The organism is Methylobacter luteus IMV-B-3098 (assembly GCF_000427625.1).
Taxonomy (GTDB): Bacteria; Pseudomonadota; Gammaproteobacteria; order Methylococcales; family Methylomonadaceae; genus Methylobacter; species Methylobacter luteus.
Genome location: NZ_KE386569.1, coordinates 3,439,682 through 3,548,788, shown reverse-complemented (window position 1 = coordinate 3,548,788; position 109,107 = coordinate 3,439,682). Strand labels below are relative to the sequence as shown.

At 48.4% G+C, this 109,107-nt stretch carries 105 protein-coding genes, 1 tRNA gene and 1 pseudogene (2 of these 107 only partly in view); 43 read left to right on the top strand and 64 right to left on the bottom strand.

Going from position 1 to position 109,107, the window contains the following annotated elements; translation table 11 throughout:
* The 3 genes in view from hldE to msbA are tightly spaced (each overlapping or abutting the next) and all read right to left on the bottom strand, a layout consistent with a single transcriptional unit that may run on beyond the window.
* Positions 1 to 1,393: the 5' portion of a bifunctional D-glycero-beta-D-manno-heptose-7-phosphate kinase/D-glycero-beta-D-manno-heptose 1-phosphate adenylyltransferase HldE gene (gene hldE, locus METLU_RS0118800; protein WP_027159577.1), read on the bottom strand. The gene continues 32 nt to the left of window position 1, outside the view; the window shows 1,393 of its 1,425 coding nt (coding positions 1-1,393); it begins with the start codon at positions 1,391 to 1,393; the stop codon falls past the left edge of the window.
* Positions 1,374 to 2,060, bottom strand: coding sequence for a D-sedoheptulose-7-phosphate isomerase (locus tag METLU_RS0118795; protein WP_231383650.1), 687 nt, complete (start codon positions 2,058 to 2,060; stop codon positions 1,374 to 1,376). The genes hldE and METLU_RS0118795 overlap by 20 nt, the downstream gene beginning before the upstream one ends.
* Positions 2,032 to 3,792, bottom strand: a complete 1,761-nt coding sequence (gene msbA / locus METLU_RS0118790) for a lipid A export permease/ATP-binding protein MsbA (protein ID WP_027159575.1) — start codon at positions 3,790 to 3,792, stop codon at positions 2,032 to 2,034. The genes METLU_RS0118795 and msbA overlap by 29 nt, the downstream gene beginning before the upstream one ends.
* Before the next feature lie 210 nt (positions 3,793 to 4,002).
* Between msbA and METLU_RS0118785 the strand changes: the two genes are divergently transcribed.
* From METLU_RS0118785 to METLU_RS0118770, 4 genes are read left to right on the top strand one after another with little or no spacing between them, the layout of a single operon-like run.
* Entirely contained in the window at positions 4,003 to 5,124 is a 1,122-nt protein-coding gene (locus tag METLU_RS0118785; protein ID WP_027159574.1) for a glycosyltransferase family 9 protein, read from the top strand.
* Positions 5,114 to 6,325 (top strand): O-antigen ligase family protein, encoded by a 1,212-nt coding sequence (locus tag METLU_RS0118780; RefSeq protein WP_051300011.1) that lies wholly within the window; start codon positions 5,114 to 5,116, stop codon positions 6,323 to 6,325. The genes METLU_RS0118785 and METLU_RS0118780 overlap by 11 nt, the downstream gene beginning before the upstream one ends.
* Complete coding sequence (locus tag METLU_RS0118775; protein WP_027159572.1) at positions 6,313 to 7,065, top strand: glycosyltransferase family 2 protein; 753 nt, start codon at positions 6,313 to 6,315, stop codon at positions 7,063 to 7,065. The genes METLU_RS0118780 and METLU_RS0118775 overlap by 13 nt, the downstream gene beginning before the upstream one ends.
* Positions 7,062 to 7,877: a glycosyltransferase family 2 protein gene (locus tag METLU_RS0118770; protein ID WP_027159571.1), complete on the top strand. Its 816-nt coding sequence runs from the start codon at positions 7,062 to 7,064 to the stop codon at positions 7,875 to 7,877. The genes METLU_RS0118775 and METLU_RS0118770 overlap by 4 nt, the downstream gene beginning before the upstream one ends.
* 82 nt (positions 7,878 to 7,959) lie before the next feature.
* Here METLU_RS0118770 and METLU_RS0118765 read toward each other — a convergent pair whose 3' ends face one another.
* From METLU_RS0118765 to METLU_RS0118745, 5 genes are all read right to left on the bottom strand, one after another.
* Complete coding sequence (locus tag METLU_RS0118765; RefSeq protein WP_027159570.1) at positions 7,960 to 8,745, bottom strand: hypothetical protein; 786 nt, start codon at positions 8,743 to 8,745, stop codon at positions 7,960 to 7,962.
* A gap of 56 nt (positions 8,746 to 8,801) precedes the next feature.
* Positions 8,802 to 9,227 carry a YqaA family protein gene (locus METLU_RS0118760; protein WP_027159569.1) on the bottom strand — a complete coding sequence of 142 codons (426 nt, stop codon included), beginning with the start codon at positions 9,225 to 9,227 and terminating at the stop codon, positions 8,802 to 8,804.
* A 65-nt stretch (positions 9,228 to 9,292) separates the two neighbouring features.
* Positions 9,293 to 10,195: a cupredoxin domain-containing protein gene (locus METLU_RS0118755; protein WP_027159568.1), complete on the bottom strand. Its 903-nt coding sequence runs from the start codon at positions 10,193 to 10,195 to the stop codon at positions 9,293 to 9,295.
* 118 nt (positions 10,196 to 10,313) lie between these two features.
* Positions 10,314 to 10,496 (bottom strand): hypothetical protein, encoded by a 183-nt coding sequence (locus METLU_RS28790; RefSeq protein WP_027159567.1) that lies wholly within the window; start codon positions 10,494 to 10,496, stop codon positions 10,314 to 10,316.
* Positions 10,497 to 10,584: 88 nt separating this feature from the next.
* Positions 10,585 to 11,178: a hypothetical protein gene (locus METLU_RS0118745; RefSeq protein WP_027159566.1), complete on the bottom strand. Its 594-nt coding sequence runs from the start codon at positions 11,176 to 11,178 to the stop codon at positions 10,585 to 10,587.
* Positions 11,179 to 11,462: 284 nt separating this feature from the next.
* Here METLU_RS0118745 and pgi point away from each other — a divergent pair, with 284 nt between their 5' ends.
* Positions 11,463 to 13,094 (top strand): glucose-6-phosphate isomerase, encoded by a 1,632-nt coding sequence (gene pgi, locus METLU_RS0118740; RefSeq protein WP_027159565.1) that lies wholly within the window; start codon positions 11,463 to 11,465, stop codon positions 13,092 to 13,094.
* A 317-nt stretch (positions 13,095 to 13,411) separates the two neighbouring features.
* Here the strand turns inward: pgi and tadA are convergent, their stop codons facing one another.
* The 3 genes from tadA to guaB all read right to left on the bottom strand — a co-directional run bounded on the left by tadA (position 13,412) and on the right by guaB (position 17,001).
* On the bottom strand, positions 13,412 to 13,873 hold the full coding sequence (gene tadA / locus METLU_RS0118735; RefSeq protein WP_027159564.1) for a tRNA adenosine(34) deaminase TadA: 462 nt from the start codon (positions 13,871 to 13,873) through the stop codon (positions 13,412 to 13,414).
* Positions 13,864 to 15,453, bottom strand: coding sequence for a glutamine-hydrolyzing GMP synthase (gene guaA, locus METLU_RS0118730; protein ID WP_027159563.1), 1,590 nt, complete (start codon positions 15,451 to 15,453; stop codon positions 13,864 to 13,866). Before guaA ends, tadA begins: the two co-directional genes overlap by 10 nt.
* Before the next feature lie 81 nt (positions 15,454 to 15,534).
* Positions 15,535 to 17,001, bottom strand: a complete 1,467-nt coding sequence (gene guaB, locus METLU_RS0118725; protein WP_027159562.1) for an IMP dehydrogenase — start codon at positions 16,999 to 17,001, stop codon at positions 15,535 to 15,537.
* Positions 17,002 to 17,387: 386 nt separating this feature from the next.
* On the opposite strand from guaB, the gene METLU_RS25845 reads away from it, so the two are divergent.
* Positions 17,388 to 18,170, top strand: coding sequence for a GlcG/HbpS family heme-binding protein (locus METLU_RS25845; protein ID WP_036243286.1), 783 nt, complete (start codon positions 17,388 to 17,390; stop codon positions 18,168 to 18,170).
* A 183-nt stretch (positions 18,171 to 18,353) separates the two neighbouring features.
* Here the strand turns inward: METLU_RS25845 and METLU_RS0118715 are convergent, their stop codons facing one another.
* On the bottom strand, positions 18,354 to 19,142 hold the full coding sequence (locus METLU_RS0118715; RefSeq protein WP_036243283.1) for a sulfite exporter TauE/SafE family protein: 789 nt from the start codon (positions 19,140 to 19,142) through the stop codon (positions 18,354 to 18,356).
* A gap of 89 nt (positions 19,143 to 19,231) precedes the next feature.
* Between METLU_RS0118715 and METLU_RS0118710 the strand changes: the two genes are divergently transcribed.
* Both METLU_RS0118710 and METLU_RS0118705 read left to right on the top strand, forming a co-directional pair.
* Positions 19,232 to 20,458 (top strand): multifunctional CCA addition/repair protein, encoded by a 1,227-nt coding sequence (locus METLU_RS0118710; RefSeq protein ID WP_027159560.1) that lies wholly within the window; start codon positions 19,232 to 19,234, stop codon positions 20,456 to 20,458.
* A 48-nt stretch (positions 20,459 to 20,506) separates the two neighbouring features.
* Complete coding sequence (locus METLU_RS0118705) at positions 20,507 to 20,989, top strand: YajQ family cyclic di-GMP-binding protein (RefSeq protein ID WP_027159559.1); 483 nt, start codon at positions 20,507 to 20,509, stop codon at positions 20,987 to 20,989.
* On the opposite strand, the gene METLU_RS0118700 is transcribed toward METLU_RS0118705, so the two are convergent.
* The 11 genes from METLU_RS0118700 to rpsU all read right to left on the bottom strand — a co-directional run bounded on the left by METLU_RS0118700 (position 20,979) and on the right by rpsU (position 31,925).
* A complete protein-coding gene (locus tag METLU_RS0118700) occupies positions 20,979 to 21,875 on the bottom strand; it encodes a CPBP family intramembrane glutamic endopeptidase (protein WP_027159558.1) in 897 nt (298 codons plus the stop codon). The two genes, METLU_RS0118705 and METLU_RS0118700, sit on opposite strands and share 11 nt — an antisense overlap.
* Complete coding sequence (locus METLU_RS0118695; RefSeq protein ID WP_027159557.1) at positions 21,872 to 22,609, bottom strand: 16S rRNA (uracil(1498)-N(3))-methyltransferase; 738 nt, start codon at positions 22,607 to 22,609, stop codon at positions 21,872 to 21,874. The genes METLU_RS0118700 and METLU_RS0118695 overlap by 4 nt, the downstream gene beginning before the upstream one ends.
* A 2-nt stretch (positions 22,610 to 22,611) precedes the next feature.
* Complete coding sequence (locus tag METLU_RS0118690; protein ID WP_027159556.1) at positions 22,612 to 23,961, bottom strand: adenosylmethionine--8-amino-7-oxononanoate transaminase; 1,350 nt, start codon at positions 23,959 to 23,961, stop codon at positions 22,612 to 22,614.
* A gap of 20 nt (positions 23,962 to 23,981) precedes the next feature.
* Entirely contained in the window at positions 23,982 to 24,839 is an 858-nt protein-coding gene (gene metF / locus METLU_RS0118685; RefSeq protein ID WP_027159555.1) for a methylenetetrahydrofolate reductase [NAD(P)H], read from the bottom strand.
* A 101-nt stretch (positions 24,840 to 24,940) separates the two neighbouring features.
* Positions 24,941 to 26,233 (bottom strand): adenosylhomocysteinase, encoded by a 1,293-nt coding sequence (gene ahcY, locus METLU_RS0118680; protein ID WP_027159554.1) that lies wholly within the window; start codon positions 26,231 to 26,233, stop codon positions 24,941 to 24,943.
* A gap of 23 nt (positions 26,234 to 26,256) precedes the next feature.
* The gene (gene metK / locus METLU_RS0118675) at positions 26,257 to 27,417 is read right to left on the bottom strand and encodes a methionine adenosyltransferase (RefSeq protein ID WP_027159553.1); all 1,161 of its coding nucleotides are present in this window, start codon (positions 27,415 to 27,417) and stop codon (positions 26,257 to 26,259) included.
* 67 nt (positions 27,418 to 27,484) lie between these two features.
* Positions 27,485 to 27,561, bottom strand: a tRNA-Ile gene (locus METLU_RS0118670).
* An 11-nt stretch (positions 27,562 to 27,572) separates the two neighbouring features.
* Positions 27,573 to 29,378, bottom strand: a complete 1,806-nt coding sequence (rpoD, locus tag METLU_RS0118665) for an RNA polymerase sigma factor RpoD (RefSeq protein ID WP_027159552.1) — start codon at positions 29,376 to 29,378, stop codon at positions 27,573 to 27,575.
* Between the two features lie 80 nt (positions 29,379 to 29,458).
* Positions 29,459 to 31,195, bottom strand: coding sequence for a DNA primase (gene dnaG / locus METLU_RS0118660; protein ID WP_027159551.1), 1,737 nt, complete (start codon positions 31,193 to 31,195; stop codon positions 29,459 to 29,461).
* A gap of 31 nt (positions 31,196 to 31,226) precedes the next feature.
* Positions 31,227 to 31,676: a GatB/YqeY domain-containing protein gene (locus METLU_RS0118655; RefSeq protein WP_027159550.1), complete on the bottom strand. Its 450-nt coding sequence runs from the start codon at positions 31,674 to 31,676 to the stop codon at positions 31,227 to 31,229.
* A 15-nt stretch (positions 31,677 to 31,691) separates the two neighbouring features.
* Positions 31,692 to 31,925 carry a 30S ribosomal protein S21 gene (gene rpsU, locus METLU_RS0118650; RefSeq protein ID WP_027147207.1) on the bottom strand — a complete coding sequence of 78 codons (234 nt, stop codon included), beginning with the start codon at positions 31,923 to 31,925 and terminating at the stop codon, positions 31,692 to 31,694.
* Between the two features lie 107 nt (positions 31,926 to 32,032).
* On the opposite strand from rpsU, the gene tsaD reads away from it, so the two are divergent.
* Entirely contained in the window at positions 32,033 to 33,043 is a 1,011-nt protein-coding gene (gene tsaD, locus METLU_RS0118645) for a tRNA (adenosine(37)-N6)-threonylcarbamoyltransferase complex transferase subunit TsaD (RefSeq protein ID WP_027159549.1), read from the top strand.
* Here the strand turns inward: tsaD and plsY are convergent.
* Entirely contained in the window at positions 33,032 to 33,616 is a 585-nt protein-coding gene (plsY, locus tag METLU_RS0118640; RefSeq protein ID WP_027159548.1) for a glycerol-3-phosphate 1-O-acyltransferase PlsY, read from the bottom strand. The genes tsaD and plsY overlap by 12 nt on opposite strands.
* Positions 33,617 to 33,709: 93 nt before the next feature.
* On the opposite strand from plsY, the gene folB reads away from it, so the two are divergent.
* The gene (gene folB, locus METLU_RS0118635; RefSeq protein ID WP_027159547.1) at positions 33,710 to 34,063 is read left to right on the top strand and encodes a dihydroneopterin aldolase; all 354 of its coding nucleotides are present in this window, start codon (positions 33,710 to 33,712) and stop codon (positions 34,061 to 34,063) included.
* 3 nt (positions 34,064 to 34,066) lie between these two features.
* A complete protein-coding gene (gene folK, locus METLU_RS0118630) occupies positions 34,067 to 34,567 on the top strand; it encodes a 2-amino-4-hydroxy-6-hydroxymethyldihydropteridine diphosphokinase (RefSeq protein ID WP_027159546.1) in 501 nt (166 codons plus the stop codon).
* Here the strand turns inward: folK and METLU_RS0118625 are convergent.
* Complete coding sequence (locus METLU_RS0118625) at positions 34,556 to 35,287, bottom strand: pteridine reductase (protein WP_027159545.1); 732 nt, start codon at positions 35,285 to 35,287, stop codon at positions 34,556 to 34,558. The genes folK and METLU_RS0118625 overlap by 12 nt on opposite strands.
* Positions 35,288 to 35,304: 17 nt before the next feature.
* Here METLU_RS0118625 and METLU_RS0118620 point away from each other — a divergent pair, with 17 nt between their 5' ends.
* Positions 35,305 to 35,910 carry a GDSL-type esterase/lipase family protein gene (locus METLU_RS0118620; RefSeq protein WP_027159544.1) on the top strand — a complete coding sequence of 202 codons (606 nt, stop codon included), beginning with the start codon at positions 35,305 to 35,307 and terminating at the stop codon, positions 35,908 to 35,910.
* 13 nt (positions 35,911 to 35,923) lie between these two features.
* Here METLU_RS0118620 and tatC read toward each other — a convergent pair whose 3' ends face one another.
* The 24 genes from tatC to METLU_RS0118495 form a co-directional block, all read right to left on the bottom strand.
* Positions 35,924 to 36,733 (bottom strand): twin-arginine translocase subunit TatC, encoded by an 810-nt coding sequence (gene tatC, locus METLU_RS0118615; protein ID WP_027159543.1) that lies wholly within the window; start codon positions 36,731 to 36,733, stop codon positions 35,924 to 35,926.
* On the bottom strand, positions 36,720 to 37,046 hold the full coding sequence (gene tatB, locus METLU_RS0118610) for a Sec-independent protein translocase protein TatB (RefSeq protein ID WP_027159542.1): 327 nt from the start codon (positions 37,044 to 37,046) through the stop codon (positions 36,720 to 36,722). The genes tatC and tatB overlap by 14 nt, the downstream gene beginning before the upstream one ends.
* A 2-nt stretch (positions 37,047 to 37,048) precedes the next feature.
* On the bottom strand, positions 37,049 to 37,264 hold the full coding sequence (locus METLU_RS0118605) for a Sec-independent protein translocase subunit TatA (RefSeq protein ID WP_027159541.1): 216 nt from the start codon (positions 37,262 to 37,264) through the stop codon (positions 37,049 to 37,051).
* Positions 37,265 to 37,295: 31 nt separating this feature from the next.
* Positions 37,296 to 37,622 carry a phosphoribosyl-ATP diphosphatase gene (locus METLU_RS0118600; RefSeq protein WP_027159540.1) on the bottom strand — a complete coding sequence of 109 codons (327 nt, stop codon included), beginning with the start codon at positions 37,620 to 37,622 and terminating at the stop codon, positions 37,296 to 37,298.
* Positions 37,619 to 38,011, bottom strand: coding sequence for a phosphoribosyl-AMP cyclohydrolase (gene hisI, locus METLU_RS0118595; RefSeq protein WP_027159539.1), 393 nt, complete (start codon positions 38,009 to 38,011; stop codon positions 37,619 to 37,621). The genes METLU_RS0118600 and hisI overlap by 4 nt, the downstream gene beginning before the upstream one ends.
* Positions 38,008 to 38,784, bottom strand: coding sequence for an imidazole glycerol phosphate synthase subunit HisF (gene hisF, locus METLU_RS0118590; RefSeq protein WP_027159538.1), 777 nt, complete (start codon positions 38,782 to 38,784; stop codon positions 38,008 to 38,010). Before hisF ends, hisI begins: the two co-directional genes overlap by 4 nt.
* 8 nt (positions 38,785 to 38,792) lie before the next feature.
* The gene (hisA, locus tag METLU_RS0118585; protein ID WP_027159537.1) at positions 38,793 to 39,524 is read right to left on the bottom strand and encodes a 1-(5-phosphoribosyl)-5-[(5-phosphoribosylamino)methylideneamino]imidazole-4-carboxamide isomerase; all 732 of its coding nucleotides are present in this window, start codon (positions 39,522 to 39,524) and stop codon (positions 38,793 to 38,795) included.
* A 24-nt stretch (positions 39,525 to 39,548) separates the two neighbouring features.
* Positions 39,549 to 40,190 (bottom strand): imidazole glycerol phosphate synthase subunit HisH, encoded by a 642-nt coding sequence (hisH, locus tag METLU_RS0118580; protein WP_027159536.1) that lies wholly within the window; start codon positions 40,188 to 40,190, stop codon positions 39,549 to 39,551.
* A 36-nt stretch (positions 40,191 to 40,226) separates the two neighbouring features.
* Entirely contained in the window at positions 40,227 to 40,820 is a 594-nt protein-coding gene (gene hisB / locus METLU_RS0118575) for an imidazoleglycerol-phosphate dehydratase HisB (RefSeq protein ID WP_027159535.1), read from the bottom strand.
* A 444-nt stretch (positions 40,821 to 41,264) separates the two neighbouring features.
* A complete protein-coding gene (gene typA, locus METLU_RS0118570; protein ID WP_027159534.1) occupies positions 41,265 to 43,076 on the bottom strand; it encodes a translational GTPase TypA in 1,812 nt (603 codons plus the stop codon).
* Between the two features lie 161 nt (positions 43,077 to 43,237).
* Complete coding sequence (locus METLU_RS0118565) at positions 43,238 to 43,630, bottom strand: rhodanese-like domain-containing protein (RefSeq protein WP_027159533.1); 393 nt, start codon at positions 43,628 to 43,630, stop codon at positions 43,238 to 43,240.
* A gap of 7 nt (positions 43,631 to 43,637) precedes the next feature.
* Entirely contained in the window at positions 43,638 to 44,222 is a 585-nt protein-coding gene (locus METLU_RS0118560) for a class I SAM-dependent methyltransferase (RefSeq protein ID WP_051300009.1), read from the bottom strand.
* Positions 44,222 to 45,130 carry a LysR family transcriptional regulator gene (locus METLU_RS0118555; protein WP_027159531.1) on the bottom strand — a complete coding sequence of 303 codons (909 nt, stop codon included), beginning with the start codon at positions 45,128 to 45,130 and terminating at the stop codon, positions 44,222 to 44,224. The genes METLU_RS0118560 and METLU_RS0118555 overlap by 1 nt, the downstream gene beginning before the upstream one ends.
* 521 nt (positions 45,131 to 45,651) lie before the next feature.
* Positions 45,652 to 47,538, bottom strand: a complete 1,887-nt coding sequence (locus METLU_RS25840; RefSeq protein WP_051300007.1) for a polysaccharide biosynthesis protein — start codon at positions 47,536 to 47,538, stop codon at positions 45,652 to 45,654.
* A 74-nt stretch (positions 47,539 to 47,612) separates the two neighbouring features.
* Positions 47,613 to 48,608 carry an MraY family glycosyltransferase gene (locus METLU_RS0118545; protein ID WP_027159530.1) on the bottom strand — a complete coding sequence of 332 codons (996 nt, stop codon included), beginning with the start codon at positions 48,606 to 48,608 and terminating at the stop codon, positions 47,613 to 47,615.
* 9 nt (positions 48,609 to 48,617) lie between these two features.
* Positions 48,618 to 49,568: a UDP-glucose 4-epimerase family protein gene (locus tag METLU_RS0118540; RefSeq protein ID WP_027159529.1), complete on the bottom strand. Its 951-nt coding sequence runs from the start codon at positions 49,566 to 49,568 to the stop codon at positions 48,618 to 48,620.
* Positions 49,565 to 50,716, bottom strand: a complete 1,152-nt coding sequence (locus tag METLU_RS0118535; RefSeq protein ID WP_027159528.1) for a glycosyltransferase family 4 protein — start codon at positions 50,714 to 50,716, stop codon at positions 49,565 to 49,567. Before METLU_RS0118535 ends, METLU_RS0118540 begins: the two co-directional genes overlap by 4 nt.
* Positions 50,717 to 50,955: 239 nt before the next feature.
* Positions 50,956 to 51,405 carry an acyltransferase gene (locus tag METLU_RS29010; RefSeq protein ID WP_269209296.1) on the bottom strand — a complete coding sequence of 150 codons (450 nt, stop codon included), beginning with the start codon at positions 51,403 to 51,405 and terminating at the stop codon, positions 50,956 to 50,958.
* 305 nt (positions 51,406 to 51,710) lie between these two features.
* Positions 51,711 to 52,625 carry a glycosyltransferase family 2 protein gene (locus tag METLU_RS0118520; RefSeq protein ID WP_027159526.1) on the bottom strand — a complete coding sequence of 305 codons (915 nt, stop codon included), beginning with the start codon at positions 52,623 to 52,625 and terminating at the stop codon, positions 51,711 to 51,713.
* Positions 52,622 to 53,860 carry a hypothetical protein gene (locus tag METLU_RS0118515; RefSeq protein ID WP_027159525.1) on the bottom strand — a complete coding sequence of 413 codons (1,239 nt, stop codon included), beginning with the start codon at positions 53,858 to 53,860 and terminating at the stop codon, positions 52,622 to 52,624. The genes METLU_RS0118520 and METLU_RS0118515 overlap by 4 nt, the downstream gene beginning before the upstream one ends.
* The gene (locus tag METLU_RS25835) at positions 53,820 to 54,491 is read right to left on the bottom strand and encodes a glycosyl transferase (protein ID WP_036243272.1); all 672 of its coding nucleotides are present in this window, start codon (positions 54,489 to 54,491) and stop codon (positions 53,820 to 53,822) included. The genes METLU_RS0118515 and METLU_RS25835 overlap by 41 nt, the downstream gene beginning before the upstream one ends.
* A gap of 81 nt (positions 54,492 to 54,572) precedes the next feature.
* Positions 54,573 to 55,844 (bottom strand): lipid II flippase MurJ, encoded by a 1,272-nt coding sequence (locus tag METLU_RS0118505; RefSeq protein ID WP_027159524.1) that lies wholly within the window; start codon positions 55,842 to 55,844, stop codon positions 54,573 to 54,575.
* Between the two features lie 177 nt (positions 55,845 to 56,021).
* Positions 56,022 to 56,909, bottom strand: a complete 888-nt coding sequence (locus METLU_RS0118500; RefSeq protein WP_027159523.1) for an NAD-dependent epimerase/dehydratase family protein — start codon at positions 56,907 to 56,909, stop codon at positions 56,022 to 56,024.
* Positions 56,902 to 57,810, bottom strand: coding sequence for a glycosyltransferase family 2 protein (locus tag METLU_RS0118495; protein ID WP_027159522.1), 909 nt, complete (start codon positions 57,808 to 57,810; stop codon positions 56,902 to 56,904). Before METLU_RS0118495 ends, METLU_RS0118500 begins: the two co-directional genes overlap by 8 nt.
* 535 nt (positions 57,811 to 58,345) lie before the next feature.
* On the opposite strand from METLU_RS0118495, the pseudogene METLU_RS29325 reads away from it, so the two are divergent.
* The 11 genes and pseudogenes from METLU_RS29325 to METLU_RS25815 all read left to right on the top strand — a co-directional run.
* Positions 58,346 to 58,492: pseudogene (locus tag METLU_RS29325) on the top strand (transposase); the annotation flags it as partial.
* Between the two features lie 652 nt (positions 58,493 to 59,144).
* Positions 59,145 to 59,402 (top strand): NAD-dependent epimerase/dehydratase family protein, encoded by a 258-nt coding sequence (locus METLU_RS0118480; RefSeq protein WP_027159519.1) that lies wholly within the window; start codon positions 59,145 to 59,147, stop codon positions 59,400 to 59,402.
* A 3-nt stretch (positions 59,403 to 59,405) separates the two neighbouring features.
* Positions 59,406 to 59,723, top strand: a complete 318-nt coding sequence (locus METLU_RS25825; RefSeq protein WP_269209361.1) for a dTDP-4-dehydrorhamnose 3,5-epimerase family protein — start codon at positions 59,406 to 59,408, stop codon at positions 59,721 to 59,723.
* The gene (locus METLU_RS0118470; RefSeq protein WP_027159518.1) at positions 59,723 to 60,544 is read left to right on the top strand and encodes an ABC transporter permease; all 822 of its coding nucleotides are present in this window, start codon (positions 59,723 to 59,725) and stop codon (positions 60,542 to 60,544) included. Before METLU_RS25825 ends, METLU_RS0118470 begins: the two co-directional genes overlap by 1 nt.
* Positions 60,534 to 61,901, top strand: a complete 1,368-nt coding sequence (locus tag METLU_RS0118465; protein ID WP_027159517.1) for an ABC transporter ATP-binding protein — start codon at positions 60,534 to 60,536, stop codon at positions 61,899 to 61,901. The genes METLU_RS0118470 and METLU_RS0118465 overlap by 11 nt, the downstream gene beginning before the upstream one ends.
* On the top strand, positions 61,898 to 65,173 hold the full coding sequence (locus tag METLU_RS27485; protein ID WP_081679136.1) for a glycosyltransferase: 3,276 nt from the start codon (positions 61,898 to 61,900) through the stop codon (positions 65,171 to 65,173). Before METLU_RS0118465 ends, METLU_RS27485 begins: the two co-directional genes overlap by 4 nt.
* A gap of 76 nt (positions 65,174 to 65,249) precedes the next feature.
* Positions 65,250 to 66,809 carry a class I SAM-dependent methyltransferase gene (locus METLU_RS0118450; RefSeq protein WP_027159515.1) on the top strand — a complete coding sequence of 520 codons (1,560 nt, stop codon included), beginning with the start codon at positions 65,250 to 65,252 and terminating at the stop codon, positions 66,807 to 66,809.
* Between the two features lie 137 nt (positions 66,810 to 66,946).
* Positions 66,947 to 68,389, top strand: a complete 1,443-nt coding sequence (locus METLU_RS0118445; RefSeq protein WP_027159514.1) for a GMC oxidoreductase — start codon at positions 66,947 to 66,949, stop codon at positions 68,387 to 68,389.
* A 2-nt stretch (positions 68,390 to 68,391) separates the two neighbouring features.
* On the top strand, positions 68,392 to 69,450 hold the full coding sequence (locus tag METLU_RS0118440; protein ID WP_027159513.1) for a hypothetical protein: 1,059 nt from the start codon (positions 68,392 to 68,394) through the stop codon (positions 69,448 to 69,450).
* A gap of 101 nt (positions 69,451 to 69,551) precedes the next feature.
* Entirely contained in the window at positions 69,552 to 70,676 is a 1,125-nt protein-coding gene (locus METLU_RS25820; RefSeq protein WP_196806563.1) for an acyltransferase family protein, read from the top strand.
* Between the two features lie 85 nt (positions 70,677 to 70,761).
* Entirely contained in the window at positions 70,762 to 71,580 is an 819-nt protein-coding gene (locus tag METLU_RS25815; RefSeq protein WP_051299991.1) for an acyltransferase family protein, read from the top strand.
* A gap of 72 nt (positions 71,581 to 71,652) precedes the next feature.
* On the opposite strand, the gene METLU_RS0118425 is transcribed toward METLU_RS25815, so the two are convergent.
* A complete protein-coding gene (locus METLU_RS0118425; protein WP_027158166.1) occupies positions 71,653 to 73,005 on the bottom strand; it encodes an IS1182 family transposase in 1,353 nt (450 codons plus the stop codon).
* A 104-nt stretch (positions 73,006 to 73,109) separates the two neighbouring features.
* Here METLU_RS0118425 and METLU_RS0118420 point away from each other — a divergent pair, with 104 nt between their 5' ends.
* From METLU_RS0118420 to METLU_RS0118410, 3 genes are read left to right on the top strand one after another with little or no spacing between them, the layout of a single operon-like run.
* Complete coding sequence (locus METLU_RS0118420) at positions 73,110 to 74,201, top strand: acyltransferase family protein (RefSeq protein ID WP_027159512.1); 1,092 nt, start codon at positions 73,110 to 73,112, stop codon at positions 74,199 to 74,201.
* A gap of 11 nt (positions 74,202 to 74,212) precedes the next feature.
* Positions 74,213 to 75,307: a non-hydrolyzing UDP-N-acetylglucosamine 2-epimerase gene (gene wecB, locus METLU_RS0118415; RefSeq protein WP_027159511.1), complete on the top strand. Its 1,095-nt coding sequence runs from the start codon at positions 74,213 to 74,215 to the stop codon at positions 75,305 to 75,307.
* Positions 75,307 to 76,404: a glycosyltransferase family protein gene (locus tag METLU_RS0118410; protein WP_027159510.1), complete on the top strand. Its 1,098-nt coding sequence runs from the start codon at positions 75,307 to 75,309 to the stop codon at positions 76,402 to 76,404. Before wecB ends, METLU_RS0118410 begins: the two co-directional genes overlap by 1 nt.
* Before the next feature lie 273 nt (positions 76,405 to 76,677).
* Here METLU_RS0118410 and rfbA read toward each other — a convergent pair whose 3' ends face one another.
* The 10 genes from rfbA to METLU_RS0118360 all read right to left on the bottom strand — a co-directional run bounded on the left by rfbA (position 76,678) and on the right by METLU_RS0118360 (position 84,548).
* Positions 76,678 to 77,544, bottom strand: coding sequence for a glucose-1-phosphate thymidylyltransferase RfbA (rfbA, locus tag METLU_RS0118405; protein ID WP_027159509.1), 867 nt, complete (start codon positions 77,542 to 77,544; stop codon positions 76,678 to 76,680).
* 48 nt (positions 77,545 to 77,592) lie between these two features.
* The gene (gene rfbB / locus METLU_RS0118400; RefSeq protein WP_027159508.1) at positions 77,593 to 78,657 is read right to left on the bottom strand and encodes a dTDP-glucose 4,6-dehydratase; all 1,065 of its coding nucleotides are present in this window, start codon (positions 78,655 to 78,657) and stop codon (positions 77,593 to 77,595) included.
* A gap of 102 nt (positions 78,658 to 78,759) precedes the next feature.
* A complete protein-coding gene (rfbD, locus tag METLU_RS0118395) occupies positions 78,760 to 79,647 on the bottom strand; it encodes a dTDP-4-dehydrorhamnose reductase (protein ID WP_027159507.1) in 888 nt (295 codons plus the stop codon).
* Positions 79,644 to 80,189 carry a dTDP-4-dehydrorhamnose 3,5-epimerase gene (gene rfbC / locus METLU_RS0118390; RefSeq protein WP_027159506.1) on the bottom strand — a complete coding sequence of 182 codons (546 nt, stop codon included), beginning with the start codon at positions 80,187 to 80,189 and terminating at the stop codon, positions 79,644 to 79,646. Before rfbC ends, rfbD begins: the two co-directional genes overlap by 4 nt.
* Positions 80,190 to 80,389: 200 nt before the next feature.
* Positions 80,390 to 81,346: an acetyltransferase gene (locus METLU_RS0118385; protein ID WP_027159505.1), complete on the bottom strand. Its 957-nt coding sequence runs from the start codon at positions 81,344 to 81,346 to the stop codon at positions 80,390 to 80,392.
* Positions 81,343 to 81,501 carry an adenylyl-sulfate kinase gene (locus METLU_RS28070; RefSeq protein ID WP_155920629.1) on the bottom strand — a complete coding sequence of 53 codons (159 nt, stop codon included), beginning with the start codon at positions 81,499 to 81,501 and terminating at the stop codon, positions 81,343 to 81,345. The genes METLU_RS0118385 and METLU_RS28070 overlap by 4 nt, the downstream gene beginning before the upstream one ends.
* Positions 81,502 to 81,714: 213 nt before the next feature.
* Complete coding sequence (locus tag METLU_RS0118375; RefSeq protein ID WP_155920403.1) at positions 81,715 to 82,377, bottom strand: IS630 family transposase; 663 nt, start codon at positions 82,375 to 82,377, stop codon at positions 81,715 to 81,717.
* Positions 82,298 to 82,663 carry a helix-turn-helix domain-containing protein gene (locus METLU_RS0118370; protein ID WP_027156756.1) on the bottom strand — a complete coding sequence of 122 codons (366 nt, stop codon included), beginning with the start codon at positions 82,661 to 82,663 and terminating at the stop codon, positions 82,298 to 82,300. Before METLU_RS0118370 ends, METLU_RS0118375 begins: the two co-directional genes overlap by 80 nt.
* Positions 82,664 to 82,797: 134 nt before the next feature.
* Complete coding sequence (locus METLU_RS25810; RefSeq protein ID WP_036243268.1) at positions 82,798 to 83,103, bottom strand: ComEA family DNA-binding protein; 306 nt, start codon at positions 83,101 to 83,103, stop codon at positions 82,798 to 82,800.
* 125 nt (positions 83,104 to 83,228) lie between these two features.
* Positions 83,229 to 84,548, bottom strand: a complete 1,320-nt coding sequence (locus METLU_RS0118360; protein WP_027159504.1) for a UDP-glucose dehydrogenase family protein — start codon at positions 84,546 to 84,548, stop codon at positions 83,229 to 83,231.
* Positions 84,549 to 84,790: 242 nt separating this feature from the next.
* Between METLU_RS0118360 and METLU_RS0118355 the strand changes: the two genes are divergently transcribed.
* Both METLU_RS0118355 and polA read left to right on the top strand, forming a co-directional pair.
* The gene (locus METLU_RS0118355; RefSeq protein WP_027159503.1) at positions 84,791 to 86,902 is read left to right on the top strand and encodes a RelA/SpoT family protein; all 2,112 of its coding nucleotides are present in this window, start codon (positions 84,791 to 84,793) and stop codon (positions 86,900 to 86,902) included.
* A gap of 65 nt (positions 86,903 to 86,967) precedes the next feature.
* Positions 86,968 to 89,679, top strand: coding sequence for a DNA polymerase I (polA, locus tag METLU_RS0118350; protein WP_027159502.1), 2,712 nt, complete (start codon positions 86,968 to 86,970; stop codon positions 89,677 to 89,679).
* A gap of 225 nt (positions 89,680 to 89,904) precedes the next feature.
* Here the strand turns inward: polA and yihA are convergent, their stop codons facing one another.
* Positions 89,905 to 90,537, bottom strand: coding sequence for a ribosome biogenesis GTP-binding protein YihA/YsxC (yihA, locus tag METLU_RS0118345; RefSeq protein WP_027159501.1), 633 nt, complete (start codon positions 90,535 to 90,537; stop codon positions 89,905 to 89,907).
* A 109-nt stretch (positions 90,538 to 90,646) separates the two neighbouring features.
* Between yihA and METLU_RS0118340 the strand changes: the two genes are divergently transcribed.
* The 4 genes from METLU_RS0118340 to METLU_RS0118325 all read left to right on the top strand — a co-directional run bounded on the left by METLU_RS0118340 (position 90,647) and on the right by METLU_RS0118325 (position 95,354).
* Entirely contained in the window at positions 90,647 to 91,327 is a 681-nt protein-coding gene (locus tag METLU_RS0118340) for a c-type cytochrome (protein ID WP_027159500.1), read from the top strand.
* Between the two features lie 266 nt (positions 91,328 to 91,593).
* Positions 91,594 to 93,513: a cytochrome c biogenesis protein ResB gene (locus METLU_RS0118335; RefSeq protein ID WP_196806562.1), complete on the top strand. Its 1,920-nt coding sequence runs from the start codon at positions 91,594 to 91,596 to the stop codon at positions 93,511 to 93,513.
* 41 nt (positions 93,514 to 93,554) lie between these two features.
* Positions 93,555 to 94,724 carry a c-type cytochrome biogenesis protein CcsB gene (gene ccsB, locus METLU_RS0118330; RefSeq protein ID WP_027159498.1) on the top strand — a complete coding sequence of 390 codons (1,170 nt, stop codon included), beginning with the start codon at positions 93,555 to 93,557 and terminating at the stop codon, positions 94,722 to 94,724.
* A 3-nt stretch (positions 94,725 to 94,727) separates the two neighbouring features.
* Positions 94,728 to 95,354: a thiol:disulfide interchange protein DsbA/DsbL gene (locus METLU_RS0118325; RefSeq protein ID WP_027159497.1), complete on the top strand. Its 627-nt coding sequence runs from the start codon at positions 94,728 to 94,730 to the stop codon at positions 95,352 to 95,354.
* A gap of 78 nt (positions 95,355 to 95,432) precedes the next feature.
* On the opposite strand, the gene METLU_RS0118320 is transcribed toward METLU_RS0118325, so the two are convergent.
* The gene (locus METLU_RS0118320) at positions 95,433 to 95,969 is read right to left on the bottom strand and encodes a DUF2058 domain-containing protein (protein ID WP_027159496.1); all 537 of its coding nucleotides are present in this window, start codon (positions 95,967 to 95,969) and stop codon (positions 95,433 to 95,435) included.
* Positions 95,970 to 96,022: 53 nt separating this feature from the next.
* Positions 96,023 to 96,310 carry a substrate-binding domain-containing protein gene (locus METLU_RS0118315; protein ID WP_027159495.1) on the bottom strand — a complete coding sequence of 96 codons (288 nt, stop codon included), beginning with the start codon at positions 96,308 to 96,310 and terminating at the stop codon, positions 96,023 to 96,025.
* A 440-nt stretch (positions 96,311 to 96,750) separates the two neighbouring features.
* On the opposite strand from METLU_RS0118315, the gene METLU_RS0118310 reads away from it, so the two are divergent.
* The 10 genes from METLU_RS0118310 (at position 96,751) to METLU_RS0118260 (ending at position 108,023) form a co-directional block, all read left to right on the top strand.
* A complete protein-coding gene (locus tag METLU_RS0118310; RefSeq protein WP_027159494.1) occupies positions 96,751 to 97,227 on the top strand; it encodes a formate dehydrogenase subunit gamma in 477 nt (158 codons plus the stop codon).
* Positions 97,224 to 98,777, top strand: a complete 1,554-nt coding sequence (locus METLU_RS0118305; RefSeq protein WP_027159493.1) for a formate dehydrogenase beta subunit — start codon at positions 97,224 to 97,226, stop codon at positions 98,775 to 98,777. The genes METLU_RS0118310 and METLU_RS0118305 overlap by 4 nt, the downstream gene beginning before the upstream one ends.
* Before the next feature lie 19 nt (positions 98,778 to 98,796).
* Complete coding sequence (gene fdhF, locus METLU_RS0118300; protein ID WP_027159492.1) at positions 98,797 to 101,634, top strand: formate dehydrogenase subunit alpha; 2,838 nt, start codon at positions 98,797 to 98,799, stop codon at positions 101,632 to 101,634.
* A gap of 15 nt (positions 101,635 to 101,649) precedes the next feature.
* Positions 101,650 to 102,501, top strand: a complete 852-nt coding sequence (gene fdhD / locus METLU_RS0118295; protein ID WP_027159491.1) for a formate dehydrogenase accessory sulfurtransferase FdhD — start codon at positions 101,650 to 101,652, stop codon at positions 102,499 to 102,501.
* 2 nt (positions 102,502 to 102,503) lie between these two features.
* Positions 102,504 to 102,728, top strand: a complete 225-nt coding sequence (locus METLU_RS0118290; RefSeq protein WP_231383649.1) for a formate dehydrogenase subunit delta — start codon at positions 102,504 to 102,506, stop codon at positions 102,726 to 102,728.
* A 491-nt stretch (positions 102,729 to 103,219) separates the two neighbouring features.
* Positions 103,220 to 103,480, top strand: a complete 261-nt coding sequence (locus METLU_RS28775; RefSeq protein WP_155920627.1) for a hypothetical protein — start codon at positions 103,220 to 103,222, stop codon at positions 103,478 to 103,480.
* Between the two features lie 322 nt (positions 103,481 to 103,802).
* Positions 103,803 to 104,546: a hypothetical protein gene (locus tag METLU_RS25805; protein ID WP_155920625.1), complete on the top strand. Its 744-nt coding sequence runs from the start codon at positions 103,803 to 103,805 to the stop codon at positions 104,544 to 104,546.
* Between the two features lie 114 nt (positions 104,547 to 104,660).
* Positions 104,661 to 105,191, top strand: coding sequence for a hypothetical protein (locus METLU_RS28060; RefSeq protein WP_155920623.1), 531 nt, complete (start codon positions 104,661 to 104,663; stop codon positions 105,189 to 105,191).
* Positions 105,192 to 105,326: 135 nt separating this feature from the next.
* A complete protein-coding gene (locus tag METLU_RS26895) occupies positions 105,327 to 106,001 on the top strand; it encodes an ankyrin repeat domain-containing protein (protein WP_027159488.1) in 675 nt (224 codons plus the stop codon).
* Positions 106,002 to 106,277: 276 nt separating this feature from the next.
* Positions 106,278 to 108,023 carry a DUF3592 domain-containing protein gene (locus METLU_RS0118260; RefSeq protein ID WP_027159487.1) on the top strand — a complete coding sequence of 582 codons (1,746 nt, stop codon included), beginning with the start codon at positions 106,278 to 106,280 and terminating at the stop codon, positions 108,021 to 108,023.
* Positions 108,024 to 108,146: 123 nt separating this feature from the next.
* Here METLU_RS0118260 and METLU_RS0118255 read toward each other — a convergent pair whose 3' ends face one another.
* Positions 108,147 to 108,491, bottom strand: coding sequence for a DUF2956 domain-containing protein (locus METLU_RS0118255; RefSeq protein WP_027159486.1), 345 nt, complete (start codon positions 108,489 to 108,491; stop codon positions 108,147 to 108,149).
* Between the two features lie 304 nt (positions 108,492 to 108,795).
* Between METLU_RS0118255 and METLU_RS0118250 the strand changes: the two genes are divergently transcribed.
* Positions 108,796 to 109,107, top strand: the 5' end (the start) of a protein-coding gene (locus METLU_RS0118250; RefSeq protein WP_231383648.1) for a M20 metallopeptidase family protein. Its footprint extends 840 nt past the window's final position; 312 of the gene's 1,152 nt are visible here — the first part of the coding sequence; its start codon is at positions 108,796 to 108,798; its stop codon lies beyond the right edge, outside the window.

Here is a 109,107-nt window from a genome sequence, read left to right as displayed (position 1 = left end):
CCGTTGTCGATTGACCGTCAACAAACTGTAAAATTTTCACTTCTCCTCCCGCTTTTATAACGCAATCGCCGCCAGCTACCTGCTCGGGCCGATAATCGCCACCTTTAACGATGACATCCGGTAATAATTTACAATATAGACGTTCCGGCGTTTCTTCGTCGAATGATACTACCCAGTCCACGCAGGCCAATGCTGCGAGTACCATCATCCGCTCTTGCAGACCGTTAATTGGGCGCGTATCGCCCTTAAGCTGCCTGACTGATGCATCAGAATTAACCGCAACAATCAACCGATCACCTAAAGCCCTAGCCTGTTCCAGATAAGTGACGTGCCCGGCATGCAGCAAATCAAAGCAACCGTTGGTCATGATAATCCGTTCGCCATTGGCTTTTGCTCTGGCAATAATCTGGGCCAGTTCGTCTTCTGAAACGATGCCGTATTGCGAATCGCGCTCACCATGCATAGCTCGCATTAATTCCAGCATGGAGACGGTAGACGTACCAAGCTTGCCGACGACAATGCCGCCTGCCAGATTGGCCAAATACATCGAATCATGCAACGTTTTGCCAATCGCCACGCCTAAGGCCATGACCGCAATAACCGTATCGCCAGCCCCGGTTACATCAAACACGTCCTTGGCTTGAGCCGGCAAGGAATGCACGTGGGCATTCTGAATCAGCGTCATACCGGCCTCGCCGCGCGTCAGCAACAACGTCTCAAGTTGGTACCGCTTCAGCAGAGATCGACCTCTTTCAATCAGACTGTTTTCGTCTCCGCAGACACCCACGACGGCCTGTAATTCGGACAGGTTTGGCGTTATGACATCGGCCTGAGCATAACGCTCGTAATCAACACCCTTGGGATCAACCAGCACCTTAACTCCTGCCTGCCTGGCTTGAGTTATGTATTCAGAAACATGTGTCAGCGTACCTTTGCCGTAATCGGAGAAAACAACTGCGTCACTTTTGGGCAAATACCGCGTGAGTCGCTTCAATAAAGCTTCATTATTAACCGGCAACGGCGTTTCTTCGAAATCAAGCCGAATCAATTGCTGATGCTGCGCCATAACTCGCAATTTACAGATGCTGCGAATATTAGGCTCGACAACAAAGTCGCATGTAACGCCTTCCTTTTCCAAGAGTCTCAGAAGAATCTCACCCTCGGCATCATCACCAATGACACCCAGCAATGTCACTTGACCACCTAATTTGGCAATATTCAGCGCCACGTTACCGGCTCCGCCAATGCGATCTTCAATATTTTTAACCCGAACCACCGGCACAGGCGCTTCAGGCGAAATCCGGCCGGCCTGCCCCGACCAGTAGCGGTCCAGCATGACATCGCCCATGACAATAATATGAGCCTGACTGAACTCAGGCGCCGCAGCCAACATCTGTTGCCTCCTCAATTACTCCGCACCACCAGTGGCCTATCAATATATGCGCCTCTTGAATCCTTGCCGTTACAGCCGAAGGCACTCTGACCGAGAGCGTAGCCTGTTGATACAATTCGCCGCCCTCGCCGCCCGTTAAACCAATGACTGCCATGCCTTTCAATTTGGCGACTTCAACCGCTTTCAGAATATTCTTGCTTCGACCTGATGTAGAAATGGCTACCAAACAATCTTTTTCATTGGCGAGAGCTTCCACTTGACGTGAAAAAACCGTTTCAAACTCAAAATCATTGGCATGTGCCGTCAAAATGGAACTGTCTGTCGTCAAGGCAATCGCCGCCAGCGCCCGCCGTTTTTTTTCATACCTGACGACCAACTCTGCCGCAATATGCTGGCAGTCAGCAGCGCTGCCGCCATTGCCGCATAACAGTATTTTTCCGCCCTGTTTCAGTGTCTTGATCAGCAGATCTCCTCCCACTTCAATTTCTTCGGAACAGTCGGCCAAACGAGCCATCATTTCTCTGTGCTCTTCAAGCTCAGAAATAAATGCTTTCAAAATAGTTTTCCCCATAGTTTCAAAAGACTTTTTTAGCCCTGCTAAAAATTGTGTTTTTATCCAAAAAAGAATTGATAGGCAATTAATGGACAACCGCTTGTTTTCGGTCATTACTGTGCTGCATCTGATGCAAGCGAGCGTAAGCCCCATTTTTTTTAATAAGCTCCTGATGCGTACCTCTTTCTACAATTTGGCCATGATCGATAACCAGAATCATATCCGCATTTTCTATGGTTGATAATCTATGGGCTATCACCAGTGTTGTCCGATTGCGCATGATTGTTTGCAAGGCCGCCTGTATAAAACGCTCCGACTCGGTATCCAGCGCCGACGTTGCCTCATCCAATACCAAGACTGGCGCATCTTTCAGTAGCGCCCTTGCCAATGCTAATCGCTGCCTCTGCCCACCCGACAATTTGACGCCGTTCTCGCCTATTTCGGTATCAAGCCCCAACTCCAGTTTACTGATAAATTCCATGGCATAAGCATCGGTTGCAGCGGCAATAATGTTGCTTCTATCGGCGTTTGCTAGCGCCCCGTATGCGATATTGTTGGCTATCGTATCATTGAATAAAGTGACTTGCTGGTTAACCAGCGCCAGCTGTTTCCTCAAATTCGCTAATTCGTATTTATTGATTTCAACACCATCGAGCAATATCTCGCCTTTTTTATGGGTATAAAAACGGGACACCAGATTAGCCAGCGTGCTTTTACCACCGCCGGAAGCACCAACTAATGCGATAGTCTGTCCCGGATTAGCCTTGAAGCTGATATTCTTCAGAGCCAGATCATTGGCTCCGGGATATTTGAAAGATACATTTTTGAACTCCAGCGTGCCTTTACATTTATCTATTTGATAAGTACCATCATTCTGCTCTGTTGGCTCATCCAGAACATCGAACAAGGACTCGGCCGCCGCGATGCCTTTTTGAATATCGCCATTAACCTCAGTTAACTGCCTGACAGGTCTGGGCAACAGAAATGCCGCTGTCAGATAGCCTACAAATTCACCTGTGCTGGACTGCTCCATAAAAAACAGCGCCATATACATCAAAAAGGAGAGTGCTACGGCAATGATGAGTTGTATGATCGGATTATGCACGGCCTGCGTCGTAGAGAGCTTCAGAGATTGCCGCCGATTATCCAAACTGCTCTCCAGAAATCGCCGACGCTCATAATCCTCGCCACCATAGCTGCGCACGATTCGATGACCGCCTACCAGTTCTGACGTGATATGTGTTATATCACCTATCGATTGTTGGATTTTCTTGCTGATGTTACGTAACCGTTTACTGACGTAATTCACCAGCACCGCAATAATCGGCGTTATGGCGACGAAGACCATCGATAACATCCAGTTTGAATAGAACAGATAGCCCAATAAACCTATAGCGGTTAAACCTTCCCTGACGAAAGTACGTACCGCATCGGTAGTCGCCTTGGTTACCTCGCCAACGTTATTAGAGATTCTTGCAATCATGTAACCGTTATTGTTCGCATCGAAATAAGCGGTAGGCAAGCGAGTATAATGATCAAAAATTTCGCATCTCAGGGCATGCACAACATTACAGGATACTTTGGCCAGAAAATAATTGCCTAAATAAGCGCCTAGTCCTCGCACCACGATCAAACCGCTAAACAACAACGGCAAATAATACATGCCCTCGCGAACTTCGGTTTGCAGCGTGTCAATAATATGCTTGATCAATGCTGCAAATAGTGGCTGGGTAGCCGAATAAATCAGGAAACCTAGAATACTGATTGCAAAAAGACTACGATGCGGTTTTACATAGGTCAATAACCGCTTGTATATTTGGACACTTGCTTCAGATTCTTTCTTCATACTTTATAAAATTCATACCATTCACTGCTTCGGCAGGTACTAACTGATGTTTAAATGAGTGAAATATTACCATTCTTTAGCTAAAAAACTGTAATGCCCTTTCATCCGAGGCGCTTATCAGCCTGTTTCACCCGGAGCCCAGGCTATACTTTCCGGGACAAGACTGTAAAATACAGCGGTATTGCTATGGTTCAAAACCGCAAATATTGAATGAGAAAACATCCACCGCTAGCTCCGCCTCCTGCCAAAATACTAGTCATTGCCTTACGTCATCTTGGTGATGTCTTGCTGATAACGCCATTAGTGCGTTCATTGCACGAAGCCTACTCGCAGGCACAAATAGATGTTTTGGTTTTTAGCAATACGGCCGCTATCTTGGAAGGTAACCCTGATATCAACCGTATAATAACTACGCCTTTGCGTCCAACGCGTGCTGATTACCGACATCTTGTTTCGCAATTATTTAGAAGATACAACCTGGCTGTCATCACACAGACCGGAGATCGTCCTTTCATTTATGGATTTTTAGCCGCGCCTGAACGTGTTGCCGTGGTGCCGAAAAAAGATCAAAAAGGCGCATGGAAACGCCACCTGGTTCAATATTGGACTGAATTTGATGATGAAAACACACACACCGTACTACAACTATTAAAACTGGCGGACCTGGTAGGCGCCCCTAGAAATTATACGCTGACCCCTCCGCAATCGCCTGACAATCAGTCAACTTCCGTTCTCTCAATGAACTCAGACTATGCCGTTATTCATACCTATCCAATGTGGCATTATAAACGATGGACAATCAATGGCTGGGTTGAAACTGCGCAATTTCTTCAAAATTCAGGTTGCAAGGTTGTGCTGTCAGGTGGTCCTGCACCGGAAGAAATTGATTATGTAAACCAAATCCATCGGCAATTATCGCCCGAGGTATTAAACTTGGCCGGCAAAACCTCGATATCTCAACTTGCCGATCTTATCGGCAAAGCAAAATTGTATATCGGCCCCGACACAGGCATAACGCATCTGGCTGCGGCTACAGGCGTCCCAGTCATTGCGCTTTATGGCCCGACGAATCCGGTTAAATGGGCCCCTTGGCCGATCAATTACAACAGTGACGAAAATCCATTCCGGAAATTAGGTGATCAGCGGGTCAATAACGTTTATTTGATTCAGGGCATCGCCGATTGTGTGCCCTGCCATCAGGAAGGCTGCGACCGAAATCGACAAAGCCGCAGCGCTTGCCTGGAAAATATCACCCCGGAAGCCATCAAAAAAACCATTCTGCAAATATTGCATCAAGAGCAGCGCCAACAACAAACGACTCATGCCCTTTAAAGAACTGTATTTCCAATCTCAGCCATTAATGATCAGTATTGGCGGTTATATTGCCATTTTGCTGATATTAACCCTGCCTTTTTCTACCGCTCTAACTGTCGTATTTTCTGTCGCATTGCTGCTATTGTGGATAAGCTCGGCTCAATTTATGACCCTGCCAGACTTTGTAAAGCAAAATCCGCAGACCTTATTTGCTTTATTACTGTTTTTTTGTTTGACCTTTGCAGTCACCTACAGCACAGCCCCACCCGAGCATGCATTGACCACGCTCAGTAAATATCGTGAACTTTTGTTACTGGCCATCCTGCCGCCATTCATCCAATCTGAATCTACCCGACATTGGGCATGGAATGCTTTTATTATTGCGTCTGTTATGACCTTGCTTGGCTCTTATGCGATCCATTTCGGCTTGATCGATAATATGCAACCGACAAAAGACCCTTCCATTAAGAATCGAATCACTCACAGCCTTTTAGTTGCCTTTTTCGCCTTTTTCTGTGCGCATAAATCCTTGCAAGCAAACAAATACAGCCTGTTCTACATTCCTTTGCTGGCCTTGTGCATTCACAATTTGTTCTTTCTCGTTTCCGGTCGCACCGGTCAATTAATCTTTCTACTATTGATGCTGCTTTTTTATATTCAGCGATTTAGTACAAAAAAGGCTGTATTGCTTATTACCGCTACCGTTATGCTACTTTTAGCCTTCATAGCCTGTTCCGATAGAGCCAGTCGTATCAATGAAGGCTTTTCACAAACTCAAAACTACCTGCATTCCGAAAACGGCGAAACAAAGACGTCCGAAGGACAAAGACTGACTTTCTGGAAGCACTCTCTAATGCTCATCTCTGAAGCCCCTTGGCTGGGCCATGGGACTGGCAGCTACCCTACTGAATACAGTAGAGTGGCGGCAAAGACCGACATTGCGTCCAGCAATCCTCATAATGAATATTTGATGATTACCGTACAGGCCGGTATAGCCGGATTGTTGTTATTTTTAGCCTTCTTGTTCAGCCAATATCGATACTCGCTAAATCTGATAAATGAGTACAAGTGGCTAGCTCAGGGCATATTGGTAGCTCTTGCCGTTAACAGTCTTTTTAATTCTACAATACTCGACTTTACTGAAGGGCACTGGTTTACCACTATGATAGCCCTATGCTTTGCAACGCTGTCGACCAGTACAAAATCATGCTCAGCGTAATTATCATCACTAAAAATGAATCCGCGCATATTGCCCGCTGCTTGTCGTCTGTCGCGTGGGCGAATGAAATCATTGTTCTGGATTCAGGCAGTGAAGACGATACAGCCGCCATCTGCCGCCGTTATACCGACAAGGTTTTTGAGACCGATTGGCCGGGTTTCGGCATTCAAAAACAGCGGGCCGTCAATAAAGCAACTCAGCCATGGGTCTTATCCATCGATGCCGACGAACAAGTGACGCCCGAGTTGAGAAAAGAAATTGAGCAGGCGATAAGCCAGACTCATATCAATGGCTTTGAAATACCACGTCTTTCAAGCTATTGCGGCAAACAAATCAAGCATGGCGGGTGGTGGCCCGATTATGTCCTGCGTTTATTTCAACGCGAACACGGACATTTCACCGAAGATCTGGTTCATGAGCGTATTATTGTCGATGGAACTGTTCAACGCTTAAAGGCACCGCTAATTCATGAAGCTTTTATAAACCCTGAAGAAGTCCTGCACAAAATCAACAATTATTCGTCGCTAGGCGCTGAAAAACTGTACCAGGCCGGAAAAAGAACCACATTGCGCCAGGCAATAGTTAAAGGGCTCTGGACTTTTTTTCGTACTTACTGCGTAAAAGCCGCTTTTCTGGATGGACAGCAAGGACTCATGCTCGCCATATCCAATGCTGAGGGCACATATTATAAGTATCTAAAGCTGCTGAATATGCAACGGAGCAAGGAGCCGAAGAAGTGAGTTTGATTTCTGTCATTGTCACGACCTATAACTGGCCGGAAGCGCTAAATGCCAGTTTACAAAGCCTATTAAGCCAAGAAGATCAAAATTTCGAAATTCTTGTTGCTGACGACGGCTCAACGGATGCGACTGCGGAACTGATAAGAAATCGTTACGCTAATAACTCAATACCAGTAAAACATATTCATCATGAAGATCAAGGTTTTAGAGCCGGCACTATCCGAAATAAAGCAGTGGCTTGTAGCCAAGGCAATTATCTGATTTTTATCGATGGTGACTGCGTTGTTTTTCCGGATTTTATAAAAGCCCACCGCCGTTTAGCCACTAAGGACTACTTTGTCCCCGGCAATCGCATGCTTTTAACGAAAAACTTCACTCAAAGAATCCTGAACGAGAGAATCTCTCTTCATAATCAATCAGCAACTTATTTTATCTCCCGCTGGATTACAGGCAATATAAATAGAATCACGCCTCTAATACGCCTGCCCATGGGACCGCTACGCCTGATTCACCCGCTCCGCTGGCAAAAAGCCATGACTTGTAATTTGGCCATGTGGAAAGATGATTTTATCGAAGTTAATGGTTTTGACGAGCTTTTTCAAGGCTGGGGTTATGAAGATTCTGATTTGGTGATTCGCCTGATACATAAAGGCATCAAACGTAAAGAAGGCCGGTTTGCCGTATCTGTTTTACACCTGTGGCATCGGCAAAATGATCAAAGCCAGCATGATAAAAACTTTCAAAGGCTCATGGAACGCCTGCATGAACAGAAGTTTATTCGTGCAGAAAAAGGGCTGGATCAGTACTTTTGAGCCAGCTCTTTTTATTAATTATTGATTTCTCTCAAGTTGGCTGAACTATTCGTTTATACACTCAATCAGCATTTCTAATTTATTACTCGTTGCCAGCTCCTTGATATGCGCTTTCTCGCGACTTGCCCGGCTTAATGCGGACACTAATAGTTTTCAGTGCTCTTAATAGCGGTACAGCCCCTCCCATTGCTACCGCATCAACCAAGCAATACCAAGCAGCAACGCCGCTAGGCGGATTACCTTGCGGCAAGCTCAATACCGGATCGATAGCCGCCCACTTCCAGGTCCCCACCGCCGTGCCAATAATTTCCAACCAAGTCGTTATGAAAAAGGCGGAAAGATAAACCATGGGCGAACGCCCCTTGAAAAGATAAATCAGAAAAACACAAAACAGCAAAGCGCCTACATAATCGCCCTGTTCCGCATAGCCGCTAATGCCCCAGGCAGACCAGGCACCGCATGTAAATACTACGAACGTAGCAATCTCTCTGGCATATCTTAAAAACAGCCCTGAGCGCCCCAGCGCTACCGCCGTTAAATAAACCATGCCATGACCGGGCGGCACATAAGCCGGCACATTTCCGAAACGATAGGTATACCCCCCCATAAACGGCGAGGCAAAATGCTCACCTATAGTGGCAAAAATGATAGCAATGACCACCTGCATTCTAACTTCCTTATTTTCGCCGAGCAGTAAACCTGTTAAAAATACCCATCCGCAAACACCCAGCGCATTTTGTTTCTCCAGCGTGGCATTGGCGTCAGTCATCAAACAGACCGCTACGCAAAAAAAAGTAAAGGCTGCTATAAAATAGTCCCGTTTTTTATGCGCATAAGCACCATTAACTGGTGGAAAATGGCGTAACATCGTTTACCTCATCGAATTAATTTTAGCTTCACCATAAACTCGTCTATGACATAGCCTTATATAAATGCCCAGGCAATTGCAGCATATCTGGCAAATTTACCCAACAAAATGATTAAACAAGCCGGTATTAAAGGGAGCTTTAACCAGCCACCTGCAAAGCACAAAGCATCCCCGACCAATGGCAGCCATGAAAAAAATAATGCCCAAACACCTCTTCTTCTAACTACATCGAGCGCTTTCTGCTTCTTTTCTGACAATAACGTAGCCACAGGAATTTTTTTAGCGGCGAGTAGGCCTAACCCCCACGTCGTCATAGCCCCCAACGTATTACCTATAGTAGCAATCATGACTAATTGCTCAATCTTATAACTGCCTTCCGCTACCATATAAGCCAAAACCGCTTCAGATCCTCCTGGAGCAATCGTTGATGATATAAAGGCACTAATAAACAATCCCCCTATTCCAGCCAGCGTCTCTTGCACTTACTTTCTCCCAAAAAAAAACCCCTGTAGCCAAAAGAGCACAGGGGTTTTTATATTGCCAGAATTTAGTTTCCGGGCAATGTCTTGTTCTTACTGGAAATGGCCAGCTTAACCAAATCGGACAGCAGTTTTACAATCAGCTCAACAGCCGATCTCAATAAATCAAAAACATAAGCCACTATTTCCGATGCGCTCATGCCTTTAAATTTGCGCGCTAAAAATGGCGCCAGAAGCAAGCCGATCGCCAAACCGATCACAGTCATTCCTGAAATCATCGATTCGTCTTTTTGTTTTTGTGCGGCTGCAGGCGCACTTTTTGTGGCAACAACTGGGGCCTGAGCACTTACATTGCCAGCAACAGCCGCGGCTGTTATCGGCTGAATGTCTGAATAATCGTCCTGAATGACATAATCTGTCACGCCTGGAATACTCGGCAGATCCCCGTCACCTTTACCAACCTTCAGCTGGGCTTTCATGCCTTTTTCCATATGTTGGGCAATATCGCAATGCACCAGATAGGTTTTATCGCCGGGAGGAAGAATTAATGTACCGGAAATCTTTGCAGGACCTGTTACTTCCAGATGGAACATGCCTTTATTATACAAATATTTAGGCAACCCATGCATCATCCATTGGTGGCGGATATTATCGTCATTAATAAAATGCACCGTCAACTTGGTGCAGGGTTTGAAATTAAATTCCTGAGTATCAAATGCGAACATCCTGCCAGGAAATTTTTCAGCGAATTTATGGCCGGCGTGGACAGTAATTTCCTTGGTTTCAGATATTTCTTCACAACCGCCTGGCAGTGTATCGGCATTCTGCCCCATTACCATGCCACCCCCCATATCCATCAAGTGGCCATCGCCATGATTCATGAGCGAATTATGCTCTTCATACTCTTCTGCCGCCATGACGGGTACGGAAAAAAGAAAGCTTATTATCGCCACTGATAACAACTTCACCATTCTAAGTTTCCTCATTTATTAGAAAAATCAACAAAACGTTTTTACAAAGAATTATAAAAACTGATCAGAAAAAATTCTGAACGCATGTCCCTTGCCAAAAATTCCTGGATACTGTTTTTTATGACAGCCTTGGCTCCAGTTCGACATAAACTGCTGCATCTACTTCACCTAGACCAGGCGACAGATCAAAATTTTGCCAAACTGGCATTTTGCATTCAAAAGTTTTTATCTGCATATTAATTTTGTTGATCCTGTCATGGGCAAATTCTGATAGCCACGCCATAAATAGCATTAACATCATAATGAGACCCTAAGATACTAAGGAAGTTCCTCTACTTTAAGATCTGGCTTTTTACGATTAACTTTTAATCGTGGCTATCAGTCATTGATCAGACGTTTTTAATCTTGGCTATCATTCCATCGATCAAACGCTTGAAGCCTGCATTGGACAAATACAGCACATATAAGCCTGCAAATACAAAGAACGCATATAAAAGCATGTTACCGCTACTTACTTGCTGGCCTTTGCCAGCCATAAAGCTCATGTGAGCATCCAACCTGTCGCCTTGATCTGGAACCAAGGTAATATGAATCAGATATTTGCCCACTTCCGGCACGCCACTAGGCAGAGCCAAAACCACGGTACCGGATTTATGTTTTTTAGCTTCTTGAAAAAACACCCGAGTGCCTTCAGGTTCTTTTGTCACTTCAAACTCAACCGCCATATTTCTGTATCTGACGTCCTGATAATCGAATACAAGTTGAGTCAATGTATCGGTACTTGGAATATTGCCGCAAAAATCTTCAGCCGGAAATGCTTTAGGCTGATAAGCGGTATAATGGATCCAATGATCCGGTTCCAATTCAAATTTACATTGGTCGGTATCGGTACCGGCCGCACCGCCGTGTGCCCATAGCGAAGCAGAAAAAAACAATCCCAGAAATCCCAGGACAACCCTTCTTAACAATTGTGCTCTATTCATACTACCTTCCAGTTTTGCTAAATAAATAATTATTATTATTAGGAAAAATGTAACCACCCTATTTACATAGCTTGAGCTCATAAAAACTGTATTTGCTCTATATCTTGGCTCATAGCAACTTGCAACTCTAGCATATCGCCCCAGACAAATAAAGGAATTGATGGAAAGTCGTGACCTATAAAAGTATAATGTTACCAAATGATAATGCCCTTATAGCTCTATTGCCATCATTGGGCCCTTTTCGTAGATTTTATACTAATTTTATTCAGCCGGAACTCAGCACAATGTCATCTCTGACCACATCAGAAGCTTGGAAAGCCTTACAAAACCATTATCATCAAATACACAAGCATTCACTGCGCGACAGCTTTGAAGGTGACAGTCATCGTTTCAATAAGTTCTCTCTTTCTTTTAACGATATTCTTTTCGACTACTCCAAGAACAGGATAACTGAGCAAACACTGCCGCTACTTATAGATCTTGCCAGATACGCTGGGCTCGAATCAAAAATTCAGGCGATGTTCTCCGGGGCGACTATTAATAACACAGAACATAGAGCCGTTCTGCATACCGCTTTGCGCAACCGAAGCAATAAACCGGTTTATGTGGACGGGCAAGACGTCATGCCGCAGATCAACAAGGTGCTTGCTAAAATGCGCACCTTCTGCGATAGCGTTCGCTCAGGCACATGGAAGGGCTATACCGGTAAAGCCATTACCGACATCGTCAACATTGGTATCGGAGGATCTGATCTAGGCCCTAAAATGGCTTCGACGGCTTTAACGCCTTATGCCAAAGATACATTAAAAGTCCACTTTGTTTCCAACGTGGACCAGGCCGATCTTATAGAAACATTAAAAGGTCTGTCCCCTGAAACAACATTATTTCTTATTGCATCCAAGAAATTTAATACCCATGAAACCATGACTAATGCAAAATCCGCAAGGAACTGGTTTCTGGATAGCGCGAAAGATCAAAAAGCGGTTGCCAAGCACTTTGTCGCCATTTCAACCGATGTCGACAAGATTGCCGAATTCGGAATAGATGCCAACAATATGTTTGAGTTCTGGGACTGGGTTGGCGGTCGCTATTCACTTTGGTCAAGCATAGGCCTATCCATTGCCCTGTATGTCGGCATGGACAACTTTGAGCAATTATTACAAGGCGCGCATGAAGTTGACGAGCACTTCCGCAGCACGCCTTTTGAAAAAAATATCCCTGTCATTATGGGTTTGCTGGGCATCTGGTATAACAATTTTTTCAATGCCGAATCACATGCTATTTTGCCCTACGATCAATCCCTACGTTATTTGGCCGATTACTTTCAGCAAGGCGACATGGAAAGTAACGGCAAAAGCATCGATATGAACGGCGAAAAAGTTGACTACAGTACCGGCCAGATTATTTGGGGCCAACCCGGTACCAATGGTCAACATGCTTTTTACCAGCTGATACACCAGGGTACTAAACTTATTCCTTGTGACTTTCTGGCGCCTGCACAAAGTCACTACCACTTGCCCGAACATCATGACATTTTGATCTCAAACTTCCTGGCGCAACCTGAAGCCTTGATGAAAGGCAAAAACGCCGAAGAAGTTAAGCGGGAGCTGACGCCTTCCGAACAGGCTGATCCGGTACTGGTCGCCTCGAAAGTATTCGAGGGCAATAAACCGTCCAATGCGTTTCTGTTCAAGAAACTGACGCCCAAAACATTGGGCTCATTGATTGCATTGTATGAACACAAAATTTTTGTTCAAGGCGTGATCTGGAACATCAATTCTTTTGACCAGATGGGCGTGGAGCTAGGAAAAATATTGGCCAAAGCCATACTTCCCGAGCTTCAGAATGATGAAATCATCAAAAGTCATGATTGCTCTACTAATGCGCTGATCAACACTTACAAGCAATTTCGATAACGCGCATCTCCTGATTCTGGACGAAAGTGGCGGTGTTCGAGCAAAATCTTTTCAATGTATTTGTTAGCAGCGCATTTAATGAAATGCCTGAGCCTTGCTTCAAATAACGCGCAAAGTTAATAGTTGGTAAATACCACAACGCAGTCAAAGGTTGTGGTATCACGCAACGCCATACGCCCCCCCTGGTGGTAACGCATGTTATTTTTCAATCAAAATACTGATAATATCAGGTAAGATTCAGAAAACGGATCGCCCTTGGTTTGCCGTGGCATTGTGAAACACCTATTGGCTACCTAAGCCAGAGAGGAGGATGAACCTCAGCGCCTGGCGCGAAAAAAATCCTTTAACAATTCCCTGCATTCCTCTTCCAACGTTCCGCCGGTCCAATTGACCCAATGATTTAAAAAGCTCGCGTCGGTCAGAGATAAAGCATTGCAGACAGCGCCGCGCTTGGGATCGAATGCGCCGAAAACCAGCCGCTTAATGCGCGCATGACTGATCGCCCCCATACACATCACACAAGGCTCCAACGTGACATATAACGTAGCATCACAAAGCCGATAATTTTGCAGCGCAACACCTGCCTTACGTATAGCCATGATCTCGGCATGAGCAGTTGGATCATGGGTGGCTATCGGCGTGTTCCAGCCCTCGGCAATACATTGATCATTCTTAACAATGATAGCGCCGATCGGAACTTCCCCTCGTTGCTCAGCACGTTGCGCCAGCCTGATGGCATAGCGCATCCACGCCTCATCCGATGCTTGCGTTATTCCCATTCAATAGTTGCAGGCGGCTTGCCGGATATATCATAAGCCACTCGCGAAATCCCTGGCACTTCGTTAATAATGCGACGTGAAACCAGATCAAGAAACTCGTAAGGCAAATGCGCCCAGCGCGCTGTCATAAAATCAATCGTTTCGACAGCTCGCAAGGCAATGACGTAATCATAGCGGCGGCCATCGCCCATGACGCCGACGGATTTGACCGGCAGGAACACGGCAAAAGCCTGGCTGACTTTGTCATAAAGATCATGCCGGTACAACTCTTCGATGAAAATGGCATCAGCCTGACGCAACAAATCCGCATACTGTTTTTTAACTTCACCCAAAATTCTGACGCCTAAACCGGGCCCTGGAAACGGATGACGGAACACCATTTCCGAAGGCAGTCCCAACTCCAGCCCCAGCTTTCTCACTTCATCCTTAAACAACTCCCTTAAAGGCTCGACCAGCTTCAAGGTCATATCCTCGGGCAGTCCGCCGACGTTGTGGTGGGACTTGATCAGGTGCGCCTTGCCGCTTTTCGATCCCGCAGACTCGATCACATCGGGGTAGATCGTGCCCTGTGCCAACCATTTCGCGTCGGTTAATTTCGCCGCTTCTTCATCAAAGATTTCAACGAACAAATTGCCGATAATCTTGCGTTTCTGTTCAGGATCGCAAACGCCGTTCAACGCGTCCAGATATCGCTGTTCTGCATTGACTCTGATGACTTTAACCCCCATATGCTCGGCAAAAGTCGCCATGACCTGATCACCTTCATGTAAACGCAACAGGCCGGTATCGACAAAAACACAGGTCAACTGATCGCCTATGGCCTTATGCAGCAACGCCGCCACTACCGATGAATCAACTCCGCCGGACAACCCCAAAATGACCCGATCACTACCGACTGTTGCGCGCACGGACCGAATGCTGTCTTCTATGATATTGCTGGACGTCCATAACGCCTCACAGCCACAGATATCCAACACAAAGCGGGACAGTATGCGTCCGCCCTGCTTGGTATGCGTGACTTCCGGATGAAACTGCAGGCCGTAAAACGCTTTTTCTTCATTGGCGATGCCAGCAATGGGCGCCCCATCCGAGCTGGCAATCAGCACGAATCCGTCAGGCAAGGCAACAACACGGTCGCCATGACTCATCCAGACATCCAGTAATCCATATCCTTCCTCAGAAAGATGATCTTCTATGCCGGTCAGCAATTTAGAATGGCCGCGCGCTCTGATTTGCGCATAACCGAATTCTCTGTGATCAGAAGACTCAACCTTGCCGCCCAACTGCTCGGTCATAGTCTGTAAGCCGTAACAAATGCCCAATACAGGCACACCCAGATCAAACACGATCTGCGGCGCTCTCGGCGTATCGCCGCTGGTTACTGTCTCAGGACCGCCCGATAAAATAATGCCGTTTGGCGCAAATTGCTCAACATCTTCCACACTGCATTCGCAGGAATAAATTTCACAGTAAACGCCGATTTCGCGAATTCGCCGCGCGATTAACTGGGTATATTGCGAGCCGAAATCTAAAATGAGGATTTTGTGCGAATGAATATTCGCGGACTGTTGCTGCTTCACAGTAAAACTCGATAGTTATATTCGTTTAAAAAACAAGGGGCTCCTGAGAGCCCCAACAGTGTATCTTTATCTCGCCGACGTTTAATCGAGGCGGTAATTGGGCGCTTCTTTTGTAATGGTCACATCATGTACATGACTCTCTCTCATGCCGGCACTGGTCACACGCACAAACTGCGCCCTTTCATGCATGATGGCGATAGTTTGGCTGCCTGTGTAGCCCATGCTGGCACGCACGCCGCCCAATAGTTGGTGAATAACAGCGAGCATACTACCTTTATACGGCACCCGACCTTCAATGCCTTCCGGTACCAGTTTTTCGACCAGTTCGGTTTCTTCCTGAAAATAGCGGTCACTCGATCCTTGCTGCTGCGACATCGCGCCCAGAGAGCCCATACCACGATAGGATTTATAGGAACGCCCCTGAAATAGCTCGATCTCACCAGGCGCCTCTTCGGTGCCGGCAAAGAGCCCGCCCAGCATCACTGCATGCGCACCTGCAGCCAGCGCTTTAGCGACATCACCGGAATAACGGATACCGCCATCAGCAATTAAAGGCACACCGGTACCTTTCAAGGCATCAGCCACATTACTGACCGCTGTAATTTGCGGCACACCAACGCCGGCAATAATGCGCGTTGTGCAAATAGAGCCCGGCCCAATGCCGACCTTGACGCCATCCGCACCGGCTTCAACCAATGCACGCGCCGCTTCCGCGGTAGCGATATTGCCGCCGATGACCTGAACGCCGGGATAATTCTTTTTAACCCAACGAATTCTGTCTAAAACACCTTGCGAATGACCATGCGCCGTATCGACAACAATAACGTCGACACCAGCCGCCACCAGCGCAGCCACACGCTCTTCCGTGCCATGCCCGGTGCCAACCGCGGCGCCGACTCGCAGCCTTTCATGTTCATCCTTACAGGCCAATGGATAATCCTTGGCTTTCTGAATATCTTTTACGGTAATCATACCCCGCAAATGAAATGCATCATTCACGACCAGTACTTTTTCAATGCGATGTTCATGCAACAGCGCAATCGCTTCTTTACGATCGGCATTTTCACTAACCGTAACCAAACGCTCTTTAGGCGTCATGACTTTAGAGACGGATTCATCAAAACGCGTTTCAAAACGTAAATCACGACTTGTCACAATACCGACCAGTTCATCGCCATTGACTACCGGCACGCCGGAAATATTTTTAGCCCGCGTTAACTTAATAACGTCCCGAATACTGGTATCTGGCGAAACGGTAATCGGATCTTTGATTACTCCGCTCTCATACTTTTTAACGCTACTAACTTCCCGTGCCTGTTGTTCGGCTGTCATATTCTTATGAATGATGCCTATGCCGCCTTCCTGAGCGATGGCAATCGCAAGTCGTGCCTCTGTCACGGTATCCATAGCCGCTGCAACCAGAGGAATATTCAGCGCAATGTCACGTGTCAATTGCGTTTTCATTTCTACATCTCGTGGCAGCACAGTCGAGTGCGCGGGCACTAATAAAACGTCATCAAACGTGAGCGCTTCCTGAATAATTTGCATAAACCACACCTAAAAGCCTTAATTTAACACGACACTATAGCACTAACTGCAAATAATCGCCATATTATAATTTAATTTCTTGACATATTCTCACAAAGGTGTAGCGCCCTGAATCTCGGTTATATTACGGAATGCTTCAGCATATAAACCAGGACAAGAACCAATCAAAATAGATGGCTAAGCAGAGTTCTTTATGGAACAGAGCGATTTACCCTGAGCATAGCTTATAACCCGAAAATCATAGGGTTTCTTTCTATAATTAAGCTATTGATTGCTTCCTGTGGTTAGGCTATTTTAGCATCGCTTGATTTATTGACACTAAAATAAAAAAGTGCCGTAATTTAAGTCCCTGCACCGCAATACTAACAATAATTACTGATACATTTATGAAAAAATTAACTCAATCTAAAAGCTTACTGCTAGGCTGCACACTTGCACTGACTTCTATTACCTCTAATGCGGCAGAGCCGGTCGATATTTGCCCGGATGCTGCATCTAGGGCGTTTATTCATAATCAATTAGAAACGCTATTAAAAGATGCTAGAAACCAGGAGAACGGTGGTTTCGATTTCGACATGTGGGCAACGGTTGTCAACCGGGCCGGCGTGGTCTGTGCAGTAGCTCGATCTGGCGGCGATAGCGGAGCCCAATGGCCTGGCAGCCGCGTCATTTCGGCACAAAAAGCTAATACAGCCAACAGTTTTAGCTTGCCTCAATTTGCCTTGTCCACGGCAAATCTGCATCAGGCAACTCAAGATGGCGGCAGCCTGTTCGGCTTGCAGCACAGTAATCCTGTGGATACAAGCATTGCCTATGCTGGCGATGCGGTAGATTACGGCACAGTTGATGATGCTATGGTCGGCAAAAAAATTGGCGGCGTTAATGTATTTGGCGGCGGCTTGGCACTTTATGATGCCAACGGCGCGCTCTTAGGCGCCGTTGGCGTAAGCGGCGATTCATCATGCGCAGACCATAATATCGCCTGGCGTATGCGTCATGCCGCCAACCTGGACTTTGTGCCAGCAGGCCCGAATGCCGCTAAGAATGACCAGATCATTTATACCGGCGACACTGGTGCTGGTGCAGCAGGCTTTGAGCATCCTGACTGTGGCCATGGAGAGAAGGCAATTGCTGCAACTTTACCAGCAACTCAAGCCGTAGCTAAATAAATCCAATAGCTCAGGCAGTTACCTTTATGCTCCTCTCCTGCCTTGGGAGAGGAGTTAAAGCAATCATACAAAAACGCATCAATCAAGCATACTTGATTACTACCCTAAGAGCATTCTGAATCAAAAATCCGAAATGCCTATCCATAGTTGGCTTACGCTTGGCAGTGCTTGCGGCTATAGCTACTAATACCAAATCAATTTAGCCGCCATTAAAAAAATCAAAATCGAAAAATAGCGTTTTAATTTCTGTGCCGGCAGCTGGTGAGCAAGCCTGGCGCCAACCGGAGCCGTAGGAAAGCTGCCCAGACTGATGCCCAAAAAAGCAGGCAAATAGATATAGCCCAAGCTCCATTCCGGCAGCTGCGTTTGATCCCAGCCCAATGCAATATAACTGATGGTACCCGCCACAGCTATCGGCAAACCACAAGCGCTTGATATCGCCACTGCATTACGCATAGCATACCGGCAACGCACCAGATAAGGCACGGTTAGCGTCCCTCCGCCTATCCCTACTATCGACGACATCAAGCCGATAAGGTTCGCCACGCTAAAATCCAGCACTTTCGATTCCTTTACCGCTCCGGGTGTCGGTGTTATCTGAAGAGCCATTTGCACACCGACATACAGTAAAAACACGATAAAGATATAGCGCAATACATCAGCGTCTATTTGGTCCGCTACTACAGCCCCGAGCGCCGATCCGACCATAATACCCGGCGCCAATCGGAGCACTTTTCTCCAGACTACAGAGCCTAAACGATGATGTGCCAGCACAGATGCTGTCGAGGTGACGATTATCGTCGCCAACGAAGTTGCCACCGACATAATCATGATCAGATCATTAGGAATACCTTGCATAACAAATAGCAAAACCAGAACCGGCACAATGACCATTCCGCCTCCAATGCCGAAAAGACCGGCCAGCACTCCGGAAACCATCCCTAATATCACACTCAACAAGAAAAATATCATTATTGTCCTCTATAAATAACTGCCAGCGTTCGATAATCACTGATTGTGCTATTCTAAGTCCAACATTAATAGAGCGCTTGTGTAACGTGATGAAAACATTTCTGGTAGGTGGCGCCGTACGCGACAAACTACTCAATTACCCTGTCAAGGAAAGGGATTGGGTCGTCATCGGTGAAACGCCTGATTCAATGGTAAAAAAAGGGTTTCGCCCGGTGGGCAAGGATTTTCCTGTATTTCTACATCCGCAAAGCGGTGAAGAATATGCGTTAGCCAGAACCGAAAGAAAAACCGCTCCTGGCTATAAAGGTTTTGTCGTTCATGCGTCTCCCGATGTCAGCCTGGAACAAGACTTAATGCGCCGTGACTTGACGATCAATGCGATCGCGATGACGCCAAAGGGCGAAATCATTGATCCCTACGGAGGCAAAGATGATATTGAAAACCGCACTTTCCGTCATATATCGCCCGCTTTCGCCGAAGATCCTGTGCGCATACTGCGTGTAGCCCGTTTTGCAGCCCGATACAGCCACCTCGGCTTCACGCTGGCTGAAGAAACCCGGGAGCTAATGCAGCAAATGGTGACGGATGGAGAAGTCGATCACCTCGTGCCGGAACGCGTGTGGGCGGAGTTATTCAAAGCACTTAACGAAAAATCACCCTCCGCTTTTTTTTATACGCTAAAAGACTGTTCTGCACTGGAGAGAATTTTTCCTGAAATTCATAACCTATTCGGCGTGCCGCAACCGGAAAAGCATCACCCTGAAATCGATACCGGCGTTCATGTTATGCTCTGCCTGGAGCAAGCCGCGGCATTATCTTCGAGCCCTGAGGTCAGATTTGCAGCCCTAGCGCATGATCTCGGCAAGGCCGTATCGCCCAAGGAAAATTGGCCGCATCATTATCATCATGAAAAAAACGGCCTGCCTATATTGGAGAATTTATGTGCCCGTCTGCGTGTGCCCAATTCATTCAAATCGCTGGCCTGGCTGGTTATGCGCCATCACACGCACTGCCATCGGGTATTTGAATTGCGCGCTTCGACCTTAACGGACATGCTGGCAGATTTAGGCGCTTTTAAATCGACTAACAACAAGCTGGATCATTTCTTGCTGGCTTGTGAAGCCGATGCCAAAGGCCGAATAAATCATGAGAACAATCCTTATCCTCAGGCTGATTACATAAAAGGCGCGGCCAAAGCCGCTGCATCGGTGGACACCTCGGCAATTTTAAAGAGCAATCTTCAAGGCGCTGAAATCGGCGAAGCCATACGTCGTTTAAGAATTAAGGCAGTGGTGGAATTTATTGCAGTTGAATAATGAACTCAATCGAATTATAGTAAAAATTTTCTGACTTAATCATACACCATGCCTTCATTTGACATCGTTTCCGAATTTGATAAACACGAAGTTAGAAATGCCGTTGATCAGGCCAATAAAGAAATCAGCGCCCGTTTTGATTTCAAAGGCACAGATTCAAGCTTTGAATTGAATGATGACAAACTGACCATGATTTCTGAATCCACGTTTCAGTTACAGCAAATGTTCAGTATCGCCTGCTCGAAACTCAGCAGGCGCGGTATCGATATCGCCTGCATGGACGTTGCCGATCCCAAACCTAGCGGCAAAGGCATGCGTCAGGAGATTACACTGAAACAAGGTCTGGATTCGGCATTAGCGAAAAAAATCGTCAAATTGATCAAGGACAAAAAACTGAAAGTCCAGGCCGCTATTCAAGGCGATCAGGTCAGGGTAACTGGTAAGAAAAGGGACGACCTGCAGGAAGTGATTCAGATGATCAGGGATGAAAAAATCGACATGCCGCTACAGTTCATCAACTTCAGGGATTAATGAATGCGGGCTTGTTAATCTGCCGGTAAACAAGATACCCGAGTATCGCCAGACTGAGCCAGCCGGTCACCAGAGGCCCAATCAAGCCGTCATAGTATCTGTTGACCAGATAAAGATACTCCGAGCTGAAATTGGTATTGAACAGACTCTTGCTCATCTTAATCTGCCAGACCCAACTGGTATGACAACCGATACATAAGCCCAGGCTGGCTTTGAACTCTGTCCTGAGAACGCCCAAAAAAATACCGACCATGACCAGGGCCCAGAATGCCGACAGAATGTCTGGATTCAAAAGATTGGCGAACGCCTCACCCAGCAGTTTAAACCCACTCAATAGCGTCAGATCCTGGTATGAAATATTGGTGTCGCTGTCTAGAAAATGCAGCATCGCATAGTAGATGGCGCTAATGATAACGGCAGTGATGACGGACATTTTGCGCTTCAGTCCCGTCAACAGTATGCCGCGAAACAGGGGCTCTTCAATCCAGGAGACAATCAGTGCCAGCAATAATGACAGCGTCATTTTCTTTACCAGCAGCGAGACTGTCCAGCCTTGACTCTGATCGATAACATTGACGCCGAGCCCATACAGTACAATAACAACCGGCATCAAGGTTACAAAGCCGAGCCCGAAACCCTGCAGCAGTTGCTTTAAAAAAACAGCTTTGCCGGCAAAGCCGATATCGGTTTTTTTGAATTTGAAATAGGCCATGGCCGGAAAAATGCTCAGCACCAGAAAGAGCTGCGCCAACTTATGAATTATTTTATTTATCGTGAACTGATCACCAATACCCAGCGCGACAAAATAACCAACCAGGCAAGCTATAAAGATAGCTCCTAGCAGAACTAGCAGCGGCACGAGGGCGTAATAAATAGTCTTGATCATTTCCAACTACCGAAATCGCCCCACAGCATCTGCACGGCCGATAATGCGGCCAATGAGGCCGTTTCTGTTCTTAATATCCGGCCGCCTAACCGTACCGGAATAAAGCCCGCCGCTTTCGCAAATTCCCGCTCCTGATCAGAAAAACCGCCTTCAGGGCCGGACAGCAATGTGACTTTCATGTCTTCGGGTTTTAGATCGGCTAAAGATACTTCAGCATACGGATCTAGAAAAACCTTCAAACCGCTTTGTTTATCCACCCAATTCGACAAATGCTCGATATCGGCTAATTCAGGCAGTAGCGTTCTGCCACTTTGCTCGGCGGCATGCTGGACTATTTTTTGCCAGTGCTGTAAGCGCTGGTGTTTTTTTTCGCCTTTAAATTGCACAACGCAACGTTCGGTCAGTAGCGGTGTCATGGCATTAACACCAAGCTCCACGGCTTTTTGCACCGAAAGATCCATCCTATCGCCGCGCGAAATGCCTAAACCGAAGATTACCTTTAACGGCGACTCGACACTGCGGTCCAGCCAATGCTGCACATCGACCAGAACCTGCTTGCGGCTGACTTCGACCAATTTACATAGATAGTCACCGCCATTGCCGTTAAACAAAATGATCTGTAAATCTTTCTTCAGCCGCAGTACCGTCCTGACATAATGCGCGCTATCCTCATTGAGTATTATTTGCCGACCTTCGGCCAGATCTACTGGTATATATAATCGTGAAATACGCATGATTAATCCTGAACAGCCTGTTGTATGCCAGCCCAGGCCACATCCGCTATCAGCCAAAGCTCGTCCTCGGTCACCACATAGGGAGGCATAAAATAAATGACATTGCCCAAAGGTCTCAATAAGACGCCTTTGGATAACGCATACTGATAAACCCGTAGACCGCGGCGTTCCTGCCAGGGATAGGGCTCCCGCGTCTGTTTGTTTTTGACCAATTCAATAGCCAATATCATGCCAATCTGTCTGACTTCCGCCACCTGCGGATGCTCGCTGAAGCGCGCCGCCGCCTTAGCCATCGTCCCGGCCAATTTTTTGTTCTTCTCTATGATATTTTGCTGCTGAAAAATAGCTATGGTTGCCAAACCGGCCCTACAGGCCAGGGCATTGCCGGTATAACTGTGGGAATGCAAAAAGGCCGCCAACTTTTGATAATCATCATAGAAGGCTCGATAGACCTGATCGGTAGTCAGGACGGCTGACAAAGGCAAATAACCACCGGTCAAGCCTTTGGATAGACAGATGAAGTCTGGCGTGATCGCGGCCTGCTCACAGGCGAACAGCGAACCTGTCCGGCCAAAGCCGACCGCTATTTCATCGGCAATCAGATGCACGTTGTATTTATCGCAAGCCTCGCGCAGCAATTTCAGGTAGACGGGATCATGCATCCGCATGTTGCCGGCGCACTGCACCAAAGGCTCGACGATGACGGCACAGGCTGTATCGGCATGTTGAGCAAGTGTTGCGTCCATGAGTGAGAACCGGCGTATGCAATAATCCGCCCAGGATTCACCGGGCTCCCGATAATAACAGTCTGGACCTGGCACCGTAATAACATCCATCAGTAAGGGACCATACGTTTCCTTATATAGCGGTACATTGCCGACTGCCAGAGCCCCCAGGGTTTCGCCGTGATAGCTGTTTTCCAGCGTGATGAATTTTGTTTTTTGCGTCTGACCGAGATTGCGCCAGTAATGGAAGCTCATTTTGAGCGCGACTTCTACGGCCGAGGAACCGTTATCGGCATAGAAACACCGAGTAAGCCCTTGGGGTGTGATCTCGACCAGCTTTTCGGCCAGGCTGACAGCCGCTTCATGCGTGAAGCCTGCAAGAATCACGTGCTCCAGCGTATCGAGCTGATCTTTTATCGCGGCATTGATAATGGGATTGGCATGTCCGAATAAATTGACCCACCAGGAGCTGATAGCATCCAGATAGCGGTTGCCGTCGAAGTCTTCGAGCCAAACGCCGCGGCCTTTTTTTATTGGAATAATCGGGAACGCTTCATGATCTTTCATTTGTGTGCATGGATGCCACAAAACAGATAAGTCACGATCGGAAAATGTCCGGTTGGTCATGAACAGGCGCGAGCAGAGCCTTATTCAGCCTGCCCGATATGCAGATTTTCGCAGATAGCCAATGTCGGGCCGGACTGATTCATGGTATAAAAATGCAGACCCGGCGCGCCACTATCGAGCAAACGCTGGCAAAGCGCCGTCACCACCTCAATGCCGAAAGCCTGTATAGCCTTGCGGTCATCGCCGAAACATTCCAGTCGTTTTCTCATCCAGCGAGGGATGTCGGCACCGCACATTTCTGAAAATCTGAATAATTGCGAATAATTGGTAATTGGCATGATACCGGGCACGATAGGAATATCGATACCGTTTTTCTCGCACCGGTCAATAAAATAAAAATACGCTTCGGCATTATAAAAATACTGCGTAATAGCCGCGTTGGCGCCGGCTTCGACTTTGCGCTTGAAGTTTTTAAAATCCTGGTCGCCGCTTATGGCCTGAGGATGTACTTCCGGATAGGCGGCCACATGAATTTGAAAATGATCCCCAGTTTCCTGCCGGATAAATTCCACCAGCTCGTTGGCATACCGGAATTCACCGGCTGACAGCATGCCGGACGGCAGATCGCCTCTTAAGGCCACGATTTTTGATATGCCATGGTCCTGGTAGCGTTTCAGGATCTCGCGAATATTATCTTTGGTCGATGCCACACAGGATAAATGCGGTGCCGCGGCAATTCCCTTAGACTGAATCTCGATAACTGATTCGAAAGTCTTATCGCGAGTCGAACCGCCTGCACCGAAGGTAACTGAAAAAAAGTCCGGGTTGAGTTTAGCCAGTTTGCCATGCACCACCTGTAAGTTTGCGGCGCCTTCTTCTGATTTGGGCGGATAAAACTCAAAACTGAACAACTGTGGATGCTTTTTTTGTGATTGCATTTTTATTTGAATGAGGGAAATGTAAAAACCTGCTTCAGACATTCCGGCACTTATACTATAGCCGAACGGGTTTGCCAATGCTGGCAAACCCATTTACTTGATCAGTAACGGTAATGATCGGCCTTATAAGGACCATCAACAGAGACACTGATATATCTAGCCTGCTCATCAGTCAAACGGGTCAGTTTGACACCCAACTGCTTCAGGTGCGCAGCCGCTACTTTTTCATCAAGTTTCTTAGGCAGAATATAAACCTTGTTTTCATACTGATCTGAGTTTTTCCAGAGTTCTATCTGAGCCAGAACCTGGTTACAGAAAGAATTGGACATAACAAAGCTCGGATGCCCCGTTGCACAGCCCAGGTTCACCAATCGACCTTCCGCCAGCACAATCAATCGCTTGCCATCAGGGAAAATGACATGATCAACCTGTGGTTTAATATTTTCCCACGTGTACTGACGCAATGAGGCAATATCAATCTCGGCATCGAAATGGCCAATATTACATACAATAGCCTGGTCTCTCATAGCGGCCATATGACTATGCGTAATGACATTGACGTTACCGGTTGCGGTCACAAAAATATTGGCGACAGGCGCGGCTTCTTCCATGGTTACGACACGATAACCTTCCATTGCGGCTTGCAATGCGCAAATCGGATCGATTTCAGTTACCCAAACCGTCGCGCCCAAGCCTCGCAACGATTGCGCGCAACCTTTGCCAACATCGCCATAACCGCAAACCAAGGCAATTTTGCCGGCTACCATGACGTCGGTGGCCCGCTTGATGCCGTCAACCAACGATTCACGGCAACCGTACAGATTATCGAATTTTGATTTAGTCACCGAGTCATTGACGTTGAACGCTGGCACTCTTAACGTGCCTTTGGACACCATTTCATAGAGCCGCAAAACACCGGTTGTCGTCTCTTCTGATAGACCTTTAACCCCTGACATTAATTCAGGGTATTTCTCATGCATCATGAGAGTCAAATCACCGCCATCATCCAAAATCATATTCGGGCGCCAACCATTAGGACCTTCAATAGTCTGTGCAATACACCACTCAGCTTCGGCTTCCGTTTCACCTTTCCAGGCGAAAACGGGAATACCGGCCACGGCCACTGCCGCCGCAGCATGATCCTGGGTTGAAAAAATATTGCATGACGACCAGCGCACTTCTGCGCCTAATGCGGTCAAGGTTTCAATCAATACCGCCGTTTGAATGGTCATATGCAAACAGCCGGCGATACGCGCACCTTTTAACGGCTGCTCCAGACCATATTCTTCCCGCAATGCCATCAAGCCCGGCATTTCCGTTTCAGCAATATTGATTTCTTTGCGACCCCATTCTGCCAAAGCGATATCGGCAACTTTATAATCTGGTAAGCTCATTGTTTTCTCCCTATGTTAAAAGATTAAAGCCCGGCCGCTGCTTTCAAAGCGTCCACTTTGTCAGTTCTTTCCCAGGTAAAATTCTCTTCCGTACGGCCAAAGTGTCCGTAAGATGCTGTCGACTGATAAATAGGCCGCATCAGGTCGAGCTGCGCAATCAGGCCTTTAGGTCTCAGGTCAAAATTATCGCGGATAATTTGCACTAATCTGTCTTCACTGATTTTGCCAGTGCCGAATGTTTCCACACTGATAGAAGTCGGCTCGGCAACACCGATCGCATAGGACACCTGAATTTCACAACGCTCCGCCAATTCGGCCGCGACAATATTTTTTGCCACATACCGACACATATAAGCTGCGGAACGGTCAACTTTTGACGGATCTTTGCCCGAGAATGCGCCGCCTCCGTGTCTTGCCATGCCACCGTAGGTATCGACGATAATTTTACGGCCTGTCAGACCGCAATCACCAACAGGGCCGCCGACAATAAACTGTCCGGTCGGATTGATAAAATATTTAGTGCCTTTGTGTAGCCATTCCTTAGGTAGCGTCGGCAGGATGATTTCATCCATGACTGCTTCATGCAGTTGTTTTATACCGATTTCAGGCGAATGTTGAGTGGATAAGACAACCGCCTCTATCGCGACCGGCTTGTTATTTTCATAACGGAATGTAATCTGGCTTTTTGCATCAGGACGCAACCAGGGCAACGTTTTATTCTTACGGACTTCAGCCTGACGTTTTACCAACAGATGCGCATAAGTAATCGGCGCCGGCATCAAGACATCGGTTTCATTGCTTGCATAACCGAACATCAAACCCTGATCGCCTGCACCCTGCTCATGATTTGCGGACTCATCAACGCCCATCGCGATATCAGGTGATTGTTTGCCGATCGCATTCAGTACCGCGCAGCTTTGACCGTCAAAGCCTATATCACCGTGGTCATAGCCGATTCCGCAAACAACTTTGCGCACTAGCTCTTCGGTATCAACCCACGCATTCGTAGTAATTTCACCGGCCAAAATGACCATGCCGGTTTTTACCAATGTTTCACAAGCAACCCGCGACTTAGGATCCTGCGCTAATATTGCATCCAATACCGCATCTGAAATTTGATCCGCAACCTTATCCGGATGTCCTTCTGAAACTGATTCTGATGTAAAAATGAAATTATTGCTCACGATGCTGCCTTCTAAAAATATAAAACCCAGATATACAAAAGGCTGCCGAGGCAGCCTTTTTTATTTGTGGTGGGCCCTGTAGGACTTGAACCTACGACCTGCCGATTATGAGTCGGAAGCTCTAACCAACTGAGCTAAGGGCCCTTAACTGTTACCTATTCGCCATCCAAAAAGCATCTTAATTGCTCTGACCTCGATGGATGTCTGAGCTTTCTCAATGCCTTAGCTTCAATCTGACGAATTCTTTCACGCGTCACATCAAACTGTTTGCCGACTTCTTCCAGTGTATGATCGGTATTCATATTGATACCGAAACGCATGCGCAGAACTTTAGCTTCCCTTGCCGTTAATCCAGCCAATACATTTTGTGTTGATTCACGCAACCCTGCAATTGTAGCAGACTCAACCGGGGACAATACTTTAGCATCTTCTATGAAATCTCCCAAATGAGAATCTTCATCATCCCCTATCGGTGTTTCCATAGAAATTGGTTCTTTAGCTATTTTCAATACCTTACGAACTTTATCTTCAGGCATCTCCATCCGCTCGGCCAGTTCTTCCGGCGTTGCTTCACGCCCCATTTCCTGCAGAATCTGCCTGGAAATACGATTTAATTTATTGATTGTTTCGATCATATGCACTGGAATACGAATAGTTCTGGCTTGATCCGCAATGGAGCGGGTAATCGCCTGCCTAATCCACCAGGTTGCATACGTTGAAAACTTGTAACCGCGACGGTATTCAAATTTATCAACCGCTTTCATTAAACCGATATTACCTTCCTGAATCAGATCCAGAAATTGCAAACCTCGATTAGTATATTTTTTAGCGATCGAAATAACCAGCCTTAAATTCGCTTCGATCATTTCTTTTTTCGCGCGTCTGGCTTTGGCCTCACCAATAGACATGCGTCGGTTGATATCCTTCAGCCCGTTAATGGTCAGACCATATTCGGCTTCAATATCCGACAATACCTTTTGTGCCTTTCTTATGTCCTTTTCGTGCTCTTTCAGGGCTGCCGCATACTTATTGTCGTTGCTCAATAACCGGTCAAACCACTCCGCGTTCACCTCGCTCTCAGTAAAGAGGGCGATGAATTCTTTGCGAGGCATTTTTGCATGCCTTACGCAAATATCCATAATCACTTTTTCCTGCTCACGGACAGTAGCGACACCGTCAGGAATAATAGCCGTCAATTTTTTCAAATATTGTGGAGTCCACTTGAACTCCATGAACAAATCAGCCAAAGCCTCGAAGGTTTGCTCTGTTTTATCACTGGAATAGCCGTATTTTTTGATTGCTGCGGAAGCTGTTTTAAGCTGTTTCCGGAGTTCTTCCACTTTCAGCTTGACCTCTTCGTAATCGAGACCTTTTGCTTCATCTTCAACTGCTGTTTCTTCATCATCACTCGCAGATGATGCACTGACCAAAGGCTCCGATTCGCTTAAATCAACAAAACCTGAAATCAAATCAGCCAGCCTGATTCCGCCTTCTTCTCCGGAAATAGCATCAAATGACTGTAAAAAATGCTCAACAGCAACGCAAGATCTGGCAATGGCCTTAACGACCTGCTGCTGTCCATCCTCAATCCGTTTGGCGATTTTTAATTCATCATCACGCGTTAATAGCTCAACCGAGCCCATTTCGCGCATGTACATGCGCACCGGGTACGTAGTTCTGCCAAACTCGCTGTCAACAGACGCTAAAGCCGCGACTTCTTCGGCATCCTCGTCATCGGTGGTAACAGCTGCTGAATCGGTGATCAGGGAATCTTCATCCGGCGCAACCTCGTAAACCTGAATCCCCATATCATTGATCATACTAATGATATCTTCGATCTGTTCCGGATCGACAATATCACTGGGCAGGTGATCATTAACCTCGGCATAAGTCAGATATCCCTGAATCTTGCCTTTGGCTATCAATTGTTTAAGTTGGGATTGTTGCTGTTCTTGATTCATATTTACTCACTGAATGCTCGGTTCAGCACGACTTCGCTGAACCGGAAATTGTACTATAAACTTTGCTATTTGGCATTAAATTATTTGTTTGCCAACATTTTCCGCAACACCTCTTTTTCCTGTGCATCCAATCCCTTGACTTTCGCTTTGGCTAGCAATCTATCTATGCTCGATTTTCGCGCCTGATCAAGCAACCGATCCAGTGCATCACAAAACACTGTCTCCATACCCTCATCCGGAACCAGCAAGTCCAGAAAAGCCAGCGCCTTGACTAATTTCTCTTCTGGCGCATCTCGGTAGGACTCAACCAAAACCGCAGCATTCGCCGGTTTTTTATCGAGAATCATGTGTAGCACACTCTTAAACAGATCAATGCCAGGAAACCCCAATCCGCGCCAATCAATCTCTCTCTGCTCAACAATCTCAGCCAACCCTGGATTCTGAATCAATAAAGCAATCGCCACACGCGCCGATGATAGTCGACGATCATGCTCTTTACGCTTATTATTTTCCTTCGTCGGTCTAAGTGTAGTCGCATTTGTTGAAACATCCAGCGCTGAAAAGCCCGATAATTGCTTAAGCCGCGCAAACATCATCTCCCGAAACACACCTTCCGGTAATTTCTCCAGATATGGCTTAGCCCTGCCAACCAGTTGCGCACGCCCTTCCATTTCAGATAAATTCAACTCTTCCGCGAAATGCCCGAAAAAATAATCCGACAAGGTCGTAGCCGTCCGTACACGCTCTGAAAATTTATCCACTCCTTCCAAGCGTATTAACGAATCTGGATCCTGATTCTGCGGCAACAGCATGATGCGTATCAATCGCCCATCCCTTAAACTGGAAAAAGCCGGCTCCATAGCTCGCCATGCCGCTTGGCGCCCTGCTTTATCACCATCAAAGCAAAATATCAGCTCCGAGGAGAACCGAAACAAAAGATCAAAATGCGCTTGCGATGCCGCCGTCCCTAACGCTGCCACTGTATAATTAATTCCAAACTGAGCCAAGGCGATAACATCCATATAACCCTCGACAATTAAAATCCGCTCTGGTTTCGAATTCTTTTTCAGAAGCTCGTACAGACCATAAACTTCCCTGCCTTTATGAAATAGGGATGTTTCAGGAGAATTCAAGTACTTGGGCAAAGAATCATCAAGCACCCGCCCACCGAACCCGACAATACGAGCCCGTCTATCCCTGATGGGAAACATAATCCGGCCGCGAAACCGATCATAGACCTGCCCACCTTCGTTGCTGACCAGCAATCCAGCTTCCAACAGCAACGCCTGATTAAATCGACCAGCCAAGGCCGTCCATTCGCCAGGCGCGTAACCAAGCATAAAATCACGGGCAATCTGGCCACTAACTCCTCGCACTTTCAAATAGTCAACTGCCTTTTTTCCCTGAGCGTCAATACGCAGCTGCTCCACATAAAAAGCCGCCACATCTTCCATAACCTGATACAAGCTGCTCAAATCATCTTTCTTTTGCTTTTGCCCAGGTTGAGAAACTGCCGACTCCCGAGGCACGTCAAGGCCGACAAAAGCCGCCAAATCCTCAATTGCTTCGACAAAATTTAAATGGTTAAAATCCATCAAAAAACTGATGGCATTACCACTGGCTCCACAACCAAAACAATGAAAAAATTGCTTTCTGCGATTTACTGAAAAACTGGGGGTTTTTTCAGTATGAAAAGGACAGCGGGCGACATAATTAGCACCCGTTTTTTTTAGAGGAACGTGCGAATCGATTAAATCGACAATATCAACCCGCACTAAAAGCTCATCAATAAACTCGCGAGGAATCCTACCGGACATGATTTACCCGGACAAAATCGGCACAAGCAAACTATTCGGCCAAGACAGCCTTAATTTTCGCACCGACGATCGCCATATCAGCGCGACCTTGCATTTTTGCCTTAAGCAAGCCCATGACCTTACCCATGTCTTTAACCGATACCGCGCCAGACTCTGCTACCGCTTCTTTGATCATAGCGTCAATTTCGGCTTCGGCAAGAGGCTGAGGCAGAAAATCCTGGATTACCAAAATTTCAGCCTCTTCAATCTCTACCAGATCATTTCGACCAGCATCAGCATACTGTCGGATAGATTCACGGCGTTGCTTCAGCATCTTATCGAGAACCTGGATAACACGATCATTATCCAGCTCAATCCGCTCATCAACCTCAACCTGCTTGGTTGCGGCCAGAATTAAACGAATCACCGCCAATCTAGATTTATTGCCGCCTTTCATGGAGGCTTTCATATCATCCTTGATACGATCTAATATCAAATCCATCTCATTAACCTTGCTTTACAGCTGAGGACGTCCGCGACGTAAATTCTTCAATGCATAGCGTTCACGGGCCAATTTTTTCAGGTGACGCTTAACAGCCGCAGCGCCTTTGCGTTTGCGCTCTGCGGTTGGTTTTTCATAAAACTCGCGGCGACGGACTTCTGACAAGACGCCCGCTTTTTCGCAAGCACGTTTGAAGCGACGAATCGCGATATCGAAAGGTTCGTTTTCTTTAACTTTAACTGACGGCATATTAATGACCCAAATGTGTTAGTATCTAAAAAATTAAAGGCCTTGCGACCCACTGAATAAACAGAACCCTTAATTATACCTTTACTTTTACAATTTTCAAAAACTCAATGTACGTTTTAGGCATAGAAACATCATGTGATGAAACCGGCGTCGCCATTTATCACGCCGAATACGGATTGCTCAAGCATTTATTGTATAGTCAGATCGAAATGCACAGCGAGTATGGCGGCGTTGTACCGGAACTGGCTTCGCGGGATCACATCCGAAAATTAGTCCCGCTCATTAAGCAATCCCTGCAAGAAAGCAAGCTAACCAGTGCCGAAATTAATGGCATCGCCTATACGGCAGGCCCTGGCCTTATGGGAGCCCTGCTGGTCGGCGCTGCTACAGCCCGCAGTCTGGCGTGGTCATGGCAAATTCCTGCAATTGCCGTTCATCACATGGAAGGACACCTCCTGGCACCCATGCTGGAAGAAAAACCGCCGACCTTTCCTTTTGTCGCTTTGCTGATTTCCGGCGGACATACGTTACTTGTGCAAGTCGACGGTATTGGTCATTACCATTTATTGGGCGAATCGCTCGATGACGCTGCCGGCGAAGCGTTTGACAAAACGGCAAAAATGCTGGGACTCGGCTATCCCGGAGGCCCCAAACTGTCCAAGCTTGCCGAACGCGGCCAGCCAGTTTTTCAATTTCCGCGCCCGATGACCGACAGACCGGGACTAGATTTCAGTTTTAGTGGATTGAAGACTTATACCATGAATACGCTCAACACTTCGCAAAAAACCGAGCAGGATAAAGCCGATATCGCCATGGCCTTTCAAAATGCCGTTGCCGACACGCTCAGCATCAAATGCAGGCGAGCCCTGAAACAAACCGGACTAAAAAAGCTGGTCGTAGCCGGAGGTGTCAGTGCCAACAAGCATATACGCACATCGCTAACCGAAATGGCTAACCATGAAAATACGGAAATCTATTTTCCCCGGCCGGAGTTCTGCACCGACAACGGCGCCATGATTGCTTATGCCGGCTGCCAACGACTATTGGCCGGCCAGCAGCAAGGGCTTGAAATTTTTGCCCGGCCTCGCTGGTCAATCAACGAGTTGTCAGGTCTTTAATTTGCCCTCTTCGCCGGATAACAAACGTTGAATATTGCTTTCATGTCGCCATAACAAAAACACCATCATGACTACTGATGCCGCAACTATCGCCACATCCCCGACAAGAAACCAGGCATAGACCGGTGATAGAATTGATGCTACCAACGCAGATAAAGAGGATATTTTGCCCAGCTTGTAGATCAGAACCCAGGTGCCCATGAATGACAACCCCAGCCACCAGGAAAAGCCGAGCAATACACCGACTGACGTAGCGACTCCTTTGCCGCCTTTAAAACCAAAAAATACCGGATAAAGATGTCCAAAAAATGCGGCCAAGCCGGCAACAGCTAACAATTCCGTAGATACTCCCAGTGATTTTGCTATATAGACCGGGATCAAACCCTTTAGCATGTCGCCCAACAAGGTAATACCGGCCGCTTTTTTCCCACCGATGCGCATGACATTGGTAGCCCCCGGATTGCCCGAGCCCTGCTCGCGGGGATCAGGCAATCCCATCAAGCGACAAATAATAATTGCACTGGAAATCGAGCCTATCAGATAGGCAGCCGGAACAAACAACCATTCAAACATTCTATACCTTTTATCATTCAGAACTTGTAAGCCAGGGCTGTTTCCCCGATACTTAACCGATTTTAAAATTGCACATCATAACCGGAAATCACTATGGACATCATATTTTTAGGCGGGCTTGAAATTCAGACCATTATCGGTATTTACGATTGGGAAAGAGAAACCAAACAAACCATTGTTCTTGATATTGAGATGGCTTATGACATTGAAAAAGCCGCCGAAACCGATGACATTCAATACACACTTGATTACAAGGCTGTTTCCCAACGCATTATTTCCTTTGTCGAACAAAGCCGTTTTTTTCTGGTAGAAAAGCTCATTGAAGAAATCGCGACGATTATCCGCAATGAATTTAATGTATCTTGGGTTAGAATCATACTAAACAAGAGGGGCGCTATTAGCAGCGCAAGAGATGTAGGCATCATAATCGAGCGGGGTGCAAAGTAAGCCATGCCGCGCGGCTATATCAGCATTGGCAGCAATATAGACAGGGATAAGAATATTCCTGCCAGCCTACAGGCACTTGAACACCGCTTTGGCAAATTGATTGTCTCAAGCATCTATGAAACCGAGCCGGTCGGATTTTCGGGTGATCTATTCTATAACCTGATTGTAGGTTTTGATTCCGATCTGGACGTGAAGGAAGTTGCCCAACAGCTCAGGCAAATCGAACTGGACCGAGGCCGCACCCGCGATTGCCAAAAATTTACCGCCCGAACGCTGGATCTGGATCTGATCCTCTATGGCAATCTCGTGCTTCGCGATGAGCAATTGCAGATACCGCGTGATGAGATTGAGCGCTATGCCTTCGTTCTTGAGCCTTTAGCGGAAATTGCACCGACTCTGAAACATCCCATCAACCATATAAGCTATGCCGAACTATGGGATAAATTCGATAAAACCAACCTCAAGCAGAAACGCATAACACCTTCCTGGATGTTAACAAAATAAGGTTCTCCCACCGTCCACGGTAAGAATTTGCCCAGTCATATAATCGGCATCCTTAATCAAAAAAAGCACCGCCTTGGCAATATCGAGCGGCTCACCGCGCCGATTTAATATGATCCGCTGCAAAATCTCAGCTTTGTCTTGTTCGGACAACTCACTCTCAGGCCATAATATGGCTCCCGGTGAAACCGCATTCACTCTAACGACCGGCCCCAATTCCTTAGCCAAAACGCGAGTCATAGCCGCCAGCCCGGCTTTGGCAATGCTGTAGACGGGATACCCTTTCAAGCCGCGCTCCGCATGAATGTCGACAATATTGACAATACAGCCTTTATTATCTGTAAGAGTTTCCACCAATGATTTCGCCAGAAAAAAAGGCGCCTTCAGATTACTCCCCAACAGTTCATCCCACTGCCACTCGCTCACATCATTAACCGCAGTTGGGTAAAACGCCGAGGCATTATTGATCAACACATCTATGCCACCCCAAGCCAAGGCCGCCTCTCTGGCAACCGCTTCCAATTCATGCATGTTCAGCAAATCGGCCTGAATCAGTTTTGCCGAATCAGGACGCTTTTGATTTAATTCATTGCAAAGCTGCAGCGCGTCGTCTTTTGACGATCTATAATGCAAAACAATGTTGCCGCCTTCACTATGCAATAACCGCGCACAAGCAGCGCCTATGCGCTTTGCTGCACCTGTAATCAAAATGTTTTTTTGCATCTTCACTATCCCGAATTATGAGAAAAAAATTATTATCTTTAATCTTCCTCTCGCTCACGGCCTGCAGCGATTCCCCTAAAAACCTGACTAAACTGCCCAATGATGCCGTAATTTTGGCCTTTGGCGATAGTCTGACGTATGGCACAGGCGCATCCGGACTCAAGGATTATCCCAATATTCTTGCCGAACTGACTTCACTTAAAGTGATTAATGAAGGTGTGCCCGGTGAAATCAGCAGTGAGGGCTTAAAAAGACTTCCGGCTTTGCTTGACGAATATCAGCCGAAGTTGCTGATTCTGATACATGGCGGTAATGATATGTTAAGAAAAATTCCACCTGAGCAAACCGCCGATCATCTGAACAAGATGGTCGAAGAGGCCGCCAGCCGCCATATAGATGTTGTTATGCTTGGCGTGCCCCAGCCTAATCTATGGATGTTGGCCAGTGCGGATTTTTATCAGCGTATTGCAGAAGACCGGAATGTCCCTGTCGATCTCAATACCCTGCCCGACATTCTGGGCAACAATAATTTGAAATCCGACATGATTCATCCCAATGATGCCGGCTATCAGCTAATGGCCGACAATATTTTCAAATTACTTCGCGAAGCCGGAGCACTATGAATTTTCTGTAGCCCTACTCATCTTCCTGCTTTTCGATCGCATCCATTCTGGCTTCCAATGCTATATCATCCAGATAAGCATCATCCGGCTTGCGTACGAATAAGCGCGAAAACAGCAATCCCACCTCAAACAGCATCCACATTGGTATTGCCAACAAGGTTTGCGAAATCGCATCAGGAGGCGTTAACACCATACCGACAATAAATGCGCCTACAATGACATAAGGCCGTTTCTCAGCCAGACTTTCCGGAGTAGTCAGCCCTGTCCAGACCATGACGATCGTAAATATCGGCACTTCGAAGCAAACGCCGAAAGCAAAGAAAATTGTCAAGACAAAATCCAGATACTTGGTGATGTCGGTCATAACCGTGACACCTGCTGGCGCTGCCGCCGTCAAGAACTGGAACATCAGAGGAAAAACAACAAAATAGGCAAAAGCTACGCCTAAATAAAACAGAAACGTGCTGGCAATTAGCAGCGGCAAAACCATGCGCCGCTCGCGCTTGTATAGCCCCGGCGCGACAAAGGCCCAAAATTGATAAAGAATAAAAGGGACGGAAATAAATGCGGCTAAAACGAGCGCCAGCTTGAATGGCGTGAAAAAAGGCGAAGCGACATCAATAGCGATCATCGAGCTATTGGCCGGCATGTACCGCATTAAAGGACCAGCCAGAATCGTATAGATATCATTGGCATAGAAAGATAGTCCGCCGAAAATAACCAATACAAACAGAACTACACGCAAAAGGCGGTTGCGCAATTCAATCAAATGACTGATAAAAGGTTGCTCTGCAGCCTCTTCTTCAAAATTATTCTGACTCATGCGACTGCTTAACCTGCTTTACATTCTCTTGCTGCGACTGTTCAAGCGAAGACTTTATGGCGTTTGCCGCATCGGAAGCGTCATCGAGCATGCGCCGGACTTCTTTCAATTCCGCCTGCTCTTTAAATATCTGACGCATTTCTTCGGCTTGCAATTCCTCCCTGATCTCAGCCTTAACGGAGGCAATCATATGCCGTGTCTTGCCAATCCAGAATCCTGCATACCGTGCAACTTTAGGCAGGCGTTCGGGACCAACCACCAGCAGGGTGACTAATCCGACCATACAAAGCTCTGAAAAACCGATATCAAACATAATCAGACTTCTTCGTTTTTCTTGGATGTGACTTCGCCGTCAATGGTTATCCCTTTTTCTTCGGCGACTTTTTGTTCGTCGCTGCCTTCTTTAACGGCTGCACGAAAACTCTTGATGGCTCCGCCCAAATCAGATCCCAAATTGCGCAGGCGCTTAGTGCCAAAAACAATCATGATAATGGCCAACACGATTAACAGTTGAGTGACACTTATACCCATTTAAACTCCAAATGCCGACTCAAAGCCGGCCTTATTTAACTTGTTTATTACGCTGGGCTTTTTCTTCCAGTCCGGACAAGCCAAAGCGCCGCTGCAGTTCCTGCAGCACATCGTCCGGCCCCAGTCCTTGAGCGGCTAATAAAACCATGCAATGAAACCAAAGATCGGCGGTTTCATAAACAATCTGCTTTTTATCGCCGTCTTTGGCCGCAATGACTGTTTCTGTGGCTTCCTCGCCGATTTTCTTCAGTATACTGTCCAGCCCTTTCGCATAAAGACTGGCCACATAAGATTTGTCGGCCGACTCCTGCTTACGCTGCTCCAGAATCTGTGCCAATTGATGTAATACGTCGCTCATTGCTTTCCATAAATAGCTTCAGGATTTTTCAACACCGGCTCGACAGATTGCCATTGCCCATCGACCAGACTCCGATAAAAACAACTTTCGCGGCCGGTATGACAAGCAATACCACCCTCCTGTTCAATTTTAAGCAGGATAACGTCCTCATCACAGTCCAGAAACAAGCCGATCACTTTCTGCCTATGGCCGGATTCTTCGCCCTTGCGCCATAGTTTATTGCGCGATCTTGACCAGTAAACGGCATAGCCTTCCTGGGCCGTCAAAGCTAATGATTCACGATTCATCCAGGCAAACATCAGTATTTTTCCCGTTTCCGCCTGCTGCGCAATCACCGGTACCAGACCCTCTTCGGTCCAGCGAATTTCATCAAGCCAGGGCGCGCTCATGTTAAACGCACCTCTATACCGCGTGACGCCATATGTTCTTTTGCCTGCTGAATACTGTACTCAGCGAAGTGAAAGATACTGGCCGCCAATACCGCATCGGCTTTGCCTTCAATCACGCCTTCAGCCAGATGGTCGAGATTGCCAACGCCGCCCGATGCAATAACCGGCACGGGCACCGCTTCGCTGATAGCTCGCGTTAACAGCAAATCAAAGCCTTCCCGGGTACCGTCCCGGTCCATACTCGTTAACAGAATCTCGCCCGCACCATAGGCCACCATTTTTTTGGCCCATTCAACGGCATCAATGCCTGTGGCTTTACGACCACCATGCGTAAAAATTTCCCAGCGATTGTCTTCGCCCGGTTGGCTGACTTTCTTGGCATCAATGGCGACCACGATGCACTGAGAGCCAAAGCGCTCTGCGGCTTCGCGCACAAATTCCGGATTAGAAACCGCTGCACTGTTAATGCCGACTTTATCGGCGCCAGCATTGAGCATGCGACGGATATCGTCCAACGTTCTGATACCGCCTCCCACAGTCAGCGGTATGAAGACTTCACCGGCAACCTGCTCGACCACATGCACAATAGTGTCACGATCATGATGGGTCGCGGTAATATCCAGAAATGTGATTTCGTCGGCACCTTCACGGTCATAGCGTCTGGCAATTTCAACCGGATCGCCGGCATCGCGGATATCGACAAATTTTACGCCTTTAACGACACGACCATTGTCGACATCGAGGCAGGGAATAATACGTTTAGCTAAGCTCATGGTTTTCTTCAGAATGACTCGGCCAGTTTTTCCGCTTCGGCAAAATCCAGCGTACCTTCGTAAATAGCCCTGCCGGTAATGGCGCCCATAATGCCGTCGCCGGCTACAGCACCCAAGGCTCTGATATCGTCCATATTGGTAATGCCGCCGGAAGCTATGACCGGAATACGAATAGCTCGCGCCAGCTTCGCAGTAGCCTCGACATTGACGCCAGACATCATGCCGTCTCTGGAAATATCGGTATAAATGATCGCCTCGACCCCGTCTTCCTCAAAGTGCTGGGCCAGATCGATTACGTCATGGCGAGACAGCTTGGACCAGCCATCCACGGCAACCTTGCCGTCTTTAGCATCCAGCCCGACAATAATATGGCCGGGAAATTCAAGCGCTACATCCCTGACAAAGTGCGGCTCACTGACGGCCTTGGTGCCGATAATAACGTATTGAACGCCGGCATCGAGGTAACCTTGTATCGTATCTTCATCGCGAATACCGCCGCCAATCTGCACAGGCACATCTGGGTAAGCGGCCGCGATGGCATGAATCACATCGGCATTTCTGGGTTTTCCAGCAAAGGCGCCGTCCAGATCGACCAGATGAATTCTTTTGGCGCCGGCAGCCACCCACTTGCCTGCGACGGCTACCGGGTCATCCGAAAACACGGTGTCATCGTCCATGCGCCCCTGCCGTAAACGGACACATTTTCCTTCTTTTAAATCAATTGCTGGTATTAGCAACATACACGTAGAACCTCAATGGTAAATTTAAACTTGTCCATTCCAATGTAAAAAGTTTTTCAGCAGTTGCAAACCGGCTGCCTGACTTTTTTCGGGGTGAAATTGTACGGCAAAAACATTGTTTCGCGCCAAAGCGCAAGCAAATGGGTCAGGATAGTCCGTGGTTGCCGCGACGACGGAAGTTTCGTCGGGGCACGCATAATAGCTGTGCACAAAATAAAACCGGCTGTCCTGGGCAATACCGTCCCATAGCGGATGAGGCGCAAAATGAACCTGATTCCAACCCATATGAGGAATTTTCAGACGATTGCCGACACTGTCTTCTAATGGCTCACGAAAATGCACAACATGACCCGAAAAAATATTCAGACATTGCGTATTGCCGTTTTCCTCGCTGTCAGTCAATAAAGCCTGCATACCTAAACAAATGCCCAGCAAAGGCTTTGTTTCGGCAACGCTCTTTATGACCTCGGACAAACCCGACTGATTCAATGCCTGCATGCAATCGCGTATGGCGCCGACGCCGGGAAAAACAACCCGATCAGCGTGCAAGATCGCATCGGCATCGGATACTATTCGCACATCTACTTGCGGAGCAGCATGCTGCAGGGCTTTTGCAATCGAATGCAGATTGCCCATTCCATAATCAATAACGGCAACAGAAGACATAAAACACAAGAGTAAAAGTTAAAAACGGGTTCGAAATTAAAGGCTGCCTTTGGTTGAAGGCATCATGCCAGCCATTCTTGGGTCGGCGGCGATGGCCATGCGTATTGCCCGCCCCATGGCTTTGAAGATCGTTTCTGCAATATGATGAGCGTTAGCGCCCTTCAAATTATCAATGTGAAGCGTAACGCCGGCATGATTGACAAACCCTTGGAAAAATTCGCGGAACAAATCCACATCAAAACTGCCGATCATGGCCTTCGGGAATTTCACTTCGTAAAACAGGCCTGGACGACCTGAAAAATCAATCACCACTCTGGACAATGCTTCATCCAGAGGCACATAGGCATGCCCGTAACGATAAATGCCTTTTTTATCGCCGATAGCTGCAGCAAAGGCTTGGCCCAATGTAATCCCGATATCTTCCACCGTATGATGATCATCAATTTCCAAGTCACCTTTGGCATCGATTTCGATGTCGATCAATCCATGTCTGGCAACCTGATCCAGCATATGCTCAAGAAAAGGTATTCCGGTTAGAAATGAGGCTTTTCCCGATCCATCCAGGTTAATTTTAATATTAATTTGAGTTTCAAGCGTATTGCGCTCTACTTCGGCAGTGCGTTGATTCATGATTTAAAGGGCTGAATTAATGTCTATCAGCATTTTACTATGAATTAGCGGATTTCGCAGTGATTGTTAAATCATTGTCGCTCGGGCCGGGTATACTGTTTTTTTAGCAATATAAAAGATGAAGCCTGCCTTACAAAAGGCGACAATTTTGCACGTAATCTTTTGCTTACAACAATTTCCGCCTTAGCCGGCTTTTTTTCTTGGAACTTTTTGAGAGAATAGTTACATCGCCAAACAGGATAAGGATTTCAAGGACTTTTCAATAGGATGTTGCCAAGGATGGAACTAAGCCAACCAAGCTGGCGATTTTAGGCCCCAGCGCACTTTAGTGCCCTGGGGCTTTTTTATAAAATTCAAATCCCTGCCGAACTGCAATGTTAAACGACAATGGCCAGGATACAGGTGGCAGGGACCTCCCTGCCACCTGTATCGCTTATACATTGCTTAGCCTTTAGCAGCACGTTTACGCTCGTTCTCAGTTAAATGCTTCTTCCTCAAGCGGATTGATTTTGGCGTCACTTCTACCAGTTCATCCTCACCAATAAACTCCAGAGCTTGCTCTAAAGTCATTTTTTGAATCGCTGTTAAAATCAAGTTTTCGTCTGTACCGGCAGCGCGAATATTCGTTAGCTGTTTAGCTTTGGTCGGGTTGACAACTAAATCATTGGCGCGTGAATGTATGCCTACCAACATTCCTTCATACACTTCATCGGCATGAACCAGGAACAACTCGCCACGCTCCTGCAAAGCAAACAATGCATAAGCCAACGCCTTACCCTGCACCATGGAAACCATCACGCCTCGTTTGCGTGTGCCCAGTTCGCCTTTTTTCACTGGACCGTAGTGATCAAACACGTGGTACAACAGACCTGAACCTGATGTAGCGGTCATAAATTCGGTTTGAAAACCGATTAACCCGCGTGACGGAATCATATATTCCAGACGAATACGACCTTTGCCATCGGGCACCATGTTCAGCAAGTCGCCTTTACGCTCACCCATTCTTTCCATGATTGTGCCTTGATGAGCCTCCTCTACCTCAATCGTGACCATCTCGAAAGGCTCGCATTTTTCACCGTCGATTTCTTTCATAATCACTTCAGGCCGGGAAACGCCCAGTTCAAAACCTTCACGACGCATATTTTCAATCAGGACCGATAAATGCAACTCGCCGCGGCCGGATACTTTAAATTTGTCCGGATCAGCCGTATCTTCAACTCTTAGCGCCACGTTGTGCTGCAATTCTTTTTCCAAACGGTCGCGGATCTGCCGAGAAGTCACGAACTTGCCTTCTTTGCCGGCAAATGGTGAATTATTGACCTGAAAAGTCATCGTCACTGTCGGCTCATCGACCGTTAACGGTGGTAATATTTCTACTGCATCCGGATGGCAGATCGTATCGGATATTTCCAACTTTTCAATACCGGTAAATGCGATAATATCGCCGGCACGTGCTTCGGGCACTTCGACGCGGTCCAACCCGTGAAAGCCGAAAACCTGCAGCATGCGGCCTTTACGCTCAACGCCTTCTCTATTAATGATCACCAGTGGCATATTCGGCTTAATTGTGCCGCGTTGGATGCGGCCAATACCTATTACGCCAACATAGGTGTTGTAATCGAGCGTAGTTACCTGCATTTGGAAAGGACCGTCTAAATCAACGGCCGGCGGACTGACTTTATCAACAATTGTCTCAAACAAAGGCGTCATATCGCCACCTGTGACCGATGGATCAAGACCAGCATAGCCGTTTAATGCCGATGCATAGACAATCGGAAAATCCAGCTGCTCATCGGTTGCACCAAGGCGGTCAAACAGATCAAAAGTTTGGTCAACCACCCAATCAGGACGGGCGCCAGGACGGTCAATTTTGTTGATAACCACAATCGGCTTTAAGCCCAAGGCAAAGGCCTTTTGAGTAACGAATCGTGTCTGCGGCATAGGTCCGTCAACGGCGTCAACCAGCAATAATACGGAATCAACCATCGACAAGACGCGCTCAACTTCGCCACCAAAATCTGCGTGGCCCGGCGTATCCACAATATTGATGTGATAACCGTTCCAGTCCAGCGCAGTATTCTTGGCCAAAATCGTGATACCACGCTCTTTTTCAAGATCATTAGAGTCCATAATCCGCTCTGAAACCTTGGCATGTGCGGCGAAAGTTCCTGATTGTTGTAGCAGCTTGTCAACCAGCGTCGTTTTACCGTGGTCTACGTGGGCAATAATGGCAATGTTTCTTAATTTTTGGATCACTTTTAAATATACTCTAATGTTTAAATGAACAGGCGCGCGGAATCGAGCGCGCTCCGGTTAAAAAATCGGGCAGGGAAAAGATGGCAGGAGGCCATCATAACGGCAGTTTAAGAGGATGCTGGACACGCCCGGCTTGGTCCAACCTGACAAGGAAATGGAGATTAACTTTGCTCCCAGGGCAGACCTTTGAATCGCCAGCCATTTAGGTTACCGCGATGCTTGTTCTCATCCAAAGCACCTTCGAAACCGTCAGCAATATTGATTAAATGCTGGTAGCCCGCCTCTTCCAGCGCCTTGGCCGCATCCAGCGATCGCTGACCGCTACGGCAAAGCAGTAAAACCGGCGCCTGCTTGTCAGGCACAGCCTTTTCGACCTCGGCAACGAATTGTGGATTAATTTGCCAATCGGGCGCTTCTTTCCAGGGAATATGTACGGCACCTGGCGGATGGCCGACAAACGTGTGTTCCATCTTGGTTCTTACATCCACTAATACCGCATGAGCATTTTGTTGCAGCAAATCCCAGCACTGTCTAGGATCTAAATTTTCTATCATCGTTCAACTAAGTCTCTATGTATTTCTGGCCGATAAACTGAGCCTCGCCCCTTAAACCCAGATTTTTATTGCCGATTAAGCCATTGTCTCTGAAAAAAACCACGCGCAACGGCGAGAACAAACCCAGTAACTCGTTTTCTGCCAGCAGATAGTCAGGATTATTGGGACCATGCCGGTTAACTTTTTCTCGCGTATAAGTCTGATAAAAAAGCAATCCGGCCGGATTAAGTGCGTCTATTATCGCACCACTTAGGGCGCGGTCAAGAAACCGGCTCACGACGATAACATCAAACTTCAATTCTGCCAAGCTGTGACAATCGATTTTTTGCTGGCGGGCATTGATATTTAACCCCTGCAGAGCCGCATAAGCTGTTAATTTTTCAATTGCGACAGACGAAATATCCAAGGCTGTCACTGCCAATCCCTGTTGTGCTAAAAAAATAGCATTGGCGCCTAGACCGCAAGCCAGATCCAGAGCGGTTCCAACTTCAGGCAGTAAAAACACATTGTCGGCGAGCACCTGAGCCGGCAAATATGCTTCATGCCCGGATTGACTATAAATGCGGTCCCATTTGCCGATTAACGCATCCATTATTCAGTCCCAGGCATACTGACCCTGTGCTCCAGCCATTCCTGCAGAAAATCCATAAAGCTTCTGACCTTAGCCGACAAGTATTTCCTGTGCGGATAAACCGCATGAATATCCAATGGCGGCAGTATGTAATTTTCCAGCACCAGCTTCAGTTTGCCTTTTTCTATATCGCTCCCGACGATATAAGTGGGCAGCATAACCAAACCTAAGCCATTGATGGCGGCGATACGGATCGGATGCGCCGCATTGGCTTGCATCCGCCCGGACACATGTATAGCCTTATAACCGCCTTCATCTTTAAATTCCCATTTACCCCTTGGAGGAATCGCCCAATTGACCAGACAGCTATGATGCGCCAAATCTTCCGGCGTCTGCGGAATACCGTACTGTTCCAGATATTCGGGTGAGCCACAGACGACCAATGACGAACTGGCCAGTTTCCGGGCCACCATGCTGGTATCTTCCAATGCGCCCAGATGAATAGCAAGATCAATCCCTTCGTCGATCAGATCCCCCGGACTGCCTTGTAAAATCATGTCAACGTTTAAATCCGGGTGTATTTTAAGAAATTCAGCCAAAGCGCGGGAAATGTGCGTCGCGCCAATCACAGGTGGGGCACTGATTTTTAAGACACCTCGCGGCTCAGTCTGTAGATGCGTTACGGCCGCTTCCATCTCTTCAACATCACCGAGCACCTGCTGACAACGTTCCAGATATTGGGAGCCCACATCGGTCAGGCTTAAGCTGCGCGTAGTTCGGTTGAATAAGCGCGTACCCAAATTACTCTCTAGTTGCATGATGTGCTTGGTTGCCATCGCCCGTGAAATCCCCAAATCACGTGCACCGCCAGCAAAGCTTCCGGCCTTTGCCACCCGAACAAAAACATTCATGCTGGTCAATTTATCCACTGCTTTCCCTCTTCATCTTGAAAATAACAAATTTTGAGTTCTGTTTTAATTTTTAGAATTATGATTCGTCACTTTTTCTGGATATTTATACAGGATTGATTGAAATGATAGATGCGCCAAGCTCAGGATGATCTTGGATCATGGATGATAATGAACTAAAAATTAGATTGTTATTTATTTCTTAATAAGAAACAATTCATTTATTATTTATCATATTGTATCCAATAAATATCCACTGTATAGTAGATTCTAACTGACAGATAAATAAACTAGTCAAGCTGGGCTTATTGTTTTAGCTCAACTTAAAACTTTTGGCTATAAAGCTACTGGTCTAAATCTTCCAATTATCTTTTTTGTAATTGCTGCAACTCGCAGAAACAATACAATAAGAGTCAAATTGAACAGTTAAGCTCGGCAGGATTAACTACACTCCTAGTGTTATACCTACAAGCAGATCCTCCTCATAACACTCTGCTTGATTTTTTGCCTCCCTATGCAAAGCATAGGGAGGTTTTTTTTATCTACAGGTTAGCCGACATCAAATTATTCACCGCAATCTCGCCCTTAGCTTCATATTCGGGAAACTCATCTTGATATTCGGGCACAAGACTTCGTAAAACTCTCAAAATCTCAGTTTCATTATCCTGTTGACAGACCTGAACTAGCTTCTCAATATGGGTTGTCCACAAAACTTCGTCATATAACCGCGCATTAGCCAATAATAATTTTTCATAACCGGTAGATCTGAGTTGCTCATGTTCATGAAATAATTCCTCGTGCAGTTTCTCACCGGGTCTTAAACCTACGAATTTAACTTCTATATCATCGCCGACCCGCTTGCCGCTCAAACGAATCATTTGCTCGGCCAGATAAGCAATCTTTATAGGCTCTCCCATATCCAAGACAAAAACCTCACCGCCTTTGCCGGCGACTTCAGCCTGCATAATCAACTGGCAGGCTTCCGGAATCGTCATAAAATAACGCGTAATATCGGGATGAGTCACCGTAACCGGTCCTCCGGCTTTGATTTGCGCTCTGAACAAAGGCACGACACTACCGGCGGAATCCAGTACGTTTCCAAAGCGCACAGTCATAAAACGCGTGCCATCACGGCTGTTCAAATTTTGGCAGAGTATCTCGGCCGCCCTTTTGGTTGCGCCCATGACATTGGTCGGGTTAACGGCCTTATCGGTGGAAATCAAGACAAAGCGCTCAATACCGACCGCGATCGCCTCTTCGGCAACCGTCTTGGTGCCAATGACATTATTATGCACAGCTTCTCGTATCTGATTTTCCAGTAACGGTACATGCTTATAAGCTGCGGCATGAAAAATAACATCGGGCTTTAATTTTCGGATAACATGACGCACCGATAACCTGTCTGCGACATCCCCTAAAACAGCCTTGAGCTTTATTTCAGGGTGGGACGCTCTTAACTCGGCATCTATTTTGTATAAATTAAATTCCGACTGATCGAAAATAATCAGCTTGGCCGGATTGACTCTGGCCAGCTGCTTACAGAGTTCCGAGCCGATCGATCCGCCTCCGCCGGTCACCATGATGCTTTTGCCGTGAAGATTGTCAGCAATCAGTCGCCAATCCAGATGAATCGGATCACGGCCTAAAATATCCTCAATCGAAACGTCACGCAAACTGCCACGCGAAATCCTGCCTGACAATAAATCCTTAACCGATGGCAAGGTTTGAAAAGGCACCTCACACAGCTCGCATGTTTCGATGATGCGCCGCATTTGGCTATCTGTCGCCGAAGGAATGGCGATCAGTATCACCTCAATGCCCAGCTTTTTTATAAATACCGGTAATTGTTCGATATCGCCGACTACCCGAATGCCTCTAATTTCTCTTTTCCGCTTATGACGATCATCATCGACAAAGGCAACCGGTAAATAGCCGGAATTGGTTTTGCCCAGCAAATCCCTGACCAGCATTTCTCCCGCCGCACCAGCACCGACAATCAGGGCTCTCTTGCCTGAGCGCTCCATCAGAATATTTTCCTTCCAGAATCGATAGCAAAAGCGGGGCACGCTCAACAGTAGCAACAATAAGAACAAATACAGTGGCAGTGCGGCGCGTGGCACACCGTCCAGGCGGTTGTACAAAAAGAAACTCAAGGCAATCAAGCCTATGCCGATCAAAACCGCTTTAGTGATTCGGATTAAATCCGGCATGGAAGAAAAACGCCAAACGCCGCGATACAAGCCTAGAAACCAAAAAACACCCCCCTGGATAACAACGACATAAGGCAAATCTTGCTTGATATCCTGTAAAAACCTATCGGGAATGACATCCAAATTAAAACGCAGCCAGTACGCGCCAAACCAGGCCACGGCCACCATGGCCAGATCATGGATAAAAATAGTCGTGCGGGAGCGGAATTTAAATTTCACAAATTGGGATATGCCTGTCACGAAGAAAAAGTAACATCTTACAAAACACTGCAGTATACCAAACTATCATTGGTTCATGCGTTGCCTGCTTCAAACTTAACAGTAACATAAATCAGCGGCAAATAGGCTATTATTAATCCGGGTAACGCATAGGCCGGGTATCTGAATACAACTGATGCGGCCGGCAACAACCAGCATAAATTAATGCCCCATACGACCAGAATCACTTTCAAGTGACCATATCGTTTTGCGGCTTGCTGATAGGCATGAGAACAATGTGCTTCGTACCATTTCCGCCCGGTAATATAACGGCGTACCAAGGTAACAGTAGCATCCGTTATAAAGACCGCGAACAGAATCAGCCCGATATAAACATAAACGGGATCACTATGGCCGGCCATTAAAATCAACAGGCCCAATACAAACCCCAGAAATCCGCTGCCGACATCGCCCATAAAAATTTTCGCCCTCGGCCAATTCCACAATAAAAAACCCAGTGAAGCAAAACACAACGCAAAAGCGATAAGCGCAAGCTCATGACCGACAAAGCTCAAAAAGCCGGCCAACGCTCCTGATATAAATATGGCTTCGGAAGCGGCGATCCCGTCAATGCCATCCATAAAATTGAACAGATTAAGCAGCCAGACCAAATAAACCACGCCTAGCGCATAACTCAAAAGACCCAATTCCACATGTAAATCGCCTATGACTAAAGATGGAAACCCTTGTATCATATAAAGAGCTATTCCCGCTGCTGCCATATGCACTAAAAAACGCCAACGGGCCGGTATGTGCCGATGATCATCCCAGAAACCGATCCCGGCCACCAGCAGACTCGTCATTATAGGCAGAAAACCGGTCAGAGCTATGCTTCCGCCAAGAAACAGCATCAAAGTAGCCACGAAAAAGGCCAGAACGATGCCCAAACCACCGCCTCTAGGGGTCGGCATCCGATGGGAACTGCGCTGGTTTGGAACATCCAAAAGATTATTTTGTGCGTAAGCCTTGAGAAAATAAACGCTCAGCCATGACAGCGATAATACGCCAATTGACAGTAATATTATAAGCATGCAGTTCTTTTATTGCTTTTGCCCCATAAACCAGGCAACCGTTTTTCTTACCTCTTCATCCACTGAATACGGCGGTGTCCATTGCAACTTATTGCAGGTTTGCTGAATATCAACTTGCAATGAAGCACAAAGCCGGCTTATCTCGGGCTTTTTACCGGCTATTTTGCCTAATCCGTATAACCAGCCTAAAGGCAGCGAGAGCAATCGCACCGATCGCCGCATATGAGTAGCCATCATTTTGACCAGATCAAGTGTAGACATATCATAGCCGTCAGATACCAGAAAGACCTGGCCATCAGCACTGGGATGATCAATACAGGTCTTGATCAAATCACATAGATTATCGACGCTAACCATGCTGCGCTTGTTATTGACCTTGCCCAGCGGCAAGGGGCACCCCGACTTGACCAACTTCAATAAACGCAAAAAATTGCCTTTAACGCCAGGCCCATAAGCCAAAGGCGGGCGGATAATCACGATCTCCAGCCCGGTTTCAGCACTGACTTTTCCCAGTACCTGCTCGGCTTCCCATTTGGACAAGGCGTAAGGGCCCTGAGGGGTGACATTATCGCCGGCAGAAAATGCCCTGTCAGTCTGGTCGCCGTTCACCTTAATCGAACTCAGATAAATAAAGCGCCTGACGCCATTGGCCGCAGCCTGCCGTGCAAGGTTTTCAGTCCCTGCCACATTGACTTCGCGAAAAGCCTGTAGGGAATCAGCCACCGTTTCTTTCATGACATGCACGCGCGCGGCCAGATGCACCACGACATCAATATCCAGCAAAGCGTCCTGCCATAATGTTCCGGCATTGATATCGCCAACCACAATGGCAGCAGACTGATCGGTGCAGGATACGGATGAGCGAACTGCGCCTTTTACATCAAAACCGGCGGCAATAAGCTCTGCGAGCAAGGCTTTGCCTATAAAACCATTGGCGCCCGTAACTAACACTTTATTCATGGCAATAATTCTTTATATAAAGACAGTGTTTCAGAAATCACTTGCTGCTCGGAAAAGTCACGCTCGACAATTTCTCGGCCTTGTTTTCCCATCATTTTTCTGATCTCCGGATTTTGAATCAACTGCGCAAGCGCCTCTGCCAGCGCTTCTATATCGCGGGCCGGCACCAGCAAACCGTTAATACCGTGTTTTACTATTTCACGACAGCCGGGGATATCAGACGCAACAATCGCTCTTTCGCAAGATGCGGCCTCAATCAAAATGCGCGGCACACCCTCGCCATAAAAGGTGGGCAATACCACGATATTGGCTTGCGCAAGCAAGCGGGGCATGTTTTTTTCAGTGCCCAGCCATTTTATTGCCCCTTCACGGCTCCAGGCTTCCAGAACCCGTTGATCGATGGCATTAACCGTTGAATTATCGATGATACCCGCAACCTGTATCGAAAATTTCAGGCCCTGACTACGCAGGCGTTTTGCCGCTTCGATCAAATCGCCAAGGCCTTTATCCCATAACAGCCGGGCCGCGAACAAAATAATGGGCGTATCGGTTTCACGTTCAGCGGCTGGTTCATAGATGTCCGGATTCACTCCAGCGCCAAGAATAGTCACCGCTTCGTGACTGTCACATAATCCGGTATTGATGAAGTATGCCCTGTCCTCATTGTTTTCGAATATGATTCTGCGTTTGATATCTTTTTTCTTTGACGCCTTATAGAGCAGCCTAATAGCGGGTCTTATCAATCTGGTCGATAGAGCTTTGCCAGAAAAAATAATGCCGGTGCCAGTAATACTTAATAAATAAGGTATTTTTAGTAAGTGGCAAATCAATCCTACATAAATATTAGGCTTGATGGTAATGGCATGAACTACATCCGGTGAAATGGATTTAAGCAACTGATAAAGATCCACTAGCCCTTTCAAATTAAAGAAGGGGTTCAAAGACTTGCGATCAATATTCCATTGATGACAAACAAGCCCGTATTGGCTGAAGCTGTCCGTCAGCCGAGTATCCGTCATCCCCATCACCAGATGAACCTCCGCCCCGGAATTCAAGGTCGCAAGCGCGCGCTGGAGCCAGTGTAGCTCAAAATACCAGTCTACATTAATGACATAGACGAAGATGGGGGCTTTCTCAAAATTATGCAAAACAGCTCTCATTTATTAGGCGCATGCCTGATGAAACACAAGTTTGGATATTTATGCGCTTTATAGCGTTCGCAAATAAGGGCATCGGCTTTCTATTATCAATGGGCAGACATAGAAAGAATATCTTGCGGACTGTCTATAAATTGGTCCATTCTAAAACAAGATTCTAATCTTTGACATTAAAGAGCCACTGTTATCGAAAACATAGGGCTATGAATCCGCTTCAACAACTACAACTCCTAAAGCTGTTTTTTACTCATCAATGATGCTTGTTGTATTAAAAAAGCCTTTTTTTTAGCTCTAGAAAGGCCTTTTGTATGAATAATATTGGCCTGCATACCGTTCCAATAATCCTCGGCTGTCTTGATAAACCTTGCGGGAACGCCCGCGTAAACAGCATTTGCCGGCAAATCTTTGGTGACGACGCTTCTTGCGCCAATGACGACATTATCACCTATCGTGGCACCTGGTAAAATCAAGCACTCAGCACCAATAAACACATTATTGCCTATTTTGATCGGCTTGATTATATCGATGGAAGGGGCTTTTTCACGAAAAATCCAGACGCCTCCGTCATGAGTGATAAACGTGCTGGAAGTGATACTGACATGATTGCCTATCGTTATCAAATAAGGTTCCGAACCAAAATCATTTTTACCGATTAACCGGCAATTATCGCCGAAAGTCACCCCTTGCTTCCTGAAATAGCCGATGGGGTTGTTTCTATATCTAATCCAGTTATATAAGCGCCTGATCATATTAAGCAATATAGTTCAGAAATTTTAGGAACAAAACGACGAGTATACCGCCTCGTTAGTTTTTGAGCCCGGTAAATTCAGTTTTAAATTCAATGTCCAGCTTCATGTACAGCCAGGCAGGACAATTATGCTTAAAAGACAAGATATATGAAGACATATCGGAGTATTCGCCTATCATTTTTGATTTTCAATGATAGCAAAAAACTCGCGCCTTCCGCGATGAGTTTGGCCTGATGTCAGTATGCACTGTTTAGAATCAACTGTAGTTTTAAAATGAGATTATCAGTTTTTTTTTGCATGTATAACGGAGTTTCAATAGCATAACCTATTCTCTGTAATAACCCGGCTTGCCGGTAAGCAATAAAGGTCGAAAGCAAGTGTACGTCATCGGCGCTTAGATCGCTTTTATACCGTTCAAGAAATTCCTTGGACTGGGCAATTCTGGAGTTCTTCTTCCGATTCAGAAAAAAACGTTTGATCCTGCCCAGCCAAAAAGCGAAGCCGTTTTTTGCGCCGACTACATTGCCGCCATGCTGCCTGTACAGCATAGAAGGCTCCTGGTCGTAGATGACCTGTCCGAAGCAGGTGGCCACCAGATAGACCCACCAATCATGCATGACCAGATTTTTGGTATTAACCTGGTTTATTTTCAGCATACTCAACAGGCTCTTGTTTATAACCACTGTGCAACCTGTCGTGATATTTTGCACGATGGCATTTTTGAAGCTGATCTCTTTTGCAGGCAACTGAGATTGCCAGAGAAAACGCCCGTTTTCGTCAATGGCTTTATAGCAGGAACAGTACATGGCCGGCCCTGACGAGTTTTTTATCCGATCAACTGCACGGGTGAGCTTGTCGGGCAACCAGATGTCGTCCTGGTCGGCAAAAGCCACAAACCCGGCATCCGGCGGAATCTTCTTAAGCAAAGCAAAAAAACTGTTTATGACACCCATGTTATCGCCATAGTCTATTTCGATATGGGCATGGTTTTGCGCAAAGGACGTCAATATAGTCCGAGTTCCATCGCTTGATCCGTCATCACGTATGTAGAGTTTGATTGACACCGAGCGCTGAGCAAGAATGGATTCGAGCTGTTCCTTTAAAAAACGCTCGCCATTGTAAGTTGAGAGAATGACATGGACTTCGGTCATAGCATATTCATGGGGGTTGCGTTTTGTTCGAGTAGGCTAAACAAGGCGGCGCTATCACCGGCCATCATCCGTTGTTCGGCGTATTGCTTTGCATTCTCCAGACAGGCGTCAAAATAGGTTTTATCTTGCAGGCTTTTGATAATGGCTTGTAGATCTTCCGGAGATTCGGCCTGCAGTTCGCATCTGTGCATCAGTTCGACGGACAAATAACTGGCAAGATATTGCACAGGCAGGCTGTCAAACAGCGGCGCTTCAAACAGGACGGTGGAGTAAAGCGAAAGGGTGATGGCATGCCGGGACAACGCAGTCTCGAGAGGTCCCGAGTCAACGGAAAAAGAGCGGTTGCCTATGAACGCGGCAATATCCGGCATAATATTGTCGCTGGGATGAGGGCGCAGGGTAATAGTATCGAAAAAGCGGTAGCAGACCTCAAGGATTTGTTGAAAATGCGACAAAAGCTCCTCTCTGGCGATACTGACATCGGCAGGTTGCAGCACCAATAATAACTTGTTGGGTTTTTCGCTTCGCGGTGAGGGTAAAGGCATTTTGTAGCCCAGACGCCCGATGCAGCGTGTCTTGAGTCCCGGAACGCGCCGTTCTAAAAGCCAGGAATAATAATCAGACCAGGTAAAATAACTATCAACGTAAACCGGAAAATAATTTTCAACAACCGCGCCATGCTGGATGCAGGCTGTAGCGATAGCATGTTTTTTGGCGCTGGCTACCGCGTATGCCGGAAAAGGGTTTCGTTCGTTAAAGACGACCACCGACTTAATTTGCCGGACATTGCTTTTAATGTGGCTTTCTATGCATTCGCGATTGGTTAACGCTGTAAGTTCCGAAATAGACGGAATTTTCTGATGCGCATTTTTGCAGGCTCGCAAATAACGCCATGCGCCTTTAAAAAGCGTGGCTAACTGCCAGCCAACCATGCGCTGTTCCAGCGAGGCATCCGTTTTATCCAGTCGGGTCAGATAGTGCGCCGAGGCGATGAATCTAAGCGCGAGAGACGAACCGCTATTGACCAGCAATTCCGAGATTTTAATGGCATTCGGCCCATCAATGATGAACAAATGATAGGGTTCGGGTTCTTTTTTTGCAAAAAGCCGTATATGGCCCAGAAAAGTGGACAGTTTATGATAAATTGGAATGGTCACGCTAAACGAATGTTTCAGGCCAAGGCAATGATTGTTTTTATACGTGCATGCCGTCTTGTGTGCGAGCAAAACAATCATGCCACTCATCCGCCATGTCAGCATCCCAGTAATCCTTGAAGCAAGGTGTTCCGAGCGTATAGTGCAGCAGTTTCGCCTCGTAATTGTCTTCGTATTCGGTGGTCAGCCAGTTCCATTCCTTGGGCAATTCGCCTATTTCATTATCGTCAAGCCATGTAAAGCGGTGCAGGAAAGCGCCTGTCTGTTGCATGACGAATTCAGGCGTCAGGATTTTATGCTTAGGGTGAGAACAATTCCACAAAACCAGACTGGACCAGTTTTTTCTGGGGTAATCAAGATTTTTATTGCCAAGGTATTTGTTGTGTTCCTTGGTTTTGTAATCGTGCTTGATGCATAACACCGCTTTACTGTCATCGCGCAATGCCCACAATTTGGCGATATCATCGCGGCAAATCATGTCACCATCGGCAAAAATCGCCCAGCCTTGAAAATCACACAGAAAAGGCGTAAGGAAACGCGAATAAATAAAGGTATTGCTGCCGTCTGTATGGGTTTCCCGGTAAATATTGAGAGAATTTAATGCCAATGGCGTAAATGAAACAGGCTCCGAAGCCTTTTCCAGAATACTCTGACAAAATGTATGGTATGCGACAGCCTCTCGCTGATCGAAACCTATAATGATACGAATCATAAAATTCCCGGTTTTTTAATATCGCTATAGACGCTAGCTAACGCATTATATGACAAATCCCTCACCTTTCACCAGGCGATCTCAGGCCAAATTACCGACTTGCTTTAATTCACGCATCAGCGCGACATGTAATCCAACAGCATTTAATAACTGATAAGCGACAATTCCGGTTGCGATGCCGACAATGCCCAATGCATTAAACGCCAGCACTTTTATACCCGCGCAAATGAAAAAATTGATCATCGCAAGCCTGACGACTACAGTTGTTCGGCCCAATGCATAAAGGCAATTGCTCGCCAACTGACCCGCCATGCCTGCAACCAGCATGCCGCCCATCACCGTCATGAGCTGCCACAACATATCGATTTGTCCCGCGCCGAATTTCCCATAGCCGACCAGCACATTCAACCCCCATTTCCCGCATAAACCAACTAAAGCCCATACGGCCAGTGTCATCGCCCCGGTCAGCAGCAGTTTCTGCCGGTAATTCCGCCAAAGCTGAGAATTATCGCCCGATTTCATATTCTTTGCCGCAAACGACAGCAAAGGCGTGGCGAATACTTTATCTGTGATCGCCAGAAATGCCCCATAAAGCTGATTGCCGAAGGTCAACAAGCTGATACCACCTACGGGACCGAGTGAAGCCAAATAACGGTCAATAACAGGACCGGTTTTGTAAATGGATGCGCCCAATAACAGGACGCGCGCGCGTTGCCGGACCGTTTTAACCATCGCACGATCATATAGTGAGGGCGCCCGCCAATCGACCCATCTGCACAACATCACAGTCCATAATGTCCATCGTATGACAGCCCCCCAGGCGACTGATGTGATGCCATAAACGGGTATGGCATGGAACACGCCGACTAGCACGACAATACTGGCGATCAATTGCGACAGTTCCGGATAAATGAAACGTTGCTCGGCATGATAAGCCGATTTCAACACCGTTGTCAGCCCGCCAAAAATCAGTGTAACGGACATCACTTCAGCCATTTCAATCGTCAAGTCGAGCGACTGGCCCGAAAGTCCCGGCGATAACAGCGGAACCCACAAATAAGCCGATAATCCCAGTATGACCGCCATCACAACATAACCTAAAAGTGACTGTAGCAGCAAAGATTTTACGGTTCCGGTCAAATATTCCCTGGATAACCCCGTTAACAAAGGCACCAGCACCCTGATCAGAATATCGCTCAAAATTGTCAGTGGAATTAAGGTCAGCACCTGTGCCGAAAAATAGGCATCGGTATCGGCGCCGGGACCTATATAGACCAGAACCAGCCATTGGGTAGCCATGGCAATAGCCAGATTCAGAGCGGCTAATCCCCCCAGGGAAAAAATAAATTTCATTGCTACTAACAGCTTTATGTCAAGATTGGAATTTTAGAGGGAATGGATAACATCCATTCAATTATGACGGGTGCTACGCCTAGCCCAAAATAGCGGCTATACGTTACGTCGAGATTTTGCAGGATAAACTATCTTAGTCGAGCTTAAGCCCTCGATTTATAGGTTGTTAATATGCTGTCAGTCTTTATTGTTTAAAAAACCTCTCGGCCTAAACCCCAGATCCTGTGCCGCCTCCTCATGGTCAAAAATCATATCCTGATTCATGCGAGACACCATTTCAACGTTTAAAGACTTGAATCTGGGCAGGATTCGTAACAACATCACGGCGTATCGAAACATGCCTAATGGCAGTGATAAAAAAACGGGCGTTTTCCCCATCGATAAAAATATGCGCTCAACCATTGCCCGGTAAGTCAACTGCTCTTTACCAGACACAATATAAGAGCGGTTTAGTGCTTGCCCTGAAAAAAGAGCCGAACAACAAGCATCAACAACATCCTCGACATGTACGGGCTGCCGCTTGCCTGTGGCTTTGCCAAGCAAAGGAAAAAAGCTGAAGCGTTCAATAAAACGCGCTATCCTGGCAATGTTTCTGTCCTTGCCATAGCCATAGATCATGGTCGGCTGAATAATGACCCATTCCACGCCTTGTTTTTCGGCCCACGTCGTTAAGCTTTCCTCACCGCTGATCAGGTGCTCGGCGAGTGCCTGCTCCGATTCGTCCCTGGACGCCGTCTTGGTAAAGCGACTGGTTGAACTCAAGGCCACGATACGACGTGCACCATAGGCTTCCAGCATCGGAAACAGCTCAGCCAAAGCCCAGACAGGCCCCAGGCTTATCCAGTTTTCAATCGCTTGCATCTCATCAGAGTAAGGCGCGCCCGACGAATCAGTGCCCTTTCCTAGAACACGCCAACTTATATTTGACGTATAACAATCAGTGCTAATTTCTTGGGGTTTTCGCGAAAATGCCGTAATTTCAATATCCAGCCCGGCCAATCTATCTAAGAGATATTCTCCGACAAAGCTGGTCGCACCAATAATCCCTATCTGCTGTTTATCCATTGGACAACCCCAGGCGATGCACAATACGACAACCAGTAAAATAAACTGCCAACATGCAGAACCGCAGACCGATCCCGGCAGCAACCAGCCACATCAACGGCCCTGGGTACTGATGACTGAAAAACTTGCGGTAAAAGCGCATCATGCCCTTATGCTTGTGCCACTCTACAAATATGGGACGAGAACGGCCACATACGCCTTTGTGATGTACTATTCGCGCACCCGGCGCAAATAAAATTTTCCAGCCTCTCTGACGAAAGCGCATGCACCAGTCCAGATCTTCACAATGCAGGAAATAACCTTCATCCCAAAGCCCGACATCTTCAACCGCTTCACGCTTCACTAACATGCAGGCGCCGGAGATGGCCTCCATTTCGACAGGATGAACAGGCAAGGGCTGTTTGTGCAAATAGAAATCAAAGAACAGTTTCGGCCAGCGCTGCTCAAATCGGGACAAACCGAAGGCTCTTACAAAAGACCGCCAGGGCGTTGGAATAGCCCGTCGTCCGCCGCCCTGCTCCGTGCCATCGGGACCAATCAGCAATCCGCCTACCATACCAACCTCCGCATATTCATGAAAAACATCCAGCATAGCTTGAATGGCATTCGGATTAAGTTCACAGTCCGGATTAAGAAACAATAAATAGCTCCCTTTAGCGGCTTTCGCTCCGATATTGCAGGCTGCGGCAAATCCCAAATTCTGTGAATTCCGGATAATCCTGACTGCTCCCTGCGACTCATCCTGGGTACTCAAATTCGCCAAACTTTGGTCGGAAGAAGCGTTATCCACGACAATAATTTCTCCTACCTGATCAGCTGCAGAGTGAATACAGTTCCGAAGCATATCCCCTGCGTTATAATTGACAGTCACCAAGGTAACAGCATCAAGTTGTTTATTCATTAACCTCAAACTTTTCTCCGCTGCATCATTTTGCAGGAACGATTCGTTGTTTATTAGCTAAATCTCGCACACAGATATAACGTGAGCTAATTAAGTATATTGCTATTCACACCATGCTGTAGCTGTCCCTGAAATTATATATTGCATCTCTACTATTAAGATCACCTTGTCTCTCTGTGTAGAGCAAAGAATATAATGTGACTAAATTAAGGTTCTCAGATCGGTAGCAACATCCAGAATAAGCCTCTAAGCATGCTCTTAATAAATATTTAGACTAGTTTACAAGGCTACATGATATGGAGAAATCGCCATCTTGCCGGTAAGCGCTAGACCTATATGATATACGACCAATTCAGGAACATACAAATAAGGATATCTAACATAAACGGGAAAAATAGTCTGAATCCATATCCATTATGTAACAACCAAGAGGGTGTAAATAATTCCTTATAAACCGCTTATTTTCAAAGTCACACAATACGGCGGCACGATACCGCTTATTTTGCCGCCCGTGGTTTCATAAGTGGCTGATTCGGTACTGGAAAAGGTCATTGAATGGCGGACACGACCGCTGGATACGCTCCATCCGATCCTGTATCCAGACTGCATTATCGTCAAAATTCGCCTGGACAAGCGCGTTATTAACAAGGCGGCGCAGGCGCTAAGCGTCAATTTGTATGGCCCCATAATGCGCAATTCCTTCGCCTTTGTCAGCTGGAAAGATCGCAAGCTTGCCGTCCAGACAGACTTTTCCGCCCGCCAGGCTCGGCAACGCCACTTGAACCCAAAGCAAAAACGCGTCCTGAAAAGCTATAGGATCGCTTCTCTTCACCACATTGCTTAACCTGCGTGGACTGCCATCCGGCAACTGAAATCCGCGCAGTCAAGATTCTTTCTCCTCGGCAAATTCTTCCATGCCTGCCCAATTTTCTATATCACTCAGCACGCCCATAAGACGATCATTACAATATCACTCAGCTTGTGCAATTTGTTTTTCGTCTCTCGCCGCGAGGAAGGTCTTCGAGGTTTTCAATATGCGACATCGGCTTGGAAAGCAGCCTTATTCTCTCTGCAAAGCGGCTATTTTTATACACCTTGGTCCATCAATGGAGTATAACGCGATTGCCCTGCTAATTTGTCGTAAAACTTGCCCCCTATCACCTCGAAATGTATACTTGCCCTTTTTACAAGCAGTTGCGCATTCTTGGCGATCGAATTTCGGTTGCCCCCTGAAAATTCCATTCTGAATTCCAAGATTGAGAGGCTTTAGCCTTGCAGCGGGGCGATAACTTAGTAAGCGCTGCAAAACAGCAATCAGGAAATTCAAATAATCAATGAGCATTCTTGTTACCGGCGTGACTGGGTTTATCGGTTCAAATTTTGTGCTCGACTGGCTATATCAAAATAACAAGCCTGTCACCAACCTCGACAATCTAATTTACACTTGCAATATGGCGAATATTAATAGCCATATCTACGAATATAGTTCCCGCGCAAACGGCAAGCCTTACTCCGCACAAATTACTTTTGTGAGAAACCGCCTCGACCTGAATAGCCGCCGCGCTATTCTGAGCGCAAGCTGGTGCGCGTAGTTAATCGGAAGAGCTTTTGATATGATGGTGAATATTCGCAAATCCCCTTTAGCGTTTGATCAATGGCTGGGCGAGTTGCCCAACAAAGAAAACAAAAAACAACTCTGGACTCCCAAGTGCTTCGTCCACGATTTTGTGGCCCTTTCCGGTTTTGCCGAGCTTCTCTACAAGACCACCAATTACCACGTTCCAGAGTTCAAATGCAGCATTGTTTGGAGCGGGCAAAATTTGGGGACCGGATCGCCAATACAAAACACACCGTTTCTTTCGGGAAAAAATGCGCAGGGCAAGCTGCCCACTGAGATTGAGGTTTTTATCTGATGCAGCAATTTCGTATATCTCCTAGTGAAATGGCGGCCAGCCTCTGGCGCAACCGGAACCTCATCTTTGCTTTGACCAAGCGGGAGGTGGTGGGACGCTATCGCGGCTCGATTATGGGATTGGCGTGGTCGCTCTTCAATCCGATCCTAATGTTGACCATTTACACATTTGTATTTTCTGTAGTGTTCAAAGCACGCTGGGGACTCGGCGGCGAGGAAAGCAAAACCGATTTTGCCATTGTGCTTTTTGTCGGCATGATCGTGCATGGCTTGTTTGCTGAATGTCTGAACCGCGCCCCAGGATTGATTCTTTCCAACGTCAATTTCGTCAAGAAAGTCATCTTTCCTTTGGAAATTCTGCCATGGGTGGCATTCGGCTCGGCGCTGTTCCACACTGCCATCAGCTTGCTCGTTTTGTTGGTTGCGCAACTGATTCTTACCCAACAGCTTGTGTGGACTGCAATATTGTTCCCTTTTGTGTTATTGCCTCTCGTGTTTGCCACTATGGGCTTTGCCTGGTTTTTAGCTGGGCTTGGCGTATATATTCGAGATATAGGGCAAATTACGGGTATGTTCACGACCGTATTGATGTTTCTTTCCCCTGTGTTTTATCCCATTAGCGCGCTGCCTGCTCGCTACCAAACCTGGCTGCAAATCAATCCTCTCACCTTCATTATCGAAGAAGGGCGCAACACGCTGATTTTCGGCAAAGTACCGGATATGGGGCAGTGGGGCATCATGTTAGCAATAGGTATATTGATTGCATGGGGAGGATTTGTTTGGTTTCAGAAAACTCGCAGAGGATTCGCCGATGTCCTCTGAAATTGCCATCAAGGTAGAAAATCTCAGCAAATGTTACCAGATTTACGAGCAGCCGCATCACCGCCTCAAGCAGTCGATATATCCGCGTTTGCAGCGGCTTGCCGGCAAACAACAGCCCAAACAGTATTTCCGTGAATTTTGGGCGCTGAAAGATGTATCGTTTGAAATAAGGAAAGGAGAAACTGTCGGCATCATCGGACGCAATGGCAGCGGCAAATCCACGCTACTGCAACTGATCTGCGGCACACTCAATCCAACCGGCGGCAGCATTCAAACCCATGGACGTATCGCAGCCCTACTGGAGCTTGGTTCAGGCTTCAATCCAGAATTTACCGGGCGCGAAAATATCTATATGAATGCCGCTGTGCTCGGATTGAGCAAAGAAGAAACCGATGAACGCTTTAATGACATCATTACTTTTGCCGATATTAGCGACTTTATTGAACAACCGGTCAAAACCTATTCCAGCGGCATGATGGTACGACTGGCATTCGCCGTTATCGCCCATGTGGATGCCGATATTCTGGTAATAGATGAGGCACTGGCGGTAGGAGATGCATTCTTCACCCAAAAATGCATGCGCTTCTTGCGTAATTTCATGAAAACAGGAACGGTATTATTTGTTAGTCACGACACTGCCTCTGTTAGAAATTTATGTAGCAGAGCAATTTGGATTGAGAAAGGGAACGTGCTTCAACAAGGTTCGCCGAAAGATGTTTGTGAAAACTACTTGGAAGCCTTTTTTGAAGACCAACAAGGCAAAGGAACAATAACACGTATCAAACCAAATCGCGCCAACCCTCCGATAACTAGCGCGAAGGACCAGCGTCAGAAATTTATAAATGCCAGCAACTTGCGCAATGATATTCAATTATTCGAGTTTAACCCTGATGCGCCCTCTTTTGGCAAAGGTAGCGCGCAAATTACTGACGTTGAATTTCTCGACAGCGATGGCTCACCGCTTGCCTGGGTAGTAGGGGGCGAACAGGTTATCCTCCGTATTCATGCAATAGCGCACGAACCGCTGGACGCTCCAATTATCGGTTTTACGGTTAAAGATCGCCTAGGACAAGCGCTGTTTGGGGACAATACTTATCTTAGCTACAGAGACGCCCCTTTATTTTGTGAAGCAGAGCATGCAATTCAAGCAGAATTCACATTTCTAATGCCCATACTGCCTGTTGGCAATTACAGCGTAAACGTAGCCATTGCCAGTGGAACCCAGGATCAGCATGTGCAACATCATTGGATACACGATGCGCTACTCTTCAAGTCAGAGTCCAGCAGTGCTGTAACAGGTCTCATTGGCATCCCCATGCAACAAATAAAACTTGATGTCCTAAGGAATCTCAAATGAAGAAAGAATGGGAAAATATGCTATTTACCGGCGAACGCTTTGTCCCGAATGTGCACGGCAATATCGAACTTGAACACTTGCACCGATATCTGGAAGCTTGTGAAATTGCTGCAGGGAAAGTCGTTTTAGATATCGCCAGTGGCGAAGGCTATGGTTCCGCGATGCTGGCCAATAAGGCTAATAAGGTGATTGGCGTCGATATCTCCGCCGAGGCCGTTAAACACGCTCGCAAGTGCTATCAAAAAGAAAATCTGGAATACATGGTAGGGAGTTGCGCCGATATTCCCCTGCCTGATGCGAGCGTTGATATGGTAGTGAGCTTTGAAACAATCGAGCATCACGATCAACACGAACAGATGATGCAGGAAATTAAGCGTGTTTTGCGCCCTGATGGAATTTTATTGATTTCTAGCCCGGACAAATATCATTATTCTGTTGAATCCGGTTATAACAATCCCTATCACGTCAAGGAACTGTATCAGCACGAGTTCAAACAATTTCTTGGAAATTACTTTAAAAATACCGCTTACTTTGGACAACGCATTATTTACGGCTCTGGCATATTCGCAGAATCACTAGCCACTCCCACTTTAAGTTATTGGCAAGAAAATGAATTTATAAAAGAAGCCTTAGGACTTGCCAAGCCTGTTTACTGGATTGCACTGGCTTCGGACGCTCAACTTCCTCAACTCTCTTCTGGTGTTTTTGAGCATCCTGTCGAGGATTCTGAAATTGTTCAATCCTGGAAAATGGTTGCTGCAGAGCGCGACGAGCAAATCACCAGCCTCAGCGATATGGTGGTCGAGCGTGGCAAGCAGATCGCCAACCTCAGTGATACGCTGGTCGAGCGCGACGGGCAGATCGCCAGCCTCAGCGACATGGTGGTCGAGCGCGGCAAGCAGATCGCCAGCCTCAGTGATACGCTGGTCGAGCGCGACGGGCAGATCACCAGCCTCAGTGACATGCTGGTCGAGCGTGGCAAGCAGATCGCCAGCCTCAGTGATACGCTGGTCGAGCGCGACGGGCAGATCGCCAGCCTCAGCGATATGGTGGCTGAACGCGACAGGCAAATCGCCAGCCTCAACCAGCTTGCGGCTCAGCGCGAAGCGTTGCTGGAAATCATTGAAACAATGCATAACAGCCAATCCTGGCGCATCACACGCCCGCTGCGGTTTACAGCTCGCCTGTTGCGATACGGGTTAATTGATGATGATCGTCGTAGCCTGACCCGAGTAATGCAAACGATATATACTCGCCTGCCTCTGCCTTTGTTTATGAAAAGGATATTAAAGAGGCTCTATAACAAAGCTTTTGGTAATTCGTATCATGATGTTCACAGAACATTTTCAGTCACCACCCAAGCCCAGCCACCGCAAATAAATCAAGTAGCGGAACAAACGGATGCACCCGACTATATCGTCTGGGGTGTCATTGATTGGCATTTTCGCCACCAGCGCCCTCAACACCTGGCAGAAGCCATAGCAGCCTCTGGGCGGCGTGTCTTCTACGTGTCCGCCAACCTGATAGACAATGGACAGCCGGGGTTTGATCTAGAGCCACTGGATACCAGAGGCCGTCTGTTCCAGATCAAGCTATTCGCCAAAGGAGCTCCGGTTATTTATTCGTCGGCGCCCGGAATTGAAACGGTTGAGCAGCTTCGTAACAGCATCGGTAGTGTTCTTGCCTGGGCTAATGTGAGAGGCATTATTTCTCTTGTGCAGCATCCTTTCTGGCATGACATTGCTTCGATGTTACCCAATTGCCGGGTTGTCTATGACTGCATGGATCATCATGAAGGCTTCGGCAACACAGCAGAAGAAGTGCTGTCCTTGGAGCGCGCGCTGATGCGCGATGCCGATTTGACAGTGACCTCATCCGCCTTGCTCGATCAAATTGTTTCCGGACATACTCAAAACCGTGCGCTAATCAGAAATGCCGGAGAATTCGAACACTTCGCCCGCAAACCCGACATAATATATGTTGAGCCGCAAGGACGGCGAATCATCGGCTACTATGGCGCTATTGCCGAATGGTTCGACCAGGATTTGGTTGAGGCCGTTGCGAAACAGAACCCGGACTGTTGTGTTTTGCTCATTGGCGCCGATACAGTCAATTGCAAGTCCAAACTTGGCAAACTATCTAATGTCCTTTTCACAGGCGAGGTCCCATACAGCAAGCTGCCATTCTACCTTTACAGTTTTGACGTTTGCCTGTTGCCATTCAAGGTGATTCCACTTACGTTGGCAACCAATCCTGTCAAGGCCTATGAATACTTGAGCGCCGGCAAGCCCGTGGTCACTGTGGATTTGCCCGAAATGGCGCAGTTTGATGGACTGGTATATGTATCAGCCGATCAGGAGCAATTTCTGGCCACCATCACGACAATATTGGCTCAACCGGAACCTGAGGATGTGATCCAGCGTCGGAAAACCTTTGCGGCTGGGCAGACTTGGTCTCATCGAGGGGAGATGCTTATCGAGCAAGCGGAATCGACGGCGAATGACCCGATGGTCAGTGTTATTGTTGTTACTTATAACAACCTTGAACTGACTCGTGCCTGCCTGGCCAGCCTTGAAGATCATAGTGATTACGCGAGTCTGGAGATTATCATTGTCGATAACGCTTCCGGCGATGGCTCCAGGGAGTTTCTGGAAGAATGGGCTGCCCAGGGTCATGATCGTAAGCTCATACTCAACGATGATAATCGGGGTTTTGCTGCAGCTAACAACCAGGGACTAGCCGTTGCATCAGGTGACTATCTGGTATTGCTCAATAATGACACTTTCGTTACGCCTGGCTGGATTCGCACACTGCTCAAACATCTGCAGCTAGACAAGAGCATCGGCTTAATCGGCCCGGTTACCAATAATATCGGTAATGAAGCCAAGATTAATATTGCTTACGGCGATATGACAGAAATGTTGGCTGCCTCCGCAGATTACACGCGCAAACATATCGGCCAAACTTTCCCCCTACATACCGCCGCGTTCTTCTGCGTAATGATGCGACGCAATGTTTACGAACGCGTCGGCACACTTGATGAAACTTTTGGCCGAGGCTTCTTCGAGGACGATGACTACTGTCGTCGCATTGAACAGATTGGTTTGCGTATTGTGTGCGCCGAGGACGTGTTCATTCATCACCATCTTTCCGCCTCGTTCAATAAATTAAGAAGCGCAGAGAGGCAGGCTCTTTTTGAACAGAATAAAGCTACTTATGAAAGCAAATGGGGCGAATGGACGCCGCATGTGTATAGGGAACCTAATTTGTGATATTAAAAAATTTATTACGCCATGCGCCTTTAATAAAGTTGGTTCACGATATTAATCAAGCTAAGCAGGCCATCTAATGTTTCATAAAGTCAACAACTTGGAAAAAAATTATGTTTCCAACGCCTTTTATTTAGACGAATTTTCGATATTCGAGATTACGGGCACTCCACGCAACGTTAATTTTCCGAGATGGATGCAAATAGCACATTGCGAAGACAAGCGACTTTCTATGATTTTATTATCCGGAGAGAGTATCGAACTGCCGGATAACTTACAGATCAAAAAAGATACGCGACTTAATATTCGATATTCAGCCGCACTGCCAAATATAAGTGCGGATGGCTTGGTATTTGAAATTTGTTTTTTAGAATCAGATCAAAATCATATCGCGGACTTGATTTGTGCCCTTCCAATAGCTGGCGGAATGCAGCCGCCGTATTGGAGGATGATCAACTTGGATATCTCACATTTAGCAGGTCATAAAGGGCGGCTAATTTTCCGATGCCAACCAGGAGCGAAAAATGATCCTTCCGGTGATTGGCTAGCCATTTCTGATTTATGCATAGGACGGGAAGACCAGTTGTCATTACTAAAAGCTCGATCATTCCACGAGCATCGTTCGAGAAACGAGATTGAACACTTTAGTATCGTTTATAGACACAGCATGTATTCATCGATCCAGGACCAACATGCTGAGCTTGCAGCCAGTAAGCCTAGGCCGGTAAGAAAGTTTATACAGGGTAATGATGTTGCTGAAATATCGAATGGCACAGCAATTACTGACGCTGAACCATTGCCTGGCGAGTTCCCCTATGACTATGCGACAAGATTACTGGCCGAGTGCATTCCCCAGACTCCTCCAAATTTCCTGGAGCGGTTAAAATCACGTGCCAAATCCGGCAACAGAGTAAAGGTTTTGTCGTTATGCAGTGGAGCTGCGCGAATTGAAGCGGATTATGCGGCACAAGTTGGCACTAACGTTGAGTGGTCTCTTTTAGATATCAATGTCGATCTTCTTGGTTTGGCATCAAAACAATTCGCGCCAGAGATAAAGCTTGATTTAATTGAAGCGAATGTTAACGAGTTGTCATTCTCCGGAGAAAAGTGGGATATCATTCTTTGCGTCTCTGCGTTGCATCACATTGTCGAGCTAGAGAGACTTATGAAGTTTTGCCACAACAGTCTCAATGAAGACGGCGAATTTTGGAGCATCGGAGAATACGTGGGAAGAAATGGCAATCGACTTTGGCCCGATGCCAGGGAAGAGGCAAATAAATTATTCCATCAATTGCCCAAGCAATATCGGATCAACCATCATACCAGTGAACTGGATTATGAGATTCCCGACAACGATTACTCCGTGGGCTGCTTTGAAGGAATCCGTAGCGAGAACATTGAGCCGCTACTGGATAGATGGTTTCATCCGGTCGATGTATATCGGAGAAACTGCTTTCTTTGGCGCTTAATCAATCTTACTTATAGCGACAACTATGATCTGAAAAACCCTGATGATCGAAAATGGATTGTTCGCATGGTTAATGCCGAGCTCGAGCACTTTCGGGCAGGAGGTCGTGGTACCGAACTATTTGGTGTCTACCGGCCAAGACTTCTTGACTACTCCAGGACAAAACCTTAACGCCTACGCATAACTCAATCCATTTGCCTGGTGCTATTTCTTGAATTAGACGATTCTACTTTATTGTTTACAACTAATTTGAGACACGAATTATTGGTGCAGTAAGCCTGCTATATTCGGTCCTGGAAAAATATGAAATGTTTATAGATACACAAAAACTTGACCAATTGGCTGATCACGGAACAGACGTCGCAATTATTGGCGCAGGCCCCGCGGGGATCACTCTTGCACTCAAGCTCTCCGCGAAAGGCAAAAGCGTTCTGTTGATCGAAGCAGGCGGTTTTGAATATCCAACGGAAGAGGAAAACGATCCTTATGTTGGCCGGACAGTCTCACGCCCATATCCGCTTGAGGCGTCCAGGTTGAGATATTTTGGTGGATGCTCAAATCACTGGGGCGGCTGGGTTCGTCCATTAGATAGGGAAGATTTTGAGGCAAACGAAGGCATACCTTATAGCGGATGGCCCATAAATTACGATTCACTTGCGCCTTATTATGATGAAGCCCATAAAATCTGCGAGGTACGCGGAAGCGAATATAACCCAGAGAGGATTAATGGCATTGATCAGTTAAACCTTTTCTCCTTTGATAAGGATTCCGCATTTAGAAATTCTATTTTCAGATTTAGCCCTCCAACCAGATTTGGCGATAGATATAGAGCCGACATAAAAAATTCACCCTCTGTTTATTGCATTTTGAATACTCAACTGCTTCACATTGAACGTGGCGAAAATGGAAAATGCCATTTAGTCTTGCTTAACGCGAATAAAAAACGAGTAACAGTGCATTCAAAACGTTACGTGCTAGCGATGGGAGGTGTTGAAAATGCCAGAACATTGCTTTATTCGAATGAACTTAACCGCATTAACCTAGGCAGTGACTGGATTGGTCGTTGTTTTATGGATCATTTTGCACTAACTACATCGCGGGTACTTGCCAGGACTGCAATTAATTACGACAGAACGACAAACAGTTCAGGTGATGTAATGGGACGAATCACGCCCAGTGCAAGCATGCTGCGTCAACCGGGGTTTGGTAATTTGATGATTGATGTCTACCCTGCGGACGAGGATAAGTCGCTAGGCGCCTCTTACTTGGAAAATCCAGGCTTTTTCCAAGGACTCAGCCGAGGCTGGCACTATACCCTGCGAGTAGTGACGGGACACCGTCCCAATAGGAACAGTAGAGTACGGCTCGATTCTAATCTTGATGTAAACGGAGTTCCACGAACCATACTTGACTGGAATATAGCGGAAGAAGATTTCGAAAATGCGTCCTTTTTCATAACCAAATTTGCCACTACTATTGGGGCAACCGGTCAAGGCCGCCTGAAAATCCAGATAAAGGAACCTCCAGAAATAAGCCGTCCCCTTGGAGTCGGCATGCATCATATCGGAACGACTAGAATGGCTTCAAATCATGAGTTTGGCGTTGTTGATTCAGACTGTAAGGTTTTTGAAACGTCTGACCTGTATGTGGCAGGGAGTTCCATTTTCCCGACGTGTGGTTATTCCAATCCGACGCTCACGATTGTCGCGCTGGCTGTCCGCCTGGCAGATCATATTGGCGAAGAGGTGTAGTTATGATGCCATTGATGAAACGCCGAAAATTTCTTGGGCTTATTCTGACTGCCGCGGCTGGATCTTTAGCCTATAAGAAATTTTATTATGACTTTAGCCTTACTGATGAATCAGACGAAAATATAAGAACCTATGTTCAAAACTTTGGATTACAGCTAAAAGGCGCCCGTTTCAAAAACTCTTCAGTCGATCAAATTGCGCAGCTAGAAGCTAAGCTGATCTCTAAAAACTGGCATAATATAGATACTGAAGAAGCGTTCTACGACCGGATCAGTGAAATTACCAGAGAGGAATTTCTAGCGGGCAAAATCGTGGATATCGACGGATGGATTGTCTCCGAGTTTGAGCGGGACATGATTTTTTACGCGTTGCTCGTGAAAAATAAGCAAGGCGTGCAAATAAAGGAAGAGATTAATGCATTTCAAAATGCGGTACTTGTTGATTTTTTGAATATTAAAGATTGGGGGCCTCAATCTACTTGTGTTGATATGGGGTTCAATCAGCAATCGGATGGGCATTCCAGTCATTGGTTTCTTATTGGCCCCTATACAGGTCTGCTAAGAGTCTATATAAACGGAACCTTAATGCCTACAACTAAAGGCGTCGATGTTTTGACAACAAAAATTGAAGGAAAGCTGCTAAACGGCCTGATAAGCAATCCCGGCAAACAAGAAGTCATGATTTATGATCCATCCCGAAACTTAAAGCAGCGTGTCGGTTTTTTCGAGGTATTTGACAGATCGCGTCCCGCCATTAATGAAGAAGGGCATGAGTCAAAGCATTTCGGCGTAGTACAGGGCTGGGGACCAAAATCATTGCCATTAGAGCAATTTCTTAAAGGGGATAAGAGCCCTTTATGGATAACATCTCATTGCGCTCCGCGGGATTCTGTTATTCTTGTTAGTGATACGCCGCTTAATACAACCGTAGGTTCGACGCTAGTGACTGGTCTTTTTTCAGTGCATCAGAAAACGATCAATGCAGGCAGTCATCCCGTGTTTTTGTACAGCCGCCAAAACAATGAAAAAGTAAAAGTCGGTATTGTTGAATTATCTGATTAGTTTTTAAAAAATTTAATTAGTGATGCGAGACGCGCAGAAAAAATACTTATGCATCATGCCTTTTATGCATTAAAAATGGATTGTTTAAATAGCATGTATCCTTGGAATTAATAAGCACCAAAATTATTAAAGGCCCTTTTGCAATGAAGCTTGAAGAAATATTGAATAAAGAAAAAAATAATTTGGATATCTTCAGAGTCATAGCTGCTTGCATGGTAATTTATGGGCATGCGTATCCTCTTTCTCCTGAAGCAGGCCAGATCGATATCGTTCGCAGATTGGTCCGTTTTGATTACTCCGGATCGCTAGCGGTAAATATATTTTTCTTTCTGAGCGGGCTTGTTGTTACTAATAGCCTTCTGGAGAAACGCAATCTAATCCAGTTTGTTATATCCAGAATTTTCAGGATTTGGCCAGCCCTTTTTATTACTGTTTTTATTTCGGCTTTTATTTTAGGGCCAGTCCTCACCAAACTCCCCATTAATGAATACTTTGGCTCCGGCGATGCTTTTAGATATTTCTATAAAAGTCTGATATTGAATTATCAACTATCCCTTCCCGGCGTTTTTGTAGATAACCCGTGGAAAAATAGCGTAAACGGTTCCTTATGGACTATTTCATACGAAGTGTCTGCTTACCTTATTGTCCTGTCGTTGTTTATGGTGGGACTGTTTAAATCGAAAATACTGCCACTCATATTATTTCTCGTTATTTTGATTGATCCGTTACTAGGAAATAAGCTTCTATTCACATGGCTGCCACATAAGCACCACATAAATATGCTTGCCCCGTGTTTCGCTTTTGGCTCAATACTTGCTTTTTATAAGGATCAGATAAGTATTAACTTTTTTTTAATTTTAGGGGCATGGTTATTATTTTATTTGTTCAGAAACTGCGGTTATAAATTTTATTTTTTATACTACGCAATATTTGTTTCAATAATATATATAGCCAGCCTTGATTTTGTTATAAAACTCAAGCCTAAATCAGATATTTCATATGGCATTTATTTATGGGGATTTCCGGTCCAGCAAATCCTGGCCAGTTATTTTCATGAATATGGGGTGCTATTCAATCAGGTATCGGCCCTCTGTATTTCAATAATACTCGGTTTTATCTCTTGGCACCTTATAGAAAAACGCTGCATTTCCTTAGGGGCAAAATTAGGCAGGAAATTCCGCTCCGAATCTTTTTGTCTGCACCCACGACTCAATGAGGCTAATTAGGAGAAACAGTCAAATTTATATAAGAAGGCCGGATAGCTTAGAATTATTCAATAAGGCTAGAGTCACATAGGAATCATATATTTTGATGTTATATAGAAAAGAAATAGACGGCTTGCGTGCTATAGCTGTGCTGCCTGTCATATTTTTTCATGCTGGATTTGATTGGTTCAGTGGTGGATATGTAGGCGTAGATGTATTTTTTGTCATAAGCGGCTATTTGATTACGTCCATCATATTTTCTGAAATAAAGACTGGACAATTTTCAATTATCGCTTTTTATGAACGCAGATGCAGACGCATTCTGCCGGCTCTGTTTTTTGTGATATTGGTCTGTTTGCCATTTGCCTGGCTATGGATGTTACCAAACACGCTCCTGGATTTCTCCAAGAGTTTAATCAGTGTCATGCTATATGTATCCAATCTTTACTTTAGGAATGATACCGGATACTTCGCTAATGTAGCAGAAGAAAAACCACTGCTACACACATGGAGTCTTTCTGTAGAAGAGCAATATTATTTATTTTTTCCCCTTCTAACTATTTTTTTTTGGCGAATTGATAAAAAGTGGTTGCCATCAGTATTTATACTGATTGCTATGACTAGTTTTATTTTTGCAGAATTGCAGTCTGCTGTTGATCCTCAAAAGATATTTTTTGATACACGAGGCCGCGCAGGAGAGCTACTGATTGGTTCCTTTATTGCAATTTACCTTAACAGTCAAAAAGAGGCTAAACATATCCCTTTTTCATCCGGCATAAATCAAGCAGGATCTGCTATCGGATTCGCCCTAATCGTATTGCCGGTTTTTTTGTTTAATAAAACGATTCCGTATCCGGGTTTTTACACGCTAATTCCAACACTAGGAGTCTGTCGGACAGGGTTCAGTATTATGATTCTTATTTGACCGATATGGATTATTGGCGGCATTGAGTCTTCGGTTCTGCCCAACCAAGAGCTATTTCGGGTTATTTTTCCGTTATCCGGCCGCCAGCACATGCATTCGCTTTAAATTGAAGGCCATAGTCACCAGTTTCCACTCACCAGCTACCGCATCAAGACCTCTCAGCGAGAATTGGCGGAAGCCCAGTACCTGTTTGATGATCCCAAATACCGGCTCGACCGTGCTTTTGCGTTTACCATAAAGCGTGCGGCCACTCTGGGTTTTGAGTTTCCAGGCCATTTTGACCAGCGGGTCATCGCTTTCAGGTTCCGGTGCATCCGGCGTCAGGCGTTCCGCCAATGGCAGATGATGGGCTTCCCGGCCCAGCGCGATGAGGGGTGTAATTTTTTGCTCCACACAGGCCTGGATGTTGTCTTTGCTGAAGTAGCCGTTGTCGGCCAGCAGCATTTCCGGCTTGCCGAGGCTGTCCGGCAAGGCGTTCAGCGCTTTCAGCATCGGCTCGACTTGCCGCTTGTCGTTGGTATGCTGGCTGAGCGTGGCGGCAACCACCAGCAGGCTGTCAACATCGACGGCCGCCTGGGCATTGTAGCCCTGCACGAAGCCGTCCTTGCTCGGCATGATCCGCGATGCTTCGTCGGTCAGGTTGATCTGGTCCTTAGCTTGGGGGCCGGTTTCGGGCGCCTTGGGCTCCTGGCCTCGGGGTTTTTTGCCCGCCTGGCGCTGGCGCTCCCGGTCAGCCAGTCTCTCCTGGTGGTCTTTTTGGGCTTGTTCGTCCCGTTCTTTAACCCGTTCGGCAATCTTGGCCTTGGCTTCCGCCAAGGCTTTCAAGCGATCTTCCCGACGCGCGACTTCCGCCGGCAAATCGATACCGTCGGCCAATTCTTCCTGATCAACGTCCGCTGCCTTTTTCAGCAGGGCCTGCACTTCCTCACGCAATTGCGCTTCCAGCTTTTCGATGTGGCCATGGGACAAGGCCTTGTGCTTCGAGGCATTGGCCTTGATTTTGGTACCATCCAGCGAAATCTGTCCCAGCTTGACGAGTTTCATCGTCTGCGCCAGTGTCAGCACTTGTACGAACAAGTCCTCCAACTCCACCAGAAAGGTCTTGCGGAAATGAGCCAGGGTGTCATGATCGGGATGATGATTGGCAGCAATGAACCGAAACGCCACTGAATCGTAGGTTGCCCGCTCGATCTTGCGACTGGAGAACGTGCCGGTCGCATAACCATAGATCAGCAGGGCCAACAGCAGTGCCGGATGATAAGCCGCTGAACCCCGTCCAGAATAATGGCCTGTCAGTTTTGATAGATCGAGCTGATCGATCACTTCGACGATAAAGCGTGCCAGGTGGTCTTCCGGCAACCATTCGTCCACGGACGGCGGAAGCAAATACTGTTGGTTACGATCAAACTGAATAAAGCGACTCATCAGAAATCATGGCGGTAAAATGATTGAACTCATCACTATTTTACAACTGATGAGATTTAAATGCTGATAAGTCCGACAGACTCCTAGGCGCCGCGTTCGTTATTTTGTTTGCTTCATCACAAACGGCCATCGGTAAACTGCTTTCCCAAAAATGGCTGGTTGGTATTGGACTGATTAGTTATAGCGCCTACCTATGGCATCAGCCTTTGTTCGCGTTCGCACGCTTGCGCTCCCTGGATCAACCCAGTCAACTACTGTTTATTATGTTAATTGTAAGCACAATCGTGCTTGCCTGGTTTAGCTGGAAATACATTGAGTCGCCATTTAGAGATAAGTATAAAATAAGCACTAAAAGCATCTTCCTTTTGGCTTCTTTGATGAGTGCCGTATTTGTTTCGCTTAGTGCCCTTTCTGTTTATAACAAAGGATTCCAGTACAGGTTCAATAAACAGCAAAAAAATCTAATTGATTCAATCGAATACAGCCCTGAGCGTAACAAGTGCCACACGGGCGGTAAGAATTTTAAATTGCCCGATGACGCTTGCACCTATGGCGGCACCAATGTTACGTGGGCTGTTCTTGGTAATAGTTTTGGCGTTGAATTAGGTTACTCATTATCCAAGCTGCTCAAACCAAATAATGAAGGGTTAGTCCATCTGACATTCAGTGGCTGTGTGCCATCCATGGAGATAAAGGGGGCAATCGTCACAAAAGGCTGTCATCAATGGACTCAGAAAGCAATTGAAAGGATTGTACGTGATAAACAAATTAAAAATGTCTTGCTGGCGTATAGCCAGAACTCATTCGACAATCAGGATCAAAGATCTCTTCGCATGGCGAATTATATAAAAATTATCAATATACTTTTGGAAAAGGGTAAAAAGGTTTTTGTTTTATATCCGGTGCCGAGATTGAATAGTCATATTGATAAGTATATTTTTTTCGCAAAGTCTCCCTCGTCTGTTGTGAGCATTCAGAAATCGGATTATTTGATGGAGAATCAATTTTTAATTGAACAATTGGAGCATTTTGATTGGAACGATAACTTAATTGCATTGGATCCGGCAGAAAAACTTTGCCATAAAATAAACTGTTATGCAGTCATCAATAACAAGGCAATGTATTTCGACAAATTCCATTTAAGCATAAGTGGCGCCGATTTAGTTTTAACATCTTTAAAAAGTCATTTGAATTAAACAATTACGATATGAAAATTATATGTGCTATCGGCACACGTCCTGAAGCCATTAAGATGGCTCCCGTAATTCTCTCGCTCAAAGCCGAACCTTGGGTCGATGTGCGCGTATTGGCTACGGCGCAGCATCGCCATATGCTGGATCAAGTCATGAGCTTGTTCCAGATCGAGCCGGATATAGACCTGAACATCATGCGCCCCAATCAGGCCCTGACAACATTAACGGCAAGACTGTTGCTGGAATTGGATAAGGTCTTGCTATCAGAAAAGCCCGACGTGGTTCTGGCCCAGGGCGATACCACTACGGTGATGGCGGTGGCGCTGGCTTGTTTTTATCACCGCATTCCTTTCGGTCATGTGGAAGCGGGTTTACGCACCTGGGATATGCAGAATCCTTTTCCGGAAGAAGCCAATCGCGTGATCGCAGGAAAGTTGGCTCGCTGGCACTTCGCGCCGACGGAAAGTTCGCGCCAGAACCTGCTTCGTGAAGGGATTATGGATAGCGATATCGTTGTTACAGGTAATACCGTGATCGATGCATTACTGATGACGGCGGCCAAGGATCTGGAACTCGGGATTGAACTTGATCCCGAGAAGCGCCTTGTGCTGATCACCTCCCATCGCCGTGAAAATTTCGGCGAGCCGTTCCGCAATATTTGTCGGGCGCTGCAAACGCTGGCGGCGCGTAACCCTGATGTTCAGTTTCTTTACCCTGTGCACCCGAACCCGAATATCAAGGATGTAGCTTATGAAATGCTGGGGGACAGCTCGAACATTCATCTTTGCGCACCTCTGGATTACGCTCCGTTCGTTGCCGCCATGAAGCGTTCTTATCTGATCATCAGCGACTCCGGCGGCGTACAGGAAGAAGCACCAGCCCTGGGCAAGCCGGTGCTGGTATTGCGGGACGAAACCGAGCGCCCAGAGGCGGTTGAACAGGGGGTAGTCAAACTGGTCGGTCCCAATTATGAGCGGATTGTGGAAGAGGCACAACGCCTGCTGGACAATGAGTCAGCGTATCAGGCAATGGCTCGGGGAATATCGCCTTACGGTGATGGCCGAAGCGCCGAGCGTATCGTCAAGGTGCTTCGAGAGCACTTTGCCTGATGCGCCTGGTGTATCTTTCCCCAGTTTCCTGGACAAGCTATGCGCAGCGCCCACACAAATTTGTAGAGTGGTTTCACGCGAGTACCGGCGGAGATGTCTTATGGGTTGATCCTTATCCGACACGTTTTCCCTTGCTCTCTGATTTCCGTCGATTAGGCGTTCAAGAGAGCACGATCAATCGTCAAAGTCCCGCCTGGCTTAAGGTGATTACTCCTCCTGCGCTGCCCATAGAACCTCTTCCGGGATCAGGCATGATAAACGGCATCATGTGGCGGCCGGTGTTAAACCATATCGATACATTTGCACATCAAAGCCAGGCGATGCTGGTCATTGGCAAACCATCCGTATTAGCCTTGGCCGTTTTTGATCGGCTCAAGGACATTACTTCAGTTTACGATGCAATGGATAATTTCCCTTGCTTTTACTCCGGTTTTTCTCGCCTGGCGATGCGTTGGCGAGAGCAGAAACTAGCTAGCCGTGTGACTCAGGTATTAACATCTTCGACTACGTTGAAGCAGCGCTGGAGCGATGTCAGGCCTGATGTTCAGCGGGTGCTTAACGGATTGGACGCCAGTGTTTTGCCAACTCGCCAAATTAGTACGTTAGCGCGAGAAAGAAAGATCCTGGGATATGTTGGAACGATCGGTTCTTGGTTTGATTGGGAATGGATAATTTCTCTGGCCAATGCTCGGCCAGTAGATATAGTGAGATTGATCGGACCGATATTTTCACCGTCATCCTATGCGCTGCCTGAAAACATTGAGATTCTGCCACCCTGCCCGCATCAAGAAGCCCTAATCGCGATGCAAGACTTTGATGTGGGACTGATCCCATTCAAGAATACTGAGCTGACCGCTTCGGTTGACCCGATCAAATATTATGAGTACCGTGCGCTAGGATTGCCGGTAGTTTCTACGGAATTTGGCGAGATGACATTCCGTAATGATGAGGAAGGAACTTTTCTGAGCAAGAAAGGGCAAGAAATCAACAGTTTAGTACAAAAAGCGCTGTTATATCGTTCGGATGAGGAAAAAACCCGGCAATTTACAGATAGCAATACTTGGGAAGCGCGCTTTACAGCAGCAAGAATTATGTAGCAAGGATATCTTCAATTTGTGGCAAATATTGTACCTGATGAGTTTGGAGGCATTTTATTCATCTCGGCAACGGCTGACAACACTCGCTGAAATTGAGCCCCCATTGCTTGCCTCGAGCTGAGCATAAAGACGCTATCAGTGGCTGAAAAATGGATAAATAGTCTTGAGCGCTTACCCAAAAATTCATTGTTGGACGGTTTTTCCATACAGGCCACTGATTTCAAACAGAATCCAAGCCATGACTCTAGGTTCTATTGTGTCATGTTAACAAGTTCACTGCTCAAGCAACCGCATCAGATAATTGCCATATTCGCTTTTCAGCAAGGGCTTCGTCAACTGCCTCAGCTGATCATCGACAATCCAGCCGTTGCGCCAGGCAATTTCTTCCAGACAGGCTATTTTCAGGCCCTGCCGTTTTTCAATGGTCTGGATAAACTGCGAGGCATCCAGCAAGGATTCATGCGTGCCGGTATCCAGCCAGGCCATGCCGCGCCCCATTAACTCAACCGACAGCGTGTTTTGCTCAAGATAGCAGCGGTTGACGTCTGTGATTTCCAGCTCGCCGCGGGCCGAAGGCTTGATCGATTTGGCAATCTCCACGACCTGATGGTCATAAAAATAAAGACCGGTGACGGCATAGCGGGATTTGGGCCTGGCCGGCTTTTCTTCCAGCGAGATGGCTGTTCCTTCTTTATCAAACTCAACAACGCCATAACGTTCCGGATCATGCACGGGATAGGCAAAAACGGTCGCGCCTTCTGTTTTCTGTACCGATCGCTTCAGCAGTTTCTCTAAATCATGACCATAGAACAGGTTGTCTCCCAGTACTAACGCGCAAGCATCATGCGCGATAAATTCTTCACCAATAATAAAAGCCTGGGCCAAGCCGTCCGGTGAGGGCTGAACGGCATATTCCAGCTGCATGCCCCACTGGCTACCGTCACCTAAGAGCTGTTCGAACCGGCCAATATCCTGCGGTGTTGAAATGATGAGCACTTCCTTAATGCCCGCCAGCATCAGAATGCTCAGCGGGTAATAAATCATGGGCTTGTCGTAAACAGGCAGGAGCTGCTTTGAGATACCCAGCGTAACGGGATGCAAGCGCGTTCCTGAGCCGCCTGCCAGTATTATTCCTTTCATGCTCTATTTTCCTGTCGGTAATGATTCAAAGTTGTCGGGGTTTTTATATTACTTCGTGCCCAAGCCTAACCGTTCGCGCCGATAACTGCCATCCTGCACGCGTTGCCACCAGGCTTGATTATCGATATACCATTGCACAGTCTTCCTGATGCCGGTTTCAAAGGTTTCTTTCGGCGTCCAATTGAGTTCCTTGTTGATTTTGCCCGCATCGATGGCATAGCGCTTATCATGCCCCGGGCGATCCGTTACGTGTGTAATCAATTCTTCATAGCGCGTTATATGGCCAGGACGATTGGGCTTCAACTCATCCAGAATGCGGCAAATGGTCTTGACCACCTCAAGATTGGTTTTTTCGTTGTGACCGCCGATATTGTAGGTCTGCCCGACAGCGCCTTCGGTCACCACTTTATAGAGCGCCCGCGCATGATCCTCGACATAGAGCCAATCGCGTATCTGATCGCCCTTGCCATAAACAGGCAGCGGCTTGCCTTCAATGGCATTCAGAATCACCAGCGGTATGAGTTTTTCGGGGAAATGGAAAGGCCCGTAATTGTTTGAGCAGTTGGTGACGATCACCGGCAAGCCGTAGGTCCGATGCCAGGCTCTGACTAAATGATCCGATGAGGCTTTGCTGGCTGAATAGGGTGAGCTCGGATCATAAGCGGTGTCTTCCGTAAAGAGCCCTGTCTCGCCCAAGGCGCCATAGACTTCATCGGTCGAGATATGATGAAAACGAAACGCTTGCCTTTGCGCGTCAGCCAATGTCTGCCAGTACTGGCGTGCGGCTTCCAGCAAGGTATAAGTGCCGATAATATTGGCTTGTATGAAGGCCGCAGGACCATCGATGGAGCGATCCACATGGGATTCAGCCGCCAGGTGCATCACCGTATCAGGCTGATAGCGCTGGAATAGTTGCTCGATTTTGGCGGCGTCGCAGATATCAACCTGCTCAAAATGGTAGCGCGCATTGGCTTCTATCGATTTGAGCGATTCGAGATTGCCCGCATAGGTGAGTTTGTCGACATTGATAACGCTGTGCTCGGTCTCATTGATCAGATAACGAACCAGAGCCGAGCCTATAAACCCGGCGCCCCCAGTGACTAATATTTTCATAGGTTATGTTTAATTGCTGTGTTCCAAGGTCAACTCCCGGCAACTATCGCACGCCGAACTTACCGGGAGCTTAATTTTCTACTGACGCTAAAGCCTCTGCTTTTAAGTCATATCCGCCATACAAAGCCTCAATGCAGCATCCCAGGATGGCATTTTCAAACCGAAACGCTGCTCCAGGCGATCTGTTGATAGCCGCGAGTTGAGTGGGCGTTTGGCGGGCACTGGATAAGCTGTCGTCGGTATCGGATTGATGATGCGGTTTTTTAATGCTGGCATGCCTTGCTGACGGGCGATCTCAACAATCGCCTGGGCAAATCCATGCCATGAAGTTTCGCCCACTGAAGTCAGATTGTAGACACCAGAATTAAAATGGTCTTGCCGTCTTTCCTGCAGGGATTGTCTCAGAATATGCGCCGTGGTTTCGGCAATCAGACGCGCCCAGGTTGGCGAACCGATCTGATCGGCAACGATAGCCAGTTCTTCGCGCTCTGCCGCCAATCGCAAAATGGTTTTCAGGAAATTTTGCCCTCTGGCCGCGTAAACCCAGGATGTGCGAAGAATCAGATGGTCCGCTCCGGCCGCCTGAATCGCCTGCTCGCCAGCCAGTTTACTTTGGCCATAGACATTGACGGGATGCGTGGCGTCGTCTTCCGTATAAGGCGCGTTCTTCGTGCCGTCGAAGACGTAATCGGTGGAATAATGAATCAGCAACGCCGCTCTTTTCGCCGCTTCTTCGGCTAACACGCGAGGCGCTTCCGCATTGATCAGGAATGCCATATCCCGGTCCGTTTCCGCTTTATCGACAGCCGTATAGGCAGCCGGATTGACAATAACGTCCGGACTAACCTTCTGCACAATGCGGCGCAATCCATCAGGATCGGAAAGTTCTACCTGCGAGCGGCTGACGGCAATGACGTCTCCAAGCGGCAATAAGGCTCTGGCCAGTTCCCAGCCTACCTGACCATTACAGCCGGTCAGCAGGATTTTCATGCAAACACCTCGGCCTCACGGAGCGAGACGCCTTGCTGATCCTTGGCGGAAAGACAGGGCGTACAGTTTTCCGGCCATACAATGCCAATGTCGGGATCGTCCCAGCGTATGCAGCATTCATATTCCGGCGCGTAGTAATCGGTGGTTTTATACAAGAAGTCCGCCTGTTCGGACAGCACCAGAAAGCCATGGGCAAAACCGGCGGGCACCCAGAACTGCCGGTGATTCTCTTCGCTTAATTCGACGCCTACCCAATGGCCGAATGTCGATGACGATTTCCTCAGATCAACCGCCACGTCAAAGACACAGCCCCGCACCACACGCACCAGCTTGCCTTGTGGATGCTTTAGCTGATAATGCAGCCCTCTTAGGACGTTTTTACCCGAGCGGGAATGATTATCCTGCACAAAGGTTGCTTTTATGCCGGTTATATCTTGAAATGTTTGTTGGTTATAGCTTTCCAGAAAAAAGCCGCGCTGATCGCCAAATACCTTGGGCTCCAGGATAAATACATCAGGGATTTTTGTTGGGATTATTTTCATTCTTTAATTTTACGGTAGAAATTTGCTGCAACCAGGCGACTTGTGATTTTCAATACTTAATTTTAATGCCTTTAATGCTGAATTGCACTGTTGTAACCAATCTCTGTTAAAACTGCATTAAAGCTTCGGCTTTTTAGCGTATGGCAATATAAAATAAATGGATGGCGCGCCTGTACAGAACAGTCCTACCCATCTCAATGCTAGCCATATTTCTCGCTAAATCTTTTGATAAAATCAGTTAATTGCTCTACCGGCAAATGATTAATCCCGGCAGCGCCTTTGCGTCCGCCGCCAGAGGGGAATTCGCTGCACAATTCATCCGCGCCGGCTTTATTGACCAGTGGCGCCCGGACACTGACTTGGTACCCTCCTCGATTATTATGCGTCACGATAGCATGCGCTTTGGCCGGAGCCTGATTGGCCAACTCATTGCCATAAACGCCATTGATGCGCCGGGCCCAGATTTTATCCGGCAATACGATCACTGCAACATGATCATTATCGTATTCGGGTTTAATACGGCTTGCCTGCATTAAATCGTCATAATAGCCAGCCTGAAGTGCTTTATAGATTGACTGTTGATCGCCGATAAAGTCTAAAGGCGATTTATAAGGCAATAAACTCTTATAAAGCTGATCCGGCGGATAATGCAGATCCTCCACACAACTGCCATAGCTGTTGTAGTTGATGCAAATGCCCAGTTCTTTTAACTGGTCTATTTCGGAGGCCGACAGTTTCAGCCCGCCTGCCGCCTGCTCCGCGCTTTGATTCAAATTGTCGCCGAAAGCCGCAACAACGGCCCAGCTACGGTATTGTCCTTGCAGATAACGGTCAACCAGAAGACTGGTGCACATATTTGCATCGGTATCGATCAGCGTTTTAAGCGCGGCATGCTCGGGTATCTCTCCGGGCAAATGATGATCGACATAAAAAATGCGGGCGCCTTGTTGGAGTATCCTTTGCACGTGAGGAAGATTTTTCTGCAGGGAAACATCCAGCACGGTTACGTCATCGCCCGGCTTCGCATTGACCCGATCCAGTAGCTCGATATCGCGCTTTATGCCCGTCACCAATACTGACGACTTTGGCTCGGCCAATCGAAGCTGCAATAAGGCGCATATGCCATCGGCATCGCCATTGAATACATCATAATTCATTTATTCAAAATCCCCCGTTCAATTAGATAGCTTAGCATCTGCTCAACGCTTTTTTCAAATGGTTGAATATGTGTTTCCATGACTAATTCAGGATTCTCCTGATGTTCATAGACAGAATCAGCACCGGTAAAGTTTTTAACTTCGTCTTGCCGCATTTTTATACAGACATTTCAGACCGTGCTGCTAACGGATTGCCAGTGCGTACTTGATGTGTACTCGATAACGAATTATTGATTAAGTTCTGCACGAAGATCAGAGGACATCAAAAAATTCTGTAGGATAAAAGCGTTAGCTCCGCTTGCCATAGCTAAAGCTTCCCCAAAAATTACGAATATTTTGATTGAAGTGGCCACTAGAGCAATTATCTATTACGTAGAAACATAGCCTGAATGCCTGAAGAGATTGAGGCACTCATCCGCTTGAAACTCATCCAACAGCTTACCAATGAGTTGCCAGAGCTTGTCGTAAGTGCGCTCGGCGGCCTTGCGCAGCAACGCCTTCAGTTTGGCGAAGACTTGCTCGATCGGATTCAGCTCAGGACTATAGGGCGGCAGATATTGGATCGTCGCCCCGTGCGCTTCAACAATGGNCTGGACTTCCGCCACCTTATGGGCGGACAGATTGTCACAGATGACGATGTCGCCGGGCTTCAAGGTCGGTCCCAGTTGCGAGCGCAGATATTCCTTGAAGGCTTCGCCCGTCATGGCCTGGTCCAGACACCAGGGCGCGGTGAGCCGGTCGGCACGCAAGCCGGCAATGAAGGTCAGGGTTTGCCAATGGCCTGCCGGTGCCGCATCCCGACAGCGGGCGCCANCCAAGGCCCGGCCATAGCGACGGATCATGTTCGTGGAGACGCCCGTTTCATCCAGAAACACCAACTTNGACAGATCGCAGGTTTGCTGCCAGGCTTGCCATTGCTCTCGGGCCATCGCGACATCTGCGCGTTGCTGCTCACTGGCGACCAGCGTTTTTTTTATAGCGATAGCCCAGCTTGCGCCTAATAAACTTATCAATGGCCGAGATCGAAACACTTAGGCTGTGTTCGCGTCCCAGCCAAGCCTGCAGTTCCTGCAAGGTCATCGACGGACTACTCGCTAACTGTTCCTTGATGGCGGCTTCATAAGGTTCCAGCCGCGAGCGTCTGTAGCCGCCAAAGGGCTTGCCTTGAACGGCTCCGGTTTCACGCCACAAGGCGTGCATTCGGCAGACAAAGGCCGGACTGACTTTGTATTGTAAAGCCACGGCCCGCACGGTGTGGCCTGCGGCAACCGCTTCAGCCACCCGGCTGCGTAAATCTTCGGAATAAGGCTTGGGCATGATAAAAATGGCTCATTTCGTTTAACAAGAGGTTAGTTTATATCATGTTTTTATCTAAAAGATAATTGCTCTAGTACAACGATACGTCAGGATAATGGCTATCTCGATGCGTATTATACTAGTGGCTCAAGGATTTACTGCTGCTTATCTGTTTTTGCGTCTTTCTTTGACGTTGCCGCCCCGGAGTCACTTAACAAAATATCATTTTTGATTTTTTGCACGGTTTTCTCGCCAATACCGGAAACATTGGCCAGCTCTTCTACCGTTTTGAACGGACCTACCTCAGTCCTGTACTTAACAATAGCTTCGGCTTTTTTCTGACCAATGCCTGAGATGGATTCCGATATCGTTTTGGCGTCAGCGGTATTGATATTGACGGGAGCGGCAATAACATTGGCAGCGCAAAAGGTGGCAAATAAAGCAATCAATAATTTTTTCATGTTTTGTCCTTAAATAAATTTAAATTTGAATAGTCTTGCTTATCGCCAACCAAAATAATTAACTATTCACGATATAGTCTAGACGTTAGCGTGCAAAATACCAGTATTCAAAGACAACCAAAAATTCATCGGCCGATTGCGTAATATTGCAACCCGCTGCGCTTGACCAGATGGGGCTCATACATGTTGCGACCGTCAAAAATGACCTTATCCTGCAACTGCAGGCTTAGCATATCAAAATCCGGACTGCGAAATTGCTTCCATTCCGTCACAATAACCAACGCATCAGCCTGTTTCAGGACATCCTTGGGCGAATCACAATAGCTCAATCCCTGTCTGTTGCCATAAATGCGCCGGGCTTCTTCCATCGCTTCGGGATCATACGCCTGAACGGTCGCGCCGGCCTCAAGCAAAGCTTCCAATACTGCCCGGCTTGGGGCATCACGCATATCATCGGTATTAGGCTTGAATGACAACCCCCACAGGGCAAATGTCTTGCCGTTTAAAGCGCCCTGATAGTGTTGATTGATCTTCTCGAACAAGCGGTGTTTTTGGCGATTATTTACATTCTCCACAGCGCTGAGCAGTTCCGCATGATAGCCGCACTCTTTTGCCGTTCTTTCCAGCGCTTTGACGTCCTTCGGAAAACAAGAGCCGCCATAGCCGCAACCGGGGTAAATAAAACTATAGCCTATCCGGGTATCGGAACCTATCCCCTGCCTTACCTGTTCAATATCAGCACCCAATTGTTCCGCCAGATTGGCCAGTTCATTCATGAAGCTGATTTTTGTCGCCAGCATGGCATTGGCCGCATATTTGGTTAATTCCGCCGAGCGGATATCCATGGTAATGACACGCTCATAACTGCGGTTGAACGGTGCGTACAAGGCTTTCAGCAATTCCGCGGTCCTGGGATTATCGGTGCCGATGATGATGCGGTCCGGCTTCATGAAGTCGGCCAGCGCAGCGCCTTCTTTCAGGAACTCAGGGTTTGAAACCACATCAAATTCCAGGTCCAGGCCACGGTTGGTCAATATTTTCCGAACCGTAGACCTGACCTTGTCAGCTGTGCCGACCGGTACGGTCGATTTGTCGACGATGACCCGGTAGCCGTGCATATGCTCGGCAATGCCGCGTGCTACGGCCAGGACGTACTGTAAATCGGCCGAACCGTCTTCATCAGGCGGCGTTCCGACGGCGATAAATTGAAACAGGCCATGATCGACGGCTTCCTTGATATCGGCGGTAAATCTTAGCCGGCCTTCGGCCTGATTCTCCCTGACCATCACTTCCAGTCCAGGCTCATAGATCGGGATGATGCCTTGTTTGAGCTTTTCTATTTTTGCGACATCAACGTCCATACAGATGACATCGTTACCGACTTCCGCCAGACACGTTCCGGTCACCAGTCCCACATAACCGCTGCCGAATATAGTAATTTTCATGTTTTTTTGTCCTTCACTATTAAAACTGGTTTACCTGCCGACTTAGAGCCAATGAATCATTTATTGGCCGTAAACTCAAAGTTAATGAGCACTATTACAGGCATAAATATTAGTTTAATGGGTTTATGATTTAATCATTATTACAGCATCATAAATTTTCAATTTATTGCCATCGAACTGAACATTGATAGTCATAACCTTTTCATAATTGCCAAGATCTTCGAATCGTTTACAATCATCAGATGCAAACACACACCCATCCCAATGAAGCGCTGTTCGCCGGTTTTTCCGCTCCGGACAGAGAGCAAATCAACCAGGCGCTAGCTATCATTGCTCAGATTCCTGACGACCCTCAGTATTACCGCCCCAAGGGAATCGACGTGGCCGGTATCTTAATGGGGTTTAATATCGACCTGAAAACCATCCTTGCGGCGATCCTGAGCGATCCTCGCCTGGCAAAATTAAATCCCCAGCCAAACGTTGCCGAACAGTTCGGCGAAACAGTCGCGGCGCTGGTTAAAGATGTCAACTGGCTCAATACCCTGACCGTTTACACGCCGGAAATGGCCAGCCAGCCAAATCAGGCGGAAACCCTGCGCCGCATGCTGCTGTCCATGACCCAGGACGTGCGCGCCGTATTGATAAAACTGGCTTACCGTGTACAGCGCCTGCGCAATCTGCCTCGGGAATCTTACGAGGTCCGCCATTTTATTTCTCAGGAAACGCTGGATATTTATGCGCCGATTGCCAACCGGCTCGGTATTCATCAGTTGAAATGGGAACTCGAAGACATGGCGTTCCGTTATCTGGAACCGCAAGTCTATCGTCGTATCGCCAAATCCCTCGCCGGTAAGCGCACGCATAGGGAAACCTGTATCAACAGCTTTATTGCCCAGTTACAGAAAACGCTGGCCGAGGCAAGCATTTCCGCTGAAATCTACGGCCGCCCCAAACATATTTACAGCATCTGGAAGAAGATGCAGCGCAAGCAACTGGACATAGAAGAACTTTACGATCTGCTGGCAGTGCGCGTCATCGTCGACAACCTGGCCAATTGCTATACCGTTCTGGGCCTTGTCCATGGCCACTGGCAAACGATACCAAAAGAATTTGACGATTATATTACTAATCCCAAAGAGAACGGCTATCAGTCCCTGCACACGGTCATCCTGGATGCGGATGGCAATCGCATCGAAGTCCAGATCCGCACGCACGAAATGCATAACTTTGCCGAACTCGGGGTCGCCGCGCACTGGTCTTACAAAGAAGGAGGCAGGCACAATGCCGCCATTGAAAAAAGCATCGCTTCGCTGCGTAAACTGCTGGAAGAAAAGGAAAGTGACGAAGCGCTGGTTGAAAACCTCCGCAGCGATCTGTTCGATGACCGCGTCTATGTGCTGACGCCGGCCGGCAAATTGATCGATTTGGTCAAAGGTTCCACGCCACTGGATTTTGCCTATGCGATCCATAGCGAAATAGGCCATCGCTGCCGCGGGGCCAAAGTCAACGGCCGCATCGTGCCGCTGACTTATACGCTGAAATCGGGCGAGCAGGTGGAAATCCTGACGGCTAAGGAAGGCGGCCCCAATCACAACTGGATAGACCAGAATCTGGGCTATTTAAAATCATCGCGCGCCATCAGCCGCGTCAAAAGCTGGTTTAAAAATCAGCAACAGGCGCAGAACATCGCGACCGGCAAAGCCATTCTGGATAAAAAATGCCAGCAACTGGGGCTGAAAATGGTTAATCTGGAAGAACTGGCCAGACATTTCAAGCAGCCCGATACCGATAAGCTGCTCGAGGCAATTGGCCGTAGCGATATCAATGTCCGTCAGCTGACAGCCTTTTTTAAAATACCCGAACTGGAGGAAGCGCCGCCCGCCAAAGCCAAACAACCGAAAGCGCCGGCCAAATCCGCCGTTTCCGTGGCCGGCATCGATAACGTGCAGACCTCTTTTGCACAATGTTGCCAACCGGTTCCTGGCGATGACATTATTGGTTACATATCGCACAATAAAGGCATCACCGTGCACCGCAAGACCTGCGAAAACATCATGCACTTAGGTCCGGAAAAGCAGTCCCAGCTGATTGCCGTAAACTGGGGCTCGCAAAAATCCAACCATGCCGTGCCTATTGTCATTCATGCCTTTAGCGCGCAGAATCTGTTAAATAACGTATCGCAGGTTTTGGCCCAGACCAAAATTCATATTTCCAATGCGGTATTGAATACGCATCCTGATTTCTCAGCGGACCTCAACCTGACCATTCAAATCGAAAATACCGATCAATTAAGCCAGGTGCTGACTAAAATCAATCAATTACCCAACATAATCGATGTTACGCGTAAAACCTGATGTAGCCGTTCAGGACAAATAAATCCGCCTTTCGCATTATATCCCTTAACCTTATATCTGCACTTATGCCCCAAGACACACAAAAACGCCTGATCCTCGTCGATGGTTCCTCGTTCCTGTTCCGTGCCTACCATGCCCTTCCGCCGCTAACTAATGCGAAAGGCGAACCGACCAATGCGATCCTCGGCGTTTCGAACATGCTGCGCAAACTGATCGACGATTACCAAAGCGACTACATCACGGTCATTTTTGATGCGCCGGGCAAAACCTTCCGCAATGACCTTTACGACCAATACAAAGCGCACAGGCCGCCCATGCCCGACGATCTACGCATACAGATCGAGCCGCTGCATCAGCTGATCCGCGCCATGGGCCTGCCGTTGATCATCGAAAACGGCGTGGAAGCCGATGACATCATGGGCGCCCTGGCGCAACAGGCCGAGCGGCAAGGATTTCATGTGGTGATCTCGACCGGCGACAAGGACATGGCCCAACTGGTGACCGAGCACATCACTCTGGACAACACCATGTCTAATGTACGGCTTGACATTCAGGGCGTCATCGACAAGTTCGGCGTAAGGCCTGAGCAGATCGTCGATTATCTGGCTCTGATCGGCGATACCGTCGACAACATCCCCGGCGTGCCCAAAGTCGGCCCCAAAACGGCGGCCAAATGGCTGGAAGAGTACGAAACACTGGAAAACCTGATCGCCTGTGCCGATCAGATCAAGGGCAAGATCGGCGAGAACCTGCGCGCCAGCCTGGATCAGCTGCCGTTATCGAAGCAGCTTACGACGATCAAATGCGATCTGGACCTGCCATACCATCTGGAAGACCTGAAACGCCGGCCCGCGGACAAAGCCGAACTCAGAAATCTGCTGACCGGGCTCGGCTTTTCATCGTGGCTGAAAATGCTCGACAGCCAACCCGAGGCCCTGGATACGCCTGAAGAGAAAGAGGCCGCACCGGAAGCGGTTTATGAAACCGTTCTTACCGAAGAGCAGTTCAATCAATGGTTTGAGCAGCTCGATCAGGCGCCGCTGTTCGCCTTTGACACCGAAACCACCAGCCTGGACTACAGCCAGGCCGAAATCGTCGGCGTCTCCTTCGTCGTCACGCCAGGCCACGCCGCTTATGTGCCGCTGGCACACGACTATCCCGGTGTACCCGATCAGCTGGACAGAACCGACATTCTGGAACGCCTGCGTCCGTTGCTGGAAGACCCGCATAAAGCCAAATTGGGCCAGAACCTGAAATATGATATGCATGTGCTGGCCAACCACGGCATCACACTGCGCGGCATCGCCCATGACACGATGCTGGAATCGTACGTGCTGAACAGCACGGCCACGAAACACAATATGGACGATCTGGCCAAGGAATACTTAAGTGTAGACACGATTCATTACGAGGATGTGGCCGGCAAGGGCGCGAAACAGATTCCGTTTCAGGAAGTGCCGCTGGAACAGGCCACGCCGTATGCGGCCGAAGATGCCGACATTACGCTGAAACTGCATCAGGTGCTCATGGCAAAACTTGCTCCGAACAAGGCGTTGATGAATCTATACTCGCATGTCGAAATCCCGCTGATCAGCGTGCTGGCGCGCATCGAGCGCAACGGCGTGCTGATCGACACCGCCATGCTGGCGCAGCACAGCCTGGAACTGGCCAGTCATATGGTAGCGCTGGAGCAGCGTGCCCACGACCTGGCAGGACAAACGTTCAATCTCGGCTCGCCGCAGCAAATCCAGAACATCCTCTATGATCGCCAGAAATTGCCCGTGCTGAAGAAAACGCCGAAAGGCCAGCCGTCCACCGAAGAATCGGTGCTGCAGGAACTGGCCCTGGACTACCCGCTGCCCAAGCTGATTCTCGAATACCGCAGCCTCAGCAAGCTCAAATCGACCTATACCGACAAACTGCCGCAACAGGTCGACGATAAAACCGGCCGCATCCATACATCCTATCATCAGGCCGTGACCGCGACAGGCCGGCTGTCGTCCTCGGACCCCAATCTGCAGAACATCCCGATACGCAGCGATGAAGGCCGCAAAATCCGTCAGGCGTTTATCGCGCCGAAAGGCTATAACATCGTCGCAGCCGATTACTCGCAGATCGAGTTGCGCATCATGGCGCACTTGTCCAATGACGCCGGCCTGCTGAAAGCCTTCAGCGCCGGCGAGGACGTGCACCGCGCGACCGCGGCCGACGTGTTCGGCGTAGCGCCCGACCAGGTCACCCCCGACCTGCGCCGCTCGGCCAAAGCGATCAATTTCGGGCTCATTTACGGCATGTCCTCGTTCGGGCTGGCGCAGCAGCTCGGCTTGTCGCGCAACCAGGCGCAGTCCTATATCGACTTGTACTTTGCCCGTTATCCGGGCGTCAGGGATTACATGGACAACATCCGCGCGCTGGCACGGGAACAGGGTTACGTGGAAACCCTGTTCAGCCGCCGCCTGTATCTGCCCGAAATCAAATCGCGCAACGCGGCGCGCCGCCAGTATGCCGAACGCACGGCCATCAATGCGCCGATGCAGGGCACGGCCGCAGACATCATCAAGCGCGCGATGATCTTCACCGATCAATGGCTGCAACAGCAAAAGCCCGACGCCAAGATGATCATGCAGGTACATGATGAGCTGGTTTTTGAAGTCGCCGAAGATCAACTGGACCTCTGCACGTCCGGCATTAGGAAACTGATGTGCTCAGCCGCCGATCTCAACGTGCCACTGGTTGTCGATATCGGTATTGGCAACAATTGGGACGAGGCGCATTAATAAATTTAATTTGAGTGGAACTTTTCATTTTCATATACGTCTTAGTGACGTACGCCTTAAAACGGCGTCGAATCAGTCCAATCCCCCCCTTTATTATTGGCTGATTTTTCTTTCAAGCCCCAACATGCTTATGTGCATTTGGGGCTTTCTTTTTAACGCCGGTCCGCAAATCGGGCAGAAAGTGTTGCGGTTCACCTCCGATACCGGCTTCGGGTTATTATTGGCTCAGGAAGGCATTGAAATCTCGCTTTGATCGGGTTCCGCGCGTCTGAACAGATTGTCCAGCGCCTCATGCACTTCATCGATGCCGGTTTTCTTCAAGGATGAGAACAGCTGTATCGTCAGCGGACAACTGATATCCTTAAGCTCTCTCTTGACCTGCAGCAGCGTATTTTTAGCGGCACCGTAAGTCAGTTTGTCGGCTTTGGTCAGCAAGATATGCAGCGGCAGGCCGGCATGCTGGCACCATTCGACCATCTGCCAATCGAATTCGGTCAAGGGATGACGCACGTCCATAACCAGAATGATGCCGCACAATGACTTGCGGTGCGTCAAATAATGTTCCATCAGCTCATGCCACTTTTTCTTCACGTCCACCGGCACTTTGGCATAACCGTAACCGGGCAAGTCGACGAAACGCAGCTCGGCATTGATTTCGAAAAAATTGAGCATCTGCGTTCTGCCCGGCGTTTTACTGATCCGGGCCAATGCGTTTTGTCGCGTCAGAGTATTGATCGCGCTCGACTTCCCCGCATTGGAGCGCCCTGCAAAGGCCACTTCCAGGCCCTGATCGGCAGGCGCATTGCGGATATGCGGCGAGCTGTTGATAAATTTTGCCTGATGATAAATGGGATTCATCGTTGCCTCGCTTAAGCTTGTTAATTAGAGTAGAATTCGACTGTTAAGTAGCCGACCAATAACTATAAAGGCTACCATAAATGATGACTTTATTCCGAAGGGGAACCTGATGAAGAAAAAATTGCTGGCATTCTCAATGGCTCTGGCGTTTACCGGGGGCGCTACAAGTATCGTACATGCCGAAGGCTCTATTAAAGCAGGACAAGAAAAAGCGGCCGCCTGTGCCAGTTGTCATGGAGAGGACGGCAACAGCATGGTATCAACATTCCCCAAACTTGCCCAGCAGCATGAATCCTATCTGGAAAGACAGCTCAAGGATTTCAAGGACGGTACGCGCAAGGATCCGGTGATGTCACCGATGGCGATGCCCCTGAGCGAAGAAGACATGGCCGACATTGCCGCCTACTATGCCTCCCGCAGAATTTCAGCAAACCAATTGCCGGTTCCGGACGAAGACGATGAAGATGAGGAACCCGCTGCGGAAACCGAAAAGAAAGAAGACCCCGTTCAAGCCCTGATCGCCCAAGGCAGCGATCTTTACCGCAACGGCGACCTGAAGCGGAAAGTCTCCGCCTGTATCGCCTGCCACGGTCCTTTCGGCGAAGGCAACAAGCCGGCGGCATTTCCTGCGTTGAAGTCCCAGCATGCCGATTATCTGATCAAAGCGCTCAAAGACTTTAAATCCGGCGCCCGCAGCAACAATCCGGACAACATGATGCACATGATCGCCAAAAAAATGACCGATGAGGAAATCAAAGCCGTTTCTTATCGTATTTCCATGATGAAATAACAGCATCACTGCCATTAAGGTTTTGGCTAAAAAATAGCTTCCCGGTTTGCGGATGAAACCGGCGCCGATGTAGGCGGGGTTGGAGCTTTAGCGTAAACCCCGCACAGACGGCTTCGAAATGCCGGGTTTACCAACCCGGCCTACCGAACTTCCAGTATTTACCAGACATCCCTGTATACGGGATGTGATAGTTACCCCATAAATCAATGTCTTCCGTTAGCGCATCCCAGTCCCTATCCCGTACTCTTTTCCGCTTTTTGGGCTCCATGAACCTGGCCATCACGCTGTTGGTGGCCGTGGCCATTGCCGCCGTCATCGGCACGGTCCTGAAGCAGAACCAGCCCTATGCCGATTACGTGCTGAAATTCGGCCCGTTCTGGTTTGAAATCTTCAAGACGCTGGATCTGTATGACGTTTACTCTTCCAGCTGGTTCTTAACGATTCTGACGTTTCTGGTCATTTCAACCAGCGTCTGCGTGTACCGCAACACGCCGCACATGCTCAGGGACATGCGCAATTTCCATGAACATGCGCACCAGAGTGCATTGCAGCGACTGGCTCATCATGCCCAATGGCAAAGCGGCCAGCCGCTCAAGCACAGTATTGATTATGTCAGTGCCTTGCTCAGACACAAGCGGTACAAGATCAAACAGCTCGATACGAAGGGCGGCCTGCTGATCGCGGCCAAGAAAGGCGCCGGCAGCCGCCTGGGTTACATTTTCACGCATGTCGCGATCATCATCATCTGCATAGGGGGCCTACTGGATGGCAATGTGCCGCTAAAAATCGCGCAGATGCGCGGCGATATCGCGGTCGAGACACGCAGAATCCCGGCCAGCGAAGTGCCCGAAAAAAGCGCGCTGCCGGCTGACAACCTGTCTTTCCGCGCCAACATCGACATTACCGAGGGCAAAGCCGCCAACATTGCCTTCATCGATTTCAAGGACGGCTACCTCGTGCAAAAGCTGCCGTTTACGATCCGCGTCGACGATTTTCGCATCGAGCATTACGAAAGCGGCCAGCCCAAGTCATTCGAAAGCGACCTGACCATTATCGACAAAAACTTAAGCGCGCCGATCAGGCAGACCATCTCGGTCAATCATCCATTCAGCTACAAGGGCTATACGATCTACCAGAACAGCTTCGGCGACGGCGGATCGCTGCTGAAGCTGGCCCTGCACCCCTTGACCGGCGCAGACAGCAAGGCGCAGGAAATCGAGGCGGCGGTCAAGGAAGCGCATCCGATCAGAACCGCTGCCGGCGAGCTGTCGCTGGAAATCGCCGACTTCCGTCCGTTCAACGTCAATCCGGACCCGACCGGCGTCAAGAAATTCCGCAATATCGGGCCCAGCTTTCAGTTTAAGTTGCGCAAAGCCAACGGCGTGGCCTATGAATATCTGAACTATATGCAGCCTGTTGAGCAGGACGGCGCCTACTTTTACCTCAGCGGCATGCGCCGCTCGCCGGCCGAGCCGTTTCAATACTGGTTCATTCCGGCCGGTGCGGACAAACGCCCGGACCGCTTTTTGAACTTTCTGGCGGCGCTGAACAATCCGGGCCGACTCAACCAGGTCGCCACAGCTACGGCACAATCCACCGAAAACAGCAAAAATTTGCCGGCTGCCGAACAGCAAAAAGTCGCCGAATTCATGATCGCCCTCAGCCGGCAGTTCACCGAGGGCGGCAACGAGCGCATCTCGGCCCAGATTGAAAAATCGGTGCCGGAAGCCCAGCGTAAACAGGTCGCCGAGCTTTATGCCACGGTACTGCATCAATTCCTGATAAACGTCTATTTATCGGTGCTGGAACAGGAGGGCATGGACGCTACCCAGCCGGTCAGCGATTTCGACATGCGCTTCTTTGAGAATGCCGTCAATGCCCTTAGCGTCGCCTATCAGTATGGCTCACCGGTCTTGGTGACGCTGAACAGCTTCAAGCACATCGAAGCGACAGGCCTGCAACTCACACGTTCGCCGGGCCAGTGGCTGGTGTTTCCGGGCTGCCTGCTGCTCGCCGTCGGCGTGTTCTTCATGTTCTACCTGCCGCAGCGCCGGCTCTGGGTGATCATCAAACCCGAAGGCGAAAAATCGTCACTAACCCTGGCCGGCAGCGCCCTGCGCAACCGTTATGACTTCGACAGGGAGTTTGAACTTATCAGGCAAGACCTGACCCAAAAGCTAACCTGATCCAGCCGGATCTCATCTATAACCAATACCCGCATACCGCTATGGAAAATCTTTTAGATCAAGAATTCAGAGCAGACAGCTTTTTAAAACAGCGCTCGCTCTTTGACTGGACCTGGGCACTGCTGGTCATGGCCGGCACCGTATTCGCCTTCAGCCAGTACCGGCATTTGATGGATGGATTCGAAATCGCCATCCTGCTCGGCACCGGCCTGATGACAGTCTGGCTGGGCTGGTTCTGGCCTTCGCTGAGAACCTTTACCCTGGCCGTCGCCGGCCTCAGTCTGTTCGCCATCTCGCGCTACGGCATGGCGCTTTCGGCCGCCGATACGAATTTCTTCCTCAAATACCTGCTGTCCAGCCAGTCGGCCATCATGTGGATGAGCGCGCTGTATGTGATGGCGACCGTGACTTACTTCGGCCACTTGTTTTCGGGCAATGAATTCACCGGCAAGGTGGCTGGCAACCTGGCCTGGTCGGCCACGACACTGGGCATGATCGGCCTGATGGTGCGCTGGCGCGAATCGTATTTGATGGGCGTCGATATCGGCCATATCCCGGTCAGCAACCTGTATGAGGTGTTCATTCTGTTCTCGATCATCACGGCGCTGCTGTACCTGTATTACGAGCAGCGCTACAGAACGCGCTCCCTGGGCGGCTTTGTGTTGCTCGTTATCAGCGCCGCGGTAGGCTTTCTACTGTGGTACACGTTCGACAAACAGGCTCATGAAATCCAGCCGCTGGTACCTGCGCTGAACAGTTACTGGATGAAAATCCACGTGCCCGCCAACTTTATCGGCTACGGTTCGTTCTCATTGGCCGCCATGATCGGCGTCGTGTTCATTCTGAAATCCGGCGCCGAAACCGGAAATCCGCACGGTTTGGTCGCCACACGCCTGCCGGCGCTGTCTTTGCTGGAAGACGTCATGTACAAAGCCATCGCCCTCGGCTTTGCTTTTTTCACGCTGGCCACTATACTCGGTGCCTTATGGGCGGCGGAAGCATGGGGCGGCTACTGGTCCTGGGACCCCAAGGAAACCTGGGCCTTAATCGTCTGGCTTAATTATGCAGCCTGGCTGCACATGCGTCTGACCAAAGGCTGGAATGGCAGACCGATGGCCTGGTGGGCTATCATTGGCTTTTTCGTCACGCTTTTCGCGTTCCTTGGCGTCAATATGTTTTTGTCCGGATTACATTCTTATGGAGAACTATAAATCATGCTAAAAAAAATCATCCCAACCGGCCTTTTGATCCTGCTGTTTTCATGCTCCACGTTATTAAAAGCCGAGTCGGCCGGCTATGAAACCCTGTCGCCGGCACAACCGACCAACAATCCGGCCAAAGTGGAAGTCATCGAGTTCTTCTGGTACGGCTGTCCGCATTGCTATGACTTTGAACCGCTGCTGGCAAAATGGGTAAAAAGTCAGCCCGCCAACGTCGAATTCATCCGCCAGCCGGCCGTTTTCAGCAGCCTTTGGGGCAAACATGCCAAGGCTTATTTCACGGCCGAGGCGCTGGGCGTGGTCGACAAAGTGCACGCCGACTTTTTTGATGCTATCCAAGTTAAAAAACAAAAACTTGAAGACGAAGACCAGCTAGCCAAGTTCTTTGTCGCGCATGGCGTCGATGAAGCGCAATTCCGCACCGCTTACAATTCATTTCTGGTTGATACGAAAATGCGCCAGGCCGGAGCGATCGCAGCCCGTTACGGCATAACCGGCGTGCCGGCCATTGTCATCAACGGCAAATACAAAACCAACGGCCCTTTAGCCGGCTCGCATGAAAAGATGATTGAAGTCATGAACCAGCTGGTCAAGCAGGAAAGCGCCAACTTAAGCAAATAGATCAATTGTAGGGTTCGCATCGCGTACCTTTTCAGAATCGGCAAACCTGAAAAAGATATGCGATGCATCCCTACACGACTACCAGATCAAATCATCAGGCACCTGGTAAGCCGCATAGGCGTCATCGATTTTTTCTTCAATATGATCGTTCAGCACCAGCACGCAACTTTCATTGCGTGCTTTTATTTTTAGCGCGACATCGGCCGGAACGACTTCGTACTGCTGCTCCCATTTCACGATAGCCAGGCGGCCGTTGCTGATCTGATCGCGCATGATTTCCGATACATACACGCTCTTGACCTTATTGTTGTCACTGAATTTGTAAGCAATGCCGTCATCATCCTGATCCTTTCGGTTCAGGTCGATCAACTGCTTGATTTGAGCGGCGATCTCTTTTTGCTCCGCCTGCTCTTTTCTCAACAGACTGAGCTCGCGATCGCGGGCCGCCTGCTCCTCTCTGGCTTTCTGCGCCAGACGCCTGGCTTCATCTTCGCCGCCGGCGTTGTTTTGCCGCTGCTGCTTGCGTTTTTCCGAGCGGATCTGTTTGGCCTTGGCATCGGTCGTCAGGCCCGATTTTAACAGCTGCTCCTGTAACGATAATTTTCTTTGGCTCATAATTCGATCCTGATAATTTTATAAATTCCGGACGGGCAAAAAGCTGTCCTCTATTAAGAGACTTTACGCCCTGTAAATTTGAATCTATCACATATTACAATGATATTGCCCAGACCCTTGATATCGTCAGCACCCAGCTCCTCAGCCTTTTCGACAAGAGCTTTAGAACGGCTCAGTGCGAACAAGGCTTGAATCGGCGGCGCGAAACAATCACGCCTGCGCATACCCAGGTCGAAACGCTTGGTTGCCCGCGGTATGAAGTCCAGCGCAATTGCCTGGCTATAAACGCCCATGGCAATACCGGCATCGGCTTTTGCGCGATTAAATCGTAAATCTTGCATTCTTTGATTCTTTATAATATTCCGCGACCTCATGCAGGATCATCTTTCAGGCAAGCACTTATCCTCTCAGTTATTTATTAAATATTGATGAAACATCATAACGAGGTTGCCTGCGCCGGTAATTCAACCGATAAGGACTGAAACTCTGTTGATTATGCAAAATTATGTTTTATTTTCATAGTTACTATTCACCTGTCTAAAGCCGGTGCTGAACTTTATTACTAATAATCTTTAGCCTGTATATAAGGATTTATTTCACATATGCAAGGATCTATTGCGCAGCAAAAGTATCTATATCTTGCAGAATTGTTACGGTAATAAACCTAAAACCACAATGAAATTGCACAATTTGTTACTTCTATTTGTTTTTTACTCAGAGTCCAAAACATGCTATTCTTGCGATCATTTTCCGAGACGAAAAGCAACACAGCGAGACCAATATGACAGACCTTAACGGTAAACAAGAAGCGGTACGGAACGCTATCGCCTCTTTAAAAGACAAGCCTGGAGCGCTTTTACCGATTTTACATAGCGTGCAGGACGCGCTAGGTTACATTCCTGCCGATAGCATTCCAGAAATTGCCAAAGCACTGAATCTTTCCCGTGCCGAAGTGCATGGCGTCGTCAGTTTTTATCATTATTTCCGCGATACGCCGCCCGGCAAGCACACCGTGCATGTCTGCCGCGCCGAATCCTGTCAGGCCATGGGCAGCAAGCAGTTGGAGAGCCATATCAAAAGCAAGCTCGGCATCGACTTTCATGAAACCACAGCCGACGGAAAGTTTTCTCTAGAGCCTGTGTATTGTCTCGGCCTGTGCGCCCGTTCTCCGTCCATGCAAATCGATGACTCCGTTTACGGCCGCGTCACCGGCGACCGCTTTGACGAGATCGTCAACGAATTGGAGACTTCCTTATGAGCATCACCGTTTATGTACCGAACGATTCCTGCGCCGTTTCCATGGGCGCCGACCAGGTCGCTGCGGCTATCTCAAAACAAGCCCAACAACGGGGGCTGGCTGTCAACATCGTGCGCAACGGCTCGCGTGGCATGTATTGGCTGGAACCAATGGTTGAAGTAGCAACGGCAGCAGGCCGCGTAGCTTTCGGACCGGTTCAAAAAAACGATGTCGAAAGTCTTTTCGATGCCAATTTCCTGAATGGCGGCGCACATGCGCTGAATCTCGGCCTCACTGAGGAACTTGACTACTTCAAGCGCCAGCAGCGCCTGACGTTTGCCCGCGTCGGCATCACGGACCCGACCAGCCTGAACGATTATCTCCAGCACGACGGTTACCGCGGCCTAAAAAATGCGTTAGCTATGAACAGCTCCGATATCGTCAAGCACGTCACCGACTCCGGTTTGCGCGGCCGCGGAGGTGCAGCGTTCCCTACCGGCATCAAATGGAACACGGTGCTGAATACACCCGCTGACCAAAAGTACATCATCTGCAATGCCGACGAAGGCGATTCCGGCACTTTCTCTGACCGCATGATCATGGAAGGCGACCCGTTCGTGCTGATCGAAGGCATGACGATTGCCGGCCTCGGTGTAGGCGCCACGCAGGGTTACATTTATCTGCGCATCGAATACCCCCATGCCGAACAAACCCTGAACGCGGCCATCGCGGCAGCCTATGAAGCAGGCTACCTCGGCGACAACATTCTGGGCAGCGGCCACAGCTTCCATCTGGAAGTCCGCCTGGGCGCCGGCGCCTATGTCTGCGGCGAAGAAACTTCATTGATGGAAAGTCTGGAAGGCAAACGCGGCCTGGTGCGCTTCAAGCCGCCACTGCCGGCCATCAGCGGCCTGTTCGGCAAGCCGACCGTCGTGAACAACGTCATTTCACTGGCTTCCGTGCCAATCATACTGGATAAGGGCGGCGACTATTACCGCGACTTCGGCATGGGCCGCTCGCGCGGCACGCTGCCGATCCAGCTGTCGGGCAACATCAAACACGCAGGCCTCGTTGAGAGCGCATTCGGCCTGACCTTGCGCGAACTGCTGTACGACTTCGGCGGCGGCTCGGCATCAGGACGTCCGATTCGGGCCGTGCAGGTCGGAGGCCCTTTAGGCTCCTACATGCCTGAATCACAATTCGATACGCCGCTCGATTACGAAGCGTTCTCAGCCATCTGGGCTGTCCTGGGTCATGGCGGCATCGTCGCGTTTGACGATACGGTCAACATGGCCGAAATGGCGCGCTACAGCATGGAATTCTGCGCGATCGAATCCTGCGGCAAATGCACGCCGTGCCGCATCGGCTCCACGCGCGGCACAGAGCTCATGGATGACATCATCAAGGGTGACGACCTAAGCAAAAATATTCCGCTGCTGCGCGATCTTTGCGACACGCTGCTGAACGGTTCCCTCTGCGCTTTGGGAGGAATGACACCTTATCCGGTACTGAGCGCGCTGAATCATTTCCCTGAAGATTTCGGGGATCATGATAAAGCGAACGCGGCCTAACCCATTTAAGGAGAAGACTATGTCTAAATTCGAAAAAGATTTTGGCACTCCAGCCAGCCAGTGTGACCAATTGGTCACACTGGAAATCGACGGTTTCAAGGCCACAGTGCCGGCCGGCACCTCTGTCATGCGTGCGGCTTCCTCTATCGGTATTGAAATTCCTAAACTGTGCGCGACCGACAGCCTGGAGCCGTTCGGTTCCTGCCGCTTATGCCTGGTTCAGGTGGAAGGCGGTCGCGGCTATCCGGCCTCGTGCACGACGCCCTGCGCCGACGGCATGAAGATCACCACGCAGAACGACAAGCTGGCCGATCTGCGCCGCGGCGTCATGGAGTTGTATATCTCCGATCACCCGCTGGACTGTCTGACCTGTTCATCGAACGGCGATTGCGAACTGCAGGACATGGCCGGTGCGGTTGGCCTGCGCGAAGTGCGCTACAACCCGGTCAAAACTCACCTGAAAGCCGAGAAAGACAACAGCAACCCTTATTTCAGCTTCGATCCCAGCAAATGCATCGTATGCTCGCGTTGCGTCAGAGCCTGTGAGGAAACCCAGGGCACATTCGCCCTGACGCTGGACGGGCGCGGCTTCGACAGCAAAGTCTCGCCGAGCCAGAACCAGGCTTTCATGGATTCCGAATGCGTCTCCTGCGGCGCCTGCGTACAGGCCTGCCCGACCGCGACACTGATGGAAAAATCCGTCATCGAACACGGCCAGCCTGAGCACGCCGTCGTCACGACCTGCGCTTATTGCGGCGTCGGCTGCTCGTTCAGAGCCGAAATGAAAGGCGACAAGGTTATCCGCATGGTCCCCGACAAAGACGGCAAGGCCAACCACGGCCATTCCTGCGTCAAGGGCCGCTTCGCGTTTGGTTATGCGACACACAAAGACCGCATTACCAAACCGATGATCCGCAAAAGCATTAAGGATCCATGGCAGGAAGTCAGCTGGGAAGAGGCAATCAACTACGCCGCCTCCGAACTGAAACGCATCCAGGCCAATTATGGCAAAGATGCGGTCGGCGGCATTACCTCGTCACGCTGCACGAACGAAGAAACCTATCTCGTACAGAAACTGATACGTGCCGGCTTCGGCAACAACAACGTCGATACCTGCGCGCGCGTGTGCCATTCCCCTACCGGCTACGGCTTGAAGCAAACCTTTGGTGAATCGTCCGGTACGCAGAATTTCGATTCAGTCATGCAGGCCGATGTCATCATGGTTATCGGCGCCAACCCGACTGACGGCCATCCCGTGTTCGGCTCGCAAATGAAAAAACGCCTGCGCCAGGGCGCCAAGCTGATCGTAGCTGATCCGCGCGAGATCGATCTGGTCAAGAGCCCGCATGTCAAAGCCAGCCATCACTTGAAACTGCGCCCCAGCACCAACGTGGCATTGATCAACGCTCTGGGCCACGTCGTGGTCACTGAAGGCCTGGTTGATGAGGCATTCGTTCAAGAGCGCTGCGATATCGTTTCCTTCAACAAATGGAAAAATTTCGTCGCCGAAGAACACAACTCGCCTGAAGCATCCGAAGCCATAACCGGCGTACCGGCTGCCGATGTCCGGGCCGCAGCCAGACAGTATGCTCAGGCTCGCAACGGCGCGATCTACTATGGACTGGGCGTAACTGAACATAGCCAAGGCTCGACCATGGTTATCGGCATCGCCAACCTGGCCATGGCCACAGGCAACCTGGGACGCATCGGCGTCGGCGTCAACCCGTTGCGCGGCCAGAACAACGTACAGGGTTCGTGCGACATGGGTTCATTCCCGCATGAATTCCCCGGCTACCGCCATGTATCCGACACGGCAACGCGGCAGTTATTTGAACAAAACTGGGGTGTTACGCTGGAATCCGAACCGGGTCTGCGTATTCCGAACATGTTCGATGCGGCACTGGACGGCAGCTTCAGAGGTTTGTATGTCGAAGGTGAAGACATCGCGCAATCAGATCCGGACATTAAGCACGTGCACGCGGCCCTACGCGCGATGGAATGCGTGATCGTACAGGATTTGTTCCTGAACGAAACGGCCAAGTTTGCGCACGTGTTCCTGCCTGGCTCGTCCTTCCTGGAAAAGAACGGCACGTTTACGAACGCCGAACGCCGTATCTCGCCCGTGCGTCAGGTCATGGCGCCATTGGCTGGTTATCAGGACTGGGAGGTTACACAACTGCTGTCCAATGCCATGGGTTACCCGATGAACTACAGTCATCCGTCCGAGATCATGGACGAAATCGCAAGACTGACACCCAGCTTCACCGGCGTCAGTTACGAAAAAATCGACCAGATGGGCAGCGTACAATGGCCGTGCAATGACGAAGCGCCGGAAGGCACACCGACCATGCACGAACATGAATTCCTGCGCGGCAAGGGCCGGTTCATGGTGACCGAATATGTGCAGACACAGGAACGTACGAACCAGCAGTTCCCGCTGATTCTGACCACCGGACGTATCCTGTCGCAATACAACGTGGGTGCGCAAACGCGCCGTACCGACAACGTCGCCTGGCATGCCGAAGACCGCCTGGAAATCCATCCGCATGACGCCGAAGACCGCGGTATCAACGATGGCGACTGGGTCGGCATTAAGAGCCGTGCGGGCGAGACTGTGCTGCGTGCCTTGATTACGGACCGCGTCCAGCCCGGTGTCGTCTATACGACTTTCCATTTCCCGGAATCAGGCGCCAACGTTATCACCACCGACAACTCGGACTGGGCAACCAACTGCCCAGAGTACAAGGTCACGGCGGTACAGGTCTCCAAAGTCAGCCAGACTTCGGAATGGCAGCGCAGCTACCAGGACTTTACCGAAGAACAGTTGCAATTGCTGGATAAAGCATCCCAGCATTAGTAACGGGGACGGACCATGCAAACGTTGCCTTCAAATCTGGAATTGGGATGGCCCAGTTATCAACAGAGTACCGTTGAGCGCTGGAAGGGCAATAGTTATTCCCGGCAGTTAGATTATATCGCCGAGGAAGCGCCGGTATCGCTGATCTATAACGGCATGCCGCATGTCGTTATGCTGGCGACACCGACAGATCTGGAAGACTTTGCCCTCGGTTTCAGCATCACCGAGGGCATTGTGCAGCGGGCGGATGAAGTGCTTTCAACGCGCGTGTACCAGCGCTCCAACGGCATCGAAGTACGCATCAGGATCACCGAGCAGCGCTTTAGCTGCTTGGCTGATAAAGGACGTAACCTGACCGGACGCACCGGCTGTGGTTTGTGCGGTTCCAACAATCTGGATCAGGCCATACGCCCCACCGCCCCCGTGAGCGGCCGCCTGGCCGTGACGGCAACGGAGCTTTGCAATGCACTGGCCCAGCTCCGCGAGCGGCAGACGCTGAACCAGCTGACCGGCGCGGTCCATGCGGCCGCCTGGGTTGTGCCGGAACAAGGCATACAGCATGTGCGCGAGGATGTCGGCCGTCATAACGCACTGGATAAGCTGATCGGACTCCTGCTGCGCGCCGGCAAGAATCCGGCCGACGGCTTTTTGATCATGACCAGCCGCGCCAGTTATGAACTAGTCCAGAAAGCCGCGACTGTCGGCATCACGCTGCTGGCGGCTATCTCCGCCCCGACCGGCCTTGCGATCCGCCTGGCCGAAGACAACGGCCTGACGCTGGTCGGCTTCGCACGCAACGACCAGCATGTCGTCTATACCCATACCGAACGTTTAACCCACACGACTTACCCTACCTTATTGAAATAACCATGCACCACACAGCAAGACTGATAAAAATGGCCAATGACATTGGCAACTTTTTTAATTCCGACCCCGACAAGGAAGCCGCGGTAGATGGCATTTTCGACCACCTGCGAAAATCCTGGGAACCAAGAATGCGCAAGGAAATCATCCAGTACTACCGGGAAGATGGCAGTGAACTGAGCGAACTGGTCAGACAGGCAGTTAAGCGTCTTGCTCTGGAGCAGGGCTGAGACCAAGCTCAGCAGATTGATTAATCAACCACGAAGGGCACAGAGAACACGAAGTTTCTTGTTTTCTTCGTGGTTTATGGCAGAGGGATATGCGGATAAAACCGTCAGCACTACTGTGATAACCATCGATAGCGCTTGTTCTGAGTCGGACTGGAGGTATGCCGCTTAGTTGGCAAGATAGATTTAAAAAACTCCGCTTCCGCAACGCTCATTTTACCAAGATGGTCTCTTCTAAATAGAAATGAGTTATTTAATCCAGGAAACATAGCTGTTTTTAGTAATTAGACTATAGTTTCTTTAAACAAATCTTATCCTGCACTTGATCCAGTAATTTCTGGCCTGAAAAGATGTCGTGCTTATTGCAGACTGGTCGCGTTGAGTCGTATTTAATTATTATTAACAAAGACATAGTTTCAATTAAGAATGATTATACGACACTTGAGACAGATTATTGGGTAAACAATGTCGTGTATATCATGTTAGGTGTATTCATGTCCGAGCTTGTTACATACAACAAATATTGGCTTATTTGGCTGATAACATTCGTTATCGGTGTGGTATCAGTAACTTTCATTGAATGGCTACCCAATGGGCACAATCTCAGGATTAATTCGGCGCCTGGGGCAGTGGCAGGCGCGAGCCTTTTTATCGCCACAGTTCTCACCTCAGACAAAGAGCTAAAATATAAAATTTCTGCCAGTGAAAAATTGGGCAGATCATTTGTTGGCAGTCTTGCCACGAGCATAAACTAATGGTTACACCTAACGCCTCAGTTAACCGAACACCCAAAAGCTACACTTTTGGGTTCACTCGCCTCTGGCTCGGTACCGGTTACTTTAACTGTTAGGAGTTTCGTATGAGAGTGTGAAAGTATTATTCCTGCCAAGTTAAAAAGTGATTCACCACAGAGAGCACAGAGGACACAGAGAAAATAATGTTAATTAATTCAATGCATTAAAAACTCTGTGCTCTCTGTGTCCTCTGTGGTTAGTTATTAATTGGGCTAAAAAATGAATTCTTTCACAGTCTCGTATGCTTGCACCATTTTTTCTCTTCCAATTTGGAGCTATAAAAATGTCTAAGAAAATATTTGACAAGTTGCCGGATTCAAAATCATCTGAGCAAAACACACTTCAATTAGACCCAAAAACGGAGGCTTTGATTCACGCAATTCGAGAACGAAGCCAGGAAGATCCTTTGATTGGCGCGAAGCTAGGCGCAAAAGAGGTTTTCCAGCTCCTGCTCAATGGCATGAAAAGCGAGAAGGGAGTACATATCGAGTCCCTCCTCTGCGCTCTGGGTGCTTTAGCCGGCTACTCGTGCCAAGCCAGTCTTCGGGCTCAAGCCCTGGCGAAGGGCTTGCCCGAAACAGCCGCATTTCAAATCCTTGATTCTAAAGATGGCAAACGGTACTTTTTTGGCGACCCATTAAACAATGCCCTTGCAGGCTCTCAGTATTCAGTTTGGGGCTTGGCCGGTGGAGCGGCGCAACATGCAGGCGCCAAACAACTGCCTGACCTCAATGAAATTTTTCAACACACATCATCCGTGTTGGGCGGCGACCAGTTCGGCATTCCTCGCGTCCCTGAAAACCATAGGGCGAGTGACACCCCCATTAGCTACTTGGCTATTTGGCCGGCGCTATTTCCAACCGTGAAGCTGTTCTGCCCGAATCCGGCCGACTGGCCAATTCTTTATGGTCTTGCAATTCAGGAAGCCATTGAAGCAGGGAAGAGCGTCATTGATCCAGCCTTGGCGTTAAAGATCGTCATGGAAAGCGCCATCCCAATGTCTAAGGTTGATCTTGCTAACCCCTAACATCTCGTTCCAAGGGGCCGCCGGCAAGCAGCGCTTGCTGGTACTCTCCGGTTTCTATCTCCGGCGGTCCCTGAACTCAACATTAGGCATATAAAAATTGGAGAAATATTAGATATGTCAGTTCGATCGGTACGTTATGACAGGGCCGGCCACTTTTCAATCTTATGTTTATTTTCTTCTTTAACAAATGCGTCAGACTTCTATTCTCATTGCCATCCGGATGAAGTTACGTACTTTTCATGTTCAATTGAAGGCATAAACGAGGTAGCATCTCTATGTTCCAATGAAAGCGATGGCAATGAAACGTTACAATTCAGATTAGGAAAAAAAGGGAAACCTAGCGTTATATATCCAAGCGATAAAGGTGGGGCATTATCAGATTTCAGTAGCCAGAGTAATTATCATCACAATCCCATTGATGATAGTAAAGATATATTTAATTATGAAATTTCATTTTATTCGCAAAATAAAATGTACATTCTCAGAACCTCAGGGGGAGGCGATGAGCAATTGTTTACAGGAATAGATATAAAGAATGGTAATGGTTCATGGCAGGAATGGGCAGAAGGCGGCTGGACTACATACTCTTGTTCTGTTGGCAGTTATGAAGGAAACCCGGGTGACATAGCAAGACGGCTTGAATGAACCGGCGAGGTCATGTTTTCAGCTTAGCCGGCTTGAACCTAATACCAGCCGAAGAAGTGTATTCTGCTTGCCAGGCTGGATTGCAAGCCCTGATCCCGCTGCAGCCAGCCAGTTATATCAAACGTTAGCTTCTATATGATGCAACCCGCCCGAAAATTTATCGATACAGTTTACCTTGAGAGTAAAGATCACGTACTGTCCATCCTTTCAGAGGCGCCAGAATTGGCAACCGTGTCAGATGGTGAAGGCTATACACCCTTAATGGCAGCTGTTGCGCAAGAGGGACGCGATTCGGATATCGTACGGCGCCTGCTGGAGTGCGGGGCCAATGCCAATGCAAGGACATCGGATGGATATACTGCATTGCATATGTTTTACGAACCGTATTACCAGCACGATGAATCTTCAACATTTGAAATTGCGCGGCTTTTGAAAGACGCGGGGGCGAAATTGGAGGTCAGAACACATTGGAGTTGGACTCCGCTCATGGCAGTGGCGGCAGAAGGATCAGACCTCGAATTCCGCGCTCTGTTATCTATAGGTTGTAATCCGTATGTGCGTTACGGTAAAACTTCATTCCCCGTATTTGTGAGAGACCGTTCATTAGCGGAAGTGACTGTCTCTGAACCTGATATGGTCAAGTCCTTAATAAACTACAGGTACGAATATAATCCAACGATTTTGCAATATTGCGAAGAACGAATATCCGAAGCGAAGTCAGCATACGATGAGGGATTAATACAAGATCGGTGCCTAATCTCTGATTTAGAGTTGAGTTATTCTCTAATACAGAAGTCCCTCAGAAGCTAACATTGCGGATGGAGGCGATCTTACAAAACCTGCCCCGTAAACCCGATTCTATCAGATCACTTCAAGCCAAATACCGCAGCAAACAGGAATTCTCCATAAGTTTGCATGAGTCCGTTTTTCATGAGCTTTCATCCATAGTTAGCACATTACGCCACATCTACTAAAATATTACCATGCGTGGCAAACCCGCCCTGACCCGCAAGAAACGCCGAGACCAGACAAAGCCTGGCGCCCAGACATTCATTTATCCCATCAGCGGCTATTTGGAGCACAACCATGCCCTCTACCGTCAAAACCGAAAGAAGTTGGCTTCTCGCCCTGTTCGGGCTGCCGTTTTTCTGTATCGGCGCAGGCTTCCTGCTGTTCTCCATCGCGCCGGCGCTGTACGACGCTCTGCGCATGGCTTCCTGGTCGGAAACACCGGGCACCTTACTGCAAGCGCAGCTCGTCACCAACCATTCCAGCAAGTCCACAACCTATCGGGTAGAAGCCGAATACCGTTATGACGTCGACGGGCGTAACTATCGCGGCAGCCGCGTCGCCATCGGCACAAGCGCCGACAACGTCGGCGATTTTCAGCAAACGCTGGGGAACCGTTTAGACAATGCCTATCAAACCGGCCAAACGGTCAGTGTCTGGTACGATCCGGCAAGTCCGAATGATGCGGTGTTGAATCGCGACATCCGCTGGGGTTTGCTCGGTTTCAAATTGATTTTCGTCATCGCCTTCGGCGGCATCGGTTTTACGATGATCTATTTCGGTCTGCGCGGCACAAAAGCCACCATTACATCGGCAAGCGGCACGCAACCCTGGTTACATCGGCCCGAATGGCAAGGCGGTGTCATCCGTTCCGGTGGGAAAACCGGCATGTACTTCGCCTGGGGCTTCGCCGTACTCTGGAATCTGCTCAGCGCCCCGGCTACTTTTGCGGTCACGGACATCTGGCGCGAAAAAGGCGCGATTGCGCTGCTGGTGCTGGCATTCCCGTGCGTCGGTTTGGGTCTGTTGTTTTGGGCGGGCAAGATCACGCTGGAATGGAAACGCTTCGGTGCGACGCCAATGACCATGGATCCGTTCCCCGGCGCGATCGGCGGTGACGTCGGCGGCGAGATACTCGTCAATATTCCTTATCAACCGTCCACGGCCTTCGAAGTGACACTGAGCTGCATCAACAGCCATATATCGGGCAGCGGAAAAAACCGTTCGCGCAGCGAAAAAGTCATCTGGCAGCACAAAGGCTATGCCGAGGTCCAGCCGGCGATGCGCGGCGTCCGCCTGCAATTCCGCTTCGAAGTGCCGGACGGCCTGCCTGAAAGCGAAGAACCCAGCAACAATTACCATTTGTGGCGGCTCAACGTCCACGGCGACATGCCCGGCGTGGATTTGCAACGCAGCTTCGAAATTCCCGTCTACCCCGGCAGAGAAAAATCCCGGCACATTGCCACCCTATCCTCGCAGCACCTGCCGTATGGGCACGTGCAACCCGACGCCGTCACATTGTTGCCGTTAACCCAAATCGGCAACCGCGTCGACATCCACTACCCGATGTTGCGCAAGCCGCTGAACGCGCTCGGCCTCATCCTGTTCGGCGGCATCTTCAACGGCAGCGGCGCGTTTTTATGGCATCGGGCCGTGCAGGATGGCTTCCCGCTGTATATCATGAGCAGTATTTTTCATTTCGTCGGTGGCCTGATCGTGCTGTGGGGCTTGTACGCGCTGTTCAATTCGCTGCACGTCCAATTCGACGGCCGTTCGCTCACCGCCGTGCGCCGAATCCTCGGCATCCAGGTCGGCAATAAGACCGTCACCTACCCGCTGATCCATGCTATAGAAATCAAGCATAACGGCAGCTACCAGTCCGGCAACACCCATCACATCAATTACCAGGTCATCGCCAAAACCGCCTCGGGCAACATCATTTTGGCCGAAGAACTGAATTCGCATAGCAAGGCGGAGCGGGTGGTGGAGTATTTTGAAGAGTTGACGAATTCGGCGGAGAAACAAGTAGTATCCGCCGCATAAAGGCCATTGTGCGGCGGAATTCATCTCACGATTCCGTCCTGTGTTCCGGTATTTGGGGATAGCAAAAGCAGAGGCCTTTACCGACATCAAGCGGTATCCCCGCGCAGTTAACTGCAATGGATGTTATTGGCCTTGGGAAACGAAAAAATAAACGCCCCAGCCTAACCAGCTCAAAGCCAGCAGAAGCCAGGGCAGCCAATGTTGCCGGTAAACGATCCGTTCCGTGATTTCCTGATCCTCCGGTTCGGCAGAGCTCTGCTGCTGGCTTGAAGCTCTCTTGAGTTTCCGGCTCAACTCCCTCGCCTTTTCCTTTTGCTGCTTCTTATAAAGAGCAATGCCTTTTTCAATGCCCTGGGCGATCAGTTTGGTTTGTTCCTTGGTTTGTCCGGGACGCTGCGTTGCCCTGGCGATTTTCAACGCTTCCGACTGGGTTTCCGGCGATGGTTTTTGGTAAACATTTTTGGCCATGTTGTGTATTTCAGTAGTGTTTTTTCTAATTCGCGTACTCAGCGCGCTAAGGCTGGCTGACGAAGGAAGCCTAACATTCGCAATTGATGCGCTTAGTGCTTCTCCGCATCCTACGAGTTCCTGGGATCATTTGCAATCACACCGTACCTCAAACCGGGCGTGGCATTCATCGCAGCCGCAATGTTTATGCAATATTGGCCAACATTTAAACGTTAGCGGAATCTTACACGACGAACCGAATCAAATGTAACAATAGCCGTTTCCGAATAATAAAGCAGTGTGAGGGGTTATGAGCAGGCAGGCATTGACCGAGTTGATATTTCCCCGAATGGTGGAACTGCGCAGGACCTTCCATCGCTATCCGGAGCTGGCGTTTGAGGAAGAGAGAACCGCTTCGGTCATCATGGAGGAACTGCGGCGCCTGGATATTCCTTTCGAATATGGCGGGGTGGGCGGCGGCATTGTCGGCAGGATCACCGGCCAGGATGATGGCCCGACAATCGCGTTGCGGGCCGATATGGACGGTCTTCCCGGCGACGAAACGACCGGTCTGCCTTTTGCTTCCGTCAATCCGGGCAAGATGCATGCGTGCGGGCACGATGGCCACATGGCCATG

What these genes read in the sequence shown, in the direction of transcription:
- METLU_RS25845 (WP_036243286.1), top strand. Translation starts at nt 17,388, where the DNA reads ATGAAAAAATTAACTCAATCTAAAAGCTTACTGCTAGGCTGCACACTT.
- METLU_RS0118370 (WP_027156756.1), bottom strand. Translation starts at nt 82,663, where the DNA reads ATGCCCAAGCCTTATTCCGAAGATTTACGCAGCCGGGTGGCTGAAGCG.
- METLU_RS0118780 (WP_051300011.1), top strand. Translation starts at nt 5,114, where the DNA reads ATGCCCTTTAAAGAACTGTATTTCCAATCTCAGCCATTAATGATCAGT.
- METLU_RS0118290 (WP_231383649.1), top strand. Translation starts at nt 102,504, where the DNA reads ATGCACCACACAGCAAGACTGATAAAAATGGCCAATGACATTGGCAAC.
- folK (WP_027159546.1), top strand. Translation starts at nt 34,067, where the DNA reads ATGCCGCGCGGCTATATCAGCATTGGCAGCAATATAGACAGGGATAAG.
- METLU_RS0118445 (WP_027159514.1), top strand. Translation starts at nt 66,947, where the DNA reads ATGTTTATAGATACACAAAAACTTGACCAATTGGCTGATCACGGAACA.
- METLU_RS0118505 (WP_027159524.1), bottom strand. Translation starts at nt 55,844, where the DNA reads ATGAAATTTATTTTTTCCCTGGGGGGATTAGCCGCTCTGAATCTGGCT.
- plsY (WP_027159548.1), bottom strand. Translation starts at nt 33,616, where the DNA reads ATGTTTGAATGGTTGTTTGTTCCGGCTGCCTATCTGATAGGCTCGATT.
- METLU_RS0118690 (WP_027159556.1), bottom strand. Translation starts at nt 23,961, where the DNA reads ATGACCAACCGGACATTTTCCGATCGTGACTTATCTGTTTTGTGGCAT.
- METLU_RS0118255 (WP_027159486.1), bottom strand. Translation starts at nt 108,491, where the DNA reads ATGGCCAAAAATGTTTACCAAAAACCATCGCCGGAAACCCAGTCGGAA.
- METLU_RS0118620 (WP_027159544.1), top strand. Translation starts at nt 35,305, where the DNA reads ATGAGAAAAAAATTATTATCTTTAATCTTCCTCTCGCTCACGGCCTGC.
- fdhD (WP_027159491.1), top strand. Translation starts at nt 101,650, where the DNA reads ATGCAAACGTTGCCTTCAAATCTGGAATTGGGATGGCCCAGTTATCAA.
- METLU_RS26895 (WP_027159488.1), top strand. Translation starts at nt 105,327, where the DNA reads ATGATGCAACCCGCCCGAAAATTTATCGATACAGTTTACCTTGAGAGT.
- msbA (WP_027159575.1), bottom strand. Translation starts at nt 3,792, where the DNA reads ATGAAGAAAGAATCTGAAGCAAGTGTCCAAATATACAAGCGGTTATTG.
- hisH (WP_027159536.1), bottom strand. Translation starts at nt 40,190, where the DNA reads ATGTCTTCTGTTGCCGTTATTGATTATGGAATGGGCAATCTGCATTCG.
- METLU_RS28775 (WP_155920627.1), top strand. Translation starts at nt 103,220, where the DNA reads ATGTCCGAGCTTGTTACATACAACAAATATTGGCTTATTTGGCTGATA.
- METLU_RS0118755 (WP_027159568.1), bottom strand. Translation starts at nt 10,195, where the DNA reads ATGGTGAAGTTGTTATCAGTGGCGATAATAAGCTTTCTTTTTTCCGTA.
- METLU_RS28070 (WP_155920629.1), bottom strand. Translation starts at nt 81,501, where the DNA reads ATGCGGCAAGACGAAGTTAAAAACTTTACCGGTGCTGATTCTGTCTAT.
- METLU_RS0118500 (WP_027159523.1), bottom strand. Translation starts at nt 56,909, where the DNA reads ATGGATAAACAGCAGATAGGGATTATTGGTGCGACCAGCTTTGTCGGA.
- METLU_RS0118465 (WP_027159517.1), top strand. Translation starts at nt 60,534, where the DNA reads ATGTCCTCTGAAATTGCCATCAAGGTAGAAAATCTCAGCAAATGTTAC.
- METLU_RS0118440 (WP_027159513.1), top strand. Translation starts at nt 68,392, where the DNA reads ATGATGCCATTGATGAAACGCCGAAAATTTCTTGGGCTTATTCTGACT.
- METLU_RS0118260 (WP_027159487.1), top strand. Translation starts at nt 106,278, where the DNA reads ATGCCCTCTACCGTCAAAACCGAAAGAAGTTGGCTTCTCGCCCTGTTC.
- METLU_RS0118565 (WP_027159533.1), bottom strand. Translation starts at nt 43,630, where the DNA reads ATGATAGAAAATTTAGATCCTAGACAGTGCTGGGATTTGCTGCAACAA.
- METLU_RS0118795 (WP_231383650.1), bottom strand. Translation starts at nt 2,060, where the DNA reads ATGACCGAAAACAAGCGGTTGTCCATTAATTGCCTATCAATTCTTTTT.
- METLU_RS0118745 (WP_027159566.1), bottom strand. Translation starts at nt 11,178, where the DNA reads ATGAATAGAGCACAATTGTTAAGAAGGGTTGTCCTGGGATTTCTGGGA.
- tatB (WP_027159542.1), bottom strand. Translation starts at nt 37,046, where the DNA reads ATGTTTGATATCGGTTTTTCAGAGCTTTGTATGGTCGGATTAGTCACC.
- METLU_RS0118560 (WP_051300009.1), bottom strand. Translation starts at nt 44,222, where the DNA reads ATGGATGCGTTAATCGGCAAATGGGACCGCATTTATAGTCAATCCGGG.
- tatC (WP_027159543.1), bottom strand. Translation starts at nt 36,733, where the DNA reads ATGAGTCAGAATAATTTTGAAGAAGAGGCTGCAGAGCAACCTTTTATC.
- fdhF (WP_027159492.1), top strand. Translation starts at nt 98,797, where the DNA reads ATGTCTAAATTCGAAAAAGATTTTGGCACTCCAGCCAGCCAGTGTGAC.
- METLU_RS0118710 (WP_027159560.1), top strand. Translation starts at nt 19,232, where the DNA reads ATGAAAACATTTCTGGTAGGTGGCGCCGTACGCGACAAACTACTCAAT.
- METLU_RS0118545 (WP_027159530.1), bottom strand. Translation starts at nt 48,608, where the DNA reads ATGCTTATAATATTACTGTCAATTGGCGTATTATCGCTGTCATGGCTG.
- rfbA (WP_027159509.1), bottom strand. Translation starts at nt 77,544, where the DNA reads ATGAAAGGAATAATACTGGCAGGCGGCTCAGGAACGCGCTTGCATCCC.
- METLU_RS0118540 (WP_027159529.1), bottom strand. Translation starts at nt 49,568, where the DNA reads ATGAATAAAGTGTTAGTTACGGGCGCCAATGGTTTTATAGGCAAAGCC.
- rpoD (WP_027159552.1), bottom strand. Translation starts at nt 29,378, where the DNA reads ATGAATCAAGAACAGCAACAATCCCAACTTAAACAATTGATAGCCAAA.
- hisA (WP_027159537.1), bottom strand. Translation starts at nt 39,524, where the DNA reads ATGTTGCTAATACCAGCAATTGATTTAAAAGAAGGAAAATGTGTCCGT.
- METLU_RS0118700 (WP_027159558.1), bottom strand. Translation starts at nt 21,875, where the DNA reads ATGATCAAGACTATTTATTACGCCCTCGTGCCGCTGCTAGTTCTGCTA.
- rfbC (WP_027159506.1), bottom strand. Translation starts at nt 80,189, where the DNA reads ATGAAAATAATCCCAACAAAAATCCCTGATGTATTTATCCTGGAGCCC.
- polA (WP_027159502.1), top strand. Translation starts at nt 86,968, where the DNA reads ATGCCCCAAGACACACAAAAACGCCTGATCCTCGTCGATGGTTCCTCG.
- yihA (WP_027159501.1), bottom strand. Translation starts at nt 90,537, where the DNA reads ATGAATCCCATTTATCATCAGGCAAAATTTATCAACAGCTCGCCGCAT.
- METLU_RS0118695 (WP_027159557.1), bottom strand. Translation starts at nt 22,609, where the DNA reads ATGCGTATTTCACGATTATATATACCAGTAGATCTGGCCGAAGGTCGG.
- wecB (WP_027159511.1), top strand. Translation starts at nt 74,213, where the DNA reads ATGAAAATTATATGTGCTATCGGCACACGTCCTGAAGCCATTAAGATG.
- METLU_RS27485 (WP_081679136.1), top strand. Translation starts at nt 61,898, where the DNA reads ATGAAGAAAGAATGGGAAAATATGCTATTTACCGGCGAACGCTTTGTC.
- pgi (WP_027159565.1), top strand. Translation starts at nt 11,463, where the DNA reads ATGTCATCTCTGACCACATCAGAAGCTTGGAAAGCCTTACAAAACCAT.
- METLU_RS0118600 (WP_027159540.1), bottom strand. Translation starts at nt 37,622, where the DNA reads ATGAGCGACGTATTACATCAATTGGCACAGATTCTGGAGCAGCGTAAG.
- METLU_RS0118335 (WP_196806562.1), top strand. Translation starts at nt 91,594, where the DNA reads ATGAACCTGGCCATCACGCTGTTGGTGGCCGTGGCCATTGCCGCCGTC.
- tadA (WP_027159564.1), bottom strand. Translation starts at nt 13,873, where the DNA reads ATGGGAATAACGCAAGCATCGGATGAGGCGTGGATGCGCTATGCCATC.
- METLU_RS0118450 (WP_027159515.1), top strand. Translation starts at nt 65,250, where the DNA reads ATGTTTCATAAAGTCAACAACTTGGAAAAAAATTATGTTTCCAACGCC.
- METLU_RS0118470 (WP_027159518.1), top strand. Translation starts at nt 59,723, where the DNA reads ATGCAGCAATTTCGTATATCTCCTAGTGAAATGGCGGCCAGCCTCTGG.
- METLU_RS0118325 (WP_027159497.1), top strand. Translation starts at nt 94,728, where the DNA reads ATGCTAAAAAAAATCATCCCAACCGGCCTTTTGATCCTGCTGTTTTCA.
- METLU_RS0118605 (WP_027159541.1), bottom strand. Translation starts at nt 37,264, where the DNA reads ATGGGTATAAGTGTCACTCAACTGTTAATCGTGTTGGCCATTATCATG.
- METLU_RS0118480 (WP_027159519.1), top strand. Translation starts at nt 59,145, where the DNA reads ATGAGCATTCTTGTTACCGGCGTGACTGGGTTTATCGGTTCAAATTTT.
- METLU_RS0118320 (WP_027159496.1), bottom strand. Translation starts at nt 95,969, where the DNA reads ATGAGCCAAAGAAAATTATCGTTACAGGAGCAGCTGTTAAAATCGGGC.
- METLU_RS0118385 (WP_027159505.1), bottom strand. Translation starts at nt 81,346, where the DNA reads ATGAATTATGATGTATTCAATGGCGATGCCGATGGCATATGCGCCTTA.
- hisB (WP_027159535.1), bottom strand. Translation starts at nt 40,820, where the DNA reads ATGAATCAACGCACTGCCGAAGTAGAGCGCAATACGCTTGAAACTCAA.
- ahcY (WP_027159554.1), bottom strand. Translation starts at nt 26,233, where the DNA reads ATGAGCTTACCAGATTATAAAGTTGCCGATATCGCTTTGGCAGAATGG.
- METLU_RS0118625 (WP_027159545.1), bottom strand. Translation starts at nt 35,287, where the DNA reads ATGCAAAAAAACATTTTGATTACAGGTGCAGCAAAGCGCATAGGCGCT.
- METLU_RS25805 (WP_155920625.1), top strand. Translation starts at nt 103,803, where the DNA reads ATGTCTAAGAAAATATTTGACAAGTTGCCGGATTCAAAATCATCTGAG.
- METLU_RS0118425 (WP_027158166.1), bottom strand. Translation starts at nt 73,005, where the DNA reads ATGAGTCGCTTTATTCAGTTTGATCGTAACCAACAGTATTTGCTTCCG.
- METLU_RS0118520 (WP_027159526.1), bottom strand. Translation starts at nt 52,625, where the DNA reads ATGACCGAAGTCCATGTCATTCTCTCAACTTACAATGGCGAGCGTTTT.
- rfbB (WP_027159508.1), bottom strand. Translation starts at nt 78,657, where the DNA reads ATGAAAATATTAGTCACTGGGGGCGCCGGGTTTATAGGCTCGGCTCTG.
- METLU_RS0118360 (WP_027159504.1), bottom strand. Translation starts at nt 84,548, where the DNA reads ATGAAAATTACTATATTCGGCAGCGGTTATGTGGGACTGGTGACCGGA.
- METLU_RS0118495 (WP_027159522.1), bottom strand. Translation starts at nt 57,810, where the DNA reads ATGAATAAACAACTTGATGCTGTTACCTTGGTGACTGTCAATTATAAC.
- METLU_RS0118705 (WP_027159559.1), top strand. Translation starts at nt 20,507, where the DNA reads ATGCCTTCATTTGACATCGTTTCCGAATTTGATAAACACGAAGTTAGA.
- hisF (WP_027159538.1), bottom strand. Translation starts at nt 38,784, where the DNA reads ATGAGCTTAGCTAAACGTATTATTCCCTGCCTCGATGTCGACAATGGT.
- METLU_RS28790 (WP_027159567.1), bottom strand. Translation starts at nt 10,496, where the DNA reads ATGATGTTAATGCTATTTATGGCGTGGCTATCAGAATTTGCCCATGAC.
- guaB (WP_027159562.1), bottom strand. Translation starts at nt 17,001, where the DNA reads ATGCAAATTATTCAGGAAGCGCTCACGTTTGATGACGTTTTATTAGTG.
- METLU_RS0118355 (WP_027159503.1), top strand. Translation starts at nt 84,791, where the DNA reads ATGCAAACACACACCCATCCCAATGAAGCGCTGTTCGCCGGTTTTTCC.
- METLU_RS25835 (WP_036243272.1), bottom strand. Translation starts at nt 54,491, where the DNA reads ATGATTCGTATCATTATAGGTTTCGATCAGCGAGAGGCTGTCGCATAC.
- METLU_RS0118410 (WP_027159510.1), top strand. Translation starts at nt 75,307, where the DNA reads ATGCGCCTGGTGTATCTTTCCCCAGTTTCCTGGACAAGCTATGCGCAG.
- METLU_RS0118715 (WP_036243283.1), bottom strand. Translation starts at nt 19,142, where the DNA reads ATGATATTTTTCTTGTTGAGTGTGATATTAGGGATGGTTTCCGGAGTG.
- METLU_RS0118310 (WP_027159494.1), top strand. Translation starts at nt 96,751, where the DNA reads ATGACAGACCTTAACGGTAAACAAGAAGCGGTACGGAACGCTATCGCC.
- METLU_RS0118765 (WP_027159570.1), bottom strand. Translation starts at nt 8,745, where the DNA reads ATGTTACGCCATTTTCCACCAGTTAATGGTGCTTATGCGCATAAAAAA.
- metF (WP_027159555.1), bottom strand. Translation starts at nt 24,839, where the DNA reads ATGCAATCACAAAAAAAGCATCCACAGTTGTTCAGTTTTGAGTTTTAT.
- METLU_RS0118315 (WP_027159495.1), bottom strand. Translation starts at nt 96,310, where the DNA reads ATGCAAGATTTACGATTTAATCGCGCAAAAGCCGATGCCGGTATTGCC.
- METLU_RS0118785 (WP_027159574.1), top strand. Translation starts at nt 4,003, where the DNA reads ATGAGAAAACATCCACCGCTAGCTCCGCCTCCTGCCAAAATACTAGTC.
- folB (WP_027159547.1), top strand. Translation starts at nt 33,710, where the DNA reads ATGGACATCATATTTTTAGGCGGGCTTGAAATTCAGACCATTATCGGT.
- METLU_RS25815 (WP_051299991.1), top strand. Translation starts at nt 70,762, where the DNA reads ATGTTATATAGAAAAGAAATAGACGGCTTGCGTGCTATAGCTGTGCTG.
- METLU_RS28060 (WP_155920623.1), top strand. Translation starts at nt 104,661, where the DNA reads ATGTCAGTTCGATCGGTACGTTATGACAGGGCCGGCCACTTTTCAATC.
- METLU_RS25810 (WP_036243268.1), bottom strand. Translation starts at nt 83,103, where the DNA reads ATGAAAAAATTATTGATTGCTTTATTTGCCACCTTTTGCGCTGCCAAT.
- METLU_RS0118515 (WP_027159525.1), bottom strand. Translation starts at nt 53,860, where the DNA reads ATGATTGTTTTGCTCGCACACAAGACGGCATGCACGTATAAAAACAAT.
- METLU_RS0118340 (WP_027159500.1), top strand. Translation starts at nt 90,647, where the DNA reads ATGAAGAAAAAATTGCTGGCATTCTCAATGGCTCTGGCGTTTACCGGG.
- tsaD (WP_027159549.1), top strand. Translation starts at nt 32,033, where the DNA reads ATGTACGTTTTAGGCATAGAAACATCATGTGATGAAACCGGCGTCGCC.
- ccsB (WP_027159498.1), top strand. Translation starts at nt 93,555, where the DNA reads ATGGAAAATCTTTTAGATCAAGAATTCAGAGCAGACAGCTTTTTAAAA.
- METLU_RS0118305 (WP_027159493.1), top strand. Translation starts at nt 97,224, where the DNA reads ATGAGCATCACCGTTTATGTACCGAACGATTCCTGCGCCGTTTCCATG.
- dnaG (WP_027159551.1), bottom strand. Translation starts at nt 31,195, where the DNA reads ATGTCCGGTAGGATTCCTCGCGAGTTTATTGATGAGCTTTTAGTGCGG.
- hisI (WP_027159539.1), bottom strand. Translation starts at nt 38,011, where the DNA reads ATGAGCGCGCCCTGGCTTGATGAAATTCGCTGGACCGAAGAGGGTCTG.
- METLU_RS0118655 (WP_027159550.1), bottom strand. Translation starts at nt 31,676, where the DNA reads ATGGATTTGATATTAGATCGTATCAAGGATGATATGAAAGCCTCCATG.
- rpsU (WP_027147207.1), bottom strand. Translation starts at nt 31,925, where the DNA reads ATGCCGTCAGTTAAAGTTAAAGAAAACGAACCTTTCGATATCGCGATT.
- rfbD (WP_027159507.1), bottom strand. Translation starts at nt 79,647, where the DNA reads ATGAAAATCCTGCTGACCGGCTGTAATGGTCAGGTAGGCTGGGAACTG.
- METLU_RS0118775 (WP_027159572.1), top strand. Translation starts at nt 6,313, where the DNA reads ATGCTCAGCGTAATTATCATCACTAAAAATGAATCCGCGCATATTGCC.